Source organism: Aeromonas crassostreae, assembly GCF_054052445.1.
This window is the reverse complement of sequence record NZ_JBSTYM010000001.1, coordinates 228,561-343,540: the sequence shown is the minus strand read 5'-3', so window position 1 is coordinate 343,540 and position 114,980 is coordinate 228,561. Positions and strand designations below refer to the sequence as shown.

101 protein-coding genes and 1 pseudogene (2 of these 102 cut by a window edge) are annotated in these 114,980 nt (G+C 61.2%); 58 read left to right on the top strand and 44 right to left on the bottom strand.

Going from position 1 to position 114,980, the window contains the following annotated elements; all coding sequences use genetic code 11:
* Positions 1–481: the beginning of a methyl-accepting chemotaxis protein gene (locus ACW5W4_RS01495; protein ID WP_456688164.1), read on the bottom strand. The gene continues 950 nt to the left of window position 1, outside the view; 481 of the gene's 1,431 nt are visible here — the first part of the coding sequence; the start codon lies at positions 479–481; its stop codon lies off the left edge, out of view.
* An 85-nt stretch (positions 482–566) separates the two neighbouring features.
* Here ACW5W4_RS01495 and yccX point away from each other — a divergent pair, with 85 nt between their 5' ends.
* Positions 567–839, top strand: coding sequence for an acylphosphatase (gene yccX, locus ACW5W4_RS01490; RefSeq protein ID WP_041992547.1), 273 nt, complete (start codon positions 567–569; stop codon positions 837–839).
* Positions 840–914: 75 nt separating this feature from the next.
* Positions 915–1,739: a CHAD domain-containing protein gene (locus ACW5W4_RS01485; RefSeq protein ID WP_456688163.1), complete on the top strand. Its 825-nt coding sequence runs from the start codon at positions 915–917 to the stop codon at positions 1,737–1,739.
* 104 nt (positions 1,740–1,843) lie between these two features.
* On the opposite strand, the gene metG is transcribed toward ACW5W4_RS01485, so the two are convergent.
* Positions 1,844–3,877: a methionine--tRNA ligase gene (gene metG / locus ACW5W4_RS01480; protein ID WP_456688162.1), complete on the bottom strand. Its 2,034-nt coding sequence runs from the start codon at positions 3,875–3,877 to the stop codon at positions 1,844–1,846.
* 163 nt (positions 3,878–4,040) lie between these two features.
* Between metG and apbC the strand changes: the two genes are divergently transcribed.
* The 4 genes from apbC (at position 4,041) to ACW5W4_RS01460 (ending at position 8,474) form a co-directional block, all read left to right on the top strand.
* The gene (gene apbC / locus ACW5W4_RS01475; RefSeq protein ID WP_456688161.1) at positions 4,041–5,123 is read left to right on the top strand and encodes an iron-sulfur cluster carrier protein ApbC; all 1,083 of its coding nucleotides are present in this window, start codon (positions 4,041–4,043) and stop codon (positions 5,121–5,123) included.
* A gap of 109 nt (positions 5,124–5,232) precedes the next feature.
* Complete coding sequence (gene udk / locus ACW5W4_RS01470) at positions 5,233–5,877, top strand: uridine kinase (RefSeq protein ID WP_041992535.1); 645 nt, start codon at positions 5,233–5,235, stop codon at positions 5,875–5,877.
* Between the two features lie 67 nt (positions 5,878–5,944).
* Positions 5,945–6,526, top strand: coding sequence for a dCTP deaminase (gene dcd, locus ACW5W4_RS01465; RefSeq protein ID WP_427263440.1), 582 nt, complete (start codon positions 5,945–5,947; stop codon positions 6,524–6,526).
* A gap of 478 nt (positions 6,527–7,004) precedes the next feature.
* Positions 7,005–8,474 carry an inorganic phosphate transporter gene (locus ACW5W4_RS01460; RefSeq protein ID WP_427263439.1) on the top strand — a complete coding sequence of 490 codons (1,470 nt, stop codon included), beginning with the start codon at positions 7,005–7,007 and terminating at the stop codon, positions 8,472–8,474.
* A 143-nt stretch (positions 8,475–8,617) separates the two neighbouring features.
* On the opposite strand, the gene dsbB is transcribed toward ACW5W4_RS01460, so the two are convergent.
* Positions 8,618–9,139 carry a disulfide bond formation protein DsbB gene (dsbB, locus tag ACW5W4_RS01455; RefSeq protein ID WP_456688160.1) on the bottom strand — a complete coding sequence of 174 codons (522 nt, stop codon included), beginning with the start codon at positions 9,137–9,139 and terminating at the stop codon, positions 8,618–8,620.
* An 84-nt stretch (positions 9,140–9,223) separates the two neighbouring features.
* On the bottom strand, positions 9,224–10,807 hold the full coding sequence (nhaB, locus tag ACW5W4_RS01450; RefSeq protein ID WP_427261817.1) for a Na(+)/H(+) antiporter NhaB: 1,584 nt from the start codon (positions 10,805–10,807) through the stop codon (positions 9,224–9,226).
* 335 nt (positions 10,808–11,142) lie between these two features.
* On the opposite strand from nhaB, the gene fadR reads away from it, so the two are divergent.
* Positions 11,143–11,856: a fatty acid metabolism transcriptional regulator FadR gene (gene fadR / locus ACW5W4_RS01445; protein ID WP_456688159.1), complete on the top strand. Its 714-nt coding sequence runs from the start codon at positions 11,143–11,145 to the stop codon at positions 11,854–11,856.
* Positions 11,857–11,947: 91 nt separating this feature from the next.
* Here fadR and ACW5W4_RS01440 read toward each other — a convergent pair whose 3' ends face one another.
* The 4 genes from ACW5W4_RS01440 to ACW5W4_RS01425 all read right to left on the bottom strand — a co-directional run bounded on the left by ACW5W4_RS01440 (position 11,948) and on the right by ACW5W4_RS01425 (position 19,352).
* Positions 11,948–13,468 (bottom strand): SpoVR family protein, encoded by a 1,521-nt coding sequence (locus ACW5W4_RS01440; protein ID WP_427261815.1) that lies wholly within the window; start codon positions 13,466–13,468, stop codon positions 11,948–11,950.
* A gap of 8 nt (positions 13,469–13,476) precedes the next feature.
* Positions 13,477–14,748, bottom strand: coding sequence for a YeaH/YhbH family protein (locus tag ACW5W4_RS01435; RefSeq protein ID WP_427261814.1), 1,272 nt, complete (start codon positions 14,746–14,748; stop codon positions 13,477–13,479).
* A 27-nt stretch (positions 14,749–14,775) separates the two neighbouring features.
* Positions 14,776–16,698 carry a PrkA family serine protein kinase gene (locus ACW5W4_RS01430; RefSeq protein WP_111872767.1) on the bottom strand — a complete coding sequence of 641 codons (1,923 nt, stop codon included), beginning with the start codon at positions 16,696–16,698 and terminating at the stop codon, positions 14,776–14,778.
* Positions 16,699–17,423: 725 nt separating this feature from the next.
* Positions 17,424–19,352 carry a RecQ family ATP-dependent DNA helicase gene (locus tag ACW5W4_RS01425; RefSeq protein WP_456688158.1) on the bottom strand — a complete coding sequence of 643 codons (1,929 nt, stop codon included), beginning with the start codon at positions 19,350–19,352 and terminating at the stop codon, positions 17,424–17,426.
* Between the two features lie 344 nt (positions 19,353–19,696).
* On the opposite strand from ACW5W4_RS01425, the gene sstT reads away from it, so the two are divergent.
* On the top strand, positions 19,697–20,944 hold the full coding sequence (gene sstT, locus ACW5W4_RS01420; RefSeq protein ID WP_427261812.1) for a serine/threonine transporter SstT: 1,248 nt from the start codon (positions 19,697–19,699) through the stop codon (positions 20,942–20,944).
* 203 nt (positions 20,945–21,147) lie between these two features.
* Here the strand turns inward: sstT and yfaE are convergent, their stop codons facing one another.
* From yfaE to ubiG, 5 genes are all read right to left on the bottom strand, one after another.
* A complete protein-coding gene (yfaE, locus tag ACW5W4_RS01415) occupies positions 21,148–21,456 on the bottom strand; it encodes a class I ribonucleotide reductase maintenance protein YfaE (protein ID WP_456688182.1) in 309 nt (102 codons plus the stop codon).
* A gap of 8 nt (positions 21,457–21,464) precedes the next feature.
* Complete coding sequence (gene nrdB / locus ACW5W4_RS01410; protein WP_456688157.1) at positions 21,465–22,598, bottom strand: class Ia ribonucleoside-diphosphate reductase subunit beta; 1,134 nt, start codon at positions 22,596–22,598, stop codon at positions 21,465–21,467.
* An 81-nt stretch (positions 22,599–22,679) separates the two neighbouring features.
* Positions 22,680–24,947, bottom strand: coding sequence for a class 1a ribonucleoside-diphosphate reductase subunit alpha (gene nrdA, locus ACW5W4_RS01405; protein ID WP_456688156.1), 2,268 nt, complete (start codon positions 24,945–24,947; stop codon positions 22,680–22,682).
* Positions 24,948–25,491: 544 nt separating this feature from the next.
* Positions 25,492–26,172, bottom strand: a complete 681-nt coding sequence (locus tag ACW5W4_RS01400) for an HAD family hydrolase (protein ID WP_456688155.1) — start codon at positions 26,170–26,172, stop codon at positions 25,492–25,494.
* Positions 26,172–26,888 (bottom strand): bifunctional 2-polyprenyl-6-hydroxyphenol methylase/3-demethylubiquinol 3-O-methyltransferase UbiG, encoded by a 717-nt coding sequence (gene ubiG / locus ACW5W4_RS01395; RefSeq protein ID WP_408793394.1) that lies wholly within the window; start codon positions 26,886–26,888, stop codon positions 26,172–26,174. Before ubiG ends, ACW5W4_RS01400 begins: the two co-directional genes overlap by 1 nt.
* Before the next feature lie 186 nt (positions 26,889–27,074).
* Here ubiG and gyrA point away from each other — a divergent pair, with 186 nt between their 5' ends.
* A complete protein-coding gene (gene gyrA, locus ACW5W4_RS01390) occupies positions 27,075–29,825 on the top strand; it encodes a DNA topoisomerase (ATP-hydrolyzing) subunit A (protein WP_456688154.1) in 2,751 nt (916 codons plus the stop codon).
* Positions 29,826–30,042: 217 nt separating this feature from the next.
* Positions 30,043–30,168: a hypothetical protein gene (locus ACW5W4_RS01385; RefSeq protein ID WP_408793391.1), complete on the top strand. Its 126-nt coding sequence runs from the start codon at positions 30,043–30,045 to the stop codon at positions 30,166–30,168.
* Between the two features lie 536 nt (positions 30,169–30,704).
* Here ACW5W4_RS01385 and ACW5W4_RS01380 read toward each other — a convergent pair.
* Positions 30,705–31,757, bottom strand: coding sequence for a PA0069 family radical SAM protein (locus ACW5W4_RS01380; protein WP_456688153.1), 1,053 nt, complete (start codon positions 31,755–31,757; stop codon positions 30,705–30,707).
* 174 nt (positions 31,758–31,931) lie between these two features.
* Between ACW5W4_RS01380 and ACW5W4_RS01375 the strand changes: the two genes are divergently transcribed.
* A complete protein-coding gene (locus ACW5W4_RS01375) occupies positions 31,932–32,522 on the top strand; it encodes a tetratricopeptide repeat protein (protein ID WP_456688152.1) in 591 nt (196 codons plus the stop codon).
* Positions 32,523–32,526: 4 nt separating this feature from the next.
* On the opposite strand, the gene ACW5W4_RS01370 is transcribed toward ACW5W4_RS01375, so the two are convergent.
* Positions 32,527–32,739: a hypothetical protein gene (locus ACW5W4_RS01370; protein WP_408793388.1), complete on the bottom strand. Its 213-nt coding sequence runs from the start codon at positions 32,737–32,739 to the stop codon at positions 32,527–32,529.
* A 379-nt stretch (positions 32,740–33,118) separates the two neighbouring features.
* Here ACW5W4_RS01370 and thrS point away from each other — a divergent pair, with 379 nt between their 5' ends.
* The 13 genes from thrS to ACW5W4_RS01305 all read left to right on the top strand — a co-directional run bounded on the left by thrS (position 33,119) and on the right by ACW5W4_RS01305 (position 49,578).
* Complete coding sequence (gene thrS, locus ACW5W4_RS01365; RefSeq protein ID WP_456688151.1) at positions 33,119–35,047, top strand: threonine--tRNA ligase; 1,929 nt, start codon at positions 33,119–33,121, stop codon at positions 35,045–35,047.
* Positions 35,048–35,050: 3 nt separating this feature from the next.
* The gene (gene infC, locus ACW5W4_RS01360; protein WP_041992478.1) at positions 35,051–35,599 is read left to right on the top strand and encodes a translation initiation factor IF-3; all 549 of its coding nucleotides are present in this window, start codon (positions 35,051–35,053) and stop codon (positions 35,597–35,599) included.
* Positions 35,600–35,684: 85 nt separating this feature from the next.
* The gene (gene rpmI / locus ACW5W4_RS01355; protein WP_005315535.1) at positions 35,685–35,882 is read left to right on the top strand and encodes a 50S ribosomal protein L35; all 198 of its coding nucleotides are present in this window, start codon (positions 35,685–35,687) and stop codon (positions 35,880–35,882) included.
* Between the two features lie 14 nt (positions 35,883–35,896).
* Positions 35,897–36,253: a 50S ribosomal protein L20 gene (rplT, locus tag ACW5W4_RS01350; RefSeq protein WP_005300683.1), complete on the top strand. Its 357-nt coding sequence runs from the start codon at positions 35,897–35,899 to the stop codon at positions 36,251–36,253.
* A gap of 461 nt (positions 36,254–36,714) precedes the next feature.
* Positions 36,715–37,698 carry a phenylalanine--tRNA ligase subunit alpha gene (gene pheS, locus ACW5W4_RS01345; protein WP_456688150.1) on the top strand — a complete coding sequence of 328 codons (984 nt, stop codon included), beginning with the start codon at positions 36,715–36,717 and terminating at the stop codon, positions 37,696–37,698.
* Between the two features lie 12 nt (positions 37,699–37,710).
* A complete protein-coding gene (gene pheT / locus ACW5W4_RS01340) occupies positions 37,711–40,098 on the top strand; it encodes a phenylalanine--tRNA ligase subunit beta (RefSeq protein WP_456688149.1) in 2,388 nt (795 codons plus the stop codon).
* Positions 40,099–40,101: 3 nt separating this feature from the next.
* A complete protein-coding gene (gene ihfA, locus ACW5W4_RS01335) occupies positions 40,102–40,401 on the top strand; it encodes an integration host factor subunit alpha (RefSeq protein WP_427261764.1) in 300 nt (99 codons plus the stop codon).
* Positions 40,402–40,446: 45 nt separating this feature from the next.
* Complete coding sequence (locus ACW5W4_RS01330) at positions 40,447–44,448, top strand: ATP-binding protein (RefSeq protein ID WP_456688148.1); 4,002 nt, start codon at positions 40,447–40,449, stop codon at positions 44,446–44,448.
* Complete coding sequence (locus ACW5W4_RS01325) at positions 44,445–45,683, top strand: response regulator (protein ID WP_456688147.1); 1,239 nt, start codon at positions 44,445–44,447, stop codon at positions 45,681–45,683. The genes ACW5W4_RS01330 and ACW5W4_RS01325 overlap by 4 nt, the downstream gene beginning before the upstream one ends.
* Positions 45,684–46,328 (top strand): GNAT family N-acetyltransferase, encoded by a 645-nt coding sequence (locus ACW5W4_RS01320; protein ID WP_456688146.1) that lies wholly within the window; start codon positions 45,684–45,686, stop codon positions 46,326–46,328.
* Positions 46,329–46,489: 161 nt separating this feature from the next.
* Positions 46,490–47,263, top strand: coding sequence for a Sir2 family NAD+-dependent deacetylase (gene cobB / locus ACW5W4_RS01315; protein ID WP_427261761.1), 774 nt, complete (start codon positions 46,490–46,492; stop codon positions 47,261–47,263).
* 147 nt (positions 47,264–47,410) lie between these two features.
* Positions 47,411–47,902, top strand: a complete 492-nt coding sequence (locus tag ACW5W4_RS01310; protein WP_427261760.1) for a molybdopterin-dependent oxidoreductase — start codon at positions 47,411–47,413, stop codon at positions 47,900–47,902.
* An 11-nt stretch (positions 47,903–47,913) separates the two neighbouring features.
* Entirely contained in the window at positions 47,914–49,578 is a 1,665-nt protein-coding gene (locus tag ACW5W4_RS01305; RefSeq protein ID WP_456688145.1) for a diguanylate cyclase domain-containing protein, read from the top strand.
* A gap of 98 nt (positions 49,579–49,676) precedes the next feature.
* On the opposite strand, the gene ACW5W4_RS01300 is transcribed toward ACW5W4_RS01305, so the two are convergent.
* From ACW5W4_RS01300 to rbsD, 6 genes are all read right to left on the bottom strand, one after another.
* Positions 49,677–50,678: a substrate-binding domain-containing protein gene (locus ACW5W4_RS01300; protein WP_456688144.1), complete on the bottom strand. Its 1,002-nt coding sequence runs from the start codon at positions 50,676–50,678 to the stop codon at positions 49,677–49,679.
* Positions 50,678–51,610: a ribokinase gene (rbsK, locus tag ACW5W4_RS01295; RefSeq protein WP_456688143.1), complete on the bottom strand. Its 933-nt coding sequence runs from the start codon at positions 51,608–51,610 to the stop codon at positions 50,678–50,680. The genes ACW5W4_RS01300 and rbsK overlap by 1 nt, the downstream gene beginning before the upstream one ends.
* 97 nt (positions 51,611–51,707) lie before the next feature.
* A complete protein-coding gene (rbsB, locus tag ACW5W4_RS01290; protein ID WP_456688142.1) occupies positions 51,708–52,583 on the bottom strand; it encodes a ribose ABC transporter substrate-binding protein RbsB in 876 nt (291 codons plus the stop codon).
* A 43-nt stretch (positions 52,584–52,626) separates the two neighbouring features.
* The gene (gene rbsC, locus ACW5W4_RS01285; protein WP_408793372.1) at positions 52,627–53,592 is read right to left on the bottom strand and encodes a ribose ABC transporter permease; all 966 of its coding nucleotides are present in this window, start codon (positions 53,590–53,592) and stop codon (positions 52,627–52,629) included.
* Positions 53,589–55,118 (bottom strand): ribose ABC transporter ATP-binding protein RbsA, encoded by a 1,530-nt coding sequence (rbsA, locus tag ACW5W4_RS01280; RefSeq protein ID WP_456688141.1) that lies wholly within the window; start codon positions 55,116–55,118, stop codon positions 53,589–53,591. Before rbsA ends, rbsC begins: the two co-directional genes overlap by 4 nt.
* Positions 55,119–55,139: 21 nt before the next feature.
* Positions 55,140–55,559, bottom strand: a complete 420-nt coding sequence (gene rbsD, locus ACW5W4_RS01275) for a D-ribose pyranase (protein WP_456688140.1) — start codon at positions 55,557–55,559, stop codon at positions 55,140–55,142.
* A gap of 592 nt (positions 55,560–56,151) precedes the next feature.
* Here rbsD and ACW5W4_RS01270 point away from each other — a divergent pair.
* Positions 56,152–56,889, top strand: coding sequence for a hypothetical protein (locus ACW5W4_RS01270; protein WP_456688139.1), 738 nt, complete (start codon positions 56,152–56,154; stop codon positions 56,887–56,889).
* 9 nt (positions 56,890–56,898) lie between these two features.
* Positions 56,899–57,570, top strand: coding sequence for a DUF2987 domain-containing protein (locus ACW5W4_RS01265; protein WP_456688138.1), 672 nt, complete (start codon positions 56,899–56,901; stop codon positions 57,568–57,570).
* Between the two features lie 76 nt (positions 57,571–57,646).
* Here ACW5W4_RS01265 and ttcA read toward each other — a convergent pair whose 3' ends face one another.
* From ttcA to ccoN, 11 genes and pseudogenes are all read right to left on the bottom strand, one after another.
* Positions 57,647–58,555 (bottom strand): tRNA 2-thiocytidine(32) synthetase TtcA, encoded by a 909-nt coding sequence (gene ttcA / locus ACW5W4_RS01260; protein WP_408793365.1) that lies wholly within the window; start codon positions 58,553–58,555, stop codon positions 57,647–57,649.
* Positions 58,556–58,622: 67 nt separating this feature from the next.
* A complete protein-coding gene (uspE, locus tag ACW5W4_RS01255; RefSeq protein WP_456688137.1) occupies positions 58,623–59,570 on the bottom strand; it encodes a universal stress protein UspE in 948 nt (315 codons plus the stop codon).
* A gap of 128 nt (positions 59,571–59,698) precedes the next feature.
* Entirely contained in the window at positions 59,699–60,451 is a 753-nt protein-coding gene (locus tag ACW5W4_RS01250; RefSeq protein ID WP_427261749.1) for an FNR family transcription factor, read from the bottom strand.
* Positions 60,452–60,520: 69 nt separating this feature from the next.
* A complete protein-coding gene (locus ACW5W4_RS01245) occupies positions 60,521–61,207 on the bottom strand; it encodes a sulfite exporter TauE/SafE family protein (RefSeq protein WP_456688136.1) in 687 nt (228 codons plus the stop codon).
* Complete coding sequence (gene ccoS, locus ACW5W4_RS01240) at positions 61,191–61,379, bottom strand: cbb3-type cytochrome oxidase assembly protein CcoS (RefSeq protein WP_456688135.1); 189 nt, start codon at positions 61,377–61,379, stop codon at positions 61,191–61,193. Before ccoS ends, ACW5W4_RS01245 begins: the two co-directional genes overlap by 17 nt.
* Positions 61,380–61,494: 115 nt before the next feature.
* Positions 61,495–63,864: pseudogene (locus tag ACW5W4_RS01235) on the bottom strand (heavy metal translocating P-type ATPase); the annotation flags it as partial.
* A gap of 86 nt (positions 63,865–63,950) precedes the next feature.
* Positions 63,951–64,439 carry a FixH family protein gene (locus ACW5W4_RS01230; protein ID WP_408793360.1) on the bottom strand — a complete coding sequence of 163 codons (489 nt, stop codon included), beginning with the start codon at positions 64,437–64,439 and terminating at the stop codon, positions 63,951–63,953.
* A gap of 126 nt (positions 64,440–64,565) precedes the next feature.
* Positions 64,566–65,552: a cytochrome-c oxidase, cbb3-type subunit III gene (gene ccoP, locus ACW5W4_RS01225; protein ID WP_408793358.1), complete on the bottom strand. Its 987-nt coding sequence runs from the start codon at positions 65,550–65,552 to the stop codon at positions 64,566–64,568.
* Positions 65,552–65,731, bottom strand: coding sequence for a cbb3-type cytochrome oxidase subunit 3 (locus ACW5W4_RS01220; protein WP_408793356.1), 180 nt, complete (start codon positions 65,729–65,731; stop codon positions 65,552–65,554). Before ACW5W4_RS01220 ends, ccoP begins: the two co-directional genes overlap by 1 nt.
* An 11-nt stretch (positions 65,732–65,742) precedes the next feature.
* Positions 65,743–66,357: a cytochrome-c oxidase, cbb3-type subunit II gene (gene ccoO, locus ACW5W4_RS01215; RefSeq protein WP_408793354.1), complete on the bottom strand. Its 615-nt coding sequence runs from the start codon at positions 66,355–66,357 to the stop codon at positions 65,743–65,745.
* Positions 66,358–66,374: 17 nt separating this feature from the next.
* Complete coding sequence (ccoN, locus tag ACW5W4_RS01210) at positions 66,375–67,799, bottom strand: cytochrome-c oxidase, cbb3-type subunit I (protein WP_427261746.1); 1,425 nt, start codon at positions 67,797–67,799, stop codon at positions 66,375–66,377.
* 289 nt (positions 67,800–68,088) lie between these two features.
* On the opposite strand from ccoN, the gene ACW5W4_RS01205 reads away from it, so the two are divergent.
* The 14 genes from ACW5W4_RS01205 to rmf all read left to right on the top strand — a co-directional run bounded on the left by ACW5W4_RS01205 (position 68,089) and on the right by rmf (position 88,405).
* Positions 68,089–68,550, top strand: coding sequence for a hypothetical protein (locus ACW5W4_RS01205; protein WP_456688134.1), 462 nt, complete (start codon positions 68,089–68,091; stop codon positions 68,548–68,550).
* Positions 68,551–68,633: 83 nt separating this feature from the next.
* Positions 68,634–69,092 carry a GAF domain-containing protein gene (locus ACW5W4_RS01200; protein ID WP_456688133.1) on the top strand — a complete coding sequence of 153 codons (459 nt, stop codon included), beginning with the start codon at positions 68,634–68,636 and terminating at the stop codon, positions 69,090–69,092.
* 102 nt (positions 69,093–69,194) lie between these two features.
* Entirely contained in the window at positions 69,195–69,839 is a 645-nt protein-coding gene (gene proQ / locus ACW5W4_RS01195; protein WP_408793347.1) for an RNA chaperone ProQ, read from the top strand.
* Positions 69,840–69,847: 8 nt separating this feature from the next.
* Positions 69,848–71,860 carry a carboxy terminal-processing peptidase gene (gene prc / locus ACW5W4_RS01190; protein WP_456688132.1) on the top strand — a complete coding sequence of 671 codons (2,013 nt, stop codon included), beginning with the start codon at positions 69,848–69,850 and terminating at the stop codon, positions 71,858–71,860.
* A 135-nt stretch (positions 71,861–71,995) separates the two neighbouring features.
* Complete coding sequence (gene pepN, locus ACW5W4_RS01185) at positions 71,996–74,620, top strand: aminopeptidase N (RefSeq protein WP_456688131.1); 2,625 nt, start codon at positions 71,996–71,998, stop codon at positions 74,618–74,620.
* A 100-nt stretch (positions 74,621–74,720) separates the two neighbouring features.
* Positions 74,721–74,942: a DUF2835 family protein gene (locus ACW5W4_RS01180; RefSeq protein WP_408793341.1), complete on the top strand. Its 222-nt coding sequence runs from the start codon at positions 74,721–74,723 to the stop codon at positions 74,940–74,942.
* 272 nt (positions 74,943–75,214) lie between these two features.
* Positions 75,215–80,056 (top strand): NAD-glutamate dehydrogenase, encoded by a 4,842-nt coding sequence (locus ACW5W4_RS01175; RefSeq protein WP_456688130.1) that lies wholly within the window; start codon positions 75,215–75,217, stop codon positions 80,054–80,056.
* A gap of 65 nt (positions 80,057–80,121) precedes the next feature.
* Positions 80,122–81,132: a quinone-dependent dihydroorotate dehydrogenase gene (gene pyrD, locus ACW5W4_RS01170; RefSeq protein WP_456688129.1), complete on the top strand. Its 1,011-nt coding sequence runs from the start codon at positions 80,122–80,124 to the stop codon at positions 81,130–81,132.
* Positions 81,133–81,231: 99 nt separating this feature from the next.
* Entirely contained in the window at positions 81,232–81,768 is a 537-nt protein-coding gene (locus ACW5W4_RS01165; protein WP_408793338.1) for a cell division protein ZapC, read from the top strand.
* Between the two features lie 239 nt (positions 81,769–82,007).
* Positions 82,008–84,191 carry a bifunctional 23S rRNA (guanine(2069)-N(7))-methyltransferase RlmK/23S rRNA (guanine(2445)-N(2))-methyltransferase RlmL gene (gene rlmKL, locus ACW5W4_RS01160; RefSeq protein ID WP_456688128.1) on the top strand — a complete coding sequence of 728 codons (2,184 nt, stop codon included), beginning with the start codon at positions 82,008–82,010 and terminating at the stop codon, positions 84,189–84,191.
* Positions 84,191–84,418 carry a glutaredoxin family protein gene (locus tag ACW5W4_RS01155; protein WP_456688127.1) on the top strand — a complete coding sequence of 76 codons (228 nt, stop codon included), beginning with the start codon at positions 84,191–84,193 and terminating at the stop codon, positions 84,416–84,418. The genes rlmKL and ACW5W4_RS01155 overlap by 1 nt, the downstream gene beginning before the upstream one ends.
* A gap of 72 nt (positions 84,419–84,490) precedes the next feature.
* Entirely contained in the window at positions 84,491–86,404 is a 1,914-nt protein-coding gene (gene uup, locus ACW5W4_RS01150; RefSeq protein WP_456688126.1) for an ATP-binding cassette ATPase Uup, read from the top strand.
* 8 nt (positions 86,405–86,412) lie between these two features.
* A complete protein-coding gene (locus ACW5W4_RS01145) occupies positions 86,413–88,065 on the top strand; it encodes a DUF3466 family protein (RefSeq protein WP_456688125.1) in 1,653 nt (550 codons plus the stop codon).
* A 163-nt stretch (positions 88,066–88,228) separates the two neighbouring features.
* Positions 88,229–88,405 (top strand): ribosome modulation factor, encoded by a 177-nt coding sequence (gene rmf / locus ACW5W4_RS01140; protein WP_456688181.1) that lies wholly within the window; start codon positions 88,229–88,231, stop codon positions 88,403–88,405.
* Positions 88,406–88,483: 78 nt separating this feature from the next.
* Here rmf and fabA read toward each other — a convergent pair whose 3' ends face one another.
* From fabA to ACW5W4_RS01125, 3 genes are all read right to left on the bottom strand, one after another.
* Positions 88,484–89,044, bottom strand: coding sequence for a 3-hydroxyacyl-[acyl-carrier-protein] dehydratase FabA (gene fabA / locus ACW5W4_RS01135; RefSeq protein ID WP_456688124.1), 561 nt, complete (start codon positions 89,042–89,044; stop codon positions 88,484–88,486).
* 76 nt (positions 89,045–89,120) lie between these two features.
* Positions 89,121–91,097 (bottom strand): Lon protease family protein, encoded by a 1,977-nt coding sequence (locus ACW5W4_RS01130; protein ID WP_456688123.1) that lies wholly within the window; start codon positions 91,095–91,097, stop codon positions 89,121–89,123.
* A complete protein-coding gene (locus ACW5W4_RS01125; protein ID WP_456688122.1) occupies positions 91,090–91,539 on the bottom strand; it encodes a DUF3693 domain-containing protein in 450 nt (149 codons plus the stop codon). Before ACW5W4_RS01125 ends, ACW5W4_RS01130 begins: the two co-directional genes overlap by 8 nt.
* A gap of 128 nt (positions 91,540–91,667) precedes the next feature.
* Between ACW5W4_RS01125 and ACW5W4_RS01120 the strand changes: the two genes are divergently transcribed.
* From ACW5W4_RS01120 to ACW5W4_RS01080, 9 genes are all read left to right on the top strand, one after another.
* Positions 91,668–92,045: a hypothetical protein gene (locus ACW5W4_RS01120; protein WP_456688121.1), complete on the top strand. Its 378-nt coding sequence runs from the start codon at positions 91,668–91,670 to the stop codon at positions 92,043–92,045.
* Positions 92,046–92,048: 3 nt separating this feature from the next.
* The gene (locus ACW5W4_RS01115; protein ID WP_456688120.1) at positions 92,049–94,265 is read left to right on the top strand and encodes a replication endonuclease; all 2,217 of its coding nucleotides are present in this window, start codon (positions 92,049–92,051) and stop codon (positions 94,263–94,265) included.
* Positions 94,266–94,310: 45 nt separating this feature from the next.
* A complete protein-coding gene (locus tag ACW5W4_RS01110; protein ID WP_456688119.1) occupies positions 94,311–94,625 on the top strand; it encodes a hypothetical protein in 315 nt (104 codons plus the stop codon).
* Between the two features lie 271 nt (positions 94,626–94,896).
* Positions 94,897–95,139: a hypothetical protein gene (locus ACW5W4_RS01105; RefSeq protein ID WP_456688118.1), complete on the top strand. Its 243-nt coding sequence runs from the start codon at positions 94,897–94,899 to the stop codon at positions 95,137–95,139.
* A 64-nt stretch (positions 95,140–95,203) separates the two neighbouring features.
* Positions 95,204–96,553 carry a hypothetical protein gene (locus ACW5W4_RS01100; RefSeq protein ID WP_456688117.1) on the top strand — a complete coding sequence of 450 codons (1,350 nt, stop codon included), beginning with the start codon at positions 95,204–95,206 and terminating at the stop codon, positions 96,551–96,553.
* Positions 96,553–96,873 (top strand): hypothetical protein, encoded by a 321-nt coding sequence (locus ACW5W4_RS01095; RefSeq protein WP_456688116.1) that lies wholly within the window; start codon positions 96,553–96,555, stop codon positions 96,871–96,873. The genes ACW5W4_RS01100 and ACW5W4_RS01095 overlap by 1 nt, the downstream gene beginning before the upstream one ends.
* 9 nt (positions 96,874–96,882) lie before the next feature.
* A complete protein-coding gene (locus ACW5W4_RS01090; protein WP_456688115.1) occupies positions 96,883–98,088 on the top strand; it encodes a zonular occludens toxin domain-containing protein in 1,206 nt (401 codons plus the stop codon).
* 21 nt (positions 98,089–98,109) lie between these two features.
* Positions 98,110–98,292: a hypothetical protein gene (locus ACW5W4_RS01085; RefSeq protein ID WP_456688114.1), complete on the top strand. Its 183-nt coding sequence runs from the start codon at positions 98,110–98,112 to the stop codon at positions 98,290–98,292.
* A gap of 248 nt (positions 98,293–98,540) precedes the next feature.
* Positions 98,541–98,972, top strand: a complete 432-nt coding sequence (locus tag ACW5W4_RS01080; protein WP_456688113.1) for a hypothetical protein — start codon at positions 98,541–98,543, stop codon at positions 98,970–98,972.
* A gap of 186 nt (positions 98,973–99,158) precedes the next feature.
* Here the strand turns inward: ACW5W4_RS01080 and ACW5W4_RS01075 are convergent, their stop codons facing one another.
* A complete protein-coding gene (locus ACW5W4_RS01075; protein WP_456688112.1) occupies positions 99,159–99,515 on the bottom strand; it encodes a DUF3653 domain-containing protein in 357 nt (118 codons plus the stop codon).
* Positions 99,516–99,618: 103 nt separating this feature from the next.
* Here ACW5W4_RS01075 and ACW5W4_RS01070 point away from each other — a divergent pair, with 103 nt between their 5' ends.
* Positions 99,619–99,855, top strand: coding sequence for a hypothetical protein (locus ACW5W4_RS01070; protein WP_456688111.1), 237 nt, complete (start codon positions 99,619–99,621; stop codon positions 99,853–99,855).
* A gap of 156 nt (positions 99,856–100,011) precedes the next feature.
* Positions 100,012–100,308 (top strand): hypothetical protein, encoded by a 297-nt coding sequence (locus tag ACW5W4_RS01065; protein WP_456688110.1) that lies wholly within the window; start codon positions 100,012–100,014, stop codon positions 100,306–100,308.
* 596 nt (positions 100,309–100,904) lie between these two features.
* On the opposite strand, the gene ACW5W4_RS01060 is transcribed toward ACW5W4_RS01065, so the two are convergent.
* From ACW5W4_RS01060 to prpB, 6 genes are all read right to left on the bottom strand, one after another.
* Positions 100,905–101,372, bottom strand: a complete 468-nt coding sequence (locus tag ACW5W4_RS01060) for a hypothetical protein (protein ID WP_456688109.1) — start codon at positions 101,370–101,372, stop codon at positions 100,905–100,907.
* A 179-nt stretch (positions 101,373–101,551) separates the two neighbouring features.
* Entirely contained in the window at positions 101,552–102,805 is a 1,254-nt protein-coding gene (locus tag ACW5W4_RS01055; RefSeq protein ID WP_408793409.1) for a tyrosine-type recombinase/integrase, read from the bottom strand.
* A 515-nt stretch (positions 102,806–103,320) separates the two neighbouring features.
* A complete protein-coding gene (locus ACW5W4_RS01050) occupies positions 103,321–103,620 on the bottom strand; it encodes a YebG family protein (RefSeq protein ID WP_456688108.1) in 300 nt (99 codons plus the stop codon).
* A gap of 143 nt (positions 103,621–103,763) precedes the next feature.
* Complete coding sequence (locus tag ACW5W4_RS01045) at positions 103,764–105,209, bottom strand: bifunctional 2-methylcitrate dehydratase/aconitate hydratase (RefSeq protein WP_456688107.1); 1,446 nt, start codon at positions 105,207–105,209, stop codon at positions 103,764–103,766.
* Between the two features lie 54 nt (positions 105,210–105,263).
* Complete coding sequence (gene prpC, locus ACW5W4_RS01040) at positions 105,264–106,412, bottom strand: bifunctional 2-methylcitrate synthase/citrate synthase (protein WP_456688106.1); 1,149 nt, start codon at positions 106,410–106,412, stop codon at positions 105,264–105,266.
* A 10-nt stretch (positions 106,413–106,422) separates the two neighbouring features.
* On the bottom strand, positions 106,423–107,310 hold the full coding sequence (gene prpB / locus ACW5W4_RS01035) for a methylisocitrate lyase (RefSeq protein WP_456688105.1): 888 nt from the start codon (positions 107,308–107,310) through the stop codon (positions 106,423–106,425).
* A gap of 148 nt (positions 107,311–107,458) precedes the next feature.
* On the opposite strand from prpB, the gene ACW5W4_RS01030 reads away from it, so the two are divergent.
* From ACW5W4_RS01030 to rsmF, 4 genes are all read left to right on the top strand, one after another.
* Positions 107,459–108,097, top strand: a complete 639-nt coding sequence (locus ACW5W4_RS01030; protein ID WP_456688104.1) for a paraquat-inducible protein A — start codon at positions 107,459–107,461, stop codon at positions 108,095–108,097.
* Between the two features lie 13 nt (positions 108,098–108,110).
* Positions 108,111–108,731: a paraquat-inducible protein A gene (locus ACW5W4_RS01025; RefSeq protein ID WP_427262062.1), complete on the top strand. Its 621-nt coding sequence runs from the start codon at positions 108,111–108,113 to the stop codon at positions 108,729–108,731.
* Between the two features lie 54 nt (positions 108,732–108,785).
* Positions 108,786–111,338, top strand: a complete 2,553-nt coding sequence (locus ACW5W4_RS01020; RefSeq protein ID WP_456688103.1) for an MlaD family protein — start codon at positions 108,786–108,788, stop codon at positions 111,336–111,338.
* A gap of 144 nt (positions 111,339–111,482) precedes the next feature.
* Positions 111,483–112,916, top strand: coding sequence for a 16S rRNA (cytosine(1407)-C(5))-methyltransferase RsmF (gene rsmF / locus ACW5W4_RS01015; protein WP_456688102.1), 1,434 nt, complete (start codon positions 111,483–111,485; stop codon positions 112,914–112,916).
* Positions 112,917–113,088: 172 nt separating this feature from the next.
* Here rsmF and ACW5W4_RS01010 read toward each other — a convergent pair whose 3' ends face one another.
* Together ACW5W4_RS01010 and ACW5W4_RS01005 are read right to left on the bottom strand one after the other, a co-directional pair.
* Complete coding sequence (locus tag ACW5W4_RS01010) at positions 113,089–113,391, bottom strand: RepB family protein (RefSeq protein ID WP_456688101.1); 303 nt, start codon at positions 113,389–113,391, stop codon at positions 113,089–113,091.
* Positions 113,392–113,581: 190 nt separating this feature from the next.
* The gene (locus ACW5W4_RS01005) at positions 113,582–113,941 is read right to left on the bottom strand and encodes a helix-turn-helix domain-containing protein (protein ID WP_456688100.1); all 360 of its coding nucleotides are present in this window, start codon (positions 113,939–113,941) and stop codon (positions 113,582–113,584) included.
* A gap of 128 nt (positions 113,942–114,069) precedes the next feature.
* Here ACW5W4_RS01005 and ACW5W4_RS01000 point away from each other — a divergent pair, with 128 nt between their 5' ends.
* The 3 genes in view from ACW5W4_RS01000 to ACW5W4_RS00990 are tightly spaced (each overlapping or abutting the next) and all read left to right on the top strand, a layout consistent with a single transcriptional unit that may run on beyond the window.
* Entirely contained in the window at positions 114,070–114,264 is a 195-nt protein-coding gene (locus ACW5W4_RS01000) for a hypothetical protein (RefSeq protein ID WP_456688099.1), read from the top strand.
* Positions 114,261–114,488 carry a hypothetical protein gene (locus ACW5W4_RS00995; RefSeq protein WP_427255259.1) on the top strand — a complete coding sequence of 76 codons (228 nt, stop codon included), beginning with the start codon at positions 114,261–114,263 and terminating at the stop codon, positions 114,486–114,488. Before ACW5W4_RS01000 ends, ACW5W4_RS00995 begins: the two co-directional genes overlap by 4 nt.
* A protein-coding gene (locus tag ACW5W4_RS00990; RefSeq protein WP_456688098.1) for a replication initiation factor domain-containing protein crosses the window boundary here: on the top strand, positions 114,475–114,980 show its 5' end (the start). The gene runs 955 nt beyond the window's last position; the window shows 506 of its 1,461 coding nt (coding positions 1–506); it begins with the start codon at positions 114,475–114,477; its stop codon lies beyond the right edge, outside the window. The genes ACW5W4_RS00995 and ACW5W4_RS00990 overlap by 14 nt, the downstream gene beginning before the upstream one ends.

Below are 114,980 nucleotides of genomic sequence, written 5' to 3'. Positions count from 1 at the left end.
TCTGCAGCGCCTTGTTGGTGGAGTAGAGGGCGCCGGAGACGAAGGTCATCAGATAGTGGGTCACCAGCGCCAGCAGGGCGGCGACCAGGGCTATGATGGTGAGGGTGCTGCCCTGGTTATCCCAGGGGGAGAACTGGCTGGCATCCAGGGTCCCGGTGAGGTAACCGGCCTGACCTGCGCTGGCGGTGATCTGATAGATCCCCCCTTGCTCGCTCAGGCCAGGTGCGCTGGCCGCACCAAGGCGCAAGTCTGCCGGCAGGCTGAGGCTGGGTTGCTGGCTCACCAGTTGCGCCGTGGTCTCGACCCGGCTCTTGAGGGCCTCGAGGCGCAGTTCCATCTGGCTGTCATGACCATGGCTGAGCAGATACCAGGAGAGCAGGGCGATGAAGATGAGCGGGCACCAGAAGGTGATGAGGAATTTTTCACTGATGGTGAGATGAATGAGATAGCGGTCAACCCAACGAAACTTAACTTCTTTCATAATGGTATTTGCATCCTGCACAACAGAGAGTGTCGGCCATCACTATCGGCCTCCTGTCTCATTGCTAAAGCGAAAGGTGTGATAAATGGGAGAGCAAGCGTTTTCCGTCCGGGTGTTTGGGCGGGTTCAGGGGGTGGGATTTCGCTATTTCACCCAGGAGCGGGCCCTGCAACTGGGGCTGAGGGGACATGCCTACAACCTGGAGGATGGCTCGGTGGAGGTCCTGCTGTGTGGCCCGGCCGAGCAGGTCCAGATGATGCTCGGCTGGCTCGAGCATGGCCCCCGCACCGCCGAGGTGAGTCACATCTCTTGCCAGCCCCATGAGGGAGAGGTGCGGGCAGGCTTTCATACCAACTGACGGTCACCCCTGTCGGCAAACATGTGCCATCCCGGTCGCCGACGCGGCCTGCATTGGCAAGGAGAGGAGAGATCCATGGACGATCCCTTGCGGGAGCGACTGCTCGGTCAGGCGCATACCCTCATCAACCACTACTGGGCCTCGACCCTGGCCCTGCGCCAGCAGGCCGACGTGGAGCAGGTGCATGGCTACCGCATCGCGGCCCGCCGGCTTCATGCCCTGCTGGCGCTATGGCGCCCGCTCATCCACCACCCCAGACTGGAGCGTCGCCTGCACAAGGCGGTGGCTCGCCTCTCCGCCCTGCGCGATGAGCAGGTCTATGTCAGCCAGTTCGTCCACAAGGGGGCCGGCGCCAGGCGCGAGGAGGGGAACAAGGCTGGCAAGCTGCCCCAGGGGATGGCAGAGGCGCAGCCCAGGGTGCCCATGCTGGCGGTCTCCCTCGATGAGTGGCTCGACGGGGTGGCGCAGGTGCCGACCGGTTTCGATCCACTGCCCTGGTATCGGCTCCAGCTTGGTCTGCGTCTGAGCCTGTTGCTCAACGGGATAGAGGATGAGCAGAGCGCCAAATCCCGCAAGCTCAGCAACGACACGCTGTTGCGTCAGTGGCACAGGGTCAGGCTGGAGATCAAGCAGATACGTTATGGCACCGAGTTGCTGGTGGCCATGGGGGCGGGGGATCCCGAGTGGCTCGCCCTGCTCGGGCGCTGGCAGGAGCAGCTCGGCCAGTTGCAGGATGGTCGGCAGTGGTACAAACGGCTGCGCCGGGAGAAGAGCACCCCCAAACAGCAGCGCCTGTTGCGGGCCCTGCGCAAGAAGGGGCGCTGGCAGTTGCAGCGGCTCTCCTGCCAGCGCGGCGAGCTGGTGGGGCTCAGCCTGCTGATGCTCAAGGGGGACGAGTAACACAAGAGGCTCGCGGCCAGGTGGGGAGCCGTGGGGAGAGCATGAAAAAAGCGAGGGGCATCTACCCCTCGCTTTGTCATCTCATGGCTATTGCCCTGGCGAGATCACTTGACCCGCATGCCAGGCTGGGCACCTTCCTGGGGCTCCAGGATCCAGAGATCCTTGCCGCCCGGGCCCGCCGCCAACACCATGCCTTCGGACATGCCAAAACGCATCTTGCGCGGCGCCAGGTTGGCCACCATCACGGTCAGCTTGCCTTCCAGATCCTCGGGGTTGTAGGCGGATTTGATGCCGGCGAACACTTGGCGGGTCTCGCCGCCGAGATCGAGTTGCAGCTTGAGCAGCTTGTCCGCTTCCGGTACCGCCTCGGCCTTCTTGATCAGCGCCACCCGCAGGTCAATCTTGGCGAAATCCTCATAGCTGATGGTGTCGCTGATGGGGTCGTCCGCCAGGGGACCGGTCACTTTCGGTGCCTGCTCCTTGGCCAGATCTTCCTTGGACGCCTCGATCATGGCTTCGATCCGGGCCGGCTCGATGCGGGAGAAGAGGGCCTTGAACGGGGCCAGGGTGTGGTTGGTCAGCGGCAGGGCCACCCCTTCCCAGCTGAGGGTCTCACCCAGGAAGGCTTCGGCGCGCTCGGCCAGCTTGGGCATGACGGGCTTGAGGTAGGCCATCAACACCCGGAACAGGTTGATGCCGACGGAGCAGACCGCCTGCAGCTCCTCATCCATGCCTTCTTTTTTGGCCAGTACCCAGGGGGCCTTGTCGTCCACGTAACGGTTGGCCTTGTCGGCCAGGGCCATGATCTCGCGGATGGCGCGGCTGAACTCGCGGGTCTCGTAGGCTTCGCTGATGGACGCGCGGGCGTTGGCGAACTCGGCGTAGAGTTCGGGCTCGGCGCAGGTGGCGGCCAGCTTGCCGTCGAAGCGCTTGGCGATGAAGCCGGCATTGCGAGAGGCCAGGTTGACCAGCTTGTTGACCACGTCGGCATTGACCCGGGCCACGAAGTCATCCAGGTTCAGGTCCAGATCGTCGATGCGGCTGTTGAGCTTGGCGGCGTAGTAGTACCGCAGGCACTCGGGATCCAGGTGGTTGAGGTAGGTGGAAGCCTTGATGAAGGTGCCCTTGGACTTGGACATCTTGGCGCCGTTGACGGTCACATAGCCGTGCACGTTGACCTTGGTCGGCTGGCGGAAACCCGCCCCTTCCAGCATGGAGGGCCAGAACAGGCAGTGGAAGTAGGCGATGTCCTTGCCGATGAAGTGATAGAGCTCGGCGCTGGAATCCTTGCGCCAGTAGCTGTCAAAGTCGATGTCGCCGCGCTTGTTGCACAGGTTCTTGAACGACGCCATATAGCCGATGGGGGCATCGAGCCAGACGTAGAAGTACTTGCCCGGTGCCCCGGGAATTTCGAAACCGAAGTAGGGGGCGTCGCGGGTGATGTCCCACTGCTGCAGGCCAGACTCGAACCACTCCTGCATCTTGTTGGCCATCTCTTCCTGGATGGCGCCCGAGCTGCGCACCCAGCCGGAGAGCCAGGCTTCGAACTGGGGCAGATCGAAGAAGAAGTGCTCGGAATCCTTCATCACTGGTGTGGCGCCTGACACGGCGGATTTCGGATCGATCAATTCGGTCGGGCTGTAGGTGGCGCCGCAGCTGTCGCAGTTGTCACCGTATTGCTCGGGGGACTTGCACTTGGGGCAGGTGCCCTTGACGAATCTGTCCGGCAGGAACATGGACTTTTCCGGATCGAACAGCTGGGTGATGGTGCGGCCCTTGATGAAGCCACCCTCCTTCAGACGACCATAGATGAGCTCCGCCAGCTCGCGGTTTTCGTCGCTGTGGGTGGAGTGATAGTTGTCGAAGCTGATGTTGAAACCGGCAAAGTCGGTCTGATGCTCCTGGGAGACGGCCGCGATCATGGCTTCCGGAGTCACGCCCATCTGCTGCGCCTTGAGCATGATGGGGGTGCCATGGGCATCATCGGCACAGATGAAATGCACCTGATGGCCGCGCATTCGCTGATAACGAACCCAGATATCGGCCTGGATGTGTTCGAGCATGTGGCCGAGGTGAATGGAGCCATTGGCGTAGGGGAGGGCGCAGGTTACCAGCATGGTACGGGGATCAGTTGCCATAATACGTTCTTGATGTGCCTGTTGGGATGATACAGTGCGGTGCATGTTACCCGAATTGGGGGCAGCCTGCCTAGGTCTGTGGCCCTGGATGGGCACGGGGCCGGCCCTTTTGCATCGGTCGCCCCGGCCACCCTCAGCATAAAGACAGTCGAATGGGGATTTCATGGTGATTGATTCAGTTAAACAGCTGCTTGCCGAATTTAAACCCATGGGGTGGGGCAAGGATCTGGTGGATGCCGGATTCGTGCGCACCGTCAGCGAGCAGGAGCAGACATTGCAGATCAGGCTGGTGCTCCCCTTTGCCGGCTTCTCCTGGTTTGAACAGATCAAGGAAGCGTTTGACGCCAGGCTGCGCACCCTGACCGGCGCGCAGCAGATAGAGTGGCTGTGCGACATCGAGGTGGCCAGCATGCCCCGCGCCCAGAACCTCAATGCGGTGCAGGGCATTCGCAACATACTGGTGGTGGCGTCCGGCAAGGGGGGGGTGGGCAAGTCCACCACGGCGGTCAACCTGGCGCTGGCGCTGCAAAAGGAGGGGGCGCGGGTCGCCATTCTGGATGCGGACATCTATGGCCCCTCCATTCCCACCATGCTGGGTTCGCGCCAGGAGCGCCCCAGCAGCCATGATGGCAAGACCATGCTGCCGGTGGAGGCGTGCGGCCTCAAGAGCAACAGCATCGGCTATCTGGTGGCCGAGCAGGATGCCACCATCTGGCGCGGCCCCATGGCGAGCAAGGCGCTGGCGCAGATCCTGCACGAGACTCGCTGGGGCGAACTGGACTATCTGGTGGTGGACATGCCGCCGGGCACAGGGGATATCCAGCTCACCCTGGCCCAGCAGGTGCCGACCTCGGGGGCCCTCATCGTCACCACCCCTCAGGACGTGGCCCTGGCGGATGCCCGCAAGGGGATCGCCATGTTCAACAAGGTCAATGTGCCCGTGCTCGGCATCATAGAGAACATGAGCTACCACGTGTGCAGCGCCTGCGGGCATCACGAGCCCCTGTTTGGCACGGGGGGGGGCCAGAAGATGGCGGAGCAGTATCACCTGGAGCTGCTGGGCCAGCTGCCTCTGCACATCGACATCCGCCAGCACCTGGACGATGGCTGTCCGACCGTCTTCTTCGCCCCCGAAGGGGAGCTGGCACAGATCTACATGAAGCTGGCCAGACGGGTGGCCTCCGCCCTCTATTTCAGCGGAAAACCGATTGCAACCCCTCTGTTTACCCTGGCGGTGGATGAATAATCGGCGGTTGGTGGTTCGGCGGGGATTTGGGGTGGGCAGCTCCCCCCCTTTTCCATATAATGGATCGGTTTAAACCTTTCCCGCAGCGCTTCTTTTTTAGGTATTTGTCATGTCTGATACTCAACACTCGTGTGTGATCATCGCCATTGCAGGGGCGTCCGCGTCCGGCAAGAGCCTCATCGCCCAGACCATCTATGAAGAGCTGGTGGCCGAACTGGGGGCGGGTGAGATCGGGGTGATCTCCGAAGATTGTTACTACAAAGATCAGACCCATCTGACCATGGAAGAGCGGGTCAAGACCAACTATGACCACCCCAGCGCCATGGACCACAGCCTGCTGGTCGAGCATCTGGTGCAGTTGATCAAGGGGAGTGGCGTCGAGATACCCCAGTACTCTTACACCGAACACACCCGGATGAGCGAAACCCGTCACTTCGCGCCCCGCAAGGTGATCATCCTCGAAGGGATACTGCTGCTGACCGATAGCCGGCTGCGTGAGCTGATGGATGCCTCCATCTTCATGGATACCCCGCTGGACATCTGTCTGGTGCGTCGCCTGGTGCGTGACGTGCAGGAGCGGGGCCGTACCATGGATTCCGTGCTCAAACAGTACCAGAAGACGGTGCGCCCCATGTTCTTGCAGTTTATCGACCCGTCCAAGCAATATGCCGACGTGATCGTGCCAAGAGGCGGCAAGAACCGCATCGCCATCGACATGCTCAAGGCGCGTATCCGCCACATGCTGGTCGGCTGAATACACCAGGGAGCCGGGTCACGACCCGGCTCTTTTTACATGCCATTTTTGTCAGGAGAGTCGCGCAATGCGTCTTTGTGATACCGATATCGAACGTCATCTGGACGAAGGCAAGATAGTCATCGAACCCAGGCCCGGGGTGGAGCGGATCAGTGGGGTCAGCGTCGATGTGCTGCTCGGCAACGAGTTTCGGGTGTTTCGTGACCACACGGCCCCCTATATCGACCTGAGCGGCCCGGGCAGCGAGATGGCCGATGCCATCGATCGGGTGATGAGCGACGAGATCCACATTCCCGATGGCGAGGCCTTCTATCTGCACCCGGGCCAGCTCGCCCTGGCGGTGACCTATGAATCCGTGACCCTGCCCGCCGACATCGTCGGTTGGCTCGATGGGCGCTCCTCCCTGGCGCGCCTCGGTCTCATGGTGCACGTGACCGCGCACCGGATCGATCCGGGCTGGTCCGGCCGCATCGTGCTGGAGTTCTACAACGGCGGCAAGCTGCCGCTGGCGCTGCGTCCCAAGATGAAGATAGGGGCACTCAACTTCGAGATGCTCTCGGGCCCCGCCGCCCGGCCCTACAACAAGCGTGAGAACGCCAAGTACAAGAGCCAGCAGGGGGCGGTGGCGAGCCGCATCAGCGAAGACTGATCCCCTGCCGTGTTGCCAGAGGCGCCCATGTGGCGCCTTTTTTGTCACCGCCATGGCGAGTGACCTTGCCCGGCCCAGGAAGCCCAGATGGCGCGTCCTCGCCGGCGCTTGGCTGACCCGACCCCTTGCCGTGCCCTGGTCAGCGTTGCCTGGCGCGGGCGGCTCTCTCTTGGCCGAAAAGGGGAGGCGACGAGGTGCCTTCATGCCGATATTTTTTGCGATAAAATAGTCTTTTTTTGCTTTTTTATCGCGTGATGTCGGCATTATCGCCGAAATTGATTGAAGGGTGTCGATCCTGTTCCTGCCGGCCAATGTAACACCTATATTAATGCGTTGTTGAAGGCCCCATGGCTCCTGGCATAGCGCCCGGTTATGGAAAATACCCTTTATTTTTATGACTGAAATATTGCCGTGATGGCTATTGTCCCCCGGGCCAACTGAGCATAATCCGCCGCAACTCATCAACAGGTTCGTCTTTATGTTGGAAATGATTAACGGTTTGGGTGTGTGGTGGTTCATCGGTCTGACGCTGGCGGTGCTCTTCGTGCTGGCGTATGAGTTCATCAATGGGTTTCACGATACCGCCAACGCGGTGGCGACCGTGATCTACACCAAGGCCATGCCTGCCCACATGGCGGTGGTGGCCTCAGGCTTGTTCAACTTTGCCGGGGTCATGCTCGGTGGCCTGGGGGTGGCTTATGCCATCGTTCATCTGTTGCCCATCGACTTGCTGCTGGGCATGGACTCGAGCCAGGGCCTCATCATGGTGTTCTCCCTGTTGTTCTCGGCCATCGTCTGGAACCTGGGCACCTGGTTTCTCGGGATCCCGGCCTCCAGCTCCCACACCCTGATTGGCTCTATCCTGGGGGTGGGCGGAGCCTACGCCTGGATCAACGATCAGCCCCTGACCCAGGGGATCAATGTGAGCAAGGCCATCGACATCATGCTCTCGCTCATCGTCTCGCCCACCCTGGGGTTCATCATCGCGGCCGGTCTGCTGCTCGCCCTCAAACGGATATGGCTGGGCAGCAAGATCCACAAGACCCCGGAGGAGAGGTTGCTGGTGGATGGCAAGAAACACCCGCCCTTCTGGGCACGGTTGACGCTGGTGGCCTCCGCCATGGGGGTGAGCTTCGTGCACGGCTCCAACGATGGTCAGAAGGGGATAGGCCTGGTGATGCTGGTGCTGATCTGCATGGCTCCCGCCTACTTTGCCCTCGACATGGGCAGTCGTCCCTACGACATAGACAGGACCCAGGATGCCAACAGGCGGATCACCGAGATCTATCAGCGCAATCAGGGGGCGCTGATCGGGCTTGTCGACTTCCAGCGCCCGGTTCTGGTCAACCATGCTCCCGTGAGCCACTGCGAGGCGGGGGCCGCTCTCTCCGTGATGGCGACCCTGGACGATCGGCTGGGCAAGGTGCGCAGCTATGATGGCCTGAGCCAGGAGGAGCGCCGTGAGGTGCGTCGCCTGCTGCTCTGCGTCGATGACACCGCCCGCAAGGCCGCCAAGCTGCCCCTGCCCGCCAAGGAGCTGACCGATCTGGCCAAGTGGCGCAAGGATCTGACCTCGACCGCCGAATATGCCCCGACCTGGGTCATCGTCTCCATCGCTCTGGCCCTGGGCTGCGGCACCATGGTGGGCTGGCGGCGCATCGTGCACACGGTGGGCGAGAAGATAGGGTCGAGCGGCATGACCTACAGCCAGGGGATCGCGGCCCAGATCACGGCGGCGACCTCGATAGGGATCGCCAGCCTGACCGGGATGCCCGTCTCCACCACCCATATTCTCTCCTCGGCGGTGGCGGGCACCATGGTGGCCAATCGCTCCGGCCTGCAGAGCCAGACCATCAAGACCATAGTGATGGCCTGGGTGCTGACCCTGCCGTTGACCATGCTGCTGTCGGGAGGGCTCTTCATCCTTACCCACGCCTTGTTGGGGTAACAAATCCCATGCCGTGAACCAGCCGCCTTCATTAAGGGCGGCTTTTTCATGGCACGGTGAAAGACTGGGCGCTCTTGGGAGGGATCATGACAAAGAGGCGCCATGGGCGCCTCTTTGTCAGGGTTGCATGATGGGTGGCCGCATCAGTCGCAGCAGCGTCCCCTGGTCAGGTTGCCGATGATCACCACGGTCGCCACCAGCAGGTAGGCGGCGAAGATGGCGACCAGCCACTGGGGCATGGAGAAGCCGAGGAATTGCCAGCTGATCTCGCTGCAGTCTCCGTCCGGGAAGAAGAGCCAGGGTACCCAGCGGTCGAGGGGCAGCCAACTCGGGAAATCGGCATAGGGGCTGCAGACGTTGAAGGGAGAGGGGTTGAGCTGATAATCCACGTGTTGCAGCGCCAGTTGCAGGCCCCGCACGGCGCTAAAGCCCCACAGCAGCAGCGCGCTCCAGCGCAGGTACCACTGCTGTGGATTGACCAGGCCTATCAGACCGGCGGCGAGCACCCCCAGAGTGGCGATGCGCTCATAGATGCACATGACGCAGGGGTGCAGTCCCAGTATGTGCTGGAAGAAGAGGGCGCACAGCTCGAAGAAAAGGGCGGAGGCGGCGAGCAGCCCCCAGGCCCAGCGCTGGCAGGCGATATGGCGAAGAAATGCAATCATCTGATTGATCCTGAAGGGGAAGGTGAAACGGATTAGAGCAGAGCGGGCCATAAAAGAAAAGGGCCCCAGCGGGGCCCTCCTGGCTCAATGTGCCAGTGGCAAGGCGGTGCTGGCGGCACTGCCGTGGTGCATCAACCACCCCAGCTCGTAATACCAGTGAGTGAGGGGGGTGAGCAAAAACTCCACCGCGATGAAGCCGACGCCACCCAGCACCAGGGTGTAGGGGAGCGCCATCCACACCATGCGGCCGTAGGAGAGACGCAGCAGCGGGGCCAGGGCCGAGGTGAGCAGGAACAGGAAGGCGGCCTGACCGTTGGGGGTCGCGACGGAGGGCAGGTTGGTCCCGGTGTTGATGGCAACCGCCAGCATGTCGAACTGATCCCGGCTGATGGCACTGTTGAGCAGGGCCGTCTTCACCTCGTTGATATAGACGGTACCGACGAAGACGTTGTCACTCACCATGGAGAGCAGGCCGTTGGCCAGATAGAAGAGGGCCAGCTGATCGTCTGGCTCGGCGGAGAGCACCATCTGGATCACCGGCTTGAACAGCTGCTGATCGATGATGACGGCCACCACGCTGAAGAAGACGGCGAGCAGGGCGGTGAAGGGCAGCGCCTCCTCGAACGCCTTGCCGAGGGCATGCTCCTCGGTGATCCCGGTCAGGGAGGTGGCCAGCACGATGACCGACAGGCCGATGAGGCCGACGGCGGCCAGGTGCATGGCCAGGCCCACGATCAACCAGACGGCGATGAGGGACTGGACGATCAGCTTGGCCTTGTCCTGGGGGGAGCGACGCTCATCCTCGTAGCGGCTGTAATCTTCCATGATGCGGCGTACCGTGTTGGGCAAGCGGGCGCCATAGCCGAACCAGCGGCATTTTTCCACCAGCACACAGGTGAGCAGGCCGCAGAAGAACACGGGGATCGATACAGGGGACATGCGCATGGCGAACTCACCAAAGTGCCAGCCAGCCTGTTCGCCAATGATGAGGTTCTGGGGCTCGCCGACCAGGGTGCACACCCCCCCGAGGGCGGTACCGATGGCGGCGTGCATCATGAGGCTGCGCAGAAACGCGCGAAAGTCGTCCAGATGCTGGCGGTTGAGCTCGGCGACGGTGACATCGTCGGTGTGGTCATGGTCGTGGCCAAATTCCTTGCCCGACGAGACCTTGTGATAGATGGCATAGAAGCCGGTGGCGACGCTGATCACCACGGCGATCACGGTCAAGGCATCCAGGAAGGCGGAGAGAAAGGCAGACATCAGACAAAACGCCAGGGAGAGCAGGGTCTTGGAGCGGATGCGGATCAGCAGCTTGGTGAACACATAGAGCAGCAGCTGCTTCATGAAGTAGATGCCCGCCACCATGAAGACCAGCAGCAGCAGCACCTCTATGTTGGCCACCAGCTCATGCTTGACCTGCTCGGCCGAAGTCATGCCGATCAGCACGGCTTCGATGGCGAGCAGGCCGCCCGGTTGCAAGGGGTAACACTTGAGGGCCATGGCCAGGGTGAAGATAAATTCCACCACCAGCAACCAGCCGGCAAAGAAGGGATCCAGGTGAAAGGCGATGGGGTTGATGATCAAGAAGGCAATGATGGCGCTCTTGTACCAGTGAGGGGCATGCCCTAGAAAGTTCTTCGCAAAGGCCTGCCCTAGACTAATTGGCATAGTAGTGGGTCTCAGTAATTATTGTTGGATGCTGTGTTCATACCCACAACCTGGGGTGGGCATATAGCGAGATGCTGTCGCTTATTTGCTTGATCCCCCATGATTTTAATCAAATGGGCGGCTAACTATAAATTACATAATGAGCCTTGCCCATGGCTGGCCGTGGATTTAGAGGGGCATGCATGAGTCTTGAGCCGGGCGATCGATGAGTTTATATACAACCCGATAACAAAACTGCGCGTTTATGTGAGCAGAGGACTGACCTTCTGCTTGCCAGACCTCCTTGCTTTGCTATTATTCGGAAGCCTTTTTACGCACGAGAATCGAGTCACTTCATGGTTATAAAAGCGCAGAGCCCAGCCGGGTTTGCCGAGGAATATATCATCGAGTCCATCTGGAACAATCGCTTCCCCCCCGGATCCATATTGCCGGCGGAGCGCGAGCTGTCCGAATTAATCGGTGTGACCCGCACAACGCTGCGTGAAGTGCTGCAACGTCTGGCCCGGGATGGCTGGTTGACCATACAGCATGGCAAGCCGACCAAGGTCAACAACTTCTGGGAAACCTCGGGACTCAACATTCTGGAGACGCTGGCTCGCCTGGATCAGGACAAGGTGCCCGATCTGGTGGCCCAGCTGCTGTCGGCGCGCACCAATATCTGCACCATCTTCATCCGGGGCGCTATCCGCAACAACCCGGAGCAGGCGGCAGAGATACTGCGGGGCGCCGACGAGGTGGAGAACAGCGCCGAAGCCTATGCCGAGTTTGACTATCGTCTGCACCATCAGCTCTCCTTCGCCTCCGGCAACCCCATCTACGCCCTGATCCTCAATGGTTTCAAAGGGCTCTATAGTCGGGTGGGGCGTTACTACTTCTCCGATACCCAGGCCCGCGCCACCGCAGATGCCTACTACAAGACACTGCTGAAACTGGCCGAGACCAAGAATCACGACGAGGTGTACCAGACGGTGCGTCAATACGGGATAGAGTCCGGCAAGCTGTGGACCCGGCTGCGCACCGATATGCCGAGCAATCTGTGCGATAACTGATGACTTCCTGACGCCGGGCCAGCCCCGGAGTGAGAGGATAAAAGAGCGCGCCTTCGGGCGCGCTCTTTGCATTATGGCGTCATGGGCAGGGTCAAGGGAGGGGGCGCCGCTCCGGGCAGCGACCGATGAGATCGCTTGGCAGCTCGCCATTGTCCTGTTCCAGCACCACATCGAAGCCCCACAGCAGATGCACGTGCTTGAGCACTTCGTGATAGGAGTCGCCAAGGGGGATACGGTTATGGGGAACATAGCGCAGGGTCAGGGCGCGATCCCCCTTCACCGCCACGTCATAGACCTGGATATTCGGCTCCAGGTTGCTGAGGTTGTACTGGGACGACAGGGCGTTGCGCACCAGGTGATAGCCCTCCTCGTTGTGGATGGCGGCTATCTTGAGGTAGTTCTTCAGATCGTCATCATCGATGGCAAACAGCTTCATGTCCCGCATCACCTTGGGGCTGAGGAACTGGCTGATGAAGCTCTCATCCTTGAAGTTCTGCATGGCAAAGTGAAGGGTATCGACCCAGTTGGTACCGGCGTAGTCCGGGAACCAGCGCCTGTCCTCCTCGGTCGGGTGCTCACAGATGCGCCTCAGATCGACAAACATGGCAAAGCCGAGGGCGTAAGGGTTGATCCCCGAGTAGTAGCGGCTGTTGTAGGGGGGCTGATAGACCACGTTGGTGTGGCTGTGCAGCACCTCCATCATGAAGCGATCGCTCAGTTTCCCTTCGTCATACAGGTGGTTGAGTATGGTGTAGTGCCAGAAGGTGGCCCAGCCCTCATTCATCACCTGGGTCTGCTTCTGCGGGTAGAAGTACTGGCTGATCTTGCGCACGATGCGCACCACCTCCCGCTGCCAGGGTTCGAGCAGGGGGGCATTCTTCTCGATGAAGTAGAGCAGGTTCTCCTGGGGCTCTGGCGGATAGCGGCGATCCGCCACGTTGGAGGACTTGTGCTGCCGGGGCAGGGTGCGCCACAGTTCATTGACCTGGGTCTGCAGGTAGTCTTCCCGGGCTTTCTGGCGCCTTTTCTCCTCGGCCAGGGAGATCTTCTGGGGCCGCTTGTAGCGATCGACCCCGAAGTTCATCAGGGCATGGCAGGCGTCGAGCAGCCGCTCCACCGCATCGATACCGTGCTTCTCCTCACACTCGGTGATGTAGTTCTTGGCAAACAGCAGGTAATCGATGATGGAGGAGGCATCGGTCCAGGTCTTGAACAGATAGTTGTTCTTGAAAAACGAGTTGTGACCATAGCAGGCGTGGGCCATCACCAGCGCCTGCATCGGCATGGTGTTCTCCTCCATCAGGTAGGCGATGCAGGGATCCGAGTTGATGACGATTTCGTAGGCGAGCCCCATCTGACCACGCTTGTAGTTGCGCTCGGTGTGGATGAAGCGCTTGCCGAATGACCAGTGCTGATAGCCGATGGGCATGCCGACGCTGGAGTAGGCATCCATCATCTGCTCGGCGGTGATCACCTCTATCTGGTTGGGATAGGTGTCGAGCCGGTAATGTTTGGCGACGCGCGCTATCTCCTGGTGATAGATCTCCAGCAGGTCAAAATTCCAGTCAGGCCCGTCATCGAAGGGCGCAAAGGTTCTGGCTGTCTCTGTCATATGCCCCCCTAGGCCGCTTGTTTCTTGAACAGTTCCCGGAACACCGGATAGATGTCTTCCACCTTGCGAATGTGCTCCATGGCAAAGTAGGGATACTGGCTGGCCACCGACTCGTATTCGTGCCACAGGGTCTGATGGGCCCGGGTGGTGATCTCGATATAGGAGTAGTAGCGCACCCGCGGCATGATCTCCTGCAGCAGGATCTCGCGGCACTGGGGCGAGTCATCGGCCCAGTTGTCTCCGTCGGAGGCCTGGGCGGCATAGATGTTCCACTGGTTGGTGGGATAACGCTCATCCATGATGTCGCTCATCATCTTGAGGGCGCTGGAGACGATGGTGCCTCCGGTCTCCTGGGAGTAGAAGAACTCGTGCTCGTCCACCTCCTTGGCCTGGGTGTGGTGGCGGATATAGACCACCTCCACATTCTTGTAGGTGCGACTCAGGAACAGATAGAGCAGGATGTAGAAGCGTTTGGCCATCTCCTTGGTGGCTTGATCCATGGAGCCGGAGACATCCATCAGGCAGAACATCACCGCCTGACTGGAGGGGACGGGCCGCTTGACGAAGTTGTTGAACTTGAGATCGAAGGTGTCGATGAAGGGCACGGCGTCGATGCGTTTCTTCAGGTCGCGGATCTCTTTTTCCAGCAGGGCTATCTCGGCGAAGTGTTCGCTGGGGTCTTGCGACAGCAGCAGGAGTCGCTCCTCCAGCTCCCGCAGGCTGCGCTTCTTGCCTGCTTGCAGCGCCATGCGCCGTGCCAGCGAGTTGCGCAAGGATCGCACCACGTTGATGTTGGCCGGCACGCCATTGGAGGTATAGCCGGCCCGGTAGGTCTTCATCTCCATCAGCTGGTTGAGCTGGGTCTTTTGCAGGTGGGGCAGCTCGAGATCCTCGAACAGCAGGTCCAGGTATTCATCCTTGGAGATCTGGAACACGAAATCATCGCTCCCTTCCCCCTGGTTGGATGCCTGTCCTTCCCCCGCGCCCTGACCGGCACCGCCTCCCTTGGGTCTGTCTATCTTGTCCCCGGAGACGAACTGATCATTGCCGGGATGGACCATCTCCCGCTTGCCCCCATGCCCCTGATGGAAATGGGGCTCGCCGATGTCCCGGGTCGGGATGCTGATGCTCTCGCCCTTGTCCACGTCCTGGATGCTGCGCTTGGAGACGGCATCCGAGACCGCTTGTTTGATCTGCTTCTTGTAGCGGCGGATGAAGCGCTGCCGATTGACAGCGCTTTTGTTCTTGCCGTTGAGCCTGCGGTCGATAAAGTGCGCCATAACTCCCCCTTGGCAAAGCCGTCAGGATCAGGATGACTTGCGTACCCTGAGATACCATTCGGAGAGCAGCCGTACCTGTTTGCGGGTATAGCCTTTCTCCATCATCCGCTCGACAAAGTTATCGTGTTTCTTCTGCTCTTCCGCCGAGGTCTTGCTGTTGAAGGAGATGACCGGCAACAGCTCCTCGGTGTTGGAGAACATCTTCTTCTCGATGACGGTGCGCAGCTTCTCGTAGCTGGTCCAGTTCGGGTTGCGGCCGGCATTGTTGGCCCGGGCCCGCAGCACGAAGTTGACTATCTCGTTACGAAAGTCTTTCGGGTTGCTGATCCCGGCCGGCTTCTCGATCTTCTCCAGCTCGCTGTTGAGGGAGGCGCGGTCAAACAGCTGGCCCGTCTCCGGATCCCGGTACTCCTGATCCTGGATCCAGAAGTCCGCATAGGTGACGTAGCGATCGAAGATGTTCTGGCCATATTCCGAGTAGGACTCGAGGTAGGCGGTCTGGATCTCCTTGCCGATGAACTCCACGTAGCGCGGGGTGAGATAGCCCTTGATGAACTCCAGGTAGCGATCGTGTATCTCCTGGGGGAACTGCTCGCGCTCTATCTGCTGCTCCAGCACATAGAAGAGGTGAACCGGGTTGGCCGCCACCTCGGCATGGTCGAAGTTGAAGACCCGCGACAGTATCTTGAACGCGAAGCGGGTCGAGAGGCCGTTCATGCCCTCATCCACCCCGGCGTAGTCCCGGTACTCCTGATAGCTCTTGGCCTTGGGATCCGTGTCCTTGAGGCTCTCGCCGTCATAGACCCGCATCTTGGAGTAGAGGCTGGAGTTTTCCGGCTCCTTGAGCCGTGACAGCACGGAGAACTGTCCCAGCAGCTCCAGGGTGCCCGGGGCACATTTGGCCTCGGTCAGTTCGCTGTTGGTGAGCAGTTTCTCGTAGATCTTCACCTCTTCCGAGACCCGCAGGCAGTAAGGCACCTTGACGATATAGACACGGTCGAGGAAGGCCTCGTTATTGCGGTTGTTCTTGAAGTGCTGCCATTCTGACTCGTTGGAGTGAGCCAGCAGAATGCCGTCGAAGGGGAGGGCAGAGAGCCCCTCGGTACCGTTGTAGTTGCCTTCCTGGGTGGCGGTCAGCAGCGGGTGCAATACCTTGATGGGGGCCTTGAACATCTCCACGAACTCCATCATGCCCTGGTTCGCCTTGCACAGCGCCCCCGAGTAGGAGTAGGCATCGGCATCGTCCTGGGCATAGTGCTCCAGCATGCGGATGTCGACCTTGCCGACCAGGGAGGAGATGTCCTGGTTGTTCTCATCGCCGGGCTCGGTCTTGGCGATGGCGATCTGGTGCAGTATGGAGGGGTTGACCTTCTCCACCTTGAACTTGGTGATGTCACCGCCAAATTCGGTCAGGCGCTTGGCCGCCCAGGGGGACATGATGGGGCGTAGATAGCGGCGCGGGATGCCGTACTCTTTCTCCAGCAGCTCGCCGTCCTCTTCCATGTCGAACAGACAGAAGGGGTGGTCATTGACCGGGGATCCCTTGATCCGGTAGATGGGCACCTTCTGCATCAAGGATTTGAGCTTCTCGGCCAGAGACGATTTGCCGCCGCCGACCGGGCCAAGCAGATAGAGGATCTGCTTCTTCTCTTCCAGGCCCTGGGCGGAGTGCTTGAGGTAGGAGACGATCTGCTCGATGGCGTCTTCCATGCCGTAGAAATCCTTGAAGGCGGGATAACGGGCGACGACCCGGTTGGAAAAGAGACGACTGAGTCTCGGGTTGGTGGCGGTATCAACCATCTCCGGGTCGCCGATGGCAACCAGTAGACGTTCGGCGGCGGAGGCGTAGCAGGATTTGTCCTGTTTGCACATGTCCAGGAACTCCTGAATGCTGTACTCCTCTTCCCTGGCTTGCTCGTAACGCTGTTGGTAATGCTCGAAGATGCCCATAACTTAGCCCTCGTTATAGTCGCTTACCCTAAAATGACCGGTTTATCACTCTTGTTGTGCTTTCCTCTTAAGCCTAGTCAACAGCCCCCAGTAATCCATCACAGCGCACGGCTTTAAATCGGTTGGCCCGGATCCCGGCGTTTTGGGCGGCGCCAGGCAAGCGGTGTCTGTATGTTACTGACTGTTAAATTATTTTTGCCACGAGAGTCGGGGCAATGTCAAAGAGATAAAAATAAATGTTTCAGCATGGCTGCCAATAGAAGTACGAGGGACAACCCCTGATGGATCGCAGGACGCCAGGGCAGACGGGAGTTGGCTCGGCATGGTCAGGTAGTGGAATGTGCTTTACGTGCGCGTAAGCGTAATGTTGGTAGGTTGGTGCTTTAGCTCTAATTTTTACATTGACGCTACATTTTCACTGCTCTAGATTGGCACCTGTGTTCGGTGCTGCGCCGCTTTAGCAAGAGAGCGTCTGCGTATCGAAAACAAAGCTCTGTTTAAGCACGTTTCCGTTGGCTTGACCCTCGCATCCGCGAGGGTCTTATTTTTTCAGCGCCTTGATGGCGATGGATGGGGCGCCGCAGACACCGTCCTCCCCTGGCCATGGCCCCCATGCAGACGCTGATCATGACGATCGGCCTCATGGCACAGGCGTGCTCTCCCTGTGCTGAGGCAAGCTGGTGGCGTGTGAGGCCGCGCCGCCTGCCTGCTGTGGCTTTAGCCGCCTAGTGGGCGCTCTGATGCCCATAGGCCTGCGTTACCAGGGTGAGCACCTGGGCGAAGGGGATATCGCCCAGCCGGCCAAAGCCAGCCAGTTTACCCGCCTTGAGGCGGGTGGTGAGAGGGGTACTGATCCCGCACAGGAAGCGGGCCAGGATCCTGGGATCGGGGCTCGGCAACTGGCTCGCCAGGGGATCGCACCAGGCGCGGATCCCCGCCTCATTGGGCAGTGACGCCATCGGCTCGGGGGGCAAGTGGGCCACCTGGCCGCGGCAGACGGAACAGTGGCCGCAGCGGGCGGGGGCCTGCTCATCGGCAAAATGGCGAGCCAGGGCCTGGCTCAGGCAAGCCGATGAGGTAAAGAAGGCGAGCAGGGCCTGCAACCTGGCCAGCTCGCTCTGCTCTTTTTGCACGAAGAGTCCATGAAGCTCCTCGACGAGGGCATCCAGGGAGGCGGGCGTGCGCTGCACCTGATAGACCTCGGTCATCTGCTTGCTCTCGAGTTCGATGAGCCCCTGCTGCTGCAGATAGTCGAGGGCGGCCACCGCGCGGCCACGCTCCCCCTGATAGCCCTGCCAGAGTGCCTCGAAATCCATGGTGCACCAGCTGCGGGCCTGGGGGGCGCTGGCAAACAGGGCCTCGAGGAAGTGGCGGCGCCCCTGATCGAAACGGGCGAGTATGGCGTCCCTGTCGGCGATGAACTTGAACCTGTAGTCGGCAAAGTAGCTGTAGGCCGGGCTCAAGATGCCATTGAGCTCCAGGTAGACCAGCAGGGTCTTCAAGGGAAGCTGGCGGATGTTGGTTTCGTTTGAGAGGCGCAGCAGCACGAACTCCCAGGCCTCGCCGGCCGGGGGGAGCTGGGTCAGCAGCTGGGCGATGGCGGCCTTGTCCGGCGTATCCCCGTAGACGAAGTTCTCCAGCACGGGCAACTGGGTGCGGTCGGCCAGCACGGTGCAGTGGGATAGCTGACCATCCCGTCCGGCGCGACCTATCTCCTGGCTGTAGTTCTCGATGGATTTGGGCAAGTCGTAGTGAATGACCCGGCGGATATCGGCCTTGTCGATGCCCATGCCAAAGGCGATGGTGGCGACGATGCAGTCGAGCCGGCCGCTCATGAAGTCGCGCTGGATAGTCTGGCGCAGATCGGCGCCGAGCCCGGCATGATAGGCGCGGGCGCGGATGCCGGCCTGGGCCAGCCGGGCGGCGCACGCCTCTGCGGTGTGCTGCAGGGTGACATAGACGATGGTCGGGGCCGAGGGCGCGCGCGCCATCTCCCCTATCAGCCAGGCGTCTCGCGCCCCTGGCGCCATGGGCACGACATTCAAGTCCAGGTTGGGACGGTAGAAGCCGGTTACCACCAGGCCGTCATCGTCGATGTCGAACTTGCGCTGCATGTCCTGCATCACGGCGCGGGTGGCGGTGGCGGTCAGCAGCAGCACCTGGGGGATCTTGAGGGCACGCCTGTGCTCGGGCAACTTGAGGTAGTCGGGGCGAAAGTTGTGGCCCCACTCCGAGATGCAGTGGGCTTCATCCACCACCATCAGGGAGATGGGCACGGTGGCGATGAAGCGGCGAAAGCGCTCGTTCTTGAGCCGCTCGACCGAGATCATCAGGATCTTGAGTTGGCCCGCCTCTATCTGACCCATCACCTCCCGGCTCTGCTCCGGGCTCAGGCTCGAGTCCAGTGCCGCCGCCGCTATGCCCTTGCCCTTGAGGAAGGCCAGCTGATCCTGCATCAGGGCGATGAGGGGGGAGATCACCAGGGTGAGGTGGGGCAGGGCAAGGGCCGGCAGCTGGTAACAGAGGGACTTGCCGGAGCCGGTCGGGAAGATGGCGGCGGCGCTGCGGCCGGCCAGGATCTGCGCCATCACCGCCTCCTGGCCTGGCCTGAGCTGGGTGAAACCGAAGTGCTGTTGCAGCAAAGAGGAGATCATGGGGCGTCATCCTGAGTAAAGGGGCCATGATACCACCTGACCCATGGCCCGGGGGCTTCCCGGTGCCGAGTGGGCAAGATTTAGCCTTCTTCACCCGGGTGTTGATATTGCGTTATCCAATTGTTGTGGTTTTTTGTGATGTAAAATGGGATTTTCGTGGTGTATGTGTGGAAAAAACCTGTTGTAGATGGGATATTCCCATGGTGCGACTCCCCCTTGGAATACGGACCCCGTCAAGAGAAGGTCTGCCCGCAGCAGGGGGGTTCGTTCGGTCAGTGCCGAATGAAGATGGTCGCCACAGGACTCAATGATTCAAACACCGCGTGTGTACAGGGACTATATAGATGACACAACAACACCCCCTCCTTCGTTTGGTAAATAGTACCAGCCTGGTCAGCCAGATCCTGGTCGGCCTGATCGCCGGTATCCTGCTGGCACTGTTTGCGCCTGAGTGGGCCAAATCCGCCGGCCTGCTCGGCAGTCTGTTTGTCGGTGCCCTCAAGGCCGTGGCCCCCATCCTGGTCTTCGTGCTGGTGATCGCCGCCATCACGGGCCACAAGCAGGGTCAGAAGACCAATATCCGCCCGCTGCTGGGCCTCTACCTGTTTGGCACCTTCGCGGCAGCCTTGGTGGCGGTGCTGGCCAGCTTCCTGTTCCCCTCCAGCCTGCACCTCGTTGCCAACACGGCCGACATCACCCCCCCGGGTGGCATCACCGAAGTGCTCCAGACCCTGCTGTTCAACCTGGTAAGCAATCCGGTGAAGGCGCTGATGGACGCCAACTACATCGGCATCCTGGGCTGGGCCATCGCCCTTGGCGTCGTGCTGCGTCATGCCAGTGACAGCACCAAGGCCCTGGTCTCCGATCTGTCTGGTGGCATCTCCACCATCGTCAAGCTGGTGATCCGCTTCGCCCCGCTCGGCATTCTGGGCCTGGTCGCCTCTACCCTGGCAGAGACCGGATTCGATGCCCTGCTCGGCTATGCGCACCTGCTGGCGGTGCTGATCGGCTGCATGCTGTTCATCGCCTTCGTGGTGAACCCGCTTATCGTGTTCTGGAAGATAAAGCGCAATCCCTATCCCCTGGTGCTGACCTGCCTGAAAGAGAGCGGCGTGACCGCCTTCTTCACCCGCAGCTCCGCCGCCAACATCCCGGTCAACATGGCGCTGTGTGAGAAGCTCAAGCTGCCCAAAGACACCTATGCGGTCTCCATCCCGCTCGGGGCCACCATCAACATGGCCGGCGCCGCCATCACCATCACGGTACTGAGCCTGGCGGCCGTGCACACCCTGGGTCTGCAGGTGGATATCGCGACCGCCGTGCTGCTCTCCGTGGTAGCGACCATCAGTGCCTGCGGCGCCTCCGGGGTAGCCGGCGGCTCCCTGCTGCTGATCCCGCTCGCCTGCAGCCTGTTTGGCATCAGCAACGATGTCGCCATGCAGGTGGTCGCGGTCGGCTTCATCATCGGTGTGCTGCAAGACTCCGCCGAGACGGCCCTCAACAGCTCCACCGACGTGCTGTTCACCGCCGCGGCCTGCATGGCCGAGGATGAGAGCCTGCAGGGGCAGCCTGCGGCCAGCCGCAACGTCTGAGTCCACACTCGGCAACCTTGGTTGCAACAAGGAACATGCCCTCTTCGGAGGGCATTTTTTATGGCTGGCGTGCCGATGTCAGTGCCGACATCAAGCGCACTCGATGGCCGCTGGGGTGATGGCAAGGGCCATCAGGGGGTCGGGGAGGGAAGAGAGAAAAGAGAAAGCCCTCATCTGAGGGCTCCTGGTATCCTGGGGATGGCTCAGTCGCCGTGAGCCAGATCCAGGCTGACGTTGCCCAGGGGGCGACAGCAGCAGGGCAGGCACTGGCCCGGCGGGACGAAGGCCAGGGGCGGTTCGGGATAGTGCACCCGGCCCGCCAGCAGGGGAGTGCGGCAGGCGCCGCAATAGCCGCTGCGACACTGGAACTCCACGCGATGGCCGTGGCGTTCCAGGGTGTCGAGCAGGGTCTCCCCCGGCCGGGTCGCCAGGGCGCCGTACCGGCTATGGACGAGGGCGGGGCGCCTGGCCTCGTCCTCGCGCCGTTGTCCGGGTTGCGCCGGCGCCAGCAGGCACTCCCTCACAGCTCGAAGTCACCCAGATCTTCGTGGCTCACTTCGCTGTCTATCTGACCCACCAGGTAGGAGCTCACTTCCACCTCCTGGGGCGCCACCTGGACGTTGTCGGAGGAGAGCCAGGTGTTGATCCAGGGGATGGGGTTTTGCTTGGCGCCGGCAAAGGCTGGTTGCAGGCCGACGGCCGCCATGCGCAGGTTGGTGATGTATTCCACGTACTGGCAGAGGATGTCCTTGTTCAGGCCGATCATGGAGCCGTCCTGGAACAGGTATTCGGCCCACTCCTTCTCCTGCTCCGCCGCTTCCTTGAAGATGTCGAAGCAGGCCTGTTCGCACTCTCGCGCTATCTCGGCCATCTCGGGATCGTCCTGGCCGCTGCGCATCAGGTTCAGCATATGCTGGGTCCCGGTCAGGTGCAGCGCCTCGTCACGGGCGATCATCTTGATGATCTTGGCGTTGCCTTCCATCAGCTCGCGCTCGGCGAAGGCAAACGAACAGGCGAAGCTGACGTAGAAGCGGATCGCCTCCAGGGCGTTGACGCTCATCAGGCACAGATAGAGCTTCTTCTTGAGCTCATGCAGGCTGATGGTCAGCGTGCGGCCGGCGACGGTGTGGGTCCCTTCACCGTGCAGGTTGTAGAGGGCGGTCGCCTCGATCAGATCGTCGTAGAAGTGGCTGATGGAGCCGGCGCGCTTCAGGATCTGCTCGTTGGTGACGATGTCGTCAAACACCTGGGAAGGGGAGTTGACGATGTTGCGAATGATGTGGGTGTAGGAGCGAGAGTGGATGGTCTCGGAGAAGGCCCAGGTCTCGATCCAGGTCTCCAGCTCCGGGATGGAGACCAGGGGCAGCAGGGCCACGTTCGGGCTGCGGCCCTGGATGGAGTCCAGCAGAGTCTGGTACTTCAGGTTGGAGATGAAGATGTGCTGCTCGTGGGGCGGCAGCGCCTGGTAGTCGATGCGGTCGTGGGAGACGTCCACCTCTTCCGGGCGCCAGAAGAAGGAGAGCTGCTTCTCGATCAGCCGCTCGAACACGTCATATTTTTGCTGATCGTAACGGGCCACGTTGACCGATTGACCGAAGAACATCGGCTCCTTGAGCTGGTCGTTTTGGGTTTGGCAGAAAGTTGAATAGGCCATGATGTCCAATGTCTTAACTAGCAGAAACGGGGAAGCGGGAGGCTTGGCTCCCGCTCGGTGTCAATCAATGTTTGCTGGCGGTTATATCTTGCAAGCCCCACCCGCACAACCGTCATCTTGCAGATCGGTTTGGGTGTCGTCCGCCCCATCACGGGTGTTGTGATAGTAGAGGGTCTTGAGGCCGTATTTGTAGGCGGTCAGCAAGTCTTTGAGCAGCTGCTTCATCGGCACCTTGTTGCCTTCGAAGCGGGCCGGGTCGTAGTTGGTGTTGGCGGAGATCGCCTGATCCACAAACTTCTGCATGATGCCGACCAGCTGCAGGTAACCGTCGACGCTCGGCTGCTTCCACAGCAGTTCGTACTGATCCTTGAGGCGCTCGTACTCGGGCACCACCTGCTTGAGGATGCCGTCCTTGGAGGCCTTGACCGACACCAGGCCACGGGGCGGCTCTATACCGTTGGTGGCATTGGAGATCTGGCTGGAGGTCTCGCTCGGCATCAGGGCGGTCAGGGTGGAGTTGCGCAGACCCACTGTCTTTATCTCTTCACGCAGGCTTTCCCAGTCCAGGTGCAGCGGCTCGTTGCACAGGGCGTCCAGATCCTTTTTATAGGTATCTATGGGCAGGATACCCTGGGCGTAGGTGGTCTCGTTGAAGGCCGGGCAGGGGCCGAACTCGCGGGCCAGCTGCACCGAGGCCTTCAGCAGATAGTACTGGATCGCCTCGAAGGTGCGGTGGGTCAGGGCCAGACCTGAGCCGTCGGAGTAGCGGGCGCCGTTCTTGGCCAGGTAGTAGGCGTAGTTGATGACGCCTATGCCCAGGGTGCGGCGGTTCATGCTGCCCTTCATCGCGGCCTTGAGCGGGTAGTCCTGATAGTCGAGCAGGGCATCCAGGGCGCGCACCGCCAGATCGGCCATCTCTTCCAGGTCTTCCAGCTTCTCGATGGCGCCGAGGTTGAAGGCAGACAGGGTGCACAGGGCAATCTCGCCCTCTTCGTCATCCACGTTGTTGAGCGGCTTGGTGGGCAGCGCAATCTCGAGACAGAGGTTGGATTGGCGCACCGGGGCCACGCTCGGATCGAACGGGCTGTGGGTGTTGCAGTGATCCACGTTCTGGATGTAGATGCGACCGGTACCGGCGCGCTCCTGCATCATCAGGGAGAAGAGATCCACCGCCTTGAGGGTCTTCTTGCGAATGGACGGATCCTGCTCGTACTTGACGTAGAGCTGCTCGAACTTGTCCTGATCCGCGAAGAAGGCGTCGTACAGACCCGGCGCATCGGAGGGGGAGAACAATGTGATGTCGCCGCCCTTGATGAGGCGCTGGTACATCAGCTTGTTGATCTGCACGCCGTAGTCCATGTGACGGACCCGGTTCTCTTCCACGCCGCGGTTGTTCTTCAGCACCAGCAGGCTCTCCACCTCGGTGTGCCACAGGGGATAGAAGAGGGTGGCCGCACCGCCGCGCACGCCGCCCTGGGAGCAGCACTTCACCGCAGTCTGGAAGTATTTGTAGAAGGGGATGCAGCCGGTGTGGAAGGCTTCGCCGCCACGGATGGGGCTGCCCAGGCCACGGATGCGGCCGGCGTTGATGCCGATGCCGGCGCGCTGGGAGACGTAGCGCACGATGGCGCTGGCGGTGGCATTGATGGAATCCAGGCTGTCATCGCACTCGATCAGCACGCAGGAGCTGAACTGACGAGTCGGGGTGCGCACGCCACTCATGATGGGGGTGGGCAGGGAGATCTTGAAGGTCGAGACCGCATCGTAGAAGCGCTTGATGTAGTCCAGACGGGTATCTTTCGGGTACTTGGAGAAGAGGCAGGCCGCCACCAGGATGTAGAGGAACTGCGGGCTCTCGTAGATCTCGCCGGTGACGCGGTTCTGCACCAGGTACTTGCCTTCCAGCTGCTTGACGGCAGCGTAGGAGAAGTCCATGTCACGCCAGTGATCCAGGTGCTCGTTGAGCTCCTCGAATTCGGCCTGGGTATAGTCCTCAAGCAGGTGCTTGTCGTACTTGCCCATGTCTACCAGACGGGCGACGTGCTGGTAGAGGTGGGGCGGCTCGAACTGGCCGTAGGCCTTCTTGCGCAGGTGGAAGATGGCCAGGCGGGCGGCCATGTACTGGTAATCCGGGCTCTGTTCGGAGATCAGGTCAGCAGCGGCCTTGATGACGGTTTCGTGGATGTCGGCGGTACGGATACCGTCATAGAACTGGATGTGGGACTTGAGCTCCACCTGGGAGACCGACACGTTGTCGAGTCCCTCGGCGGCCCAGTCGAGCACGCGATGGATCTTGTCCAGATCGATGGGTTCTTTGTGGCCGTTACGCTTCGTCACAAACAAGTTCATTGGCTGATGACCTTTTGTTGATTCCCGAAAAACTCATCGCAAGGCTTGACAAGCAAGCAGACCCGCCCCCCTTTTCTAGTGGGGCGAGATGCGGTGAGACACAAGATGTAGTGTTATTTTGAATGCGAGCTACAAGATAGTGAGGTCATCACCGCTTTGCAACGCATGGATGGGGAGAGGGCTGTGGATAAATTGTGGGTGTCATGGCAACTGTTAGTGACTACTCACAGCGAACGGGTTTTCCTTCGTCCGATCCCTGACACGCGCGCTCCGGGATCAAAGATGGAAAATTAAAATAACTTTTTTTGCTTGCGAAACCAGCCCCTTTTTACTAGTCGCCATCGCCCCTCGGAACCTTGCACAATCCCTGTGCGATCCGCGCCAAAAGTGGTCGCCACAGGTGGCATGGGCTGGCACATGCTCCGGCCCCTGGCAGAGGAGCTCGCCCCTTGTTCAGGGGGGCTGCGACGGGGCGGGCGGTCAGGCGTCCTGATGGATAACGGGCAGCAAGGCGATGGTGACGCCCTGCCCGGGCCGTGGCGACTCAGCCCAGTTCATAGCGCAGCCAGTGATGCAGCCCCTGCACCGTATCAAAGTGCAGATCCGCGCCCCAGGCGGCGGTGTCCTCGTCATCGCTCAGATAGCCCCAGCCGGCCACCGCGGTGCGCATGCCGGCGTTGCGTCCCGCCTCGATGTCGCGCACATGATCCCCCACGTAGAGGCAGTGAGCTGCCTCGACGCCAAGCCGCTCGCAGGCAAAGAACATGGGAGCGGGGTCGGGCTTGCGCACCGGCAGGGTATCGGCACTGACCGCCACGCCGCAGCTGGCCAGGGCCGGCAGGGCCGCCAGCAGCGGCTTCGTGAGAAAGCCCGGCTTGTTGGTGACTATGCCCCAGGGCAGCGCTTTTTCATCCAGCCACGCGATAAGATCCAGCATCCCCTCATAGGGGCGGGTGCCGACGCAGAGGTTGGCTGCGTAGTAGTCGAGCAGGGCGGTGCGAAGGCGAGTGGCACCCAGCTCTTCGAGCAGCTCGTCCCCCAGGCCCGCCCTGAGCAGCCCGAGCGCCCCGTGGGAGGTGGTCTGGCGGATGATGGCCTCGGGCAGGGGGGCAAAGCCTTCGCTTATCAGCACATGGTTGACGGCGGCCCCCAGATCCGGGGCCGTGTCGAGCAGGGTGCCGTCCAGATCAAACAAGACGCAGCGCAGGGGCAGGGGGGCGCTCATCAGCCCTGCTCCGGGCGGACAAACTCCACCATGTAGTTGACGTCGACATTCGCCCCCAGCTTGAAGTGACCGGTCAGCGGCGAATAGTGGACGCCGCTCATGTCCCGCACCAAGAGGCCTGCCGCCTCACCCATGCGGCACAGCTCGGCGGGGGTGATGAATTTTTTGTGGTCATGGGTGCCCTTGGGCACCATCTTCAGCAGGTACTCGGCGCCGACGATCATCATCAGGAACGACTTGGGATTGCGGTTGATGGTGGAGACCACCACCCGGCCGCCCGGTCGCACCAGGGTGGCGATGGCCCGCAGCACCGAGGCCGGATCCGGCACGTGCTCGAGCATCTCCATGCAGGTGACCAGATCGTATTGACCGGGGGCCTCGCTGGCGTGCTCCTCGGCGGTCATCTGGCGGTATTCCAGTTCCACCCCTTGCTCCAGGGCGTGCAGGCGCGCCACCCCGAGGGGCTCCTTGCCCATGTCGATGCCGGTGACCCGGGCGCCGCGGCGGGCCATGCTCTCGGAGAGGATGCCGCCGCCGCAGCCGATGTCGAGCACGCGCTTGCCAAACAGGCCGCCGCTCTTGTCGGTGATCCAGTCAAGGCGCACCGGGTTGATTTGATGCAGTGGCTTGAACTCTCCCTCCATGTCCCACCAGCGGGAGGCAATGGCTTCGAATTTGGCAATTTCTGTCAGATCGACGTTGGCGTCAGTGTTCATCTTGGCAAGATCCTGTGGCGGGGCGCGCAGCGGGCAGGGCGCGCGCAATCTATTGTCCTGGCGGGCATTATAACGAAGCGACTTATGCAAACCAGCCCGATTTCCGACTTAAGCAATCGCCCTTGCTGTGTTACCATGTCGCGCTGTTTAAGCCAAAGAACAACTAATTAGGGATTAAGGCTTTCTATGAGCGATCTGGCCAGAGAGATCACGCCGGTCAACATCGAAGAAGAGCTCAAGAGTTCCTATCTTGATTACGCCATGAGCGTGATCGTAGGACGAGCTCTGCCGGATGTGCGTGATGGCTTGAAACCGGTTCACCGCCGCGTTCTGTATGCAATGAACGAGTTGGGGAACGACTGGAACAAGCCCTATAAAAAATCGGCCCGTGTGGTCGGTGACGTAATCGGTAAATACCACCCCCACGGCGACAGTGCCGTGTATGACACCATAGTCCGGATGGCGCAGGATTTTTCCATGCGTTACATGCTGGTCGATGGTCAGGGCAACTTCGGTTCGGTTGACGGCGACAACGCCGCGGCCATGCGTTACACCGAAGTGCGGATGGCGCGCATCTCCCACGAGCTGCTGGCCGATCTGGACAAAGAAACCGTGGACTGGGTGCCCAACTACGACGGCACCGAGATGATCCCGGCTGTCATGCCCACCAAGGTGCCCACCCTGTTGATCAACGGCTCCTCCGGTATCGCGGTGGGCATGGCGACCAACATTCCCCCTCACAACCTCACCGAGATAGTCAACGGCTGTCTGGCGTTGATCGAGAATGGCGAGCTCACCGTCGACGAGCTGATGACCTATGTCACCGGCCCGGATTTCCCCACCGGTGGCATCATCAACGGCCGCTCCGGCATCATCCAGGCGTACCGGACCGGTCGCGGCTCCGTCTATGTGCGCGCCAAGGCCGAGGTGGAGGTGGACGAGAAGAGTGGTCGCGAGACCATCATCGTCCACGAGATCCCCTATCAGGTGAACAAGGCTCGCCTGATCGAGAAGATCGCCGAGCTGGTCAAAGAGAAGAAGATCGAGGGCATCAGCGCCCTGCGCGATGAGTCTGACAAAGACGGCATGCGCATAGTTATCGAGATCAAGCGCGGCGAGTCCGGCGAGATTGTGCTGAACAATCTCTACAAGCACACCCAGATGCAGACCACCTTCGGCATCAACATGGTGGCGCTCGATAACAACCAGCCCAAGGTGATGAACCTCAAAGAGATCCTGGATGCCTTCCTGCTGCACCGCCGTGAGGTGGTGACCCGCAGGACCGTGTTCGAACTGCGCAAGGCGCGGGATCGGGCCCACATCCTGGAAGGGTTGGCGGTGGCGCTGGCCAACATAGACCCCATCATAGAGCTGATCCGTCACAGTGCGACCCCGGCGGATGCGAAAGCGGGCCTGGTTGCCAAGGGCTGGGAACTCGGCAACGTGGCCGCCATGCTGGAAAAAGCGGGCGACGACGCGGCGCGGCCAGAGTGGCTGGAGCCGGAATTCGGCATCCGTGAAGGTCAATACTTCCTGACCGAGATCCAGGCCCAGGCCATCCTTGACCTGCGTCTGCACAAGCTGACCGGCCTCGAGCACGAGAAGATCCTGGAAGAGTACCAGTCTCTGCTGGATCTCATTGCCGAGCTGCTGCACATCCTGGCCAGCCCCGAGCGCCTGATGGAAGTGATCCGTGACGAACTGCTGGCCGTGCGCGAGCAGTACGGCGACGAGCGTCGCACCGAGATCAGTATGTCCAGCGCCGAGATCAACATCGAGGATCTGATCACCCCGGAAGACGTGGTCGTCACCCTGTCTCACCAGGGCTATGTGAAGTATCAGCCGCTCTCCGACTACGAGGCCCAGCGCCGCGGTGGTCGTGGCAAGTCGGCCACCCGGATCAAGGAAGAGGACTTTGTGGAGCGTCTGCTGGTGGCCAACACCCACGACACCATCCTGTGCTTCTCCACCCGCGGCAAGGTCTACTGGCTCAAGGTCTACCAGCTGCCGGAAGCGTCCCGCGGCGCCCGTGGTCGTCCCATCATCAACCTGCTGCCGCTGGACGAGGGTGAGCGCATCACCGCCATCCTGCCGGTGAAGGAATATGATGCCGACAAGTACGTCTTCTTCGCCACCGCCAACGGTACCGTGAAGAAGACCAGCCTGTCCGACTTCAGCCGTCCGCTCTCCTCCGGTATTCGCGCCATCAACCTCAAAGAGGGTGATGAGCTGATCGGGGTGGACATCACCGACGGCAGCAACGAGATCATGCTCTTCTCCGACGCGGGCAAGGTGGTTCGCTTCGCTGAAGGCAGCGGCCGCGCCGATGCGGATGCCAGCGATGAAGTCGAGACCGACGACGACGCCGGCAACGACGACGATGGCAGCGACAACGGCGAAGGCACTGAAGGCACCGAAAGCAAGGGTACCTTCAAGGGCGTGCGTCCCATGGGCCGTACCGCCGCCGGCGTGCGCGGCATCAAGTTGGGCGCCGGTGACCACGTGGTCTCCCTTATCGTTCCGCGCGGTGAAGGGGCTATCCTCACCGCCACCGAGAACGGTTACGGCAAGCGTACCGCGCTGGACGAGTACCCGACCAAGAGCCGCGGTACTCAGGGCGTTCGCTCCATCAAGGTGGACGAGCGCAACGGCAAGGTGATCGATGCGATCCAGGTCGAGGATACCGACCAGATCATGCTGATCACCAACGGCGGCACCCTGGTGCGCACTCGCGTGAGCGAAGTGAGCATCATAGGCCGCAACACCGGCGGTGTCCGTCTGATCCGTACCGGTGAAGACGAGACCGTGGTCGGCCTGCAGCGCATCGCCGAGAGCGACGAGGAAGAGAACGACGTCCTGGTGGATGGCGAGTCGGTCGAGACCGATTCCGCCGCCGAAGGCGACGTGACCTCCGAGCCGGGTGGTAGCGACGAGTAAGGGGATGGCACGGCCCTGATGAGGCGGGATCATGATTTCCTCGCTCGCCACATCCAGGCCTGATCATTTCTCGCAAGAAGAGCGCCTCTGGGCGCTCTTCTTTATGGGGCATCGGCAGATGCCCTTTTTGCGTGTCTGGCTGTCATCAGGCTGTCATGGCGTCCCCTTAAGCTGCGCTGGACATCAACCGGTGTCGTGTCATGTCGAGGAGTCAGCGATGTTACAACTCTGGTGGTCGAAGTGGTTCGGGAACGAGGCGGGACCCGAGCAGGAGGAAGATCTGGTGGCATTCGAGCCATCCCGGATCCCGGTCGAGCTGCTCAAGGGCGGCCCCTCCACCTGAGCAGTTCTGCTCGGGGCAGTGCACTGCGGGCAGCGTCGATACACGCTCCCGCCCATGACCAGGGAATGTTCCTGCCAGGGGACAAGTCAGGCACAGCGGCGGCCGGCAGGACTGCCTGCCAGGGAGACAACTGGCAAGGCGCAGGCCATCCATCCCGCGACGCCACCGGGGCATAATCCCGAACTCCGAACTCCGAACCCCTGAACCCCCGAACCCCCGAACCCCCGAACCCCCTTGTTTCCTGTGATGACGCCGTGCCTGACAGTGGCAGATTGACTCTGCGTTGGCAGGCGCCGCCAGGGTTGGCTCATAACCCCTGTGTCCCATGATCTGTGGCACTTACCCTGCAGCGGTGGGATATGCGTCGGCACGGCTTTTATCTCTCCAGGGCCGCACTCGTTCCCGCCCATACCCGGTGCTTCCGGCGGAGACGGGCTAAGCCGCGATGATCCATCTCGCGCTTTTGTGGTGCTATCGGGGCGATCGCGTCTGCCGAGCCGAGGGGCGTGTGCAGGTCATGGAGGAGGGGGCTTCGCTCAAAACAGTTCGAACTGCTGATGGGGCCGGAGAAAAGCCGTGATGTCCAGAGGCGGCGGCCGCTGCGCCAGTCCCAGGCGCTTGCAGATCAGCCGAAAGCGCTGGGCCAGCAGATCGGCAAGCGGGCCGCTGCCCCGCATGCGATCCCCGAACTGCGGGCTGTTGAGCGCCCCCTCCCGGCTGGCGCGCAGCTGGCTCAGGATGGCCTGCTTCTTCTGCGGGTAGTGTCTGTCCAGCCAGTCGCAGAAGAGGGGGGCCAGTTCATGGGGCAGGCGCAGCAATATGTAACCAGCCTGGCTGGCACCTCGAAGGGCGGCGGCGCCAATGATCTGCTCGAGCTCGGACTCGTTGAGCCGGGGGATCATGGGGGCCGCCAGCACGCCGACCGGGCTACCGGCCCGGGCCAGCTTGTCGATCACCGCCAGACGTCCCTGTCCCGTGCTGGCCCTGGGCTCGAGCCGGCGCCTGAGGGTCTCGTCCAGGGTGGTCACCGAGATCATGATGCGGCACAGTCCTCGCTCGGCCAGGGCCTGCAGCAGGTCGAGGTCGCGCAATATCATGGCGCTCTTGGTGATGAGTCCCACCGGATGGCGGTGGGCCAGCATCACCTCCAGCAGCTCGCGGGTGAGGCGGTAGTGGTGCTCTATGGGCTGGTAGGGATCGGTATTGGCCCCGAGTACTATGGTCTGCGGCTGATAGCCCGGCTTGGCAAATTCCCGCCGCAACAGTTCGGCGGCGTTGATCTTGGCAAACAGCCTGGTCTCGAAATCCAGTCCTGGAGAGAGCTCCAGATAGGCGTGGCTGGGTCTGGCATAACAGTAGATGCAGCCATGCTCGCACCCCTGATAGGGGTTGATGGAACGGCTGAAGGGGACGTCCGGCGAGAGATTGTGGCTGATGATGCTCCTGGCCTGGATCTCGCGCACCTGGGTCTGGGGCGCCGGGAGCTCGAACTCGGGCTGCGCTGTTTGCGGCCAGCCATCGTCGACGGCCAGGATCTGCGGGCCGCTGAAGCGGTGATCGACATTGTGGGGGCTGCCTCGTCCTGCCATTTCATCACACAAGCCACTGTTTATATGTACAGTTATTTTGCAAGGGGTGGTGGCAAACATCAAGTCCGCCAGTCTCCCCTTATTTCACTCGGCCAAAGAACGGGATCTCTTGCTTGAACTGTCGCTACATTTCGTTTACATAGACAAAATGCGAACCGGATCACGGACATCATCATGAGTCCCACCATTTACCGCTGGCTGTTTATCGCCGTCATTGCCCTGGTCGCCTGGCGCCTGCTCCCGCTCTCCACCGAGCAGGCCCTGGCACAGGGTCAGCGGGCCTGGCGGGTGGGCCAGATCGAACAGGCCGTCAGCATTTGGCAACCCCTGGCCGAGCAGGGGGTTCCCCGCGCCCAGGCGCTGATGGGCTGGAGCCACGAGCTGGGGCAGGGGAGCGAGCAGGATATGGATCGCGCCATCAACCTCTATCGTCAGGCGGCGCAGGCGGGGGATGCCTTTGGCCAATATCGACTGGGTGAGCTCTATCTGCGTGGCCGCGGGGTGACGCGGGATTTGCACGAGGCATTTCGCTGGATGGAGCAGGCTGCCCAAAACGGCGACATACCCGCCATGCTCAAGGTAGGGGTGCTGCATCTGGTGGGGGCCAACGGTCGAGTCGACATGGCCGGGGCCAAGCAGTGGCTCTATCAGGCTGCCCAGCAGGGCAACAAGCTGGCACTCACGGTATTGCAGGAGCTGGCGCTGGCCGAGGAGGGGCGCGGCACCTTCGACTTCGACGCTCACGCCTTCCTGAGTGCCGGTTAGGGGCTCAGCGACTGGCGCTGACCTTGCCCGGGGTCACCTCGGTGACATAGAGGGTGCTGCGATCGGCACTGTGCACTATGCTGCAGACCTCCCGCTTGCTGCCATCGCTCAGGATCACCAGCTCCCCGAGATGGACCGGGCAGTGTGTCGTCAGCAGGTGATCCGGGTGAATGATCTTCTCCGCGTGCTCCACAAACGATACGTCATAGGTGTACATCGCTCTCTCCTTCTCGGGCCTGTTCCTATCTGGAAAGCTAGCACAGGCAGGGGGGGAGGGCGCCAAGGGATTGCCTGCCAGGTGCACTGCCATCGCATGCGGGCACCGGGTGGCGGATGACGGCGCATGTGCCGCCGCGCCAGGGCAGGGCCGCCATGCAAAATCGGCAGGGTAACTTGTCTGAGTTGTCACGTCTGATACAATCCCCGGTGGATCCTGTTAGGCGATAGCATGAGGCCCACGACAGCCTGGGTATCTCTCTGTGTACCAACCGTTTGGTTTACGGTGAAACACCAGGGAGATGAGCTTGAATCTGAAGGAATTTTTACTATTACATGTGCCCTTTGGTAGGGGGCACCACTGTATAAGGAAACACACAATGCCAATCATTACTCTGCCTGACGGCAGTCAACGTCAATTTGCCCACGCCGTTTCCGTCATGGACGTGGCCGCGGACATAGGTCCAGGTCTCGCCAAGGCGTGCATTGCCGGCCGGGTAAACGGTGAACTGGTGGATGCCTGCGAGCTGATCGAAGCCGATGCGCAGCTCTCCATCATCACCGCCAAAGACGAAGAAGGTCTGGAGATCCTGCGTCACTCCTGTGCTCACCTGCTGGGTCATGCCATCAAGCAGCTCTGGCCCCAGACCAAGATGGCCATCGGCCCCGTCATCGATAATGGTTTCTATTATGATGTGGACCTTGACCATACCCTGACAGAAGAAGACATGGCGGCGCTCGAAGCGCGCATGCTGGAGCTGGCAGGCAAGGATTACGACGTCATCAAGAAGAGAGTCTCCTGGCAGGAGGCGCGTGACGTGTTCGCCGCTCGCGGCGAGACCTACAAGGTCGAGATCCTGGATCAGAATATTGCCCGTGATGATCAGCCCGGTCTCTATCATCACGAAGAGTATATCGACATGTGCCGGGGCCCCCACGTGCCCAACATGCGTCACTGCCACCATTTCAAGCTGCAGAAGATGTCCGGCGCCTACTGGCGTGGCGATTCCAACAACAAGATGCTGCAGCGCATCTACGGCACCGCCTGGGCCGACAAGAAACAACTCAAGGCCTATCTGCAACGTCTGGAAGAGGCCGCCAAACGCGACCACCGCAAGATTGGCAAGCAGCTCGACCTCTATCACATGCAGGAAGAGGCCCCCGGCATGGTGTTCTGGCACAACGACGGCTGGACCATCTTCCGCGAGTTGGAAAGCTTCATGCGCACCAAACTGCGGGAGTATGACTATCAGGAGGTGAAAGGCCCCTCCATGATGGATCGCGTCCTGTGGGAGCGCTCCGGCCACTGGGACAAATATGCGCAAGGCATGTTCACCACCCAGTCCGAGAACCGCGAGTACGCCATCAAACCGATGAACTGCCCGGGCCACGTCCAGATCTTCAACCAGGGTCTGAAGTCCTACCGCGATCTGCCCCTGCGCATGGCCGAGTTTGGCTCCTGCCACCGCAACGAGCCGTCAGGTTCCCTGCACGGCCTGATGCGGGTGCGCGGATTTACCCAGGATGATGCCCACATCTTCTGTAGCGAAGCGCAGGTGATGGAAGAGGTGTCCGCCTGTATCCGTATGGTCTATGACGTCTACGGCACCTTTGGCTTCGAGAATATCGTGGTCAAACTCTCCACCCGTCCCGAGCAGCGCATCGGCTCCGATGAAGCCTGGGATCGCGCCGAGGCCGCCCTGGCCGAAGCCCTCGAGGTGAACGGCCTGAAGTACGATCTGCAGCCGGGTGAGGGGGCCTTCTACGGACCCAAGATCGAATTTACCCTGCACGATTGCCTGGATCGCGCCTGGCAGTGTGGTACAGTGCAGCTCGATTTCGCCCTGCCGGGCCGTCTTGGCGCCACTTATGTCGGCGAAGACAACGAACGTCACGTTCCCGTGATGATACATCGCGCCATCCTGGGTTCCATCGAGCGCTTTATCGGCATCCTGACCGAAGAGTACGCCGGACTGTTCCCGACCTGGTTGGCACCGACTCAGGCCGTGGTGATGAATATCACGGATAATCAGGCCGATTATGCGGTGAAAGTGGCCAAAGCATTGAATGATGCGGGCCTTCGCGCAAAAGCGGACTTGAGAAATGAGAAGATTGGCTTTAAAATCCGCGAGCATACTTTGAAACGAGTACCTTTCATGCTGGTCTGCGGCGACAAAGAAGTTGAAGCCGGCAAGATTGCAGTACGGACTCGTAAAGGGGCTGACCTGGGCACTTATCCTGTAGACGAGCTGATTGCTCTGCTGAGCCAGGAAGTTCAGACCCGCGGACAAAAGAAAGTGGAGGAATAAGCTATAAAAGGCGGAAAAAAACTGGGCAAGCAACCGCAAGCCCGCGCTCACCGGATCAATACCGAGATTCGTCTGAAAGAAGTTCGTTTGACTGGTATAGATGGCGAGCCTTTGGGTGTCGTTGGTATCCAAGATGCATTGAACTTAGCCGTTGAAGCTGGAGTGGATCTGGTCGAGATCAGCCCTAACGCTGAACCGCCCGTTTGCCGAATCATGGATTACGGCAAATTCCTCTACGAAAAGAGCAAAACAACCAAAGAACAGAAGAAGAAGCAGAAAGTTGTCCAGGTCAAGGAAATCAAATTCCGTCCTGGTACAGACGAAGGCGACTATCAGGTAAAACTACGCAACCTGGTTCGCTTTCTGGAAGACGGGGACAAGGCGAAGGTCACCCTGCGCTTCCGTGGTCGTGAAATGGCCCACCAGGATCTTGGTATCAAGGTTCTGGAGCGCGTCAAGAACGATCTGGAAGAGCTGGCCGTAGTCGAGTCGTTCCCGAAAGTCGAAGGCCGTCAAGCTGTGATGGTTCTCGCACCTAAGAAGAAATCTTAAGGCCCACAAGAAATTGACTCATGGGTTAGTCCCATGAGTCGGTTCGCCTTGCGATTTTGTTGTCACTCACAATGCGGAGTATAAAATGCCGAAGATGAAAACCAACCGGGGTGCTGCGAAGCGCTTCAAGAAGACTGGCTCCGGCCGCTTCAAGTGCAAGCATAACCACCTGCGTCACATCCTGACCAAGAAGAGCAGCAAGCGTAAGCGCAAGCTGGGACCGAAGTTCATGGTCTCTGCTGCTGACCACAAACGTGTTGTTGCCTGTCTGCCGTACGCATAAGGGGGATGTGAAAAATGCCAAGAGTTAAACGTGGTGTGACCGCTCGCGCTCGTCACAAGAAAGTAATGAAAGCCGCCAAGGGTTACTACGGCGCCCGTTCCCGTGTCTACCGCGTAGCGGTACAAGCGGTAACCAAAGCTGGTCAGTATGCCTACCGTGACCGTCGCCAGAAGAAGCGTCAGTTCCGTCAACTGTGGATTGCCCGTATCAACGCGGCAGCCCGTCAGAACGGTCTGTCCTACAGCCGTCTGATCAACGGCCTGAAGAAAGCTTCTATCGAGATCGATCGCAAGATCCTGTCCGATATCGCCGTTCACGACAAACTGGCTTTCACCGCCCTGGTTGAAAAGGCTAAAGCAGCACTGGTTTAATCCGGTTCTGTTATGAAACGAAAAGGAGGCTCAGGCCTCCTTTTTTGTTGGTGTCACGCAAATCATGGTGCAGGCTTCTCTGCTTCTCTGCTTCTCTGCTTCTCTGCTTCTCTGTTCGGGTAAGACTGCTGTTGCCAACCGACGCTAGGGTCTGAGCACATGCCTGACCAGTGAAGGAGGGCTTGGTCTGATGCTCTACTTGAATCATCGCGTCTATTGATTCTGTTTATGGCGCCACGACCGTGAGCGGAGGAGTGCAGTATGCCAACAAACTTGTATCGACAGGCAATGGCTGGGGTCGTTCTGGCCCCATCGACCGCAGGGGAGGGGTAACAAAATGATTTTGCGGGAGAAAAGCAGGGCATAACTATGGTCAGCACCTGCGCTTTTTTTGTATTATCTTCCTCTTTCCCCTTTTAGCGTATACAGGCTCCCTTGTTGGGAGTGGTGACGAGGAAGACATGCAACAGCTTGAAGAAGTGGTAGGCCAGGCCAAGGCCGAGATTGAGAGCGTCAGCGATGGCGCGACGCTTGACGAAATTCGGGTCAAATATCTGGGTAAGAAAGGCTTTTTTACCGAGCAGATGAAGTCCCTCGGCACCTTGTCCCCTGAGGCGCGTCCCGCCGCGGGCGCCGTGATCAACCAGGCCAAACAGCAGGTGCAGGACGCGCTCAATGCCCGTCGTGATGACCTGGCTGCCCAGGAGCTCAACCAGAAGCTGGCCGCCGAGACCATCGACATCAGCCTGCCGGGGCGCCGCATCGAGAATGGCGGTCTGCACCCGGTCACCCGCACCATAGAGCGCATCGAGCGCCTGTTTGGCGAGATGGGCTTCAAGGTGGCGCACGGCCCTGAAATTGAAGATGGCTTTCACAACTTCGATGCCTTGAACATTCCGGCGCACCATCCGGCGCGCACCGATCACGACACCTTCTACTTCAACCCGGACCTGGTGCTGCGCACCCATACCTCTGGGGTGCAGATCCGCACCATGGAGAAGCAGCAGCCGCCGATCCGCGTCATCGCCCCTGGCCGTGTCTATCGTAACGACTACGACATGACCCACACCCCCATGTTCCATCAGGTCGAAGGCCTGCTGATCGACGAGCATGCCAGCTTCACCGAGCTCAAGGGGATACTGCACGACTTCCTGCGCAACTACTTCGAGGAAGATCTCACCATTCGTTTCCGTCCCTCCTATTTCCCGTTCACCGAGCCGAGTGCCGAGGTGGATGTGATGGGCAAGAACGGCAAATGGCTGGAAGTGCTGGGCTGCGGCATGATGCATCCGAACGTGCTGCGCGCCGGCGGCATCGATCCGGAAAAATATTCCGGCTTTGCCTTTGGCATGGGCGTCGAGCGCCTGACCATGCTGCGTTACGGGGTCAATGACCTGCGTGCCTTCTTCGAAAACGATCTGCGCTTCCTCAAGCAGTTCAAGTAAGGGCGAGAGAACATGAAATTCAGTAAATCCTGGGTGATGGAGTGGGTCCGCACCGAGTTGAGTGACAACGCACTGGCCGAACAGATCACCATGGCCGGTCTGGAAGTGGACGCCGTGGAAGCGGTGGCTGGCCAGTTCAATAACGTGGTCGTGGGTGAAGTGGTCGAGTGTGCCCAGCATCCGGACGCCGACAAGCTGCGGGTGACCAAGGTCAACGTGGGCGAGAGCGAGCTGCTGGACATCGTCTGCGGCGCGCCGAACTGCCGCGCCGGCCTCAAGGTCTGCGTCGCCAAGGTCGGGGCGACCCTGCCGGGTGATTTCACCATCAAGAAGGCCAAGCTGCGCGGCCAGCCGTCCCACGGCATGCTCTGCTCCTTCAGCGAGCTGGGCATCGATGTCGAAGCCGATGGCATCATAGAGCTGCCGTTGGACGCCCCCATCGGTACCGACATTCGCGAATATCTGAACCTCGATGACGTCAGCATCGACGTGGATCTGACCCCGAACCGGGCCGATTGCCTGGGCATCGCCGGTCTGGCCCGCGAGATTGGCGTGCTCAACAGCGTGGACGTGGTCGAGCCGACCTGGACTCCGGCCCCTGCCGCCTGTGACGCCAGCTTCCCGATCCGGGTCGAGGCGCCGGCGGACTGCCCCCGATATCTGGGTCGCGTCATCAAGGGGTTGAACCTCAAGGCCCAGAGCCCGCTCTGGATGCAGGAGAAGCTGCGCCGTGGCGGCATCCGCTCCATCGACGCCATCGTCGACATCACCAATTACCTGCTGCTGGAATATGGCCAGCCGATGCACGCCTTCGACTTGGCAACGCTTGAAGGGGAACTGGTGGTGCGCCGCGCCTGCGCCGACGAGCCCATGACCCTGCTCGATGGCAACGAGGTGAAGCTCAAAGACAACACGCTAGTGATTGCCGATGGCAAAGGCCCTGCCTGCATGGCCGGCATCTTCGGCGGCGATCGCACCGGCGTCAGTGAGACCACCACCGACATCCTGCTGGAATGCGCCTTCTTCGCGCCGCTCTCCATCACAGGTCGCGCCCGTGCCTACGGCCTGCACACCGACTCGTCCCACCGTTTCGAGCGCGGGGTTGACCCCGAGCTGCAACACAAGGTGATGGACCGCGCCACCCGTCTGCTGCTGGACATTTGTGGCGGTGAAGCGGGCCCGGTGATCGAAGTCAAATCCGATGCCCATCTGCCCAAGGCAAGCCCCATCACCCTGCGCCGTGCCAAGCTGGACAAGGTGATCGGCATCCAGATCGCCGATGAGCAGGTGGTCGAGATCCTGACCCGCCTCGGCATGCAGGTGACCAGCCAGGCCGACGGCTGGAGCGCGCTGGCCCCCTCCTGGCGTTTCGATATCGCCATCGAGGAAGACCTCATCGAGGAAGTGGCCCGCATCTACGGCTACAACAACATCCCCAACCTCAAACCCGTCGCGTCGCTGGCCATGGTGGAGCAGGCCGAAGGCCAGGTGACCATCAAGCGGGTGCGTGATCTGCTGGTTGCCCGCGGCTTCCAGGAGGCGATCACCTACAGCTTCGTCGATCCCAAGACCCAGCAGACCCTGTTCCCCCAGAGCGATGCCATCGTGCTGCCGAACCCCATCTCGGTGGAGATGTCGGCCATGCGGGTCTCCCTGTTCACCGGCCTCATCCAGGCCGTGGTGTACAACCAGAACCGCCAGCAGCCAAGGGTGCGCCTGTTCGAGCAGGGGCTGCGTTTCATCAAGGACGAGCACGCCGAGAACGGCATCCGCCAGGAGCCCATGCTGGCCGGCATCATCACCGGCAATCAGAGCGACGAGCACTGGGACGTCAAGAGCCGGGGCGCCGACTTCTTCGATCTGAAGGGGGATCTGGAAGCCGTGCTGGATCTCACCGCCGAAGGGGCCAGCTTCAGCTTCGAGCGGGGCGAACACAGCGCCCTGCATCCGGGTCAGACCGCCCTGGTGCTGCGCAATGGCGAGCCCATCGGCCACATCGGCGTGATCCACCCGAACCTGGAAAAGAAACTGGGCCTCAAGACCCGCGCCGTGCTGTTCGAGCTGGAGCTCAACAAACTGGTGCCGGCCAAGGTGCCACTTGCTGCCGAAATCTCCCGCTTCCCGGCCAACCGCCGCGATATCGCCTTGGTGGTAGACCGTCAGATTCTGGCCGGTGATGTGCTGGCAGTAATTAAAAAAGTTGGCGGAAATCAGTTAGTTGGAATAAACTTGTTTGACGTGTACCAGGGCGCTGGTATGGCAGAGGACAAGAAGAGCCTGGCCATCAGTCTCACGTTGCAAGACACCCAGCGCACCCTGGAGGAGAAAGAGATTGCCGAGACCGTGGACAACGTCGTGCGGGCCCTCGGTGAAGAGTTGAATGCATCCTTGAGGGATTGATCTATGGCGCTTACCAAAGCCGATATTGCAGAGCACCTGTTCACCCAGCTCGGGATGAGCAAGCGTGAAGCCAAAGAGTTGGTGGAAGCCTTCTTTGAGGAGATCCGACAAGCGCTGGAACGCGGCGAACAGGTCAAGATCTCGGGCTTCGGTAATTTCGATCTTCGCGAGAAGAATCAGCGTCCAGGTCGCAACCCCAAGACGGGCGAGGATATTCCCATCAGCGCCCGTCGGGTGGTCACCTTCCGACCCGGCCAGAAACTCAAGGCCAGGGTCGAGACGGTCGAACCCAATGAGTCTTGAAATGAGTCACGAAAAGCCAGGCACCCGCCTGGCTTTTGCTATGCCATGAGACGTCTGCTTCCCCTCAGCTTCTGGCTGCTGGCCGGCACGGCCCAGGCCATGGTGCTGCCGCTGCCCCCCTCGACCCTCCATTATGTGGCGTCCCTCGACAAGCTTACCTTCTGCTATCCGGCGCTGGTGCGACTTCCCTATCTGGAGGAGAAGGGCGGCTTTCTGATGGAGCAGCTTGACCGGCTGGCCGGCACGCTGCCGGTGCCCCTGGTCACGCTGCGGCTGCCGAACTGGCAGGCGGTCGGGGAGGGACTGCAATCGGGACGCTGCGATCTGGTGCCCCACATAGGCCCCACTCCGGTCGCGGCGCTCGGGCGGCTCTACAGCCGTCCCATTCTGGAGTCCGAGTCCGCCATCCTCTACCGCGGCAAGCTCAATGACGCCGTCTTCCTCACCTCGCCCCTGTGGCAGCAGTCGGCGCGCCTCTCCCGGCTCTATCCCAAGGCCAGGCAGCAGCCCCTCGCCGATCCCGGCCGCTGGTTCGAGGCGCTCAAGGCGGGCGAGGGCAGTGCCTATCTCGGCGACTACCTGCAACTGCGCTACCTGATGCGGCAAAACCCGGCGGAGGGGCTGCGGCTGCATCGGCTGCGCAACGATGACTGGGTGATAGGCTATCGCCTGATGATGGGGGACAGACCCGAGCTCAAGCGGCTGATCGACACCGCCATCCGCTACCTGACCCCGGGGGCCCTCTATCAGGATCTGGAACGCTACCTGGCCGATGGCAAGCAGACCATCAACCCCGTCTATTTCACCGACGAGGAGCAGGCCTGGCTGGCGGGGCGGGGCAGCCGGGTACGCCTGGCGGTCAACCCGGATCTCATGCCCTACAGCGGCGTCGACGAGCAGGGCCAGCTGACCGGCTGGAGCGGCGACGTGTTGCGCTGGGTCGGCCAGCAGACGGGGCTGCGCTTTGACATAGTGGTGGCCGCCAGTCGGGAGGAGGCCCTGGCCAAGCTCAGGCACGGGGAGGTGGACATGATGGCGGGCCTGCTGGAGTCTCCTCGCCTGGGCCAGGAGTTCGCCTTCAGCCGCACCATCGCCGAGAACCGCTTCGCCCTCGTCTCCCCCAAGGATCGCAAGATAGTGCGGCTCGGCGAGCTCAGGGGGGAGCGGGTGCTGGTGCCCACCAGTCTGTACGATCCGGACATGTTGTCCGGCTACGGCAACGCGGCCTGGGTCCGGGTCAGGGATGTGGATCAGGGGTTGGCCGAGCTGCGCGGCGGCAAGGCGGACTGGCTGCTCAGCGAGCTCTATCAGTTGCAATATCCCCTGCGCAGCAATCAGCTGGCCGGGCTCAACGTGACCGAGCTGCACGACAGATTTGCCCTGGGGTTTGCCATCAATCGGCAGCACCAGCTGCTGGCCAACGTGCTGGATCAGGGCCTGATGACCCTCAACAACGAACAGATGACGGAGCTGACCCAGCGCTGGCATCGGCTCGTCCTCACCCAGCAGAGCGGCGTCAGCTATTGGGTGCTGTTCGGTTCCGTGCTGTTGGCCTTGCTGATCAGCGCCGCCGTCATCACCCTGATCTGGCGCTCCCGCCAGCAGCTCTTCCAGGAGATGGCGCAGCGCCTCGCCGCCGAGCAGGCCCTGGCCATCGAGAGCCGTTTTCGTGAATCCCTGTTCCAGGCCCTGCCGGTCCCCGTCTTCCTGCGCGATGGCAACGGCGACATCATCAAACGCAACAAGCGCGGCAAGCGGCTGGAGGCGCGCTACCCCGGCCCCATCGCCCTGCCGCCCGCCGAGATAGGGGCCACCGAAGGGGAGCTGACCCTGGGAGAGCGGGTCTTCTCCTATGCCCAGATCCCGCTGCGCCTGGATCAGCGGGGACCGGCGGGGGAGCTGATCGCTCTCTCCGACATCAGCTCACTGCGCGAGCGCGAACGCTTCTCCCGCCAGGCGGAGCGGCGGCTGCGGGCCCTCACCAATACGGTGCCGGGCATGGTGGTGCAGTTCGTGTTGCGCGGCGGCAGCCTGGGGGAGATGGAATTTGTCAGCCGGGGCAGCTTCGCCCTGCTCGGGGTGTCGAGCAACCGGCTGCGCCGCGACCCCCTCAAGGCCCTGGCCGCCCTCTATGACCGCGACCGGCGCCGCTTGCAGGTGCGCATGCCCCGGCTGCTGGCGGCGGGGGAGCCGGTCTCCCACGCCCTGCGCTACCGGCATCCGACCCTGGGACTGCGCTGGTTGCAGTTCCACGGCCGCGGGCGGCGGCTCGATGAGAGGGTTGAGGGGGTATGGCGCGTCTATGGAGTGGTGCTGGATGCCACCATGCAGGTGGAGCAGGAGCAGGCGCTGCAGCGCTCCCACGCCAGGGCCGAGCAGGCGATGCAGGCCAAGGGGCGCTTCCTGGCCGCCATCAGCCACGAGATCCGCACCCCCATGAATGCCATCCTCGGCTGGCTGGAGTGGCTCGCCGCCACCCCCCTCAGCGACGAGCAGCAGGGGGCCGTGACCAGCGTGCGCCAGGCGGGGGACGAGCTGCTGGGGCTGCTCAATGACGTGCTCGATTTCAGTCGCAACGAGAGCGGCAAGCTGAGCCTGACTCCCCAGCCCACGGATCTGGTGCTCTTGTGCGAGCGGGTCGCCGCCGTGCACTGGCCCAAGGCTCGCAACAAGGGCCTGCAGTTGCGGCTGGATCTCTGTGCCTCGCTGCCGGCCCAGCTCGAGCTCGATCCCCACAGGTTGGGGCAGGTGCTGCACAACCTGCTCTCCAACGCCATCAAGTTCAGCCGTCGTGGCAGCGTCTGCCTCTGGGCGGATCGGTACGCGGACGAGGGCGAGGAGAGGCTGCGCATCGGCGTCGATGACCAGGGGCCCGGGATAGCCCAGGAGCTGATGCCCCGGTTGTTTGCCCCGTTCGAGCAGGGGGAGGTGAGCGGTCAACTGAGGGCCCAGGGCACAGGGCTGGGGCTGGCCATCTGCCGCCAGCTGATCGAGCAGATGGGGGGCACCATCACCGTGAGCCCCAATCTCGGCGGGGGAAGCCGCTTCATCGCCACCTTGCCCCTCGGGCCCTCCATCCCGGACTCGGTCAGGGTGCTGCCGGCCACGACTCTGACGACCCGCTTGCCCGAGGCCGAGCTGGCACGGCTGCAACCCTGGCTAGGGCGGCTCAACCTGACCTTGGCCGCCCCCGGGGACGGGGTGCCTTGTCTGGCCCAGCAGCAGGATGAACAGGGGTTGCTGAGCTGGCTCTGGCAGGGCAAGAGCTGGGTGCCCGGCACCCTGGTGAGCCTGTTGCAAGGGGAGAGCAGCATCGATGGTCAGGGTCGCTTGCAGCAGGCGGGCGAAGGGCTGCGGGTCTTGCTGGTCGAAGACCATGACATGAACCGGGCCCTGCTGCGGATGCAGCTCGGCCAGCTCGGCGCCCGGGTCTGGTGCGCCAGCCAGGGGCAGCAGGCGCTGGCGGTGCTGGCCGAGCAGGAGGTGGATCTGGTGCTGACCGATCTGCAGATGCCGGTGATGGACGGGGCCGAGCTCTGCCAGCAGTTGAAGGGCAACCCCAGCTATCGCGCGCTGCCCGTCTATGTCATCACCGCCGATGTGAGCGAGCAGGCGGCCCGGCGCCTGGCATCCTGCGGCTGCGATGGCCGCTTTGAGAAACCGCTGCGGCTGGTGGATCTCGCCGCTTTGCTGCGCCGGATCCGGCGGGCAGGCTCCCGCCCGGACGAGGGCCAGCCCCCCTTGGCGGCGCAGATGGCGCCTGCCCCCTGGGCCATGCCCGCCTTGAGCGATGCCCTGATCGCCCTCTATGTGGAGAGCACGAGCCGGGACATCGAGGCCTTGGCCCAGGCGCTGGCCAGGGGCGATAGCAGCCAGATCAACGGCCATTTGCACAAGATGCGGGGCGCGGCGAAAATGGTGGCGGCTGCCCCCCTGTTGCAGGCGATGGACGATTGGCACAAGGAGCCTGCCCCCCCCTTGATCCCCTTGCTGCGCCTGGCACTGGATGAGACGGCGCGCCGCTTGACCGAGAGACAGAGACAATGATCATCACAGAGGAAGAGCTGATGGCTCTGCTGGAGTCCCCGGCCGAGGAGGGCTCCGGCTTTCATGCCGTGACCCTCTATGCCCTGGATAACCAGGCCTATCACCACGCCAGGGCAAGCGGCCTGCCGAGCCATGTCCAGCTGTGGCGCGCCCGGCCCGATGCCAGCTGGCAGTGGGCCGGGCTGTTTGCCAGCGGGGCCATCGCCCTGTTCGATCCCGCCGCCCACCAGGGGGCGGACTACCTGGCCGCCATGTCGCAGGGGGAGGGGGTGTATCGGCTCGACGAACCCTGGCAGGAGGCCCTGGCGCTGCGCCACCGGCAGTGGTGTGACTGGCTGGCCGGCCTTGAGATCCTGCTGCTCGAGGATCACCCCTTTCAGGGGGCCCAGCTCCAGCAGCAGATCCGGGCCCTCGGCCTGCCGTGTCGCTGGGTGCAGGATGGGACGGCCTGCCTGCAGGCCTTGGCCCAGGGCAACACCGGCCTGCTGTTGAGCGACCTCAGCCTGGCGGAGCAGGACGCCATCAGCCTGCTGCTCGCCAACCCCCAATACCAGCGGCTGCCCCTCATCCTGCTCTCCGCCCATGAGCAGACCCTGATCGACGGCAGCCGCCGCCTGCTGCACGATGCCGGTTTCAACGTGCTCGCCGCCCTCGCCAAGCCGCTGCAGGAGGAGGAGCTGCTGCGCCAGCTCAAGGTGATCTACCTGGGCCCCCAGCATCAGCGCCGCCTCCATGGCCTGCGTCGCACCATACGCAACTGGCAGGGGGCGAGCCTGGGCACCCTGAGCCTGCAGTCCAATCCTCCGGCCGGGGGCGGACACTGGCTCCCCCTGGCCGGGCTCACCCAGGAGTGGTCCGAGCTAAAGGGCTGGCTCGAGGAGGTGGGGCGCGCTCCCGAGGATCTGACTCTGGTGGTTCAACGCCGGGATGCCCTGCTCACGGCCCAGGCGCCGTTTGCCCTGGTGCTGCATGCGAGCCTGGCGGGAGTCAAGCTGGCCCTGCTGCTCGACAATGGCGAGCACCTGCCGTTCGATCTGATCGAGCGTCTGCCGTTCCAGCACCTGCTGCTGGGGCAACGGCTCGCCCAGGAGTGGGCGAGCGCCCCGGCGGACTCCCTGCTCGACCGCTTCATGGGGCGGGTGCGGGATCTGGGGATCGCCATCTACCTGGATGACAGCCTCAACCTGCAGGATGAGGAGCGTTGGCGCCTGCTGGGCGCGGCGGGGCGCTGGTAGATGGCGCGTTATCTCTGTTGGCCTCGGGACGAGGCACGCCTTCGCCGTGGCCTGGCCGGCTGGCGGCCGGCCCGGCGCCGTGCCGATCTGCCCCTCACCATGGTGCTGGCGGGGGAGCGCTGTACCCTGCACGAGCTGGGGCCGGAGGATGAGACGCGCATCGTGCAGGCATTCGCCGGGCTGAGCCAGCAGAGCGTCTATCTCAGATTCATGCGAGCCAAACAGCCCCCGACTCCGGAGCAGGTGAGCGTCTTTCTCGACTACCCCAGGGAGCGGCAGATCTCCTTGCTGCTGTGCGACGCCGGGGGAGAGCCGTTGGCCCAGGCCCAGTCGGTTCGGCGCCGCCTGCACCCGGATCGGGCCGAGTTCTCCTGCATCGTCGCCGACCACTTTCAGCACAAGGGGGCCGGGCGACGGCTGCTGCTGGCCCTGGCCATCCTGGCCCGGGGCGAGGGGATTGGCGAGTGGACCGCCGAGGTGCTGGCCCAGAACAGGCCCATGCTGGGGCTGCTCAAGGGGCTGGGGCTGCCCCTGACCCTGGTCACCGGCCGCGAGCTCATCTTCGTGCGCCTCGATCTCGCGGCCCTGGATCCGCTGCTGGCCGCCTCGGCGGTGCCCGCCACGCCTGATCGCGAGAGGGAATAGACGCCCCTGCCATCAAGGGCCCAGAGGCCACCCCGGCGCGCTGATACACTGGCCGAGCACATATCCCCTCAGCACCCTTCCATGCCTAATACCAAGGGCGAATAGGCCCCTCCCAGGGCCTGTGCTAAGGTCTCCCCATCGGCTGCGTCAAGGAGTTGTGCATGCAAGCGCCCAAACACATAGTGATATTGACCGGAGCCGGCATCTCTGCCGAGTCCGGCATCAAGACCTTTCGCGCCAGCGATGGCCTGTGGGAAGAGCACAGGGTGGAGGATGTGGCGACCCCGGAGGGGTATGCCAGGGATCCCGCCCTGGTGCAGGGGTTCTACAATGCCCGCCGTCATCAGCTGCAACAGGAGAGCGTCCACCCCAATCCCGCCCATTACGCCCTGGCGCGCCTCGAGCGCCTCTATCCTGGCCAGGTCACCCTGATCACCCAGAACATCGACGATCTGCACGAGCGGGCGGGCAGCAAGCAGCTCATCCACATGCACGGCGAGCTGCTCAAGGCCCGCTGCCCCGTCTCCGCCCAGGTGATCGAGTGGCGCGGGGATCTGAGCCAGGAGGCGCTCTGCTCCTGCTGCCAGTTTCCCCAGCCGCTGCGCCCCCACGTGGTCTGGTTTGGCGAGATGCCGCTCGGGCTGGATCGCATCTATGGCGCCCTGGCCCAGTGCGATCTCTTCATCTCCATTGGCACCTCGGGGGCCGTCTATCCTGCGGCCGGTTTCATCCATGAGGCCGGTCTCAATGGGGCCCATACTTTGGAGCTCAATCTGGAGCCGAGTGAGGTGGGCAGCCAGTTTGACGAGAAGCGCTACGGCCCCGCCTCCCTGCTGGTGCCCGCCTTCGTGGACGAGTTGCTGCAACGCTGCGGCGTGCATCAGCCCAAGTCCATGGAGGGGGAGAACTGGATGGAGATGCGCGAGCGCCATTGAGGCGGAGGCGTCGGCCCCTGTGCGAACACAGGGGCGGGCAATAGCGACCTTTTTACCCTATGCCGAGCAAGGCTGTTGCACTCTCCCTGATAAGAAAGCAAACTCGAATGAGACAGTGCTGATGGATATCACAATAGAGGGCAAGGTATGCAGACACGGACGATCACCAGGTGGCTTGCCACCACTGTCTTGCTCGGCGGTCTGATGGCGCCAGGGGCGCAGGCCCACGAGGCGAGCATGTTGACCCTGGTTGCGCCAGATGGGAGCAGCAAGAGTCTCAAGCGCAGCGAACTGGAGGCCCTGCCTCAGGTCTCTTTCGAAACGGGAACCCCCTGGACCCAGGGCCGGCATGGCTATCGCGGCCCGCTGCTGCGGGACGTGATTCGCCAGATCAGCCCCAAGGCCGATCGGGTCAATGCGATCGCCCTGAACAACTACAGCCATGAGGTGCGGCTCTCGGACTATGGCGATCACCCCCTGATCCTGGCCATGAGCGAGGATGGCAAGCCCCTGACCCGCCGCAACAAGGGCCCCTTCTGGTTGCTGTTTCCCTTCTCTTCTGCACCCAAGCTGGCGGAAGACCCCAACGTGCAGGCCTCCATGGTGTGGCAGATCGTGCGGCTAGAGGTGCTCGATTGAGGCGTCGCTCCGTGCAAAATGCGCTGCTGTTCGGGATCTGCCTGCTGTTTATCGGCTCCTCCCTGTGGGGATTGATGCTGCAGCAAAAGCATGAGCGCCTGGTGGACTACTTCTACCGCGGCTCTCACTGGAACATTCACCAGCTGCTGCTCGACTCCCAGCGCTTTCTCTATGAGCTGAAACTCTATCGGGGCGGGGTGGGGAGGATGGAGGCGCTCTCCCTGGAGTACGATCTGTTCTGGAACCGCATCGACATCTTCTTGGTGAGCGAGGAGACCCGGGTGGTGCGCGGCCAGCTGGGCCTGGCCGGCATAGCTCATGAGCTGTTTGATGAACTCAAGTCCATCGAGTCGCAGATGGATGCGGGGCATCTGCAGGAGGGACCCGGGCTCGATCGCCTGCAGCAGCGCCTGGGGGCGGCGAGCAAGCGGCTCGAGCAGATCAGCCGGGTGGTGCTCACCGGGGAGGAGCGGGAGGCGTCGGTGACCCAAATTCGCCGCAACCTGCTGCTGTTGCAGGTGTGGCAGCTGACCCTGCTGGCGGCCGGTGTGCTGCTGGTAGCCGCCCTGGTGCGGGCCAACATGCTCAATCGTCGCCAGGCGCGCACCGATCCCCTGACCCGGCTTGGCAACCGGCTCGCCCTCCATGAGCAGCTCGACCTCAGCCTGGGGCGGGGCGGCCTGGTGGCCTTGATCATCCTGGATCTCAAGCGCTTCAAGCAGGTCAACGATCAACTGGGTTATCAGGTGGGGGATCGCCTGCTCCAGGTGGTGGCAGACAAGCTGACGCGCTGGCCCCATGGCCACGCCTTTCGGCTCGGGGGGGATGAATTTGCCTGCGTCCTCGAGGATTGCCCCGACGCCCTTGCCTGTCGCAGCCGGGCAGAGGCGCTGCTGGCATTGCTGGCGTTCGACTTTCGCACTAGGGAGAGCAGCTTTCAGCTGCGCTGCCGCCTGGGCCTGGCGCTGACGGAAGAGGGGGACACCCGGGATACCCTGATAGATCACACCATATTGGCACTCAATCAGGCCAAGGGGGGGCAGCAGGGGGACCTGGTCCAGTTCAGCCTCGCCATGCTCGGTCAGCTGCAACAGCGCCATCAGCTGGTATGGCGGCTGCAACGCTGGCTGGAGCAGGGAACCGAGATGCCGCTGACGATACACCTGGAACCCATGGTGGCGGCGCACCATCCCCCCCTGGCGATGCGGCTCACCCTCAGCTGGCACGATGGACAGCGCTGCCCCCTCACCTGGCTGGAAGAGTCCGGATTGTTTGAGGAGGTGATGGCCCATGTGCTGGCCCAGGCCTATACCATGACCTCTCTGCCGCTGCTGCTGGGGATGAGCAAGACCCAGCTCGCCCGCCTGCTGCGCAGTGCCCTGATTTGCCTGGCGAGTGGGCGCATCATCGCCGGGCTGCCGTTTCTGGCCAAGGAGGATCCCGAGCTCAAGGCGCTGGTGCTCCAGGCCGAGCTGGTGCTGGGGCTGGAGGAGGTGGGGAGCGCGACCATGTCCCTGGCCAGGGGCGGCTGGCCCCTGGCCTACTGGACCCCTTGTCGCACCAGCGAGGAGGAGGCGGCCGCCCTGCAACCCCTGGTGCAGGCCCTGGGGCTCACCACCCTCTGGCCCGCCCGGCTCAGAGAGGTGCCTCGCCCGGCCGGCGGTTTGCAGGCCTGAGGGCCGCCCCCGAACCCGGCGCCGGGCAACAGGCGTCAACGTCAAAGAGGGAGCCCAGGGCTCCCTCTTTGATGGATGTGACAAGGACGGACCGCGGCTCAGTAGCCGCGGCAGGATTGGCGGATCACCAGATCGGGCTCCTGGGTGATCAGGCGATTGGTTATCTGCTCGCCATGGATGCGGGCCAGCAGCCGGGTCACGGCGAGGCGGCCCAGGGCCTCCTTGGGCTGGTTGATGGTGGTGAGGGGGGGGGAGAGATACTGGGCCAGCTCGACGTTGTCATAGCCGATGAGGGAGATATCCTCCGGCACCCTGAGCCCCGCCAGGTGGGCGGCACTGATGGCCCCCATGGCCATCATGTCGTTGAAGATGAAGAGGGCGCTCGGCCGGCTGGGCTGGGCCAGCAGGCGCGTCATGGCGGCAAAGCCGCTGGCGCAATCAAATGCTCCCCCCTGCAACCACTCGGGCCGCACCGGGAGTGCAGCCTCCTCCATCGCCTGGAGGAAGCCCGCCAGCCGCTGGGTGGAGGGGGCGCGCCCCTCGGGTCCCATGATGCAGCCGATCTCCCTGTGACCGAGCTCTATCAGGTGCCGGGTGGCGAGATATCCCCCCAGGTGCGAGTTGTCGGCGATGAGGTCGACCCTGTCGCTGTCGAGTCCCCAATCCATCACCACCACAGGCAGTGTGCCCAGCCAGTCGAGCTGGTTGAACACCTCCTGCTGCCCCTCGCTGCACATGATGAGCAGGCCATCCACGCGTTTTCTCAGCATCATCTTGAGGTAGGAGAGGGCGGTCTCGGCCTCTCCCTCGGTGTTGCCCAGCATCAGGTTGTAACCCTGCTCGAAGCAGTAACGCTCCACCCCGCGCACCACCTCGGCGAAGAAGGGGTTGCTGGAGGTGGTGACCAGCATGCCGATGCTGTGGGTCTCTTTGACCTTGAGACTGCGGGCCACCAGGCTGGGGGCATAGTTGAGCTCGTGCATGGCGGCGAAGACCCGCTGCCGGGTATCCTCGGCCACGAAGCGGGTCTCGTTGATGACGTGGGAGACGGTGGTGGTGGAGACCCCCGCCCGCGCCGCCACCTCCTTGATATTGGCCATCAGGCCTCCCGCTCGGCATGGGCGAGGAGGAAGGCTTCCACCTCGGCCTTGAGCGGGATGGCGCTCTGGGCGCCGAGGCGGGTCACCGACAGGGCCGCCGCGCCATGGGCGAAGCGCACCGCCTGCTGGAAATCCACGCCGGCCAGCTCGGCCGCCAGCAGGGCGCCGTTGAAGGTGTCGCCGGCCGCCGTGGTGTCCACCGCCTCGACCCGAAAGCCCGGGATAAGTTGCTGTTGTGTCCCCTTGCTGCAATAGACCCCTTGCGAGCCCAGGGTGATCATCACCTCCGCTATCCCCATTTGATGGAAGCGGGCTGCGGCCTGGGCTGCGCTGGCTTGGTCGCTCACCTTGACGCCGGTCAGCAGCTCGGCCTCGGTCTGGTTGGGGGTGATGAGATCCACCAGCGCCAGCAGCTCGGCGGGCAGGGGCTGGGCGGGCGCCGGGTTGAGCACCACCCGGGTGCCGTGGGCGCGGGCGAGACGGGCAGCCTCCAGCACGCTGTCGAGCGGCACCTCCAGCTGCAGCAGCAGGGTGTGGGCGCCCGCGATCAGGGCCTCGTGGCGTCTGACCATGGCGGGGGAGAGGGCGCCGTTGGCCTCGGCGGAGAGGCCTATGCTGTTCTCCCCCTCGTCACTCACATAGATGATGGCGATGCCGGTGGGCAGGTGCTCGTCCTGCTCCACCGCGCTCACGTCTATGCCATCTTGCTCGAAACCCTGGCGCATCTGCTGGCCGATGGCGTCCGCCCCGATGCGGGCGATAAAGGAGACGGCGGCGCCGAGGCGGGCGGCGGCCACCGCCTGATTGGCCCCCTTGCCACCGGGGACGACCCGGTAGCTGTGGCCGGCCAGGGTCTCACCGGGGCGGGGAAAGTGCGGCACCCGCAGCACATGATCCGCATTGACACTGCCGAGGACAACGAGACGATTCATAGTTTGATTTCCCTTGATGCATCTTGGCTTGGGTCTGCCCAAGGCGAGAGACACGCGAGGCGTCGAGAGAAGGGGAGGCGCGCCTCCCCCCTGTCATTTACTGGCTGACCACTTGCAGCGGCACCGGGATGGATTGTTCCACCGGCTGGCCCTTGAGCACCTTGTCGGCGGTCTCGATGCCGATGGCACCGATCAGCGCCGGCTGCTGGGCGATGGTGGCGGCCAGTTTGCCACGGGCCACGGCGGCCTTGCCATCGTCGGTGCCGTCAAAGCCCACGATCATCACCTCTTTGCCCGCTGCCTGCACGGCGCGGATGGCACCCAGGGCCATCTCGTCGTTCTGGGCGAACACCGCCTGGACCCCGCCGTGGGCGGCCAGCAGGTTTTCCATGACGTTCAGCCCCTTGGTGCGGTCAAAGTCGGCGGGCTGGGAAGCCAGCACCTCGAACTGGTGCGCCTTCACCGCCAGGGCGAAGCCTTCGCCGCGATCCCGGGCCGCCGAGGTGCCGGCGATCCCTTCCAACTGGATCACCTTGGCGCCGTTGCCCAGCTTCTCGGCGATGAAGTCCCCCGCCAGCTTGCCGCCGGCCACGTTGTCGGAGGCGATGTGGGCCTTGACCTCGCCCTGGGCCGCGCCGCGGTCCAGGGTCAGCACAGGGATGGCGGCCCGGTTGGCCAGGCGGATGGCGTTGCCCACGGCGTCCGAATCGGTGGGGTTGATCAGGATGGCACTCACCTTGCGCACGGTGAGATCTTCCACATTGGCGAGCTCCTTGGCCGGGTCATTCTGGGAGTCGAGCACCACCAGCTCATAGCCCAGCTCCTTGGCCTTGGCTTCGGCTCCCTCCTTCATGGTGACGAAGAAGGGGTTGTTGAGGGTGGAGACCACCATGGCCAGGGAGTGATCGGCGGCCTGGGCGGTGCCCAGCACGGACATGATGGCGGCGGCGAGCAGGGTATTGAGCTTTTTCATCGTTTCATTCCTTGTGCTTTGTTATGGGTGTGTGTGGTTGTCGTTATTTGCTTTTGTTGTCGATCATCACGGCGAGCAGGATCACGCTGGCCTTGGCGATCATCTGGTAATAGGAGCTGACGTCGAGCAGGTTGAGAGCGTTGTTGAGGAAGCCGATGATGAGGGCACCGATCAGGGTCCCCATGATGCGGCCCTTGCCCCCCATCAGGCTGGTGCCCCCCAGCACCACGGCGGCGATGGCATCGAGCTCGTAGCCCATGCCGGCGGTGGGCTGGGCGGAGGAGAGGCGGGAGGTGACGATGAGCCCCGCCAGGGCCGACAGCATGCCGCACAGACCATAGACCGCGAGCTTGACCCTGGCCACATTGATGCCGGAGAGGCGGGTGGCGGACTCGTTGCCCCCCAGGGCATAGATGTAGCGACCGAGGCGCGTGTGGTTGAGCAGGTACCAGGCCAGCAGGAAGACGATGGCCATCAGCCAGATGGGCACCGGCAGGCCCAGCAGGTAGCCGGTACCCAGCCAGGCGAAGTGATCGGATCCCTCGCTGAAACCGGTGGAGATGGGGCGCCCCTCGGTGTAGACCATGGTGACGCCGCGCAGGGCGGTCATGGTGACCAGGGTGGCGATAAACGCCTGCACCTTGCCCTTGGCGATGATGAGGCCACTGACGCCGCCGAGCAGGGCGCCGGCCCCCAGGGTGAGGGGAATGACCAGGGCGATGGGCAGCTCCATGGCGACCATGGTGGCGGCCAGGGCGCCGCACAGGGCCAGCACCGAGCCGACCGACAAGTCGATGCCGGCCGTCAGAATGACCAGCGTCATGCCCACCGCCATGATGGCGTTGACCGAGGTCTGGCGCAGTATGTTGAGCAGGTTGTCGGCGGTGAAGAAATTCGGGCTCAAGAAGGAGACCACGCCGATCAGCACCAACAGGGCCACCAGGGATTTGTTCTCTATCCACCAGGCCTTGCTCATGACGCCGCGGCGGGGAAGGGTTTGGGTTGTCATTGTGCTGCCTCTTGCTCTGCTTGCCACTGTTTGCCGACGGCGGCCGCCATCAGTTTCTCCTGATTGGCGCCCTCGGTGTTGAACTCTGCGCTGATGCGCCCTTCGTGCATCACCAGGATGCGATCACTCATGCCGAGTACTTCCGGCATCTCGGAGGAGACCAGGATGATGCTCATTCCCTCCTGCTTGAACTGGTTGATGAGCTGGTAGATCTCCTTCTTGGCCCCCACATCGACGCCCCGGGTCGGCTCGTCCAGGATCAGCACCTTGGGCCGGGTCAGCAGTCCCTTGGCTATGGCCACCTTCTGCTGGTTGCCGCCGGAGAGCAGTTTTATCAGCTGATCCTGACTCGGGGTCTTGATGTTGAACAGGCGCACATAGTCCCCCACCGCCTGGCGCTCGGCCTGGCCGTCAATCTTGCCGCCACGGATGAACTCGCCGAGGGCGCACAGGCTCATGTTTTCGCGCACCGACAGCTCCAGCACCAGGCCGTCCCCCTTGCGATCCTCGGAGATATAGGCGATGCCGGCGGCCAGGCCATCGGCCGGGCTCCTCGGCACCAGCACCTTGCCATCGACCTCGACTGCGCCGCGGCTGATGGGGCTGGCGCCGTAGATGAGCTTCATCAGCTCGGTGCGCCCCGAGCCCATCAGGCCGCTGAAGCCCAGTATCTCCCCCTGACGCAGGGAGAAGCTCACCCCGCGCACGCCTGGGCCGGCCAAGTCTTTCACCTGCAGGCTGACCGGGCCGAGCTCGCGGGAAAGGCGCGGGTACTGCTCCTCCAGCCGGCGGCCCACCATCATCTCGATGATCCTGTCTTCGTCCAGATCCCTCACCGCCTGCTCGCCTATCCACTTGCCGTCCCGCAGCACGGTGACCCTGTCGCAGATCTGGAAGATCTCCTTGAGGCGATGGGAGATGTAGACGATGCCGCAGCCCTGCTGGCGCAGCTCGCGAATGACCGCAAACAGCTGCTCGGTCTCGGTGTCGGTCAGCGCATCGGTGGGCTCGTCCATGATGATGACGCTGGCATCGAACGACAGCGCCTTGGCGATCTCCACCATCTGCTGCTCGCCAATCGACAGATCCCCGAGCCGGGTGTCCGGGCCGTGCTTGACGCCGAGGCGGGCCAGCAATGTGCTGGCCCGTTCGCGCAACTGCTTGTGATCGATGGCGCCAAAGCGGGTACGGGGTTCGCGGCCGAGGAAGATGTTGGCGGCAATCGACAATTCCGGCAGCAGGTTCAGCTCCTGGTGGATGATGCTGATCCCCTGATCCTGGGAGTCGCGGGGGCCCTTGAAGTGGACCGGCTGACCGCGATAGCTGATGGTGCCGCTGTCGGCCTGATAGATGCCGGTCAGCACCTTCATCAGGGTGGATTTGCCGGCGCCATTTTCACCGAGCAGGGCCATCACCTGGCCCGGATAGACCTTGAGGCCCGCCTCGTCGAGGGCGCGCACACCGGGGAAGGTCTTGACGATCCCGATCAGCTCCAGAATGGGTGAGAGGGGGGAGGTTGTGCTCATTGGCAGCTTCCTTGAAGAGGCTTAAAACGCCACACCGGCGCAGAGAATGAGGTTGGCGTAGGGGGTCACCTCGCCGCTGCGCACGATCGCCTTGCTCTGGCGGGAGCGGGTCTTGAACGCCTCGTGCAGGCAGTATTCGATGGCGATGGGCTTGCCCTGGGCCAGGGCGTGGGCCTCAAGCTGATCGACCAGTGCCTGATGGGCATCGGGGCTGATCAGTGTGATTTCGCTTGCCATGATCACCTTCTCCACCACCAGATCGCTGAGCAGGGCGTCCAGCACGGTGGCAAGGCTCGGCGTCCCCGCCATCAGGGCGAGATCGATGCGCTCCGGCCCCGTCGGGATGGGCAGACCCGCATCGCAGACGGTGATCTCGTCGGTGTGGCCCATCCGTGCCACCAAGGCACTCAGGGGGGCGTTGAGCAGCTTGCCTCGTTTCATACTTCTCTCTCCTGGCGTGACGGCGAAGGGGCCGAGCCCCGCTGACGGGGGAGGCAACCACTTCACCCTGGCCGATGACATGATGAGCAACCGGTTACGCAACCGGTTGCGTATGCCGTGAACCATAGGCGCAAGGGCTCCCAAGATCCACGCTCAGGTAACGAAAGTGTGAAAACGATCTCAGCTTGAGCCCCAAATTGGTGCGCTCGGGGCAAGGGGCGGGGTCAATCAGACCCTATGTTCGGCGCACTGGCCGGACAGGGGCACTGCGCCAATGGTCATCACAGATGGCGTTGCAGATGGCGTTGCAGATGGCTCATAACAAGCATGGCCCTAGGACGAGCAGAGAACAGGGCTCTCACCATGACTACTCGCGCCGGCGGGGCGAGCGGGCGGCCCTCCGTACCTTGGGCCGAGGTCCGGCACCAAGGCGCAGATCCCGGGATTATCCTGGCCGCCATGCCATGAATTTAAAGACTTTTTACCCTGCTGGAGGCAGGCAAAAAGACTGGGTTTCCCCCCTCGAACCGCTATAATGCGCCCCTTATTACTTCTCTTTAACCTGGGCGTGGGCAATTTAGTGAGCAACAGAATGCGGATCGGAGGCTCCCTCGAGGAGTCCCTGAACAAGGGGTATCGGCTCGATGTGCGGGCCATCTTGCAGGAGAGCTGGCAGCAGACGCGCAGCAACGGCTTTGGCCTGCTGTTTGCCATCATGGGGGTCATGGCAATCTGGATCCTGCTCAGCAATGTGTTGCTCGCCCCCTTGCTCAGCAGCGAGGAGGGGGTAGACAGCGCCATGTTCATCAGCCTGCTGCTGACGGTGGTCATGGCCCCCATGAGCTCGGCCCTGGACATGCTGGGGCTGGCCCAGGCCATCGGATTGCGAGCCCGGGCCAGCCAGGTCTTTGACTTCTTCCGCCACTTTCTGCGCCTGGGGACCCTGAGCCTGCTCGGCAGCCTGTTGACCAGCCTGTTTGGCCCCCTGTTCGCCCTGTTGGGCCTGCCCGTGGTGCTCGCCTTCATCCCCTCCGCCCTGGTGGGCATGGGGCTGCTCTTTACCGTGCCCCTGGTGCTGGAGCGGGGCCTGAGCCCGGCCCAGGCCATCCTGGTCTCGCTGCGGGTCTTTGCCCGGGGCTGGCCCTCCCTGGTGCTGCTGCACGGCATACTGCTGGGGCTCTGCCTGCTGGCCATGATCCCCATGGGGTTGGGGCTGCTCTGGGTCGCCCCCCTCTACTTCAACTGCAAGGGGATCCTCTATCGGGACCTGTGCGGCATCGCGGTGGAGGTCAGCGAAGGGGCGGCGATGCCGGATCATTTCAATGCATAAGGATGTGACATGACGCTCTGGTACAAACCCCTGATCCTGGCCGGGGCCCTGCTGCCGGGCGCCCTGATGGCGCAGCCCCTGGCCCTGGATTACGGCACCTTTTACGGGCACATGAAGACCCAGGCGAAAGGCGACTTCGGCCGGGCCCGGCTCGGCTTCTATCTGATGGATCCCGAGAAGGGGGAACCGTGTCTGGCCCAGTCGGCGCGCATTCACAGCGACAACCGGGACAGAGCCGCCGTGGTGGCCGAGGACGGGGGGCTGATCCTGCCCTTTGACGAGCAGGTCTATCTGGACAAGGGCAAGGTGCTGCTGGAGATGGCGGACCGCCATGGCCGCTGCGATCTCTCGGTGCAGGTGATGGCCGAGCTCGCGCAAGCTGAGGATGGGGCGGTGACGGTGTCGGATCTGCTGGGGGCCCAGGGAGAGATGCAGGCCCTGCTCGACAAGATGGCGGGCATGATAGGCAAGCATTTTCTCCCGGACCAGGCCGGAGTGCGGCTCTCCCTCACCCCTGCGTCCGGCCAGGCCTACCTGCGCAAGGGGGCGCAGCAGCTGGCGCTGCCCTGGCAAGGGGGCAGCCTGACCATCGACAATCAGCAGCTGGCCGCCTTCGAGGGGGGGACCCTGGTGGTGGCGGGGCGACTGGTGCGCCTGACGCCCTGGCTGCACAAGGGGTGACGCCTGCTCGCCAGCCCGGCGGGTGCCAGATCAAAAAAGGAGCGCAGCGCGCTCCTTTTTCATGGCGAAGGCGTCATCAGCGCACTTCGATCACGTCCAGCATGTCCATCTCGTCGATGTCGAGCAGGGGGGCTTTTGGCAGCTCGGGGGGATCGAACGCCTTGTCGCCACCGTCGATGATGCCGGAATCCCGGTTGATGCTCTTGAAGTCGAACAGCTTGTGATCGAGCAGGTGGCTCGGCACCACGTCCTGAATGGCGGTGAACATGGTTTCGATACGGCCCGGGAAGCGACGGTCCCAGTCTTGCATCATCTGCTTGATGGCCTTGCGTTGCAGGTTCTCCTGGGAGCCGCACAGGTTGCAGGGGATGATGGGGAAGGCCTTGACCTCGGCGTAGCGCGCCAGATCCTTCTCCTTGCAGTAGGCCAGCGGGCGGATCACCACGTTCTTGCCATCGTCGCTCACCAGCTTGGGAGGCATGGATTTGAGCTTGCCGCCATAGAACATGTTGAGGAACAGGGTCTCGAGGATGTCGTCCCTGTGGTGGCCGAGGGCTATCTTGGTGCAGCCCAGCTCCTGGGCACGGCGGTAGAGGATGCCGCGACGCAGGCGGGAACAGAGGGCGCAGGTGGTCTTGCCTTCGGGCACCTTCTCCTTGACGATGGCATAGGTATCCTCCTCGACGATCTCGAAGGGAACCCCCAGCTCGCTCAGGTAGGCGGGCAAGACGTGCTCGGGGAAGCCCGGCTGCTTCTGATCCAGGTTGACGGCGATGAGATCGAAGTGGATGGGGGCACTGGCCTGCAGGCTCAGCAGTATGTCGAGCATACCGTAGCTGTCCTTGCCGCCGGAGAGGCACACCATCACCTTGTCACCCTCTTCAATCATGTTGAAGTCGGCGATGGCCTGACCTACGTTGCGCCGCAGGCGCTTTTGCAGCTTGTTGAAACTGTATTTTTCTTTGGCGTTCAGCTCTTGCACCATGACCTCAAACCCGGGACAAAAATAAGCGGCTTATTATAGCCATGTCCCGGGGGAGGGCAAGGCGCCGTTACGGTTCCGTCGACTTGGCCTCGACAGGACACTGATAGTCGGCCGGCTTGAGGATCAGGATGTCGCAGGGCAGGCGGTCCATCACCTGTTCGGCCGTGTTGCCGAGCAGGGCGGCGGAGAGCCCGGTGCGCCCGACGCTGCCCATGATCATCAGGCTCGCCTTGAGCTCGTCGGCCAGATCCGGCAACACCTCCTCCGGCAGGCCTTCGGCAACCCGGGTCCAGAGCGGATTGATCTGGTAGCGCTCGGCATGGCTGAGCAGCAGGGACTCATGGTGCTTGCGGATTGCCTCGTTGTAGGCATGGGGATCGAACTCGGGCAGCTCGATGGCCACATTGACCGGCGTGCCCGGGAAGGTATTGACCAGATAGAGGCTGGCGCCGAGCAGATCGGCCACCCCCATACCCTCTTCCGTGATGCGATCGTTGAGCCCTTGCTGCTCCTTGTCGTCGCTCGAGCAGTTGATGGCGGCGATGATGTTGCCGCCACGCTGCCAGTGTCCCTCCTTGACCAGCAAGACGGGACAGGGGCATTTTCGCAGCAGATGCCAATCCGTGGGGGTGAAGATGAAGGTCTGCAGGAAGTTGTGATGATGGGTCGCCTTGACCACCAGATCATGCTTGCCGTTGATCACCTCCTGAATGACGGATTCGAAGGGGCGACTGTGCCAGACGACCTTGACCTCGCACTGCATGCCTTTGGCACGATAGGGGGTGAGGATCTCGTCCAGCCACTCCCGGCGCTGGCTGATGACGCCGGCGCGCATCTCGTCCCGCTCGTCGCTCGAGAGCATGGCGGTCATCTCGTACGAGAAGTCGTAGATGGTGAGCAGCAGGGTAAGCACAGCGTCTGTTTCCAGCTCGGCCACCTTGACTGCACGCTCGAGGGCGATTTGGCGCTCTTGCTCCGGGTTAATGACCACCAGGATTTTTCGGTAGTTGACCATGTGCTCCTCCTTGGACAAAAGACCAATGATGACAGGCCTTTAGCCTTTACAGCTTAGCGCAGGAGCAGAGGGAATGACGTGGGCCGGATCAAATTATTGGGCAAGGGATCCGGCCTGGGGGGAAGGGGTCAGGCGCAGGGACGGGTGATGCCGGCCATGGCGGCGAGGGCCGCCTGATCGAGCACGGTAATGTATTTACCCTTGACCCCGATGAGGCCCGATTTCTGGAAGCGCCCCAGCAGACGGCTGATGGTCTCGACGGTGAGCCCCAGATAGTTGCCGATGTCGCCCCGGGTCATGGAGAGACGGAACTCCTTGGCGGAGAAGCCGCGATCGCTGAACCGCTGGGAGAGGTTGCTGAGAAAGGCCGCCAGACGCTCCTCGGCATTCTTCTTGGAGAGCAGCAGGATCATCTCCTGATCGCCCATGATCTCGTTGCTCATCAGTCGCATGATCTGCTGACGCAGCTTGGGCATCTTGCCGGAGAGCTCGTCGAGCACATCGAACGGGATCTCGCACACCATGGCGGTCTCCAGAGCCTGGGCGAAGGAGGGGTGGCTGTGCTTGTGAATGGCATCGAAGCCGACCAGATCCCCGGCCAGGTGAAAGGCGGTGATCTGCTCGTCACCCTGCTCCGTGATGGTATAAGACTTGATGGTTCCGGAACGGATGGCATAGAGGGACTTCAACTCATCCCCAGCCTTGAACAGCTCTTCGCCTTTCTGGATCGGCTTCTTGCGCTCTATGATGCTGTCGAGCTGATCCAGCTCGCTGTCATTGAGGCTGAAGGGGATGCAGAGCTGGCTGATGCTGCAATCCTGGCAATGAATTGCACAGCCACCGCTCTGAATACGTCTGCCAGGTTTCTTGTCCGGGATCATAGGCTCATTTGGAATAATTGATTTATATCAAACAAGTCTACCATCAACCCATCCGTTTTGGATAGGGTTTCAAAGGGATGCTACCCCCACCACCAGGGTATGGAGACCGTAAACCATCAGCAGCAGAGCCCCCGCGAGACGCAGGCTGCGCAGGGTAAGCCAGTAACGCAGCCGGTCGGCCAGGCCGCCGAGGGCAAACAGGGTCGGCAGGGTGCCGAGGCCAAAGCACAGCATGATGAGGGCCCCCTGGCCAGCCGAGCCCGCCGCCGCGCTCCAGGTCAGCATGGAGTAGACCAGGCCGCAGGGGAGCCAGCCCCACACCATGCCAAAGGGGAGGGCCTGCCAGGGGGCGGTGAGGGGCAGGCACTTGCCTGCCAGGGGCTGGATATGGGGCCAGAGCTTGGCCCCCAGCCGCTCCAGCAGCAATATCCCCTGCCACCAGCCCGCCAGATAGAGGCCCAGGGCTATCATCAGCAGGGCCGCGACGAGGCGAAGGCCGGCGATGGCGTGCTTGCCCGCCCCCAGCTCTCCCGTGGTGGCCAGCAGGCCACCCACCAGGGCGCCGGCCAGTACATAGCTCAAGATCCGCCCCAGGTTGTAGTACAGGAGGTAGCCAAGGCGTCCCCAGAAGTGTTGCCGGGCGGGCGGAATGGCCATGGAGAGGGCGGCGGAGACGCCGCCGCACATGCCGATGCAGTGCCCGGCCCCGGCCAACCCCACCAGCAGGGCGCCTACCAGATCAAGGCTGCCGATCATCTTTGCTGTCCTTGGCGCCTTGCCCGGGAGTCTTGTCCTCATCGAACAGTATGTTGGAGCCCTGCCTGTCGAGATCCTCGAACTGCTCCGAGCGTATGGCCCAGAAGAAGACGACGGCGGCGATGATCACAAACAGGATGGCGATGGGGATCAGGACGAAGATGATGTTCATGGCACTGGCCTTGTGGTGAAGAGGGTCATGATAACCCGGCGAGCGGCGGATGCCCGTTTCCTGTGGCCGGGGGCTCGCCAACCGGGGGAGCCTCCGATGGTCGCGTCATGGTGCCACGGTTCAAGCGCATGGAGTTGGTGACGACGATGAGGGAGCTCAGGGACATGCCGGCCGCCGCCAGGTAGGGGGGCAGCCAGCCGCTGGCCGCCAGCGGCAGCACCAGCAGGTTGTAGCCGATGGACCAGGCGAAGTTTTCCTTGATGATCTTGCGGGTGCGCAGGGCCAGGGTGCGCGCCTCCAGCAGGCGGGCGAGGTTGTCGCCAAGCAGGATGGCGTCGGCGCTGTTCTTGGCCAGATCCGTGCCCCCGGCCATGGCAAAGGAGGCGTGGGCCCCCGCCAGCACGGGGGCGTCATTGATGCCATCCCCCACCATGATGCTGATCTCACTCACCGCTTCCCGGGCCTTGAGGTAGGCCAGCTTGCCATCCGGGGTGGCACCTTTTACCAGCTCGTCGACCCCGAGGGTGCGGGCAATCTCGTCGGCCTGGGCCGAGCCATCCCCGGTCAGTATGGTGGTCTTGAGACCGGCGGCCTTGAAGGCGTCGATCAGGACGTGGGCGTCGGGGCGCAGGCGGTCTTCCAGCTGGAAGCGGGCGAGGGGGCCATGCTCCCCCGAGAGATAGACGGTCAGGCCGGGCACGGTGGCATCGGGGGGGATGCCGAGCCAGGCGGCGCTGCCGAGGCGATAGGGGTGGCCTGCGACCGTGCCCCGGATGCCATGGCCGACGACCGGCTGGATATCACGCACCGCCAGACCCACCTCGCCGGGGGCACGAAAGGCGCGGGCGATGGGGTGTTCGGACTGGGACTCCAGCGCCCGGGCGATGGCGAGGCACTGGGCCTCATCCATGTCCCCCAGCAGCTGGATGGCGGCGAGCTGGATCTCCCCCGTGGTGAGGGTGCCGGTCTTGTCCATCACCACCCGGTTGGCCCGGGTCAGGATGTCGAGCACATGGCCCCGGCGCAGCAGTATGCCGCTGCGGGTGAGGTGGGCGGTGGCCGAGGTGAGGGCGGTGGGGGTGGCGAGGGACAAGGCGCAGGGGCAGGTGGCGACCAGCACCGCCAGGGTGACCCAGAAGGCCTGCTCCGGCTGATGGAAGTGCCAGAAGGTCCAGACCGCGGCGGCGATGATGAGCAGCACCAGGATGAAGTGGCGCGACAGGGTGTCGGCCAGCTCGGCGATGGCGGGCTTGTCGGCGAGGGCCTCATCCTGCATGCGCATGATCTGGGCGATGCGCGAGTGGGCGATGGGTTGATTGACCCGCACCAGCAGCGGGGCATCGGTATTGATGGTACCGGCGTAGACGGCGTCGCCTTCTCCCTTGGCCAGCGGCAGCTGCTCCCCGGTCAGCATGGCCTCGTTGAGGCTGGCTCGCCCCTGAAGGATGATGCCGTCCGCGGGCAGGGTGGCGCCGGCCAGTACCCGGACCTTGTCCCCCACCTTGAGGGTCTTGGCGGCCACCTCATGCTCCCCTTGCTCATCGACCCGGGTCGCCATGATGGGCACCAGCCGCGCCAGGTTGGAGCTGGACTCCGACGCCTTGCGCCGGGCGCGCAACTCCAGAAAACGCCCCAGCAGCAGGAAGAAGACGAACATGGTGATGGAGTCGTAATAGACCTCCCCCGTGTTGAAGACGGTGGCCCAGATGGAGGCGGCGAAGGCGCCGATCAGCGCCAGGGACACCGACACATCCATCGACAGCTGACCCTGGCGCAGGCTGCGCCAGGCCCCCGCGTAAAATGGCTGGGCCGAGTAGATCATGATGGGGGTGGAGAGCAGCAGGCTTATCCACTTGAAGTAGATCATGAACTCCTCCTCGACGCTGATGAAGAGATCCATGTAGAGCGCCACGGCGCACATCATCACCTGCATGGAGCCCAGTCCCGCCAGGGCGAGGCGGAACATGTAGCGGCGCACCTCGCGGGCGTAGAGCGCCTCCTGCTGATGGGTCTGGAAGGGGTAGGCCCGGTAGCCGATGCGGGCGAAGCCCTTGAGGATGTCGCTCAAGGAGAGCAGGGCCGGATCCCACTTGATGCGGGCCCTGTGGGTGGTGGTGTTGACCACTATGTAGCGCAGACCGGGCAGGGTGGTGAGGTGGCGCTCGATGAGCCAGGCGCAGGCGGCGCAGGTGAGCCCCTCCACACTGAGCTGGATCTCCCGCAAGGTGCCGCTGTCGGTGACGAACTCCTGCTGCACATCGGCCAGATCATAATGGGAGAGGGCGGCCAGCTCGGCGGGGATCATCTCCCCCTTGGCGCCCGGGGCGGTGCGGTGTTCGTAGTAACTGGAGAGGCCGCACTCCATGATGGTCTGGGCGACCGCCTGGCAGCCAGGGCAACACATTGGCCTGAGTATCCCTTTGATCTCAAAGGCGTACTGGCTGTTGGCCGGCACCGGCTCGCCACAGTGAAAACAGCCGGACATGGCGTGTCCCTCCTTGGGGGTGAGCCCGTGAACGGGGCATGATGGTAAACCGGCCGACCGCAAGCAGCCCGCCGTTCGTCCAGGGATCAACGCCCCTTGGGATCGAGCTCCACCGGCTCGGCCAGGGGGAACTGCACCGTCTCTTGCAGGCGCCATTCGTGGTCAAACGCATCGACCCGAATGTGCCACTTGCCGCCGAGGGGCTGCGCCAGATGGAGGCGGTAGGTGCCGCTGGCATCGCTGGTCAGCAGATGCTCGCTGTCATGGCCGGCCAGCGTGGGGTGGAACAGGGACAGACGCAGTGCCTGGTTGGGCACCATGTCTCCGCTCACGGGCTTGAGGGTCAGCACCTGATCCTGCTGCTGGAGGGCGATGCGGATATGGAGCGCCTCGGCCCGGTCAAACTTGCTGAGATCCTGATTGATCTCCTTGCCCTGCTTGTAATAGTCCTCCGCCACCAGATTGACCCCATCCTTGCTGGCAATGATGGCGGTGGCGATGGCAGCGACGACGACGGTGGCGGGGAGGGCGATGAGAAACCAGGGCCAGAATTGGCGATACCAGGGTTGAGTCATGGTGCTACTACCGTGAAACCTATGATTAACGAAAGTGAGAAATCAGCGCGACACAAGATAACAAAAAGCCTCGAAGAGTCGAGGCTTTTTGCTGAGTAATCACGTGTTTATCACATGTTACTGCTGTTATTGTGCCGCTTCTCCACCATGGGAGAGGCTGTACACATAGGCGGCGAGCAGGTGCACCTTGTCTTCCCCCAGAATGTCTTTCCAGGCGGGCATCACGCCGTGACGACCGTGGGTGATGGTCTCCTCGACCACCTGACGGGAGCCACCGTACAACCAGGTGGTGTTGGTCAGATCCGGCGCACCGACGGCGATGCCGCCCTTGGCATCCGGGCCGTGACAGGCGGCGCACACCGCGAAGCGTGCTTCCCCTTTCTTCGCCTCCACCATGTCGACCTTGCGGCCGGACAGGCTCAGCACATGGGCCGCCACTTCCTTGACCCCATCCTTGCCCAGCACCTCGCCCCAGGCGGCCATCACCCCCTGACGACCGTTCATGATGGTGGTCTTGATCTGATCTGGTTGACCGCCCCATTGCCATTCGGCATCGGTCAGGTTCGGGAAGCCGCGTCCACCGCGGGCATCCGAACCATGGCACTGGGCACAGTTTTGCAGGAACAGACGCTGACCCACCTTGCGCGCCTCGCTGTCGGCGGCAATCTCCTCGATGGCCTTGTAATGCTTGCCATCGGCTTGATAGGTGAGCTCCTTGAACTTGGCACCATAGACCTGGTCGGCCTTGGCCAGCTCGCGGTCATACTCGGGGGCGCTGCCCTCTTGCCTGGCGGCCTCGATGGCTGCCTTGCCCTCCGCCAGGGAGCGGATGTCCTGGTGGGAGCTCTGCCAGCCCAGCAGACCCTTGAAGTTGCCAAGACCCGGGAAGGCGAGCAGGTAGAGCAGACCAATCACTATCATGAAGAGGAACATGTAGCTCCACCACTTGGGCAGCGGGTTGTTGATCTCCTCGATGCCGTCGAAGGAGTGGCCCATGGACTGGCCCTCTTCGACCCCCATCTTGTCATTGCGGCACCACATGAGCAGCAGGAAGCAGCCCACTATGGTACCCAGTGACACCAAGGTCACAAAAATGCTTAACAGAGTGCTCATTATTGCTTCGCTCCTGCGTTCTTGTTATCAGCACTGGGTTGCTCGTCATCGGCAAAAACCAGGTTGGCGGCCTCGTCAAAGGAGGCCTTGCGGCGCTTGCTATAGGCCCAGGCGATGATGCCGAACATGATCAGCATCAGCAGCAGGGTATAGAGTCCGCGAAAGGTGCCGTAATCCATCTCCCGACTCCTTATTTCAGGGCATGACCCAGTGATTGCAGATAGGCAACCAGGGCATCGAGCTCGCTCTTGCCTTTCACCGCCGCCTCGGCACCCTGGATGTCTTCATCGGTGTAGGGTACGCCGAAGTGATCCCGGAACAGCGCCAGCTTCTTGCCGGTCAGCTCGCCGGTCAGGACATTGGTCTCGAGCCAGGGGAAGCTGGGCATGTTGGACTCGGGCACCACGTCGCGCGGGTTGATCAGGTGAGCGCGGTGCCAGTCGTCGGAATAGCGTCCGCCGACCCGGGCCAGATCCGGACCGGTGCGCTTGGAGCCCCACAGGAAGGGGTGTTCCCACACGCTCTCACCGGCGACCGAGTAGTGACCATAACGCTCGGTCTCGGCGCGGAACGGGCGGATCATCTGGCTATGACAGACGGTGCAGCCCTCGCGGATATAGATGTCACGCCCTTCCATCTGCAGGGCGGTGTAGGCCTTGAGGCCCTCCACCGGCTCATTGGTCTGCTTCTGGAAGAACAGCGGCGTGATCTCCACCAGGCCCCCCAGGCTGATGGCGAAGATGATGCCAATCACCAGCATGGGGACGCTTTTTTCAAAGATTTCGTGACGATTATTGTTGCTCATGCTTTAACCCCTTCAGATCAGGCTGGCTGTGCGACGGGTTCGAGGGAACCCTTGGGCGCAGTGATGGTGCGATAGCTGTTGTAGGCCATCAGCAACATGCCGGTGACGAAGAAGCAGCCACCCAGGAAGCGCACGAAATAGAAGGGATAGGAGGCCTGCAAGGCTTCCACGAAGCTGTAGGTCAATGTGCCGTCGTCGTTGACCGCGCGCCACATCAGACCCTGCATCACACCGGAAATCCACATGGCGACGATGTAGAGCACTGTGCCCACGGTCGCCAGCCAGAAGTGGATGTTGATGAGACGCACGCTGTACATCCGGCCCTGATTGAACAGGTTCGGGATCAGGTGGTAGACGGCGCCGATGGAGACCATGGCAACCCAGCCCAGGGCACCGGAGTGGACGTGACCTATGGTCCAGTCGGTGTAGTGGGAGAGGGCGTTGACCGTCTTGATGGCCATCATGGGGCCTTCGAAGGTGGACATGCCGTAGAACGACAGGGAGACGATCAGGAAGCGCAGCACCGGATCGTAACGCAGTTTATGCCAGGCGCCGGACAGGGTCATGATGCCGTTGATCATGCCGCCCCAGGAGGGGACGAACAGGATGAGGGACATCACCATCCCCAGGGACTGAGCCCAGTCGGGCAGCGCCGTGTAGTGCAGATGGTGCGGGCCGGCCCAGATATAGAGGGAGATCAGTGCCCAGAAGTGCACGATGGAGAGGCGGTAGGAGTAGACGGGGCGACCCGCCTGCTTGGGCACGAAGTAGTACATCATCCCCAGGAAGCCGGCGGTGAGCAGGAAGCCGACCGCGTTGTGGCCATACCACCACTGCACCATGGCATCGGTGGCACCCGAGTACACGGAGTAGGACTTCATGCCGCTGACCGGGATCTCCAGGTTGTTGACGATATGCAACACGGCCACCGTGATGATGAAGGCGCCGAAGAACCAGTTCGCCACATAGATGTGGGAGGTGGTGCGCTTCATCAGGGTACCGAAGAAGACGATGGCGTAAGAGACCCAGACCACGGCGATGGCGATGTCGATGGGCCACTCCAGCTCGGCATACTCCTTGGAGCTGGTATACCCCATGGGCAGGGAGATGGCGGCGGCGACGATGATGGCCTGCCAGCCCCAGAACACGAAGCCCGCCAGGGGACCGCCGAACAGACGGGTCTGGCAGGTGCGCTGTGCCACGTATAAGGAGGTCGCCATCAGGGCGCAGCAACCGAAGGCGAAGATCACCGCATTGGTGTGCAGGGGGCGAAGACGGCTGTAGGTCAGCCAGGGGGTATCGAAGTTGAGGGCAGGCCAGATCAACTGGGCTGCAATCAGTACGCCTACCGACATGCCGACAATTCCCCAGACGATAGTCATGATGGTGAACTGACGGACAACCGTGTAGTTGTACTCAGGGTGGTTTGTTGTATGGCTCATCGTTGTATTCCGCTTCCGATGCTGCTGTTGTTTGATTTTTGCCCGGTGGCCGGGACTGGCAACTCAATTCATCAGCGACTGCCTTTCCAGTTGTTAACGACTGTTAACGAAAGGAAAAGCAAAAAGTAGCTAAATGAAAATTCGATGGGAATGATACTGAACTGACAGGTAAAATAACAGTATAAACAGTGATATATTTGGCTCCGAGCGCAGGCGCATCACGCAGTTTTTACCATGCGCAAGATCACGAAAATGGCATTTAAAAGCCAGCTTACAAGGTTGTTTTTTAATGAAAGAGAGACTGACTTCACGCAAATTTGCCCATCTGCTCATCGTGTTGACCATTTTGCTCGGATTGATGGCCTATCGGACCTGGTTCGACGGCGTGGACGGCGCAGGCGCGGACGCGAAAAATGATCGGATCTGTGATCTGTCCCACACCTCTTGCGAGCTCCAGATCGGGGGAGTACCGCTCACAGTGACGCTGAGCGACCCCCCCCTGCGGGCAGAACAGGCGTTTCAGATACGCCTTGACGGGGTGGCGCAGGGACAAGTGCCAATCAAGAGCTGGCTGGAGGGGCAGGAGATGTTCATGGGGCGCATCCCGGTGTTTTTCGAGCCCCAAGGAGAAGGGCAGTGGCTGGCCGACACCCAGGTCGGGGCCTGCACCAGCCACCACATGGTATGGCTGCTGGTCATCGAATGGCGCAATGGCGAGCGGCAACAGGTGGCGCTGTCGGTGACCCGTTGAGGGGGGCGGCGCAAATTTAATTTGAATTTTTCAGGCAGGGCGGTACCTTGCACTGGTTATCTGAGAACCAAGACCATTTCATCATGATTGAAAAACAAGCATTTTATCGCACACTCAACCAGCAGGCCCAGGCTCTGCTGGAAGGGGAACCCGACCTCATCGCCAAGCTGGCCAACCTCAGCGCCCTGCTCAATCAGGAGCTGGCCGAGATCAACTGGGTCGGTTTTTATCTGTTGCAGGGGGAGACACTGGTACTGGGTCCCTTCCAGGGCAAACCCGCCTGTGTGCGCATCCCGGTCGGTCGCGGCGTCTGCGGCACGGCGGTGGCCGAGGGGCAGACCCAGCTCATCGACGATGTGCACCAGTTCGAGGGGCACATCGCCTGCGATGGGGCCAGCAATTCGGAGATTGTGATCCCGCTGCGCCGTGATGGCGTCATCATAGGGGTGCTGGATATCGACAGTCCCGTTTTCAACCGTTTTGACCAGATTGACCGGCTCGGGCTGGAAGAAACGGTCCAAATATTGGAACGCCTGCTGTAAGTTAGGTGCGAGATGGTTCGCAAAAGGTCCCAAGCTCTCTATAATGGGGCCTTTGTTGTGCCCGGGGTTGCCCGTGCGTTTATATGAAAGCCAAGGTTATACATGGAAAACACTGAAAAGCTGAAGAACAGTAAAGAGATCGTTGCCTACCTGGTCGAGAAATTCCCGGCCTGCTTCATCGCTGAAGGAGAGGCCAAGCCACTCAAGATTGGCATCTTCCAGGATCTGGCCGAGCGTCTTGCTGACGATGACAGGGTCTCCAAGACCATGCTGCGTTCCGCCCTGCGTCAATACACTTCCAGCTGGCGCTATCTGCACGGCCTCAAGGCCGGCCAGGCTCGCGTCGATCTCGATGGTAACCCGGGCGATTTGTTGACCGAAGAGCACATCGAGCACGCCAAGCAGGCGCTCAAGGAGAGCAAGGACCGCGTCTTTGCCAACCGTCGCAACAAAGACGACAAGAAAGAGGCCAAAGGCGAGGCCAAGGCCGATGCCGCTGGCAAGCGCGAAGAGAAACCGAAGAAGCCCCGTCGTCCTGCCCCGCGCAAACCGGACGCCGCCGCTGCTGCTCCCAAGCAGTATCGTCAGGCCCAGGCCGGTGAGCTGAAAGTGGAACAAGCCGTCAACGTGGTGCTGGGCAAGTCTCCGGTCCCGGCGACCATCAAGGAAATCACCAAGGATGATGTGCAGGTTCAGCTGCAGACCGGCATGATGCTGCGCGTCAAATTCGAGCATCTGGTTCTCTAAGGAGACAAATGTTGAAGCATGGCGTAATTCGTTTTTCCCTCGTCGCCTGTAGCCTGGCGCTTGCCGGGCTTGCACAGGCCGTCGAGCCGGTGCTCAAGGAAAGTGATTTGCCTGTGTTGGCTCAAGAGAGCCAACATGCTACGGCCAGCAAGCGAATTGCCAATCTGTTTACCCGCTCCCATTACAAGCAGTTCAAGCTGGACGATGCCTTCTCCGAGGTGGTGTTCGATCAGTATCTCGAGAATCTGGACTTCAGCCGCAACCTGTTTTTGGCCTCTGACATCAAGCGGTTCGAAAAATACCGTCATGGCTTCGATACCGATCTCGAGCGGGGCCGTCTGGCGCCCGCCTACGATATGTTCAATCTGAGTCAGCAGCGACGCTATGAGCGGTTCGAATACGCCCTCCAACTGCTTGATACCCCTTTCGATTTTACCCAGCCCGATCAATACGTCTTCGATCGGGAAGGGGCGCCCTGGCCCAGGGATGAAGCCGAGCTCAACGAGCTGTGGCGTCAGCGGGTCAAGTTCGATGCCCTGAGCCTCAAGCTCAGCGGCAAGGAGTGGCCCGAGATCAAGGAGCTGCTCGGCAAGCGTTACAACAACGCCATCAAGCGGATGTCCCAGACCGAGAGCGAGGATGTGTTCCAGCTCTTCATGAACTCCTTCTCGCGCGCCATCGAGCCTCACACCAGCTATCTCTCCCCCCGCAACGCCGATCGCTTCAACACCGAGATGAACCTCTCGCTGGAAGGGATAGGCGCCGTGTTGCAGGCGGAAGATGACTTCACCGTGATCCGCTCCCTGGTGCCGGGGGGGCCCGCCGCCAAGTCCAACCACCTCAAGCCCGATGACAAGATCGTCGGGGTGGGGCAGGAGGATGGCAAGATTGTCGATGTGATAGGTTGGCGTCTGGATGACGTGGTCGAGCTCATCAAGGGGCCCAAGGGCAGCAAGGTGCGCCTCGAGATCCAGCGTGGCAAGGGTGCCAGCGTCAAGACCGAGCAGGTCGAGCTGACCCGGGACAAGGTGCGTCTGGAAGACAGGGCCGCCAAGTCCAAGGTGATCAAGACCCAGGGCAAGAAGATAGGGGTGCTCGAGATCCCGAGCTTCTACGTCAACCTTCATGACGATGTCATCAAGGAGCTGGCCAGCCTCAACAAGCAGAAGATAGACGGCCTGGTGGTGGACCTGCGCAGCAACGGCGGCGGAGCCCTCACCGAGGCCTCTGCCCTGAGCGGCCTCTTCTTCGCCAGCGGTCCCGTGGTGCAGATCCGCGATCACATGGGCCGGATCTCGGTCAATGGCGATGACGATGGCCAGATCTACTACGGCGGGCCCATGTCGGTGCTGATCGACCGCTACAGCGCCTCGGCCTCCGAGATCTTCGCCGCCGCCATGCAGGACTATGGCCGCGCGCTGATCCTGGGAGAGAACTCCTTTGGCAAGGGCACGGTGCAGCAGCATCGCAGCCTGGCCAAGGTGTACGACTTCTACGATCAGCCCCTGGGCCACGTGCAGTACACCATTGCCAAGTTCTACCGCATCAATGGCGGCAGTACCCAGAACAAGGGGGTCGCGCCGGACATCAGCTTCCCGACCCCGGTCACGCCGGAGGAGACGGGGGAGAGCCGTGAGTTCCATGCGCTGCCCTGGGACAAGATCGCCTCGGCGGATTATCAGACCCTGGGCAACTTCACCAGCCTGATCCCCAAGCTGGAAGCGGCGCACCAGGCCAGGATCAAGACGGATCCCGAGTTCGCCTACGTGCTGCAGGACATCCAGGAGTATCGTGCCGAGAAGGACAAGAAATCCCTCTCCCTGAACGAAGCGCAGCGGCGTGCCGAGCAGGACAAGCAGGATGCCCTGGCCCTGCTGCGGGCCAACGAGCGCCTGGCGCGGATGGGCAAGCCTGCCATCAAGAGCCTGGACGAGTTGCCTGCGGACTTTGAGGCACCCGATGAGTACCTGCTGGAGTCCGCCAATATCACGGCGGATCTGGTCAAGCTGGCCCGCCACTGAGGTCAGTCTCGGCGAGTCATGGACAAAAGGGCGACGCAAGTCGCCCTTTCTCTTGCCTGAATGCAAACTATTTGACCCGGGGATGGCCTTGTGACAGCCTCGATACGCCCATAACAAGCGTGGAAGCACATAATAATGACCGATCACTCCCAGGCCATGACGGCCAAATATCGCCAGGATTATCAAGCCCCTCTCTACTGGATTGACAGCCTGGATCTCGATTTCCAGCTGCAGGATCCCCTCTGCCGTGTCACCGCCATCTCCCGCATTCGCCGCAACGGCGAGCACAATGAAGTGCTGGCCCTCGATGGCGAGAGCCTCCAGCTGGTGAGCGTCAGCATAGACGGGGTGGCGTGCGAGCAGTATGAGCTGACCGACAACCAGCTGCGACTCAGCAACCTGCCCGCCGAGTGCGTGCTGACCATAGTCACGGACCTGGACGCCGCCGGCAACACGGCGCTGGAGGGGCTCTACAAGTCCGGCGATGCCTACTGCACCCAGTGCGAGGCGGAGGGTTTTCGCCGCATCACCTATTACCTGGACAGGCCCGACATCCTGGCCCGTTACAGCACCCGCATCACCGCCGACAAGGCCAGCTACCCCTATCTGCTCTCCAACGGCAACAAGGTCGACAGCGGCGATCTGGATGACGGCCGCCACTTCGTGCAGTGGCAGGATCCCTTCCCCAAGCCCAGCTACCTGTTCGCCCTGGTAGCCGGTGACTTCGACGTGGAGCGGGACCGCTATGTCACCAAAAGCGGCCGCGAGGTGGCCCTCGAGATCTTCGTCGACAAGGGCAATCTGGACCGCGCCGGTTTCGCCATGGAGAGCCTCGTCAACGCCATGCGTTGGGACGAGCAACGCTTCGATCTGGAGTATGACCTCGACATCTACATGATCGTCGCGGTGGACTTCTTCAACATGGGGGCTATGGAGAACAAGGGGCTCAACGTCTTCAACTCCAAGTTCGTGCTGGCCAACCCGGCCACCGCCACCGACGGCGACTATCACGGCATAGAGCGGGTGATCGCCCACGAATACTTCCACAACTGGACCGGCAACCGGGTCACCTGCCGCGACTGGTTCCAGTTAAGCCTCAAAGAGGGGCTGACCGTGTTCCGGGATCAGGAGTTCTCCTCGGATCTGGGGTCGCGCGGCGTCAACCGCATCAACAACGTGCGCACCGTGCGCGGCCCGCAGTTTGCCGAAGATGCCGGCCCCATGGCCCACCCCATCCGCCCGGATGTGGTGATCGAGATGAACAACTTCTACACCCTGACCGTCTACGAGAAGGGGGCGGAAGTGATCCGCATGCTGCACGTCTTGTTGGGAGAAGCGGCATTCCAGGCCGGCATGGGCCTCTATTTCGAGCGTCACGACGGCTCCGCCGCCACCTGCGACGACTTCGTGCAGGCGATGGAAGATGCTTCCGGTGTCGATCTCGGCCGCTTCCGCCGCTGGTACAGCCAGTCCGGTACCCCCGAACTCACCGTGACCGACGACTACGACGCGGCGAGCGGCGTCTATCGCCTGCACGTGCGCCAGCACACCCCGCCGACCCAAGATCAGCCACAAAAGCTGCCGCTGCACATCCCCTTTGACATCGAGCTCTACGATGAGAAAGGGGCCGTCATCCCGCTGCAATATCAGGGCAAGGCCATCGGCAACGTGCTCGACGTGCTGGAGGCACAGCAGACCTTCGTGTTCGACCAAGTGCCGGTCAGGCCGGTGCCCTCCCTGCTGCGGGACTTCAGTGCGCCGGTCAAGCTGCATTTTGATTACAGCGACGAGGCGCTCGCCTTCCTGATGCGTTTTGCCCGCAACGAGTTCGCCCGCTGGGATGCGGCCCAGATGCTGATCAACAAGGCGGTGATCGACGGCGTGGCCCGGGTACAGCAAGGGCAGGGGGTGGCACTCTCCGATACCCTCCTGGCCGCCTTTGTCGCCATCCTCGATGAGGAGTCACTGGACTCCGCCCTCAAGGCGGAGATCCTGGCGCTGCCCGCTGAGGCGACCCTGGCCGAGCTGTTCGAGGTGGCGGATATCGACGCCATCCATCGGGTGCGCGGCGAGATCCAGGCCGCACTGGCCCACGCCTTCGGCGACCGCCTGCTGGCGTGCTACGAGGGCCTGCGCCTGAACGGTTATCAGGTGGTCCATGCCGACATGGCCAAGCGCGCCCTCAAGGCCGTGGTGCTGGGCTATCTGGCGGCGCTGGATGCCGAGCGGGCCGATGCCCTGGTGCGGGAACAATATGCCCAGGCCGACAACATGACCGACACCCTGGCGGCGCTCCAGGTGGCCAACGGCCATCTGCTGCCATGCCGCACCGCGCTCCTCGCCGATTTCGAGGGCAAGTGGGCCCATGACGGCCTGGTGCTGGACAATTGGCTGCGCCTGGTGGGGGCCAAGCCGGCCGCCGACGTGCTGGAGGAGGTGCGCCAGGCGATGAGCCATCCCACCTTCAGCATCCGCAACCCGAACCGGTTGCGGGCCCTGGTGGGCAGCTTCGCCATGGGCAACCAGGTGCAGTTCCATGCCCGGGATGGCAGCGGCTATCGCTTCCTGACCGATCTGCTGATCGAGCTCAACAGCATCAACCCCCAGGTGGCGTCCCGTCTCATCACGCCGCTTATCCAGTTCAAGCGACTGGACGAGGAACGCAGAGGGCTGATCCGTGCCGAGCTGGCACGGTTGCAGGGGTTGCCGAGCCTGGCCCGGGATCTCTATGAGAAGGTGAGCAAGGCCCTGGCCCAGTAAGCCTTGTGCCAGTGAAGGGAAACAGGGCCGGGCAGATCGCCCGGCCCTGTCATTGATGACCGCCGACCCGGATCGGCTGCCTGCAGGAGGAGAAGAGGGAGTGAAGCAGTTTACCTTTGGTTTGAGTCTGTCCCGTGACGAGATATTGCTGATGTACCAGGGGCATGCCCGCCGCCTGGTGGTGCGCTGCGATCAGGGACTGACCCTGGAGCTGGGGCTGGACAAGATCCGTCCTTTCGTCGGCCAGAGCGGGGTCCATGGCCGTTTTTTGCTCAAGACGGGGGACGATCACCGCTTCATCGGCCTGGAACGCATAAATTAACAAAAACCAAACAGCAAACCGCGTAATTATCTGCTTAATATCACTAACTATCGGGTTAAAACGGAGTTTGTCAGTGATATTTTCTGCATTTTTCTAAAATGACAAAATTAATGACAGCCTGAGCCGTGATCTGCCGCTAGTTTTTAACATTTCATTATCAGCTTCGCTCGCCTTCCCGGATCCGACCCATTACACTTCGCACAACTCTGTACCAGCGGGCATCCAGGGTGGATGTCGCTGTCGGTGATGTCGGTCCGATAAGGAAACTAGCAATGGCATTGAAAGACGCCCCTACCTCAGTTCTGCTCGAAAACGTTCTCAGCCTGATCCATCAAAAGCTACCCCACAAGAGTGCCTCCCTGGTCGAGCGCTTCGTTGCCAAGTTCTACGGCAACATGGCGAGCGATGATCTGCACGATCGCAATGACAGCGATCTCTACGGCGCCGCCCTCAGCCTGTGGAACGCCCTCAACCAGCGCAGCGGCACCGAGCCCTATATCCGGGTCTACAACCCCGAGCTGACCCGCCACGGCTGGCAGTCGCCCCATACCATCGTCGAGATCATCTTGCAGGATTCCCCCTTCCTGGTGGACTCCATCCGCATGGCGCTCAAGCGCCGGGGCATCACGGCCCACATGATGCTGCATCAACCGTTGCACCTCATCCGCGGCAAGGATGGCAAGATAGAGGCGATCCTGGATCTGGAGCACACGGCGCAGCAGACGTCGGCCGAGACCGCCTTCCTCATCGAGATCGATCACCTGACCGAAGAGAGCCAGATGCTGGCCCTGGCCGCCGAGCTCGACTCCGTGGCCGGTGAGGTGGCGCTGGCGGTCGGCGACTGGCAGCCCATGCTGGCGCGCCTGAACGAGATCATCGAGGAGCTGCCGAGCCGCAACAGCCCGGTCAGCAAGGAGGAGGTGGACTCCACCGTCGCCTTCCTCAAGTGGGTCGCCGCCCACAACTTCACCCTGATGGGCTATCGCCGCTACGACGTCAAGGCGGTGGAGGGGGATCACGAGATCCTGCCCCAGCCCGACTCCAGCCTGGGGCTGATGAAGAACTCCATCAAGGACGAGGGACAGCGCCTGGGCCACATGCCCGCCAGCGCCCGCCACGCCGCCCTCTCCAACCATCTGCTGATCCTGACCAAGTCCAACAGCAAATCCCGGGTGCATCGCCCGGCCTATGTGGACTACATCGGCATCAAGCGCTTCGACGAGCATGGCAAGGTGGTGGGAGAGGATCGTTTCATCGGCCTCTACGCCTCCTCCATCTACAACACCAGTGCCACCCAGATCCCCCTCATCAGCCACCGCCTCGAGCGCATCATGGCCGCTTCCGGCTTTGAATCGGGCTCCCACGCCTACAAGGCGCTGCTCAACGTGCTGGAAACCTACCCGCGCGATGAGCTGATCCAGGCCCGCGAAGAGGAGCTGCTGGCCACGGGGCAGGGGGTGCTGGCGATGCAGGAGCGGGACATGCTGCGCCTGTTCGTGCGTCGCGACGTCTACGGCCGTTTCTTCTCCTGCATGGTCTATGTCACCAAGGAGCGTTACAACACGGCGCTGCGGATCAAGACCCAACAGATATTGCAGAAATATTTTGGCAGCAGCGAAGAGGTGGAGTTCAACGTCTACTTCTCCGAGGGCGTGCTGGCCCGGACCCACTACATAGTCCGAGTGAACAATAACAACGTGGATGTGGATGTGAACCAAGTACAGAACAACCTGATTGAAGCGGCCCGCAGCTGGGACGATCGCCTGGATTCCGTGTTGCTGGCCCATTATGGCGAGGCCAAGGGCAACGAGCTGGGTCGCCGCTTCAACGACGCCTTCCCCCGCGCCTACAAGGAAGACGTGCTGCCGGGCTCCGCCGTGGCCGACATCATGGCCCTGGACAACCTGAGCGAGGCCGAGCCGCTGGGCATGCTGTTCTACCGCGCCCAGGAGGAGGAGGACGATCGCCGGGTCCGCCTCAAGCTGTTCCACCGCGCCGAACCCATCCACCTCTCCGACGTGCTGCCCATGCTGGAAAACATGGGGCTGAGGGTGATAGGGGAGACCCCCTACCAGGTCAAGACCCCCAACGGCGACGTGTTCTGGATCCTCGACTTCTCCATGCTGCTGCGCGGCGATCAGCCCTTCAGCCTGGCCCAGAGCCAGCAGCGCTTCCAGCAGGCCTTCGCCGCCGTCTGGAACAAGACCCTGGAAGATGACGGCTTCAACCGTCTGGTGCTGGGGGCGGGCCTCACCGGCCGTCAGGTTTCCGTGCTGCGCGCCTATGCCAAATACATGCGCCAGACCGGTGTCTCCTTCAGCCAGAGCTACATCGAGGAGACCCTGACCCGTTATCCCGAGCTGGCCCAGCTGCTGTTCTCCCTGTTCGAGGCGCGCCTGGATCCGGCTGGCAAGCAGGATGCCAAGGTACTGGCCAAGCTGCACGAGCAGCTGACCGCCAAGCTGGATCTGGTGGCCAACCTGGATGACGACCGCATCATTCGCCGCTACATGGAGATGATAGAGGCGACCCTGCGCACCAACTATTACCAGCTGGACAAGGAAGGGGAGGTCAAACCCTATATCTCCTTCAAGCTGGCCCCCGCCGGGATCAGCGAGATGCCGCTGCCCCTGCCGAAATTCGAGATCTTCGTCTACTCGCCACGGGTGGAAGGGGTGCATCTGCGCTGGGGCAAGGTGGCCCGGGGCGGCCTGCGCTGGTCCGATCGCAAGGAAGACTTCCGCACCGAGGTGCTGGGTCTGGTCAAGGCGCAGCAGGTGAAGAACACCGTCATCGTGCCGGTCGGCGCCAAGGGGGGCTTCTACTGCAAGCAGATGCCGGTGGGGGCTCCCCGCGCCGTGATCCAGGAGGAGGGCAAGGCCTGCTATCGCCTGTTTATCCGAGGCCTCTTGGACGTGACCGACAACATCATTGCAGGGGAGGCGATCCCGCCCAGGGATGTGATGCGTCACGACGAGGATGACTACTACCTGGTGGTGGCTGCAGACAAGGGCACCGCCACCTTTTCCGACATCGCCAACGAGATAAGCCAGGAGTACGGCCACTGGCTGGGCGACGCCTTTGCCTCAGGCGGCTCGGTCGGCTATGACCACAAGAAGATGGGCATCACGGCGCGCGGCGCCTGGGAGTCGGTCAAGCGGCACTTCCGCGAGCTGGACATCGACTGTCAGACCACCGACTTCACCTGTGTGGGGATAGGTGACATGGCCGGCGACGTGTTCGGCAACGGCATGCTGCTCTCCGAGCACACCCAGTTGGTGGGCGCCTTCAACCACATGCACATCTTCATCGACCCGACGCCGGACGCGGCCAGCACCTTCGCCGAGCGCAAGCGGCTGTTCGAGCTGGCGGGATCGAGCTGGGACGATTACAACCGTGAGCTCATCTCGGCCGGCGGCGGCATCTTCCTGCGCTCCGCCAAGTCCATCAAGCTGAGCCCGCAAATCCAGACCCTGCTCGGCACTGACAAGGCCAGCATGGCGCCGAACGAGCTGATCAAGGCGCTGCTCTGCCTGAACGTGGATCTGCTGTGGAACGGCGGCATCGGCACCTACGTCAAGAGCCACAAGGAGAGCGATGGGGAGGTGGGGGATCGCAGCAACGATGCCCTGCGGGTCAATGGCCGCGATCTGCGGGCCCGCATCGTCGGCGAGGGGGGCAACCTCGGCTTCACCCAGCTCGGCCGTATCGAGTACGCCAGCCAGGGGGGCCGCATCAACACCGACTTCACCGACAACGTGGGCGGGGTGGACTGCTCCGACAACGAAGTCAACATCAAGATCCTGCTGAACCAGCTTGTTGCCGCAGGGGAACTGACCCTCAAGCAGCGCAACCAGATGCTCTACGAGATGACGGACGCGGTGGCCGACATCGTGCTGACCAACGCCTATCGCCAGTCCCAGTCCATCTCGGTTACCCAGTTCCGTGGCGGCGATCAGCTGAAGGAGCAGCAGCGCTTCATCCAGGGGCTGGAACGGGAAGGCAAGCTGGATCGGGCGCTGGAGTTTCTCCCCTCCGACGAGGATCTCTCCGAGCGCATGGCGGCCGGGCAGGGCCTGACCCGTCCCGAACTGGCGGTGCTGGTGGCCTACGGCAAGATGGTGCTCAAGGAGCAGCTCAACTGCCCCGAGATCACCGACGAGCCCTTCCTGGCCCGCATGCTGGTCACCAGCTTCCCCGAGCAGCTGCAACAGCGCTTCGGCGAGGCCCTGGCCCAGCATCCGCTGCGGGGCGAGATCATCGCGACCCGGGTCGCCAACATGCTGGTCAACGACATGGGGCTCAACTTCGCGACCCGGATGCGCGACGAGACCGGTGCCTCCGTGGCCGAGGTCGCCACCTGCTTCGCCATGGCCCGGGAAGTGTTCGGCTTCGACCCCCTGTGGCGCGACATCGAATCCCTGGACAACCGGGTGAACGCCGAGACCCAGCTCGAGCTGATGTTCGCCAGCCGCCGCATCGTGCGCCGCGCCACCCGCTGGTTCCTGCGTGCCCGCAACCGCGGCTGGAGCATAGGGGAGAACATCGCCTTCTTCCGCCCCGCCTTCGAGACGTTGAGCGAGCACCTCTACGAGGTGATGGATGAGAGCGAGGTGGCCGAACACCGCCAGGCGGTTGCCGCCCTGATGGACAGGCAGGTGCCAGAGGCCATCGCCCGTCAGGTGGCCCACATGAGCAGCCTCTTCTCCTGCCTGGATCTGGCGCAGATTGCGGCGGATCAGCAGAGCGACATACTGCGGGTGGCCAATGTCTACTATCGCCTCGGTGCCAAGCTCGACCTGCACTGGTTCCTGGAGCAGATCAACCATCAGCCGGTGGGCAACCACTGGCAGGCGATGGCCAGAGCGTCGTTTCGCGAGGATCTGGACTGGCAGCAACGCAGCCTCACTTCCGTGGTGCTGGAAGGGTGCAAAGATCAGGGAGAATGCGATACCATACTGGCCGACTGGATTGCGGAGCATGAGCAACTCTTGTCCCGTTGGACCCATATGTTGGCCGACTTCAAGACCACCAGCACGCACGAGTTCGCCAAGTTCTCGGTGGCCTTGCGGGAGTTGAACCTGCTCCAGTTGAATTGCCGAACCTCGATATAACATCGAGTGGCATCATCACCCCAAAAGCCCCGGCCAGTTGCCGGGGCTTTTTTTAAGGAGCAAAGATGTTTTACCCCCTCGCCAGGCATTTATTGTTCAAGCTGGATCCGGAGCAGGCTCACGAGCTCTCCCTCAAGCAACTCGCCCGTCTTCATGGCACACCGCTCGATATCTTTTTCCGCCAATCCTTGCCCCAACGCCCCGTCACCTGCATGGGGCTTAATTTTGCCAATCCGGTCGGTCTGGCGGCGGGGCTCGACAAGGATGGCGAGTGCATCGACGCCTTCGGTGCCATGGGATTCGGCTTCATTGAAGTGGGCACAGTGACCCCCAAGCCCCAGAGTGGCAACGACAAGCCCCGCCTGTTTCGGGTGGTGCCGGCCGAGGGGATCATCAACCGCATGGGCTTCAACAACCTCGGCGTGGATCATCTGGTGGAGCGGGTCAAGGCCGCCAAATATCAGGGAGTGATCGGCATTAATATCGGCAAGAATAAAGATACCCCCATCGAGAATGGCAAAGACGATTACCTGATCTGCATGGACAAGGTTTATGATCATGCCGGTTATATCGCCGTCAATATCTCCTCTCCCAATACCCCGGGTCTGCGTCAGCTGCAGTATGGGGATGCGCTGGACGAACTGCTGGCCGCCCTCAAAGAACGTCAGCAAGTGCTGGCGGCGCAATATAAGAAGTATGTGCCGCTGGCGGTTAAAATCGCCCCGGATCTCAGCCTGGATGAAATTAAACAGGTGGCCGGATCCTTGTTGAAAAACGGCATCGATGGCGTCATCGCCACCAATACCACCCTGGCGCGCGAGATGATCTATGACATGCCCCATGCCGGTGAGGCGGGGGGATTGAGCGGTCGTCCGCTGCAGCACAAGAGCACCGAGGTGATCCGTTTATTGGCTCAGGAGCTGAAAGGGACCATTCCTATTATCGGTGTCGGGGGTGTGGACAGCGCCATGGCCGCCCGGGAGAAACTGCAAGCCGGTGCCACCCTGGTCCAAATATATAGCGGCTTTATTTATAAGGGACCGGCCCTGGTGAAAGAGATAGTGACCAATATCTGACGTATCTGGTCAATTTAATATAAAGACGCCCGGAATTAAGGTTGCCGAAATTATCGACTTGGAATAGAGTCGAATTACTGCAGCAAGGAAGGGCGTCTCATGTTTCTCCAACCGAACGATCAATGGCAATGGCATTATGATGCGAAGTCCGACCGTCTGATGTTGGAGCTGAGCGATGAGATGATATTCGCGACCGAATATCAAGGGCGCCAGCTGGTGCCAGCCTCTTTTACTACCCAGCCTTTCTGTGTCGATGATGCCTCCCTCTATTATCAGCTGATGGACAACGCCGCCGATCTCAATTGGAGCGTGCCTCATCAGGTGCAGCTGGTATTAAATGCCATCGCGGTGAGCCGTTTTTATAAACCCCTGATGCCCCAGAGCTGGTTCTTTATTGAACTGGGTCAGCGCCTGATGCCGGAGCGGGGGGAGCTGGTGGTCATGCACACTCAGCACGGTGAGGGGGTGTTCATGGTGATAGAGGCGGGGGAGCAAGCCAGCGTCTGCCTCAATCTGACCGAGGAGCTGATGCTGAGCGGCAACAAGCTGATGCCGAGATTTGCCGTGATCAAGGTGATGAACAACCGCTTGGGCCTCTATCACAGGGCCGCTCCCGAGCTGCGCCAGGTGGGCTGACCCCCACCATCCCCCTTGCCTGTCTGCTGGCCGGCAGACCGAGGCTCTCCTATTGACTCCCTCTGCCTACACCCATTTCCCTGCTGCCTTTTGCAAGAGAAGCTGCCGCTCCCGGGCGGGATCGCAGGGGACGAGGGGCAGCTCGCCCCCGCGTTTCCCCGATATCTTCCCTCTGGCCGTGAATTGAGGGGGGAGTTGGTGATGTTCGGGGCAGCCAAGACGGCCGCGAATGGGGTATAATGCGGGCCTATTTTTATGGGTTCCCCGTGAGCGTGATGAAAGAATTTTTTGCAACCTGCCCCAAGGGGCTGGAAAACCTGTTGGCCGTCGAGCTGACCAATCTGGGTGCTGAGCAGGTCCGTGAGACCGTGGCCGGCGTCCACTTCAAGGGCGAACTGGCCATCGGCTACAAGGCCTGCCTGTGGAGCCGCTTTGCCTCCCGCATCGTGCTGGTGCTGTCCGAATTCCAGATGAACGACGATCTGGATCTCTATCTCGGCGCCCACACCATTCCCTGGGAAGAGCACTTCTCCGGTACCGCCACCATCGCCGTGGACTTCACCGGTACCAACCCCGCCATTCGCAACACCCAGTACGGGGCGCTCAAGATCAAGGATGCCATCGTCGATCGCTTCACCAAGCGCGGCCATGTGCGCCCGGACGTGGACAAGAAGTCGCCGGACATTCGCATCATGGCGCACCTGGGCAAGGGCAAGGCCAACATCACGCTGGACTTGTCAGGCCCGGCGCTGCATCAGCGCTTCTACCGTCAGGGCACCGGCGAAGCGCCCCTCAAAGAGAACCTGGCGGCGGCCATGATCGCTCGCAGCGGCTGGACCGGCGAGCCCATGATGGACCCCATGTGCGGCTCCGGTACCCTGCTCATCGAAGCGGCCTTCATCGCCGCCGACATGGCGCCGGCCCTGCGCCGGGAGCGCTTCGGTTTCGATCGCTGGCTGCAACACGATGGTGAGCTGTGGCAGAGCCTGATGATGGAAGCCCAGGTGCGCGCCAAGCGCGGCATGCAGCGCTGCGAAGCCAAGCTGTTTGGCTGCGATGCCGACCCCCGCGTGCTGATGAAGGCCCGCGACAACGCCAAGGCGGCCGGCGTGGCCCACCTCATCACCTTCAAGCAGGCCGACGTGACCGCGCTGGAGAACCCGTTGCCGCACGCCGCCGCAGAAGGGGAAGCCCGCCAAGTCGGCATGCTCATCTCCAACCCGCCCTATGGCGAGCGTCTTGGCGAATTCCCGGCCCTGCTGGAAGTGCATCAGGCCCTGGGCGATGCCCTGCGCCGCAGCTTCCAGGGCTGGAAGGTCACCATTCTCTCTGCCTCCCCTGAGCTCTTGAGCTGCCTGCGCCTGCGGGCCGACAAGCAGTATCGCCTGTTCAACGGGGCGCTGGAGTGTCAGCTGCGCAACTACCAGATCGCGCTCGACTCGGTGGCCTCCCAGAAAGAGGTGGCCCAGGACTTTGCCAACCGGCTGCGCAAGAATCTGAAGACCCTCGAGAAGTGGGCCAGCAAGGAGGGGATCGACTGCTATCGCCTCTATGACGCCGACTTGCCGGAATACAACGCCGCCATCGACCGCTATCGTGATTACCTGGTGGTGCAGGAGTACGCCGCGCCCAAGGACATCCCCGCCCAGAAGACCCGTCAGCGCCTGCTCGACATGGTGCAGGCCGCCATCAAGGTGACCGGCATGGACGGCGAGAAGGTGATCCTGAAGGTGCGCGAGCGTCAGGAAGGCAAGCAGCAGTACCAGAAGCTGTCCGAGGAGCAGCACAGAATGGAGGTGCAGGAGTACGGCGCCCGGCTGTGGGTCAACCTCTACGACTACCTGGATACCGGCCTCTTCCTCGACCACCGTCAGACCCGCCGCATGCTGGGTGAGATGGCCCGTGGCAAGCGCTTCCTGAACCTGTTCGCCTACACCGGCAGTGCCACCGTGCACGCGGGCCTCGGCGGGGCGAGCGAAACCACGACTGTGGACATGTCCCACACCTACCTCAACTGGGCGCAGGACAACATGCGGCTCAACTCCCTGGTGGGCCGTCAGCACAAGTTCGTCCAGGCAGATTGCCTGAAGTGGCTCTCCGAGGCCGAGGATCAGTACGATCTCATCTTCATCGATCCGCCCACCTTCTCCAACTCCAAACGGATGGACGAGAGCTTCGACGTGCAGCGGGATCACCTGCTGCTGATGCAGCACCTCAAACGCCTGCTGGCGGCGGACGGCACCCTGGTGTTCTCCAACAACAAGCGCCACTTCAAGATGGATCTGGCCGGTCTCGAGGCCGCCGGCCTCAAGGCCCAGAACATCACCGGCAAGACCCGGCCCAAGGATTTCGAGCGCAACCAGCATATCCACAACTGCTGGATCATCACCCACGCCCCTGAGCAGACCGAGGCGCAGGCCTGATGCTGACCCTGTTTCACACCGAGGGCTGCCATCTGTGCGAACAGGCCTGGGCGCTGGTGGAGCAGGCCGGATTGGCCAGCAAGACCCGCCAGTGCGACATCATGGAAGATGAGCGGTGGCTCAGCGCCTACCGGGTGCGCATCCCTGTGCTGCGAGATGAGGCCGGCCGCGAACTGGGCTGGCCCTTCACCCTGGCACAGCTGACGGCCTGGGCTGGGCATCAGTAGTGCTGATTTGACGATGAAACGGGGGGAGATCCAGTCTGCCGCCCGTTTTTTCATACGCAATAAGGAAGGAACATGGCTTTATTAACATTGCACGGCGCCTCCCTGTCGTTCAGTGATTTCCCGCTGCTCGACAACGCCGAGCTCACCATAGAGCGGGGCGAGCGTCTCTGCCTGGTGGGCCGCAACGGGGCGGGCAAGTCCACCCTGATGAAGGTGATTGCCAGCGAATTGCCCCTGGACGATGGCCGTCTGGTGTTGCAGCAAGACTTGAAGGTGACCCGCCTCGAGCAGGATCCCCCCGCCTCGAGCGAACTCACCGTGTTTGACTATGCCGCCGAAGGGCTGGCTGGGGTCGGCGAGCTGCTCAAGCAATATCACCACATCTCCCTGGAGCTGGCGAGCGATCCCTCGGACGCCAACATCCGCAAGATGAGCGAGTTGCAAGAGCAGCTCGATTATCAGAACGGCTGGCAGTTCGAGACCCGCATCAGCCAGGTGCTGACCCTGCTGGGGCTGGATCCCGATGTGACCCTCGACAGCCTCTCCGGCGGCTGGCTGCGCAAGGTGGCTCTGGCCCGGGCACTGGCGTGCGATCCGGATCTGCTGCTGCTGGACGAGCCGACCAACCACCTGGACATCGAGGCCATCAACTGGCTGGAGGATTTCCTCAAGGACTTTCGCGGCGCCATCGTCTTCATCTCCCACGATCGGGAGTTCATCCACAAGCTGGCGACCCGGATCATCGATCTCGATCGGGGCGTGATCACCTCCTGGCCCGGCAACTACGACGAGTATCTGCAGGGCAAGGAAGAGGCGCTGCGGGTCGAAGAGCTGCAAAATGCCGAGTTCGATCGCAAGCTGGCCCAGGAAGAGGTGTGGGTGCGCCAGGGCATCAAGGCCCGCCGCACCCGCAACGAAGGCCGGGTGCGGGCCCTGGAGGCGATGCGCCGGGAGCGTTCTCAGCGCCGCGAGCTGCAGGGCAAGGCCAAGCTGCAACTGGACGAGGTCAATCGCTCCGGCAAGCTGGTGTTCGAGACCGAGGGACTCGGGCTGGACTTTGGCGATCGCACCCTGTTCCAGGGGCTGGATCTGCAGGTGCTGCGGGGCGACAAGATTGCCCTGGTCGGCCCCAACGGCTGCGGCAAATCCACCCTGATCAAGCTGTTGCTGGGTCAGCTCGCCCCCAGCCGCGGGCTGGTCAAGGGGGGCACCAACCTGGAGGTGGCCTATTTCGATCAATACCGCGAGCAACTCGATCCCGAGCTGACCGTGGTGGACAACGTGGGGGAGGGCAAGCAGGAAGTCATGGTGCGCGGCCGCTCCCGCCACATCCTGGGCTATCTGCAGGACTTCCTGTTCGAGCCCAAGCGGGCGCGGACCCCGGTCAAGGCATTGTCAGGGGGCGAGAAAAACCGTCTACTGTTGGCCAAGTTGTTCTTGAAGCCCAGTAACTTGTTGATCTTGGATGAACCAACCAACGACCTGGATGTCGAAACCCTGGAACTTTTGGAAGAGCTGCTGGCAGACTATCCCGGCACCCTGCTGCTGGTCAGCCATGATCGCCGTTTCATCGACAATACGGTGACCGGGTGCTGGCTGTTCGAGGGAGATGGCCGGATCAGCGATTATGTGGGTGGCTATGCCGACATGATGGCGACCCGTGCCCAGCAGGCGGCGCAACCGGCCAAGGCGGCGAGCAAGGCCCCGACGGCGACAGAGTCCGTCGCGACGACGAGCGAACCCGCCAAAAAGAGCCGCAAGCTCTCCTACAAATTGCAGCTGGAGCTGGAATCTCTGCCCGCAAAACTGGAGCAACTTGAAGCCGAACTTGATACATTGCAGGGCGAAATCAATGAGCCCGGCTTCTTCTCGCTCAGTGCCGAACAGACACAGCAGAAGCTACATGCCCTGAGTGCTGCCGAGGCAGCACTGGAACAGGCCTTCTCCCGTTGGGAGGAGTTGGAAGCGTTGAAACATCAGGACTAAGGACGTAGATGAAAAAGCAATTATCCATACTGGCCGTACTGGTCGGCGCCAGCCTCAATGCCCAGGCGGCGCAGAGCCCTTTCTTCACCATTACCGAAGTGGGGCAGGGCTATGGGGTCGGGATCAGCGCCGACAACAGCGTGCTGGCGGTGAAACTGAAGAACGATGCGGGCAGCTTCTTCTCCTCCGCACCCTTCTCTGACTTTTTGGTAGACAGATTCCGCTTCGATCAGAACTGCATCCTCTCCAGTGACGTCTGCGATGCCTTCTGGGAAGACAATGCCAACTTTGGCTATGACTGGCGCCGTGACTTCCTCGACTCCAGCTCCCAGCGCGACAACCTGGGCCTGTCTGGCAGCGAAACCGATGGCCTGGTGGTCGCCATGGGGCCCGATAGCGGCACCTATGTGGGTTACAAGTCCTCCAAGAACGCGGTCAGTGGGCTGGCCAACAGCCGCACCGGCTTTGCCGTGATCAACGACGGCAACCAGGTAGCCCTGGATGGCAGCTACCAGGTGAACGGTACCAATGTGCTGAGCAGTGCCACCAGCGTGGCCCATGTCAGCGGCAGTCAGTACCTGGTGACGGGCACCGCCGCCACCGGCAAGAACCGCAAGGTCACCACCGACGAGTACACAGAGTGCTATAACGGCGATGACGACAGCTTCGGCGACTACCGCTACTGCCCTGGGGTCGACACCCAGGCGGCCTTCTGGCTGGTAGACAATGACGCCGCCACCCTGTTCCAGCCAACCAGCTACTACGACGATGACAAGAACATGGTGCAGACCGCCTCCGCGCTCCAGGCTGCCAAGCTCAAGGATGGCAGCTGGGTCGCGGTCGGTTATTCGGCCACCGACGAAGAGTATGCGGAGCACAGCCTGGATCTCGCCGCCTACTGGACCCTGGATCTGGCCAACAAGTCGGCTGGCACCACCAAGGCCATTCCCCTGTCCGACGGCAAGCCGGATGACAGCGATGCCAGCCTGCGCGGCAGCTGGGCCAGCGGCGTCAATGCCAACGGCTATGTGATAGGCAACCAGCGTTATGGCACCAACAAGGGGCAGAACCGCCCGGTCGAGATGTTCGTGTTCAACCTGAACAACCCGAGCAGCAACGCCTCCGTGCCCCTCAAGAACAGTCCGATCAGCGGTGCCAACTCGGAAGCCGCGGCCATCAACGATCACAACATGGTGGTCGGCTGGCGTGACTCCCGTCATCAGACCCAGCCGGTGAGCGGCGGTACCAACCGCATGCAGGAAGCCTTCCTGCTCAACGCCGCCAATGGCAGCAACTGGTATCTCAACGACCTCATCTGCGGCCTGAACGATGCCGGCAGCAAGAGTTGCAGCCAGAATGGTGTCTACTACCACATCGCCTATGCCAGCGGCATCAGCGCGGATGGCACCATAGCGGCCACCGCCTATCGCTATGGCAGCGAGACCGACCTCAACAACCGCAGCAATGCCACCGTGGTCAGCGTCAAGCTGAGCCCGGATAGCCTCAACTATGAAGGCATAGCGTCCGATCGCGTGGTGGCCAACGCCCCGGTCGTCAACCAGACCGGTCAGGATGGTGACGGCGGCGGCAGTGGTGGTGGCAGCCTGTTCTGGTTGACTCTGCTGGGTCTGCCCTTCGCCTGGCTGCGTCGCCGTGGCTGAAAAAAGCGGGTCATAAAAATGTAATGCAGTTCAGTGCCTTGTGTCACAAGCCACGATTAGCATGGGAAGTTTTATTTGACCTGACTTTGGCCTTGCGTTAATGATGAAAGCGACCGGTGAAAAACTGGTCGCTTTTTTCGTTCCACGAAGAGGGTCGTTGAATATGAAGAGACAAAAACGGGACCGTCTGGAGAGAGCTCGCGCTCGCGGTTATCAGGCTGGCGTTGTCGGTAAACAAAGCGAATCTTGTCCGTACCAGTGTCTGGACGCCCGCGGCCAATGGCTGGGAGGGTGGCGTGACGCCATGGAAGGACGGAGTTCAGGACTCTTCATGAAGTAGTCACTTCATCACCATTCAAAGACAGGAAAGGGGCCCGACAGGCCCCTTTGCGTTGATGCTTGCCGTGACATGGCGAGATCAGAAACTGGTGGTGTCCTTGAACAGGCCCACTTTCAGGTCGGTGGCACTGTAGATGGGGCGACCATCCACCTCGACCACGCCATCGGCGATCCCCATGACCAGCTTGCGGTTGATGACCCGCTTGAAGGTGATCTTGTAGGTGACCTTCTTGGCGGTCGGCAGGATCTGACCGGTAAATTTCACTTCACCCACGCCCAGGGCACGACCCTTGCCGGGGCCACCTTTCCAGCCGAGGAAGAAACCGACCAGCTGCCACATGGCATCCAAGCCCAGGCAGCCCGGCATGACGGGATCGCCCGGGAAGTGGCAATCGAAGAACCAGAGGTCCGGCGTGATGTCGAGCTCTGCCAGGATCTCGCCCTTGCCGTGCTCGCCGCCGTTATCGTTGATGGTGACGATGCGATCCATCATCAGCATGTTGGGGGCGGGCAGCTGGCTGTTGCCCTCACCAAACAGTTCACCAAGGCTGCAGGCGAGCAGCTCCTCGCGGGAGAACGAGGTCTTGCCTTGTTCACAGAGGGAGAGGGGAGTTGCAGAGGCGGTTTTATCTTGGGTCACGCTGTGTATCCTTCATATGAGTCAAAGCGGAGCCAATCTAGCGTACACCTGTGCGCTAGACAACTCCGATCACTTGTTAATGGCCAAACAGACGGCCCAGTATGGTGCGCATTATGCCCGTTTTGGGCAGAGTGCCGTTGAGATCGTCCAGCCGCTGCTGGATGCGGAAAAACAGGGTGTCCGGCATATCCGGCTCCCCTGCCACGCAGCCGGTCAGCAGCTCGATGGCTTCCTCCACATGGTCCACCGGGTGGATGTGGAACAGTCCCTGCTCGACGGCGGCAATCACCTCGTCGGAGAGGTTCAGTTGCTGGGCATTGGTACCGGGCAACAGAATGCCTTGCTTGCCATTGAGGCCGTGGATCTGGCACACCCGGAAGAAGCCCTCGATCTTCTCGTTGACTCCGCCCACCGCCTGGACATTGCCAAACTGGTCGACGGCGCCGGTGACGGCAAAGTGCTGATAGATGGGCTGGCGGGCGAGGGCAGAGAGCAGGGCGCACAGGCCGGTCAGGGAGGCGCTGTCCCCGTCAATCTCGTGATAAGACTGCTCGAACACCAGGTTGGCCGACAGAGGTGAGGGGTTCTCCGCACCGAACTTGTTGGAGAGATAGCCGTGGATGATCATCATGGCCTTGGCATGGATATGACCGGCCAGCTCCGCCTTGCGCTCGATATCCGCCACGTCGCCATCCCCCAGATGCACGGTGGCGGTGAGGCGAACCGGCTCGCCAAAATCGTAGGGGTGGCCGGCGACCTGGATCACGGAGAGGCCATTGATCTGGCCTATCTCTTCCCCCTCGGTCTGCAGCAGGATCTGGCCATCGATCACCCCCTGATCGGACTGTTCAACCAGGTAATTCAAGCGGAAATCCTGCTCGGCCAGGGCATTGACGATGTGCTCCTGATCGATGATGTCGGCCTCCAGCTCCCGGGCCAGACTGTCTGCCAGCCGCATCAGGGCGGTGAGCTGCACCTCGGAGAGGGAGAGCCACTCCTGATGGTCGCACAGCCGGCTGGCGTGACGGCAGAGCGCCGCCTGGGCTGCCGGGGTGAAGTCCAGCAGGGACCAGCGCTGGCGGATCCAGGCCAGGTAGCCGAGAAAGTCAGGCAGTTCATCGTCAATCTCCACCTCGGAGACCAGGTCCGCGCGCAGGAAGATCCGCTCCGACATGTCACGATCGAGCATCTGGAATTCGGCCACTTCCAACCGATCGCCGACCAGGATCAGCTTGAGCCGGATAGGCGTCGCCTCCGGGGCGAAGAAGGGGGTCAGGGTCTTGCCTTCCTGGTAGGCGTTCCAGTCCAGCTCGCCCTTGAGCATGGCGTTCTTGAGCTTGAACCAGAGGTGGGGCTGATCCAGCAGCTCATCGAGTTGCAAGATAAGATAGCCGCCATTGGCCTGACGCATCAGACCCGGCTCCAGCAGATGCTGGTTGGCGTAGACCGAGCCTTGCTCGGTCTGATAGTTGATGGAGCCAAACAGGGTGTCCCAGTTCAGATCCCGGCCATAGATCACGGGGGCCTGCTGATCCTCGTGATGGATCAGCAGGTTGATGAGCACGGGGTGCTGAAACTCGAGGCCGAGGGCGACATGGGCCGACAGATCCGATAGGAAGTCGGCTATCTTGGGGTCATCCTTCTGCTTGCGCATGATGCGGGTCACCAGGCGCTCGGCATCCAGATGGTGGCTCATCAGTTTGAGCAGCTCGCCAACCATCTCGCAAAACTCGAACCCTGTGCCCGGTTGCAGTCGCAGCCAGATGGGCTTGAACGGATTGTTGAGGTTCTCGGTATAGCAGAGATCGAACAGATCGCCGTCCTTGCCATGAGTGTCGGCAATCAGGGTGCGGCACACCTGTTCGTAGTCTGCTCCGGGGAAGCCGTTGATCAGCATCACGGGGCAATCGCCGTCGAAACTGGCCAGACGCTTGATGGCTGAAATGGCTCTGGGTTGCAAGGCGGCAAAGGGAATGGGGTCGAGTTCGCTCAGGGGAGCAAAGAGGTCAATCGCAAAAGCGGGTTTCAGTTGTTCTGATGTTAATTCAGCCACTTAAGACATCCGGTCGGAGAGAGGAGCAATTGTTGCCATTATACACAGTTCGTATAGGCGTGACAGGAAATGGAATACCATATTTAACATAATATACATTATGCGCAGTTGTTTCAGGCGCCTGATTTGGGCTCATCATCATCACGCAAGCCACGGCCAGCGCGGTTCCCGTGCTTGCGCAATACTTTTTTAGAACGTCGTACCATGCCGCTTTCATCTCGGGAGTCTTCGCTTTAGCTGCATTAAGCGAAATCATTACTTCTGCCGGGTCAAGCCCAATTTCTTTTGCTATGGAAACTGCTGTTTCATCAGCAAATTGTCTGTTCCCTTGGTTGATATCCGTGATGTATGACGTTGATAAATGCAGCGCTTCAGCCACTTGCTTAAGCTGAGTGAGATTTTTTGCTCTCATGTACGCTTGAATTAGGGTTTTGGAGTCCATTTTTCTATTTCCTCAACGTGTTTTCCTGAGTTTATCACATCGTTTCTTCTGCAGATCCGCGGCTTGCGGATTGAAGTTTTGTTCTCAATACTCCCGGCAATCACTCAATCCGCTTGATGGTGAATTGCATGGAACGTCAGACCCTACATGAACACCCCCCGGTTTACCACGTGTGCCAGCAGTGTGCCGGTCAGGGCTGTTCCGCTTGTTCAGACCTCTGCATCTTGGACGGTGATCTTGATGAACTTGGCCCGGATTTTACCGACATTGACTTAGCTGATTGGGTCGATGAGACAGGGGCTCTTTCTTGTGAATCCCAGTCGCCGATAAATGGGGTTATCGGCGTTAAACCTCTGTTTGCTTATCGCCTGACTTGCCCGTTCTGCGGCGAGTTCCTTTCTGGTGATGGCTATACCCAAGTTCTTCATTGCCCTGACACTCAATCTGACTATGATTCTTTTGAGCCAGATGCTTCCCCTGTTTACTGTTATCAGGTTGAGGCATAAGCCATGAGCTTCACTTCCTACTCCGCCCAGCGCAGCCTTGACGGTTCCCGCAACGCCCTTTTCTCTCGGCCTCTTCGCTCCCCTTCCCTCGCGGGGCTCCAGGGTGATGACTACCTTTTGGCCTTGCGCAGTTCTGAGCCCTATATGGCTATGCTTCGCCAGCAATGGGTTGAGGACCAAAAAGCTGCCCTCCCCTTAGACCTCAAGGCTCATTATGCCGACAAAGAGACCCATCACATCCAGGTTGGTTCCTTCGCCTACCTCAATGACAGTGCCCTGCTCAATTATGGCGACATCAACGCCCCTGAACACTGCCAGCACCGTCATGATATGACCGTGCGCAATCACTACCTCCTGCCCTGGTTCCGTTCTGCCTACACCCAAGCCCTTGAGTACGCCGATTTGCTTACCGCGAACCAGCGTATCAAAGAGCTTTATGATCTCATGAACGTGTCCGGTGACTGCGGCACTCTCTCCCTCACCTCTGATGATGAAGGGTTTGAGGCATTCGCTGAGCGCTTGGCTAAGCATGTGATGACTTTGCGGAGGGATTATTTCGATGGAAATGAGGAAGAATACCCGGCATTTCGCGCTGCTCACGCCTTACTCGTTGGATACGATTTTCGAGACCCCGATTTCGATTACGATTTCGAAAATCCCGATGCTCCTCGTCCCTGCCATTGGCTCAATCGTTGGGTTGACCCTGTTCATCTGGTTCGGCTTATACGTCGTGTTGCTGCTCGCCGTCTCTTTGACGCCGCACGACTTTCTGGAATTGTTCATAAGAACGGACAGCCCTATTCACCCGATTATCTTGTTTCTCGCCGGGTACACCGTACTCGCAAGAATAGAGCCACTCTTTCAGGTCTTGCTGCTGTCAGTCTTGCTGATGGCCTTAATGGATGTCCTCTCACTGATGCCATAGACGCCTCTGTTTCCAATCCTGAGGTTCAACGCGCTGAGCTGATGGCCCGTCTCAAGGGTTTTGAACAGGTTGCCAAGCAAGAGCGCCATGCCGCCCTCTTCCTCACCTTAACCTGCCCTTCCCGTTTCCATCCGACCAGTGGCGGCAAGCCCAATCCCAACTGGTTGGATGCTGGTCGCCCTACCGTCAAAGATGGGCAAGCCTATCTCAATGGCGTATGGCGCAACATTGGTCGCCGCTGTGCTGACAAGGGCACTGATATTAACCCCAAAGAGCCGATTTCTGTTTACGGATTTCGATTCGCTGAGCCTCATGCTGATGGTACTCCCCACTGGCACGCCATCATCTTCGTTCCCTACAAGCAGGCCAATGAGTTCCGCACTATCTGCCGCCGTGAGTGCTTCAAAGACTCCCCTAATGAGCCGGGTGCCCGCAAACATCGCTTTACCTGCAAACCGTTATCTCTCAAGCGCGGCTCTGCTGTCGGCTACTGCTCCAAGTACATCGCCAAAAACGTCGATGGCTTCGCGGTTGGCGAGGATTTTGAGACGGGCACTGCTGCCCTTCAAACCGTCCAGCGCGTCCTTGCCTGGAAGGGAGCCAACAATATCCGCCAGTTCCAGCAGATAGGCGGCCCCACTGTCACCGCATGGCGTGAGCTGCGCCGCATGTCCACACAGGATTACGATATGCCCGGATTTGAATCCCTCTGCCAAGCTGATTGGCTGCTCCTTGAGGCTTGCCGGCGCTCTGCCGATGCCGGCGATTGGGGCGAGTTCTGCGTTGCCATGGGCGGTATTTTCTGCCCTCGTGACAAGCAGGCCCTGCGCCCTGCTTACTCCACTCCCCGCGCCTTCACTCGCCTCAATGCGGGCAATGTGGGTCGTCCATACCACCAGAACGCTGAGGATTTCGAGCTGCTCGTGAGCCCCGAGGGGCGCATCACCCAGTATGGCGATAAGGCCCGCGCCACCATCGATGGCCTTCTTTTCAACCAAATCCATATCGCCACTCGCCTCAATCGGTACCAAATCAAGAGCCTGGAAGCGTGGGAGGCTCAGAAGAAGAAGATCCTCGAGGCCGTTCGCGATTACTTCATCACGGCCACTGAAACCGGCGAATACCTCCACATGGCAGATGACCTGTATCAGGAGGGACGGCAGAAGCTTCTCGAAGACCTTGATAACTCCCAGCTCCTCGCACTGGACTGGGCGGACTGGCAGGAGTGGGCGGCGCGCAGCGCTGACCACTCCGCGGTCAGTCCGCCCCGCCCTCCCTTGGACCCGTGTCAATAACTGCCCTAAGCACCAAATCACCAACAACGAAAGAGGCTCAACGAAATGAAAATCATCGCTCAGATACTGTCGAACACAGATATCACCACCGCCACCAAAGACCGTGATGGCCGCAAGGTGACCACTGGTCAGGTCAAATTGCTCTGTACCGACCCCAGCCAGATCATTGATGTGGCCATTACAGAGGAGCAGGTGACAGCTGGCTATCACGCCCAGCTCAAGACCATCGTCGGCAAGGGCCCGACTGAATTCATGGTCGAGTACCGCTCCGGTTCGTTCGGTGATGACAACAACCGTCACCGCTCCTACAACGGGTTCCGTCTCGTTGACCTGCCCGCCAGCGTCCAGGCAAAGGGGTAAGCCATGGACGTTGATTACTCCCAACTGATAGTGGCCGCCTCTTACATGCTGCTATTCGCCGTTGGGTTCATGGGAGGGAATCAACGCTAATGGACTCAATAATCGCACTGTATATCGCTGGCGGGCTGCTCGTTTGGCTCGTTGGCTACGGTTCTGGCACGGTGTTTAGACACACTCGCCAGATATTGGAAAAGGCCTCTCGCGGGTCTTGAAAGTGGTAAACGTTTATCAATTTTTGATATGCGTAAACTGAAATCATAGGGATATCATCATGAAAATTCGCAACATGGTTCGTAAGTATGCCGCTCCCGCTCTGGTTGCTGGCTCTGTCCTGGTCTCCGGTGTGGCGTCTGCTGCGCTAGATTCGACTGTCGTGGCCGAAGTGCAATCCGCCGTCATAGCCGATGCTGGCACTGCGTCTGCGGCTGGCTTCGCTATCATGGCCGTCGTCCTGTCGCTGTCCATTGGCTTCGGTCTGCTTCAGACCTTTGCCCGCAAAGGCGCCCAAGGCTGATCAACTCGGGGCTCTGCCCCTGTAATAACGGGGGGCTCTGCCCCCCTTTTTTCATGGGGGATATATGCGCCCGTACATCATTCTCTTTACATCCTTATTGACCTTCAGCGGCGGCGTGGCTGCTTTTTCCATGTCGTCAGTCATCAAGCAGGCTGAAATAATTAGTGTCAATGCCGTTACCGCTGCCACGAATACCGCCATAACTGTCAGCACCACTATTCGTGGCTTTGCTGCCAATGACCCTTATCAAATTAAAACCGTTGACGTCCCTAAAACCAGATTCATGGGGCATGTTAAGGCTAACCTCGGTTCACTCATTAAAAAGAATGCTTGGTATGCAGGTTGGGCTGCCACTATGGTTGCGGCTGGTTGGGCTATTGATGAATTGACTAATCAAGTTTATAGTCCTTCGACAACACATGTTGGTCGTTGTACTAATTCTGTTTCTGCTCTTATTGCAGCAAACAAAACTGTTTCTCAATGCAACGCCCTTATTGTTACTTATTATTCTCAGTCTTACCCTGGTTCTACTGCTACTTCTCGTTACGTTGTAACTAATGGTACACCCTCTTATCATTATGACCTTGTTAGGCCATCTGGTCAGGTTATTGCTAAACGTGGTTATCTTGAAGGATTAACAACTACTACTGTATCCGAGCCTGTATCTGATGATGGGCTTTATGATTCACTCATGACATATATGCTTCAGGATCCCATCAAAGCCGCTCAAGCATTTATGGTCCCTGACCCTTGGCCTTATCCATATCCTGAGATTTTCCCCGATACCGTTCCTTATATCCCGGGTGTTACGCAATCAGATCAAGAGCTCCTTGATTTGTATGCTCAAGGTTTACTGCAATCCACTAATCCTAATGCTGCTCATTATGTTTCGCCTGAAAAGCTTGCTGAGATTGCCGCCTTGGCTGGTCAGTTGCAACAAGGCGTTACTCCTGAGGCTCAAGCCTCCGCTGCTAATGCCACTCTTTCCGCTCCTCTCACGCAATCCCAGCTTGAGCAGGTGATGAAGAAACAAGCCGCTGCTGAGGCCAAGGCTGATGCTGCTGCTGTTACACAGGCCGCCACTGCACTTGCGCCTGCAACCGCTGCCCTTGATAAGTTAAATGAGGATAAGTCGGATTTGGAGGGAATGATTACGGATTCTCCTACTGCTCAACCTCCGTCGTCCATGCCTGATATTTTCAGATGGACTCTCCCCACTGGAAATTGTCAGTCCTATCCATTTACATTCACTATTAAAGCTGGTTCGGCTCCTGCTGATGATAATGGAGCCTTTTGTCAGACTTATAATGAAGTGGCTCACCCGCTTATATTTTGGTTTTTAAATATGCTGACTGCCATTTATATATTTGGCATTTGGTCTCGTACTATGACGTCTGTCGTTGGAGGTAGATAATGAAACTGCTAATTGCTTTCTTGATAGAAAAGATTGGTGGATTATTTGCTAAGTTGGTCTCTTTCTTTTCTCGTAAGGCTGCCGTTGCTGCATTGATACTCGCTATGACCACTATGGTAGTAACGTTCACGTCAGCGATTAACGGTTTATTGGCTGGCATTTCATCCTCTAGCGTTGCCAATGGATATATATTGTTCGGCCTTGGTCTTCTCCCATCAAATACAGCTGCTTGCATTGCTGCTATTGGAGTTGCCAAGGCTGCTCAATGGCTGTTTATCTGGCAAATTGCGCTGGCTCGTTCTGCTTTTGATGGTAAGTAAGGGGGTTCAATGAAAGCGCCTTATTTTGTCACTGGCCCCGTTGGTGCGGGCAAGACCGTTAACATGGTCAATATTATGGTCGGCTATCTCAATGAGGGCCGTCCGGTTGCCACTAATATCGATGTTTATCCCGAGCATATGCCTCTTAATGAAATTGGTAAACAGACTCCCATTATCCGTTTGCCTGAGGAGCCCCGTTCGTCTGATCTGGAAAACCTCGGCTATGCCTATGAGCGCCCCAAGAAAACCGCCCTGTGGTCTGCTGAGGAACAGCTCTATGATGAGTCAAAGAATGGTTGCCTCGCATTGGACGAAACGGCTTTCTTCATGAACACCCGTGAATGGAACAACCCTGATCGCGCCCAGCTTATCAAGTGGCTCCGGCTTGTGCGTAAACGTGGCTGGAATGCCTTCCTCGGTGTCCAGGATATTGAGTCTATCGATAAGCAGATCGTCAATGCTCTCTGTCGCACTGTCTGCTGGTGCTACAGCTCAGACACCATGTTCAGTGCGTCCATGGGGGCAAAGGGGTTCCTGGTTTATCCCCTTATCTGGTTCGCCCGCCTCTTCATCCGTTTCGTGCTGCGCGTTCCCCGCATTCACGTTGCTAGCTACTTTAAGGGTAAGAGCAAGACCACGGGATCTCCTTGTGGCACGAAATACGCCTGGGGTCGTTGGCTTTATAAGGCCTATGACACTGCCCAGGAATTTGACGATGGCAAAGAGTTGTTTGATTTTCCGATACGAGATTCAAAGGGCCTGATTAAGTGTCGCATCAGGCTCGGGAATGGCGACTACAAAGAGGCCTATCTGCACTCGTCTGCCATTGACGCTACGCCAGATTGTGAGCGCCTCACAGAGCCCCGCTTCGTCGACATGCGGGCCTGCTATACCATCCTCCCGGCCAAATACATTCACCAGTGGTATGGCGGCAACACGGCTGCAGTGTCCCCCTCCTCCACTGTTCAACCATCACAGATTCGATTCCCGATCACCAATCCCATGCAGTTGCCTGGTTATGTGGTGATGAGGCTGGCGGATTACGTGGCCAAGTCTCGTAATGTTCCTGTCATCTTGGTTCTGACTCGCTGGGGGTTTGTGTCACCAGGTAAGGTCCGTGATCCCGAGTTCAGGGCCATTCTTCGACGTAATTACTGGCTTCGATTTTATGGCCTCAAGACCCGCTTGAACTATCATGGTCATTCTGTGTTGTGATTTTCATCTAGCAGGATGCCCATGATGAACAAGGATAAAAAGGACTATATCTATAATCCCAAGCCTTTCAGGCGGCCTCGGAATGTGGTTTCTCCCCGTACTCCTTGGCCTGAAATTCCACCAGTCAAGATTGGCAATGCGGGCTTTATCTTTGGCTTGATGATCGGTCTTATGGTGGGCTTCATCTTGGCCAAATTGACTTGATTCCCTCCCCTTTTCCTCCCTTGTTTTGTTCAAAGGAATAGCGCACCCCATAGGGGGTAATCCCCTGTCATCGCCCTGCGCCCGAAGGGCGCCCGAGCGAAGCGAGGCCAGATGATACTGGATCAACACCGCCCATAACCAAGCCGTGGCCAGTTCTTTTTTTATCCAAAACAATTGAAAAACGTATACGTAAATCATTTATCTGCTATAATGAATTATGTAAACGGAAATCAATTGGAGATACGGAAATGTCTGATGCAAAGCGCGGTGGTGCACGTCCAGGTGCCGGACGTCCGAAGGGTGAAGAAACCACAATGGTTCGAGTGCCTAATGGGTGCTTAGATGCTGTGAGGGCATTGATTTCCGGATACAGAAATCATGAACCGTTGTCCGTTCCGGTTGCTCCTGCTCCCGAACCTGTAGAGCTTACTGATGCGCAGAAAGCGTGGGATGTGTACCGCGTCATGTTCTCTCGTCGTTTAGCCGGTGATCACCTGCAAGAGCGATTCTTTGCCCTGACCTCTGACACCGAATATCCCTTTATCTTCTTGCTTTACCTGCTGGAAAAACTGCTTAACCTTCCAGAGAATGACAAGGATATCCCTGTTCAGTGGACTAATATTCGAGAGCTTCGCCAGTTCGCCAAGCAATTGTATGTCCACAATGGTCACCTGAAGTGAGGGGCGTAGCCCCTACAAGCCGCCCGCTGCTGGTACTGGGTCACTTAGTCAAATGCTAAATCGTGGGGGCCCCACTTGTGGGGTTCCGATTTAGTGATTGACTACACCACTACTACATACCCTTCAACAGGGGATTGAGGGAATCACTTCGCCCTCAATCCCTTGATAAACCGGCTCTTGAGGCTATCAGCGTTCTGAGGTAGGCAAACGCCTTAGCGCTGCATTGTCTTTCAGCGCCTTCAAATCCTCAGACCCATATGATTCGATGATTTCCAGGCGTTGGCGCGAAAGGTAGGTGCCAGCAGGGGTGATCAGATGATGGCCATTCATACGCCAGCCATCCCAATAGCGGGTGAATACGGTTGGCAGCTCCCGTCCAACTGCCATCCTCATGACTCGTTTGCATATGTCTGGGATGCGTTTTCCCCTATCCCATTCCGTGACCTCCGTCACAGAAACAAAACATAATCTTGCTGTTTCTTCTTCACTCAAACCGCAGTCAAACCACCTAAAAATAAAGTTTTTCGTTATGTTACGTTGCATCCTTTCATTCTCATCCGAAACTGACAATATCGTCAGCGGGGACGGGATCGGCCCTTTGAACGTAATCATGAATTATGCGCAGTTATAGGTGCGGGAGGATGGAATGAAGAAACCTGAGCAATGGAGCCGTTTTAATGCTGTTGACGGCTTGGCCACCGAGGCCGACATGGTTGCCTATCTACAGGCCGCTCTTGAAGATGGTGATCCGGCGCTGCTGACTGCTGCGTTTGATGATGTGGATCGTGCTCGCGCCAAACTACGTGGCCAGCCGAGCTACACACTGGAAGAACTGTTGGCTCAGTGTGACCCCAATGCCACGTTACCAGGTGAGATAATTTAACCTCCAAGTTTGAGTGAGCCGACACGCTGGAAGAACTGTTGGGTACAGTTGTCAATGAAGGTAAGTGATTGAAATATATAAAATTGTTCCGTGGGTGCCCGGTGATGCATAATTGACTCCGGTGAAGCATCACCGAGTAACTACAGAGGATCTCCCATGACGACCAGCAACACCTATGCCTATGAGAAGCTGCTTAGCGCACTGACCTATATTTATGAGCGTGGAACTCCAGCTCAGGCGCTCAATGAGATTTATGGGCAGATATTGGCTCACATCTCAGCAGAGAACGATTTACCAGTAGAGCTGAGACCAAAGTTCGAAAACTTGTGTGCTTTAATTGAATGCTTGCCGGACTCGCTTTACAAAGAACGAGATTTGGAAGTGATCAGAGATACCATGTCTGCCCTATATGGTCTTCTGTTCCAATTCCCTGGCTATACACCTCATAAGTGATAGGAATGTCATTCAGATAAGCAAATGCCGATAACCCCATTTATCGGCATCACCCGATGGGTTTGCCGACTCTCCAACATCAGAGCATCGTCAATCGGCTGTGGCGTTGAGCCTGCATCGGCAATGGCAAACAATCCGTGCCACGTCTGATATTGCAGACCACCAGCCGCCATTTCCGCTATCTGTCTCACCTTCATCTGGCCATGTGAGCGCGGTGAGCACGACCCGGCAAGGCACTCAGCCCCCTCGCCCACACCACGACCTACGGGATCAGATATTCCCCCTCCTGCGGGTCACCGTTGGCCGAAATGAGGCCTGCCTGCGGGCTAAGGGGCCCTTCCCTGCTCCCGTTATCGCCCTGGCGTTTCCATCCCGTTGCTCCTTCCCCCTACCCGGCGACCCTGTCATCGGGCGTGATGACTACCGGTGATCATCTTCTGTGATCTGGGACCTGTCCCCTCTCCCACCTGCCATCAATGCATCCAGGCCAGTCATGGCGCGAGTCCATAACCATGGAGTGGCAATGCGGCACAGGCTCATCGGTGAGCGCGACCCTTCCCTTTCCTCAACCTGACTGCGTTATCGCAACGTCTGTGTCATGGGGCGTCGTGCTCTGCCCTGGCGAGTTGGGCGGGTTTCCCCCCCGCGTCCCGTGCTGCACAAGCCCCTCGGGCATGGGCCAGCTGAGAGGCGAGCCAGACCTTGGCCTCGTCGATGCACTTGAAGGTCTTGATGGTCTGGTATTTGAGCTGCGGCACGCGCTCGACGGCGATGGCGTGCAGCACCTGGGAGGTGATCAGATGCGCCTTGGCGACCAGCGGTTGGCTATTGAGCCAGCGGTTGAATTCATTCGCGAGTTGGAGTGCCTCATCGGTCCCGCCCTCGTAATCGCGGGTATCGATGAGCAGGCAGAAGGGTCTGCCATCGAGTCCTTCGATGAGGGTCTTGAGCCGGGTCACCCAGGCCAGGCCCCCTTCCCTGTTGAACGAGCCGCTGAGCATGCTCGTGATCACCTGATCCGCAATCTGTGCGCTGTGCAGCCCATGACTCTCATAACGCGGCATATGAACCCCATGACAACCCGGCCGATTAAATGCGGCGGATCTTGCCCGTTGGGGGGAGCGGATACAAGAGGGCATGGCAACTCCCAGGGGCTGCCAGGCCCACTCGCGATTCCCCCCAGGTTCGGCCAGGAAAGCAGACCCATTAGCGAGCCGCCGCGATATGCCTTGCTTGTTATCTCTCACCTCTCTTGCAGCGGATCCAGCCGTTTGGCGGAGGCACTCTCATGGCGCTCGCTGTTGGCGGTGTGCAGATATTTGGAGGTGGTATCTATGCTGTCGTGGCCGGCATCGGCCTGGACATGGGACAAGGGTCGGCCATTGAGATTGATGTCGTGGGTGATGCCGGTATGGCGGATGGCGTGGGGGGTCAGGGTACGCATCTCGGCGCCATCCTGGACAAAACCGTCGGCCTCGGCCAGCGAGGCCCCCGCCTCGATCACCAGGGCGACCAGATCCCGTAGCTGGCGAATACCGAGGTTGGCATTGAGCTCCCCCTGCTCCCGACCATGGGCCGCCGCCTTGTGGCGCACGAACAGGGGGGTCTGCTCGTCCGGGGTCGGCAGCGGCGAGAGACCGAGGAAGCGCCGGTAGCGGGTCAATGCCTCCAGCAGATCCTGGGAGACGGCGACGGTGCGGCGCTTGCCCCCCTTGCTGCGGGGGATGAAATAGCCCCAGACCCCTGTCTTGCCATCGCGCCGAAACTGGCTCATGACGGGGGTGAAACCGGGCCGGGCCGCCACCTCGGAGATGCGCAGGTAACAGGCATACATGAGACAGACAAGGAAACGGGTGCGTTCATGCTGGCTCGGCTGTGCCTCGGCCAGCTGATCCGCCGCCTGCATCACATAGGACCACTGCAACTGGCTGAATGCCTTGCCCTGATCGTCCTGCTCCTGTGCCAGGGGGCGCTTGGCCCGTTGCAGCAACAGGGCCGGGTTCTTGTCCATGTACTCCTCCTGGATGAGGAACTGGAAGAAGGCAGAGAGGATGGCGAGCTTGGTCTTCATGGCCTGATCGCTCAGCCGATAAGGCAGCTCGCGCCCCAGCTCCCGCTTGCCCAGAAAAGGGCGCCACTGGGGATTGGGCAAGCGCTCTCCCCACTCCTTGTCGCTGATGAACTGGGCCACGTTGCGATAGGCGATCAGGGACGGGGGCGGTGCCTGGCAGTAATCGAGGTAGCGCATCATGATGCGGCGGCTCAGATCCTGCGGACTGATGGCCATCTCGGCAAAACACCAATGCAGGAAGGTGGTGAGTTCGCTGCGATAGGTCTTGTAGTTGTTTTCGCTGTGGCGCTGCTCCAGCAGCCAGTCGACCGCAAGTTCGTACACCAGGCCCGCATCCGGCACCCGGTTGAGGCTGAGCTGAGCCAGGTAGTGATTGACCTGGGCATTGCCCGCCTCCAGGTGGGCGAGTCCGTCGAACAGAGGCATGGCAGGGGGAAGCGGGATCTGGGAGTGCATGATGATTGCCTGAGATAGAGTGATTGCCAGGAATAGACAGAGGTCGCGGACGCATGCTCGCGGTCACCCGGTTGCGTACCAGGTGCACCTTTCTTATGCGTTTTTATGATTAATCATTCGGTGTTGTTAAAAATTCCTCGGGGAAATACTTTTGATTTCGACTGTTTATGCTTTTGATTGAATAAAGATCGGTTTTCTTCCGGCATTGCCTCTGGCCGCGGCGCCGCAGGCGCCAACCAGGTTGCTTCTCCTTGCCTGCCCTGCCCGCAGACAGGCTGCTGCCGTGTCTGCGTCATCGTCGTTGTCATCGCAATCAGCAGGCGTCGCGTCCCATCCCATGGCCCGGTTCGCCGTCGTGACGCCTGAGCACAACCTGTTGCAACAAGACAGGACAAGGCTCAAGGGAGGAAAGGAAGCGAGCGGTGCAGCGAAGGGGGAGGCCGAGCCATGGCCCCGGCTGGCCTTTGTCCCCTCCCCTCGTTGCCTCAGGCCACGCTCTTGAGAGGTTTTTCCTTGGCACTCTGCTCCTTGCCTGTCTCAGGGGCAAGGGGCTGCGCCTTGCCGCCCCGCAGCACGGTCTGCAGCAGATCCCGTTGCTGTGCCAGGTAGAACGCCAGGCTCTCCTGCTGCTCGGGGGCGAGCTCGATCGGGGCCCCGGCCAGCAACTGCAGCAGCTCGTCGGCGGTGTCGAGCAGCTTGTCATAGGCGTCGGCCTCTTTCTTGCTGGTAAAGGTCATCTTCTCTACTCCCCCACGCATGACGACATACTTGATTTCAACGGCCATGATTGCCTCCTTGTTGATGATGGCAGAAGTATATGTATAAACGTACAGTATCGCAAATCCGGGTACTGACCTGAACATGGGGGGCGCGGCGCCCATAACAAAATGCCCGCCGGGTGGCGGGCATTGCATTGGCAGATGAGGCGTCAGATCACCAGCAAGTCCATGAACTGATTGACCGGCATGGTGGCGAGCGCCTCCCTGTCCTGGCCGAGACGATAGAGTGCCTCGACCCGTTTGGCCGGGAAGCGGGTCGCCAGGTTGGCCCTGTACTTGGCCAGCAGCAGGGGGACTCCCTCCTCCCGTCGGCGGCGATGGCCTACCGGATAGGCGACCTCGACCCTGGCGGTGTGGCTGCCATCCTTGAAGAAGATTTGGATGGCGTTGGCGATGGATCGCTTGTCCGGTTCCAGATAGTCGCGGCTGTAGCCCTTGTCCTCCTCCACCAGCATCTTGGCGCGCAGGGTGTCGATGCGGGGATCGGCCGCTATCTCATCCTCGTAGTCTTCGGCCACCAGCCGACCGAAGATGAGGGGCACCGCCACCATGTATTGCAGGCAGTGATCCCGGTCCGCCGGGTTGTTGAGAGGGCCCACCTTGCTGATGATGCGAATGGCCGACTCATGGGTGGTGAGCACTATCTTGTCGATCTCGTCGAGGCGTCCCTTCACCTCGGCATGCAGCCTGAGGGCGCACTCCACCGCGGTCTGGGCATGGAATTCGGCCGGGTAGCTTATCTTGAACAGCACATTTTCCATCACGTAACTGGCGAAAGGCTGGTTGACGGCGAAGCGGTTGCCCCCAAACAGCACGTCATAGAACCCCCAGTTGGGAGCGCTGAGCACCCCGGGATAGCCCATCTCGCCGCTCATGGTGATGAGGGCCAGGCGCACGGCGCGGGAGGTGGCATCGCCGGCGGCCCAGCTCTTGCGCGATCCGGCGTTGGGGGCATGGCGATAGGTGCGCAGGCTCTGGCCATCGACGAAGGCCTGGGAGAGGGCGTCGATCACCTGATCCCGGCTTCCCCCCAACATCCGGGTCACCACGGCGGTGCTCGCCACCTTGACCAGCACCACATGGTCCAGTCCGACCCGGTTGAAGGCATTCTCCAGGGCCAGGACGCCCTGGATCTCGTGGGCCTTGACCATGGCAATGAGCACCTCGGCCATGGTAAGCGGCGCCTTGCCCTCGGCGACCCGGGTACGGGAGAGCCAGTCGGCGGTGGCCAGAATGGCGCCCAGGTTGTCGGAGGGGTGGCCCCACTCGGCGGCGAGCCAGGTGTCGTTGTAGTCGAGCCAGCGGATGAGGGTGCCGATATCGAACGCCCCCTTGACCGGGTCCAGGCAGAGTTGGGTGCCGGGTACCCGGGCGCCGTGCGGTACCTGTGTGCCCGGCACTATGGGGCCCAGATGCTTGGTGCACTCGGGAAAGCGCAGGGCCAGCAGGCCGCAGCCCAGGGTGTCGAGCAGGCAGTAGCGGGCGGTATCGAGGGCCAGCTGACTGGTGATGGGCTGGTGACAGACGTAATCGGCAATCTCGACCAGGATGGGATCCGGCTCGGGTCTGTGGTTGAGGTCGACGTTGGCGGACATCATGATTTCCTTATCGTTGTGGTGAGTGGGGGGGCCTGGTTGGCCCCCCTCCCCTCAGCGTTGCTGCAGGGAGACAAAATGCCGGGGAGCCGGACCTATGTAGTCGGCGCTCGGGCGTATGATGCGGTTGTGTTCGCGCTGCTCCATGATGTGGGCGCACCAGCCGGTGACCCGGGAGCAGACGAAGATGGGGGTGAACAGCTTGGTCGGGATCCCCAGGTAGTGATAGGCGCTGGCATGGAAGAAGTCGGCATTGGGGAAGAGTGCCTTCTCGTCCCACATCACCCGCTCCGCCTCGCAGGAGACGCGATAGAGCCTGTCATCTCCCGCCGCCTCCGCCAGCTTGGCGGCCCACTCCTTGATGATGGCGTTGCGGGGATCCGAGGTGCGATAGACGGCGTGACCAAAGCCCATGATCTTCTCCTTGGCGGCCAGTTTGGCGAGCAGCTCGCGCCGTGCCTGGGCCTCGTCCTGCCAGGGGGCGATCATGGCCATGGCCGCCTCGTTGGCGCCCCCATGGAGCGGGCCGCGCAGGGTGCCGATGGCCGCGGTGACGCAGGAGAACATGTCCGACAGGGTCGAGGCGCAGACCCGGGCGGCGAAGGTGGAGGCGTTGAACTCGTGCTCGGCATAGAGGATGAGGGAGACGTTCATGACCCGGCGCGCCAGCTCGCTGGGGGGGGCCTGATGCAGCAGGGCCAGAAAGTGGCCGCCGATGCAGGTTTCCGAGGTATCCGTGTCGATGCGCAGCCCCTCGTGGCTGAACTTGTACCAGTAGAGCAGGATCCCGGGAAAGGCCGCCAGCAGCCGATCGGCCACATGGTGTTCGTGCTCGAAACCATCTTCGGGCTCGAGATCCCCCAGCATGGAGCAGCCGGTGCGCAGCACATCCATGGGGTGGGCATCGGCGGGAATGAGCTCGAGCACCTCGCGCAGGGCCGCAGGCAGGGTGCGCATGGCGCGCAGCTGGGCCTGATAGGCCGCGAGCTCGGCGGCGCTGGGCAGTGCGCCCTTGAGCAGCAGATGGGCCACCTCCTCAAACTCGGCCCCCCGGGCCAGCTCCTGAATGTCATAGCCCCGGTAGGTGAGCCCGGTGCCGCTCTTGCCGACGGTGCAGATGCTGGTCTCCCCCGCGCTCTGCCCCCGCAATCCGGCGCCGCCAAGGGGCTTGGCCGCCCCTTGCTCTTTCGCTGCTTGTCCCATGACGAACCTCCTAATCCTTGGTGGTGAACAGACGATCCAGGGTCTGCTCGTAGTGGTGATACCCGAGGAAGTCGTAGAGGGCCTCCCGGGTCTGCATGCTCTCCACGACGGCCCGCTGATGGCCCTCCTGGCGAATGTGCTGGTAGACATCGAGGGCGGCCTGGTTGGCCGCCCGGCTGGCGCTCAAGGGGTAGAGCACCATGTCCACCCCGTGTTCCCCGAGCACCGATTTGTCAAACAGCTCGGTCTTGCCAAATTCGGTCATGTTGGCGAGGATGGGCACCCCGGCGGCCTTGGCAAACAGATCGTATTGGCCAAGCTCGGTCACCGCCTCGGCGAAGATCATGTCGGCCCCGGCGGCCACATAGGCGGCGACCCGCTCCAGGGCGTCCCCAATGCCTTCCACCGCCAGGGCATCGGTGCGGGCCATGATGACGAAGTCTGCATCCTGACGGGCATCCACCGCCGCCTTGATCCTGTCCACCATCTCTCCCTGGCTCACCACCGCCTTGTTGGGCCTGTGGCCGCAGCGTTTCTGCGCGACCTGATCCTCCATGTGGACGGCAGCCACCCCGGCCCGCTCGAACGCGCGAATGGTGCGCGCTATGTTGAAGGCGCCGCCCCAGCCGGTGTCTATGTCCACCAGCAGCGGCACCCGGGTGGCGGCCGTGATGCGCTCGGCGTCGATCAGCACGTCATTCATCGAGGTCATGCCGAGATCCGGCAGGCCGTAGGAGGCATTGGCCACCCCGGCGCCGGAGAGATAGAGGGCGCGAAAACCGCTGCGCTCTGCCATGAGTGCCATGTAGGCATTGATGGTGCCCACGATTTGCAACGGGGCTTCCTGGGTGAGGGCATCGCGAAAACGGCGACCGGCCGAGGGGATTGGGCTGGACATCATGACTCCTTTCATTTGTCGGGTCTGATTATCTAATATTACCTTTACGTCAACGTCAATTATACTTTCGTGGCACTGAGGGAGAGAGGCAAGACAGCCAGCCGGTTTTAAGGTAAATTTCACCAACTCCTTCAACAGGTTGAAACGTATGTCGGATCCCAATAACGTGATCGTCTGTCCGGCCTGCGACTTGCTGATCGCCCGCAAGTTATTGCCCCTGCGCCGTCATGCCCATTGTCCCCGCTGCCACCAGCACCTCTATGGCCGTTACGGGTTTCGCCCCTCCCAGTTGATGGCACTCTCCCTCACCGGTCTGCTGCTGCTGCCCTCGGCGTTTTTCGAGCCCCTGCTCTATCTGCGCCTGGCCGGCGAAAACTCGGACGCGACCCTGCTGCGCGGCATCCAGATGCTGTGGCAGGCCCATGAGTATTGGGTGTCGGCCCTGGTGTTCTGGTGCGCCGTGCTGGCGCCGACCGGGCTGCTGCTGGGCATCCTGTCCCTTGCCAGTGGTCTGGCGACCCGGCTTGGCATCATTCCCGTGACCCTCAAGGCGGTGGAGGTGTTTCGCCACTGGGCCATGCTGGAGGTCTATCTGGTCAGCCTGCTGGTCGCCCTGTTCAAGCTGATCGACATCGCCGACGTGCGCCTGGGGGGCGGCCTGCTCAGCCTCTCCATCCTGATGTTGCTCAACATGACCCTGCTGATCCTGTTCAATCCGGCCCCCTACTGGGAGCGGGTCGCGCTGGATCCGGCGGTTGCCGAGGGGGAGCCCGATGAGCGGATCTGAGAGAGAGCATGAGATGACGGGAGGGCAGACCCTGGTGAGCGCCCGTGAGCTCGGGCTGTGCCGTTGTCATCACTGCGGCCTGCTGGTGCGCTTCGTCCCCCATCGCCTCTGTCCCCGCTGTCACGGCGCGCTTCACCTGCGTACCCCCCACTCCCTGCGCTGGTCATGGGGGCTGCTGGCCCTGGCCACCTTCATGCTGCTGCCGGCCAATCTCTTGCCCATCACCCATTTCTTCAACAAGGGCTTGCTGCAATCGGACACTATTTTCAGCGGCATCATGGCGCTGTATCGCAGCAAGATGTCCGGCATCGCCACCATAGTGCTCACCGCCAGCATAGTGGTGCCCGTGATGAAGATCCTGGGGCTGGGCTGGATCTGCTGGCAGCTGCAGCGGCGCAAGCCGGTGCGGCGGCGACGTCAACTGGTGATGTATCGCATCATCGATTTCATCGGTCGCTGGTCCATGCTGGATCTCTTTGTCATCTCGCTCATGGTTGCCCTGGTCGATCGGGGGGTGCTGCTCAACGTGCAGGCCGGCCCGGGGGCCACGGCCTTCGCCGGGGTCGTGCTGCTCACCATGCTCTCGGCCCGCATGCTCGATACCCGGCTGCTGTGGGACAAGGCGGCCCGTTAATCTCTTCTTTATTTGTTGTCAGCGGGCCGTGCAAGTGCCCCATAAGGAGTCGGTATGGTCGGGGCTGAACCCGTCATCAAGAAACATCGCTGGTTGTCGCCGGTCTGGTTGCTGCCCCTCATCGCCCTCTTGCTGGCGGCGGGTTTTCTCTATCAGCAATACCAGAACAGCGGCGAGCAGATCCGCATCAACTTCGAGCAGGGGAACGGCATCTTGCCGGGCAAGACCCAGCTGCGTTACCAGGGGGTGGCCATCGGGGTGGTGCAGGATCTGGCGCTGGCTGAGGATGGCCGCAAGATAGCCGTGCTCGCCAAGGTGGACAGCCGGGCCCGGGCATTGATGCGCAAGGGCACCGGCTTCTGGCTGGTGAGCCCCAAGGCGTCGCTGACCGAGATCTCCGGCCTCGATACCCTGGTCTCGGGCAACTACATCAATGTGCAGCCCGGGCGGGAGAGCAATCCCGCCGCCAGCGAGTTCGACGCCCTCGACGGCCCTCCCCCTGGCTATCTGGCCCAGGGGCGTACTCTGCATTTGAGCGCCGACTCCCTCGGCTCGGTGGGGATAGGGGCCAAGCTCTATTTTCGCGGTCTGGAGGTGGGCAGCGTCATCAATACCCGGCTCGGCGAGCAGGACAAGCAGGTACTGCTGGATATCGTGATCGAGCCGCGTTTCGAACACCTGGTGAAGGCCGATACCCGCTTCTGGAACATCAGCGGCATCAAGGGCAACTTCAGCCTGGCCGGGGTCAGCGTGGAGGCGGGCAGCCTGGCCTCCATCCTGAGTGGCGGCATCGCCTTCGACTCCCCAGCCGAGTCGCCCACGGCCAAGCGCGGCGAGACCTTCGTGCTCTACAAGGGACTGGCCGAGGCCGCCCGGGGCGAGCGAGTACGACTGCAGGTGGGCGATCTGCCGGTCAAGGAGGGGATGCCCATCCTGTACGAGGGCATAGAGATTGGGCGCATCGATCCCATTCGCCTGACCGACAAGGGACGGGAGGTGAGCGCCCTGATAAGTCCTGAGCAGGCGTTTCGCATCACCGGCAACAGCCGCCTGGTGTGGGAGAGCGTCAATCTCTCCCTGGCCGGGATAGAGCACGGCGATCGCCTGCTGGCCGGGCCCGCCATCCGCCTCGACTATGTGGCAGGCCCCAGGGCAGAGACCCTGATCCTGAGTGCCCAGGCAGCGGCCAAGGGCCGGGAGCTGACCCTGAGCACGGAAGATCTCGCCGGCCTGAGCGAGGGGGCGCCGGTCTGGTACAAGGGGTTGCAGGTGGGCAGCATTCGCGCCCTCTCCCTGGATGCCGGCGGCAATGCCAGGGTCAAGGTGTTCATCGAGGAAACCCATGGTGCCCTGCTCGAGCGGGCCCGCTTCTATCGGGCCACGCCGCTGCAGATCCAGGCCGATCTCAGCGGCATCAAGGTGGCAGCCAGCCCGGCCGCGAGCTGGCTGGCCGGTGGCATCAAGCTGGTGCAGGCCAGCCAGGGCGGGCGGATCGATAGACTCTACCCCGATGAGCAGCTGGCCCTGCTCGGGTCGGCCAAGGCCGTGGCCAAGACCTGGTGGCTCAGCGCGAGCCAGGCCGATGGCATCGCCAACGGCACCCCGGGGTTTTACCTGGGATTGCAGGCGGGCAAGGTGACCCAGCTGCAGGTGAAGGGGGGGGAGGTGCGCATCGCCCTGGAGATAGATGCCGTCTATGCCCCCCTGGTGGGCAGCCAGACCCAGTTCTGGAAGAAGGCGGCCATCGACACCCATGTGGGGCTGGACGGGGTGCGCATCAAGGCGGGGAACCTGGCCACCCTGCTGCGGGGAGGGATAGAGTTTGACAACTCCCCCACCAGTCAGGGCAACGGCAAGCTGTTCGACGACAGGGAGCAGGCCCAGGCCATGGTGCGCCCCTTTACCCTGGTCGCCGCCCGCAATCCCGGTCTGGGTGAAGGCTCTGCCATCCGCTATCGCGGCGTCACCATAGGCAAGGTCAAGGGGGTGGCGCTGGATCCGGCCATGGGCCAGGTGATCTTCCTGGCCGAACTCGAGGCCAGGTACGCCGATCGCTTCCTGCAGTCCGGGGCCAGCTTCACCCTGGCCCAGGCCAAGCTCGGCTTTGCCGGCGTCACGCACCTGGACACCCTGGTGAAGGGGGCCTTCATCGAGGCGAGCCCGGGCCAGGGGGCGGGCAAGACCCGCTTCCCCTTGCATGAATCGCCGCAGTCCGGCTTGATGCTCACCCTCAAGAGCCCGGCCCTCAATGGCCTGGCGGTCGGCAGCCCCTTGCTGTTTCGCAAGATGGTGGTGGGCAGCGTGAGCCAGGTGGCACTCGCCCCCGATGGCAGCGAGGTGCACATCCAGGTGCAGGTGGAGCCTGATTATGGCTACCTGGTGCGCGCCAACAGCCGCTTCTGGAATGTGTCCGGGGTCAAGGCCGACATAGGCCTGACCGGGGGCACCATACAGGTGGAGACCTTGCAGAGCCTGGTGGCGGGCGGGATCGCCTTCACCACTCCGGAGCAGAACACCGGGGCCAGGGTGCGCAGCGGTCAGAGCTTCCCCCTCCATGACAAGGCCGATGAGGAGTGGCTCGGCTGGAGTCCCCGCCTCACCCCTTGAGCCATCCTCATCCTCCGAGCAGCCCGGCCCAGTGCCGGGCTGCTTTTTGGCGCCCCTTTCCGGCTGGGCGGCGCCATGGCGCTCTGCCATGTCCGCAAGATGTGCTAACATGTCGCCCCTGTTTTTGGGCCAGCGAGATGCCAAGTGCACGACAATACCCTACTTCCCGATGCGTTTTTGAGCCACATCGCCACCATCATGCCTGCGCATCTCTCCATGGCCGAGTTCGTGGCCAGCTGCCGCCGACCCCTGCGCCGCAGCATCCGGGTCAACACCCTCAAGATCGCCGTCGCCGACTTCCAGGCCCGCATGGCCGAGAAGGGCTGGACCCTGGATCCCGTGCCCTGGTGCGAGACCGGTTTCTGGTTGACCCGGGCCGACGACACCGTGCCCCTTGGCAACACGGCGGAGCACCTGCTCGGCCTCTTCTATATCCAGGAGGCGAGTTCCATGTTGCCGGTGACGGCGCTGTTCGCCGCCGCCGGGGTGAGCGAGGCCGAGCTGTTGCTCGATGCCGCGGCGGCACCCGGTTCGAAGAGTACCCAGATCGCCGCCCTGATGGGGAACCGCGGCATGCTGGTCGCCAACGAGTTTTCCAGCAGCCGGGTCAAGGTGCTGGCGGCCAATGTCCAGCGCTGCGGGGTGAGCAACATAGGGCTCAGCCACTTCGATGCCAAGGTATTCGGTCAATGGCTGCCGGAAACCTTCGACGCCATCCTGCTCGACGCCCCCTGCTCGGGGGAAGGGACGGTACGCAAGGATGAGGATGCCTTTCGCAACTGGAGCCTGGCCAGCATAGGGGAAATTGCCCAGGTGCAACGCACCCTGCTGGAGAGCGCCTTTCACGCCTTGAAGCCCGGCGGCGTCATCGTCTACTCCACCTGCACCCTGAGCCATGAAGAGAACCAGGATATCTGCCGCTTCATGGTCGAACGCTTCGGTGATGCCCTCTGCTTCGAATCCCTGGGGGATCTCTTCCCCGGTGCGGATCAGGCCTGTACCCAGGAGGGATACCTGCATGTTTGGCCCCAGATCTACGACAGTGAAGGATTTTTCGTCGCCAGATTGCGCAAGCGGCACTCGGTGGCCAACCCCATGTTCAAGCCGGGACGTCTGGGCAAGTTTCCCTTCACCCCCATGGCGGAGCGTGACGCGGCTTCCCTCAGGGACGCGCTGATCCGCGACTATGGCATAGCCCCAGAGGGGGCGCTGTTCGTGCGCGATGACGAGATCTGGCTCTTCCCCCTCCCCTTCGCCCCCCGGCTGATGAACAAGATCCGGCTGGACCGTATCGGCCTCAAGCTGGCGCAGACCCACAAGAAAGGGTATCGCCTCACCCACGAGTGGGCGCTGGCCCAGGGCCATCTGGCCAGCAAGGGCTGGGTTGAACTCGATAGCGACCAGGCGCGGGAATTCATGATGGGCCGGGATCTGCATCCGGCGGGAGAGAGCGGTCAGGGCGAGGTGATCCTGCGTTATCAGGGCTATGCCCTGGGGCTAGGCAAGTGGGTCGGCAGCCGGATCAAGAATGCCCTGCCCCGGGATCTGGTCCGTGACACGAACTTGTTTGAGTCTTGAAAACCCACACACTGGTTGAAAATTTTTCCAGATCTTGCAAAGCCTTCCCCCTTGGCTAAGCTTTATTTTATCCGCAACCAGTTAGCGCACGGCTCTGCAAGGAGCCAATTCCCCTATGCCAGGTACATGGAATTCGTACCTGGCTTTTTTTATCCAGGCAATCTGTTATCTCTCACTCCGTGACGGTGTCGGCCAGGGCGAGCCGTGCGGGGCTTACCTCGGACGCTGACTGACGCGGCTCTGGCGCCGGCACTTCCTCTTGCTGACACTCATATTGATAGAGCAGATCGATCGCCTGCTCAATGAGGGAAGCCTGGCTATCTTCCAGCCTGCGACCCAGCTCCGCCAGCCGGTTCGCGTGGCGCAGGCTGATCCAGCACTGCAACCGGCTGTGGCTCTCCTGCTTGCGCTTCACATGCAGCCGTTGGCGCTGGGCATTGTCGAGGGACTTTGCAGGCTTCTCTTGTTGGCTCATAGGATGCTGATATCTCCAGAAATGGCATTCGTTATCTCTCACCCTCCACCCAGGGGAGAAGAGGGGTGACGGGCGGGTACCCGCATGGCCACCAGCCGACGACCATGGTAAAGGCTAAGGGGATGGGAAGAAAGGGCCGCCTGTGCTGCTCCCCCCACCCCGACGTGCGGCAGGCGAAATACCTGGCTATTTAACATAAAAAATACTTTGACGCAGCTGCTAGGCTGGTCAGGTTAAGGCTCTCCATTGCCATCATCCCCAGTGCCAGCGCGGTCCCTGTGCTGGCGCAATATTTTTTTAGGGCGTCGTACCATGCGGCTTTTACGTTTGGATCTCTTGCTCTGACGGCGGTCAGTGAAATAATGACTTCTGTCGGGTCTAATCCAAGTTCTTCAGCAATTGAAATTGCTGCTTTATCAGTGAATTCCTGTCTGCCTTGGTTCAATGCAGTGATGTAAGACGTCGATAATCCTAGAGCTTCTGCCACATCTTTCAGCTGAGTGAGGTTTTTGGCTCTCATGTACGCCTGAATCAGTGTTTTAGAGTCCATTTGAGTGTTCCTTTTGGGTGATTTTTTATTTTAACACATGTGCTGAGCCATGAATTTATGGACTTGTGGCTTGTGTTTTCTTGTCTATCATTCGCTGCATCCATCAATTTATAAATCAGTGCATCGTCATGGAACGTCAGACCCTACAGCAGCAAGCCCCGATTTACCACGTCTGCCCTGAGTGCCAGGGTGATGGTTGCCGCGATTGTGGCTCTATGGGCATCGTCGAGGGCGACTTCCCCGATGAACTGTTCAACCGTGCCATCCCCTACCCCTCTGACCGCGAACTTGATTTCGACGCTGACACTGGATTTGCCCAATGACCCTGCAACCGACCATGAAACGCAACCTCTACTGGCAGCAAGAGCCCACTGGCTGGATTGCGGCCAGTGTTGCCGGTCAGGTGGAAATGTTCCCCGACCTCGGCTCTTGCCTGCGTTATCTGTCGTGTAACTACCCGGACACCGACTTTGAACCGGTGGAAGTGACTGAGGCCACATGGCGCGACCTCTATGAGCAGGGGGTCTTTTTCGATGACTGGTCATAAAACAAAACACGACTTCCTCTCCTTCACCTGGAGCCCGGAAGTGCTCAAACAGGTGGCAGAACTTGCCAAACAAGGTGCCATTCTCAAGTCGGTGCCGGCGTTTGGGCAACATGCCCACATGCTACTTCGCAACATTCGACCCAAGTCTACTGACAAGGGGTTGATTTATGTTCGGTCTGTTCCCACGGTCAATGACCCGCGCGTTTTGCGTGATGCTCGGGTTCCTCAGGCTACTGTAGATGGCGCTCGAGTTATCCTTACTGCCGCCATGTATGAGGCCATGGAATCGAACATCCGCCGTGCTTACAAGGCCGATGCCAGCCGTCATATGAACAGCGAACTCAAGTCAGTATTAGGTCAGTTGCTGGACGCTTCCACGTTGGAGCTTAACCCTGATGCCAAGTATTACGACGCCTACAACGATTTGATCCACGCATACGGGGTCCAGTTCTTCGATTCCCTTTGCTGTAGCGAACTGGAGATTTTTCTGCA

Excerpts from the sequence above, each read along its gene's own strand:
- gyrA (WP_456688154.1), top strand. The coding sequence starts at position 27,075 with ATGAGCGATCTGGCCAGAGAGATCACGCCGGTCAACATCGAAGAAGAG.
- ACW5W4_RS01110 (WP_456688119.1), top strand. The coding sequence starts at position 94,311 with ATGAAAATCATCGCTCAGATACTGTCGAACACAGATATCACCACCGCC.
- ACW5W4_RS01055 (WP_408793409.1), bottom strand. The coding sequence starts at position 102,805 with ATGCCTCTGTTCGACGGACTCGCCCACCTGGAGGCGGGCAATGCCCAG.
- prpB (WP_456688105.1), bottom strand. The coding sequence starts at position 107,310 with ATGTCCAGCCCAATCCCCTCGGCCGGTCGCCGTTTTCGCGATGCCCTC.
- ACW5W4_RS01310 (WP_427261760.1), top strand. The coding sequence starts at position 47,411 with ATGCAGACACGGACGATCACCAGGTGGCTTGCCACCACTGTCTTGCTC.
- ACW5W4_RS01080 (WP_456688113.1), top strand. The coding sequence starts at position 98,541 with ATGTCTGATGCAAAGCGCGGTGGTGCACGTCCAGGTGCCGGACGTCCG.
- ACW5W4_RS01400 (WP_456688155.1), bottom strand. The coding sequence starts at position 26,172 with ATGAGCGCCCCCCTGCCCCTGCGCTGCGTCTTGTTTGATCTGGACGGC.
- fadR (WP_456688159.1), top strand. The coding sequence starts at position 11,143 with ATGGTTATAAAAGCGCAGAGCCCAGCCGGGTTTGCCGAGGAATATATC.
- prpC (WP_456688106.1), bottom strand. The coding sequence starts at position 106,412 with ATGGGACAAGCAGCGAAAGAGCAAGGGGCGGCCAAGCCCCTTGGCGGC.
- rpmI (WP_005315535.1), top strand. The coding sequence starts at position 35,685 with ATGCCGAAGATGAAAACCAACCGGGGTGCTGCGAAGCGCTTCAAGAAG.
- ACW5W4_RS01115 (WP_456688120.1), top strand. The coding sequence starts at position 92,049 with ATGAGCTTCACTTCCTACTCCGCCCAGCGCAGCCTTGACGGTTCCCGC.
- ACW5W4_RS01370 (WP_408793388.1), bottom strand. The coding sequence starts at position 32,739 with ATGTACACCTATGACGTATCGTTTGTGGAGCACGCGGAGAAGATCATT.
- ACW5W4_RS01330 (WP_456688148.1), top strand. The coding sequence starts at position 40,447 with ATGAGACGTCTGCTTCCCCTCAGCTTCTGGCTGCTGGCCGGCACGGCC.
- rbsC (WP_408793372.1), bottom strand. The coding sequence starts at position 53,592 with ATGACAACCCAAACCCTTCCCCGCCGCGGCGTCATGAGCAAGGCCTGG.
- ACW5W4_RS01380 (WP_456688153.1), bottom strand. The coding sequence starts at position 31,757 with ATGGCAGGACGAGGCAGCCCCCACAATGTCGATCACCGCTTCAGCGGC.
- ACW5W4_RS01205 (WP_456688134.1), top strand. The coding sequence starts at position 68,089 with ATGAAAGAGAGACTGACTTCACGCAAATTTGCCCATCTGCTCATCGTG.
- ACW5W4_RS01230 (WP_408793360.1), bottom strand. The coding sequence starts at position 64,439 with ATGACTCAACCCTGGTATCGCCAATTCTGGCCCTGGTTTCTCATCGCC.
- ACW5W4_RS01460 (WP_427263439.1), top strand. The coding sequence starts at position 7,005 with ATGTTGGAAATGATTAACGGTTTGGGTGTGTGGTGGTTCATCGGTCTG.
- rplT (WP_005300683.1), top strand. The coding sequence starts at position 35,897 with ATGCCAAGAGTTAAACGTGGTGTGACCGCTCGCGCTCGTCACAAGAAA.
- ACW5W4_RS01070 (WP_456688111.1), top strand. The coding sequence starts at position 99,619 with ATGAAGAAACCTGAGCAATGGAGCCGTTTTAATGCTGTTGACGGCTTG.
- uup (WP_456688126.1), top strand. The coding sequence starts at position 84,491 with ATGGCTTTATTAACATTGCACGGCGCCTCCCTGTCGTTCAGTGATTTC.
- ACW5W4_RS01200 (WP_456688133.1), top strand. The coding sequence starts at position 68,634 with ATGATTGAAAAACAAGCATTTTATCGCACACTCAACCAGCAGGCCCAG.
- ACW5W4_RS01165 (WP_408793338.1), top strand. The coding sequence starts at position 81,232 with ATGTTTCTCCAACCGAACGATCAATGGCAATGGCATTATGATGCGAAG.
- ACW5W4_RS01085 (WP_456688114.1), top strand. The coding sequence starts at position 98,110 with ATGATGAACAAGGATAAAAAGGACTATATCTATAATCCCAAGCCTTTC.
- uspE (WP_456688137.1), bottom strand. The coding sequence starts at position 59,570 with ATGGTCAACTACCGAAAAATCCTGGTGGTCATTAACCCGGAGCAAGAG.
- ACW5W4_RS01270 (WP_456688139.1), top strand. The coding sequence starts at position 56,152 with ATGCGGATCGGAGGCTCCCTCGAGGAGTCCCTGAACAAGGGGTATCGG.
- pheT (WP_456688149.1), top strand. The coding sequence starts at position 37,711 with ATGAAATTCAGTAAATCCTGGGTGATGGAGTGGGTCCGCACCGAGTTG.
- ACW5W4_RS01025 (WP_427262062.1), top strand. The coding sequence starts at position 108,111 with ATGACGGGAGGGCAGACCCTGGTGAGCGCCCGTGAGCTCGGGCTGTGC.
- ACW5W4_RS01385 (WP_408793391.1), top strand. The coding sequence starts at position 30,043 with ATGTTACAACTCTGGTGGTCGAAGTGGTTCGGGAACGAGGCGGGACCC.
- ccoN (WP_427261746.1), bottom strand. The coding sequence starts at position 67,799 with ATGAGCCATACAACAAACCACCCTGAGTACAACTACACGGTTGTCCGT.
- ACW5W4_RS01045 (WP_456688107.1), bottom strand. The coding sequence starts at position 105,209 with ATGTCCGCCAACGTCGACCTCAACCACAGACCCGAGCCGGATCCCATC.
- udk (WP_041992535.1), top strand. The coding sequence starts at position 5,233 with ATGTCTGATACTCAACACTCGTGTGTGATCATCGCCATTGCAGGGGCG.
- thrS (WP_456688151.1), top strand. The coding sequence starts at position 33,119 with ATGCCAATCATTACTCTGCCTGACGGCAGTCAACGTCAATTTGCCCAC.
- ACW5W4_RS01050 (WP_456688108.1), bottom strand. The coding sequence starts at position 103,620 with ATGGCCGTTGAAATCAAGTATGTCGTCATGCGTGGGGGAGTAGAGAAG.
- pheS (WP_456688150.1), top strand. The coding sequence starts at position 36,715 with ATGCAACAGCTTGAAGAAGTGGTAGGCCAGGCCAAGGCCGAGATTGAG.
- ACW5W4_RS01375 (WP_456688152.1), top strand. The coding sequence starts at position 31,932 with ATGAGTCCCACCATTTACCGCTGGCTGTTTATCGCCGTCATTGCCCTG.
- ACW5W4_RS01220 (WP_408793356.1), bottom strand. The coding sequence starts at position 65,731 with ATGGATTACGGCACCTTTCGCGGACTCTATACCCTGCTGCTGATGCTG.
- ACW5W4_RS01125 (WP_456688122.1), bottom strand. The coding sequence starts at position 91,539 with ATGGACTCCAAAACCCTAATTCAAGCGTACATGAGAGCAAAAAATCTC.
- ACW5W4_RS01020 (WP_456688103.1), top strand. The coding sequence starts at position 108,786 with ATGGTCGGGGCTGAACCCGTCATCAAGAAACATCGCTGGTTGTCGCCG.
- ACW5W4_RS01005 (WP_456688100.1), bottom strand. The coding sequence starts at position 113,941 with ATGGACTCTAAAACACTGATTCAGGCGTACATGAGAGCCAAAAACCTC.
- rlmKL (WP_456688128.1), top strand. The coding sequence starts at position 82,008 with ATGCGGGCCTATTTTTATGGGTTCCCCGTGAGCGTGATGAAAGAATTT.
- ACW5W4_RS01485 (WP_456688163.1), top strand. The coding sequence starts at position 915 with ATGGACGATCCCTTGCGGGAGCGACTGCTCGGTCAGGCGCATACCCTC.
- metG (WP_456688162.1), bottom strand. The coding sequence starts at position 3,877 with ATGGCAACTGATCCCCGTACCATGCTGGTAACCTGCGCCCTCCCCTAC.
- ACW5W4_RS01325 (WP_456688147.1), top strand. The coding sequence starts at position 44,445 with ATGATCATCACAGAGGAAGAGCTGATGGCTCTGCTGGAGTCCCCGGCC.
- ACW5W4_RS01075 (WP_456688112.1), bottom strand. The coding sequence starts at position 99,515 with ATGCAACGTAACATAACGAAAAACTTTATTTTTAGGTGGTTTGACTGC.
- ACW5W4_RS01245 (WP_456688136.1), bottom strand. The coding sequence starts at position 61,207 with ATGATCGGCAGCCTTGATCTGGTAGGCGCCCTGCTGGTGGGGTTGGCC.
- dcd (WP_427263440.1), top strand. The coding sequence starts at position 5,945 with ATGCGTCTTTGTGATACCGATATCGAACGTCATCTGGACGAAGGCAAG.
- ACW5W4_RS01425 (WP_456688158.1), bottom strand. The coding sequence starts at position 19,352 with ATGATCTCCTCTTTGCTGCAACAGCACTTCGGTTTCACCCAGCTCAGG.
- ACW5W4_RS01175 (WP_456688130.1), top strand. The coding sequence starts at position 75,215 with ATGGCATTGAAAGACGCCCCTACCTCAGTTCTGCTCGAAAACGTTCTC.
- ACW5W4_RS01100 (WP_456688117.1), top strand. The coding sequence starts at position 95,204 with ATGCGCCCGTACATCATTCTCTTTACATCCTTATTGACCTTCAGCGGC.
- cobB (WP_427261761.1), top strand. The coding sequence starts at position 46,490 with ATGCAAGCGCCCAAACACATAGTGATATTGACCGGAGCCGGCATCTCT.
- nrdB (WP_456688157.1), bottom strand. The coding sequence starts at position 22,598 with ATGGCCTATTCAACTTTCTGCCAAACCCAAAACGACCAGCTCAAGGAG.
- ACW5W4_RS01435 (WP_427261814.1), bottom strand. The coding sequence starts at position 14,748 with ATGGCGCACTTTATCGACCGCAGGCTCAACGGCAAGAACAAAAGCGCT.
- ACW5W4_RS01300 (WP_456688144.1), bottom strand. The coding sequence starts at position 50,678 with ATGGCCAATATCAAGGAGGTGGCGGCGCGGGCGGGGGTCTCCACCACC.
- sstT (WP_427261812.1), top strand. The coding sequence starts at position 19,697 with ATGACACAACAACACCCCCTCCTTCGTTTGGTAAATAGTACCAGCCTG.
- ccoO (WP_408793354.1), bottom strand. The coding sequence starts at position 66,357 with ATGAGCAACAATAATCGTCACGAAATCTTTGAAAAAAGCGTCCCCATG.
- ACW5W4_RS01440 (WP_427261815.1), bottom strand. The coding sequence starts at position 13,468 with ATGACAGAGACAGCCAGAACCTTTGCGCCCTTCGATGACGGGCCTGAC.
- ACW5W4_RS01060 (WP_456688109.1), bottom strand. The coding sequence starts at position 101,372 with ATGCCGCGTTATGAGAGTCATGGGCTGCACAGCGCACAGATTGCGGAT.
- ACW5W4_RS01010 (WP_456688101.1), bottom strand. The coding sequence starts at position 113,391 with ATGAGCCAACAAGAGAAGCCTGCAAAGTCCCTCGACAATGCCCAGCGC.
- ACW5W4_RS01430 (WP_111872767.1), bottom strand. The coding sequence starts at position 16,698 with ATGGGCATCTTCGAGCATTACCAACAGCGTTACGAGCAAGCCAGGGAA.
- nhaB (WP_427261817.1), bottom strand. The coding sequence starts at position 10,807 with ATGCCAATTAGTCTAGGGCAGGCCTTTGCGAAGAACTTTCTAGGGCAT.
- nrdA (WP_456688156.1), bottom strand. The coding sequence starts at position 24,947 with ATGAACTTGTTTGTGACGAAGCGTAACGGCCACAAAGAACCCATCGAT.
- rbsB (WP_456688142.1), bottom strand. The coding sequence starts at position 52,583 with ATGAAAAAGCTCAATACCCTGCTCGCCGCCGCCATCATGTCCGTGCTG.
- pepN (WP_456688131.1), top strand. The coding sequence starts at position 71,996 with ATGACCGATCACTCCCAGGCCATGACGGCCAAATATCGCCAGGATTAT.
- ubiG (WP_408793394.1), bottom strand. The coding sequence starts at position 26,888 with ATGAACACTGACGCCAACGTCGATCTGACAGAAATTGCCAAATTCGAA.
- pyrD (WP_456688129.1), top strand. The coding sequence starts at position 80,122 with ATGTTTTACCCCCTCGCCAGGCATTTATTGTTCAAGCTGGATCCGGAG.
- ihfA (WP_427261764.1), top strand. The coding sequence starts at position 40,102 with ATGGCGCTTACCAAAGCCGATATTGCAGAGCACCTGTTCACCCAGCTC.
- ACW5W4_RS01120 (WP_456688121.1), top strand. The coding sequence starts at position 91,668 with ATGGAACGTCAGACCCTACATGAACACCCCCCGGTTTACCACGTGTGC.
- ccoS (WP_456688135.1), bottom strand. The coding sequence starts at position 61,379 with ATGAACATCATCTTCGTCCTGATCCCCATCGCCATCCTGTTTGTGATC.
- apbC (WP_456688161.1), top strand. The coding sequence starts at position 4,041 with ATGGTGATTGATTCAGTTAAACAGCTGCTTGCCGAATTTAAACCCATG.
- ACW5W4_RS01105 (WP_456688118.1), top strand. The coding sequence starts at position 94,897 with ATGAAAATTCGCAACATGGTTCGTAAGTATGCCGCTCCCGCTCTGGTT.
- ACW5W4_RS01145 (WP_456688125.1), top strand. The coding sequence starts at position 86,413 with ATGAAAAAGCAATTATCCATACTGGCCGTACTGGTCGGCGCCAGCCTC.
- prc (WP_456688132.1), top strand. The coding sequence starts at position 69,848 with ATGTTGAAGCATGGCGTAATTCGTTTTTCCCTCGTCGCCTGTAGCCTG.
- ACW5W4_RS01265 (WP_456688138.1), top strand. The coding sequence starts at position 56,899 with ATGACGCTCTGGTACAAACCCCTGATCCTGGCCGGGGCCCTGCTGCCG.
- ACW5W4_RS00995 (WP_427255259.1), top strand. The coding sequence starts at position 114,261 with ATGACCCTGCAACCGACCATGAAACGCAACCTCTACTGGCAGCAAGAG.
- rbsA (WP_456688141.1), bottom strand. The coding sequence starts at position 55,118 with ATGAGCACAACCTCCCCCCTCTCACCCATTCTGGAGCTGATCGGGATC.
- ccoP (WP_408793358.1), bottom strand. The coding sequence starts at position 65,552 with ATGAGCACTCTGTTAAGCATTTTTGTGACCTTGGTGTCACTGGGTACC.
- dsbB (WP_456688160.1), bottom strand. The coding sequence starts at position 9,139 with ATGATTGCATTTCTTCGCCATATCGCCTGCCAGCGCTGGGCCTGGGGG.
- ACW5W4_RS01095 (WP_456688116.1), top strand. The coding sequence starts at position 96,553 with ATGAAACTGCTAATTGCTTTCTTGATAGAAAAGATTGGTGGATTATTT.
- ACW5W4_RS01000 (WP_456688099.1), top strand. The coding sequence starts at position 114,070 with ATGGAACGTCAGACCCTACAGCAGCAAGCCCCGATTTACCACGTCTGC.
- rbsD (WP_456688140.1), bottom strand. The coding sequence starts at position 55,559 with ATGAAACGAGGCAAGCTGCTCAACGCCCCCCTGAGTGCCTTGGTGGCA.
- rbsK (WP_456688143.1), bottom strand. The coding sequence starts at position 51,610 with ATGAATCGTCTCGTTGTCCTCGGCAGTGTCAATGCGGATCATGTGCTG.
- ACW5W4_RS01250 (WP_427261749.1), bottom strand. The coding sequence starts at position 60,451 with ATGATCCCGGACAAGAAACCTGGCAGACGTATTCAGAGCGGTGGCTGT.
- ACW5W4_RS01065 (WP_456688110.1), top strand. The coding sequence starts at position 100,012 with ATGACGACCAGCAACACCTATGCCTATGAGAAGCTGCTTAGCGCACTG.
- proQ (WP_408793347.1), top strand. The coding sequence starts at position 69,195 with ATGGAAAACACTGAAAAGCTGAAGAACAGTAAAGAGATCGTTGCCTAC.
- ACW5W4_RS01090 (WP_456688115.1), top strand. The coding sequence starts at position 96,883 with ATGAAAGCGCCTTATTTTGTCACTGGCCCCGTTGGTGCGGGCAAGACC.
- ttcA (WP_408793365.1), bottom strand. The coding sequence starts at position 58,555 with ATGGTGCAAGAGCTGAACGCCAAAGAAAAATACAGTTTCAACAAGCTG.
- ACW5W4_RS01030 (WP_456688104.1), top strand. The coding sequence starts at position 107,459 with ATGTCGGATCCCAATAACGTGATCGTCTGTCCGGCCTGCGACTTGCTG.
- rmf (WP_456688181.1), top strand. The coding sequence starts at position 88,229 with ATGAAGAGACAAAAACGGGACCGTCTGGAGAGAGCTCGCGCTCGCGGT.
- ACW5W4_RS01320 (WP_456688146.1), top strand. The coding sequence starts at position 45,684 with ATGGCGCGTTATCTCTGTTGGCCTCGGGACGAGGCACGCCTTCGCCGT.
- yccX (WP_041992547.1), top strand. The coding sequence starts at position 567 with ATGGGAGAGCAAGCGTTTTCCGTCCGGGTGTTTGGGCGGGTTCAGGGG.
- ACW5W4_RS01155 (WP_456688127.1), top strand. The coding sequence starts at position 84,191 with ATGCTGACCCTGTTTCACACCGAGGGCTGCCATCTGTGCGAACAGGCC.